This window comes from Thiohalospira halophila DSM 15071 (genome assembly GCF_900112605.1).
In the GTDB taxonomy this organism is placed as follows: Bacteria; Pseudomonadota; Gammaproteobacteria; order Thiohalospirales; family Thiohalospiraceae; genus Thiohalospira; species Thiohalospira halophila.
Window position 1 is genome coordinate 111,289 of the sequence record NZ_FOMJ01000005.1, and the last position, 96,730, is coordinate 208,018.

Below are 96,730 nucleotides of genomic sequence, written 5' to 3' on the forward strand. Positions count from 1 at the left end.
CAGATTGGAGAAGCGGTCCATCTCCAGGGGATCGAAGTCGCTGCTGGCCGATCCCAGCTCCTCGCGCCGGGCCTGGATCTGCGCCTCGGTCTCCATATCCAGACGCCGGATCTGCTCACGCACGCGCTCGATGACGCGATCCACCTCCTCCAGACCGCCTCGCCAGCGACCCAGGTGCTGCCGCAGCCGCGCGCCCTGGGCGCCGACCTCGCTGGCCGCGGCGGACAATCGCTCCAGCTCCGCCGCGGGGAGGCGCACCCGCTGGCCCGCGTCACCGGCCCCGCCGGTGCCGTGTCCGGCGTCATCGCGGACCGCTGCCGCCACCTCGCCCCCGGCGAGCCGCTGGGTCCGGTCCACCAGATCCGGGGCGGCGGGGTTCTCGCCCTGCTGCAGGGCGGCGAACATCGCCTCGAAACGTCCGATGACCGCCCGCAGGTGCGGCCCTCCGGCCTCGGCCTGGGGGATTTCACCCCGGTCCAGGGCCCCGGTGAGAGTCTCCGCGGCATGGGCCAGTTCGCCCACGCCATCCGCCCCCGCGGTGCGCGCACTGCCCTTGAGGGTGTGCAGAGTCCGCTGCAGGGCTCCGTAGTCGACCTCTCCGGCGGGATCCTGCTCCAGCGCCCGGACTTCCCTGGCCAGGGCTTCCAGCTGCTCCTCGCCCTCCTCCAGAAAGACGGCGACGAGTTCCGGATCCGGCGCCGTACTGGCGGGGAGCGCCAGCTCGGCCAGCCGCGCCTCCAGGGACTCGATGCCGGCCAGCTCCGGGTCGGGATGGGGGAGCGTCCGCGCCGACTCTTCCACGCGCCGGGCCGTCTCCTCCAGCAGCGGCGGCAAGCCCGGCGGGGCCTCCTGCCCGCGGTACTCGGCCACCACCGGCTCCAGCTGCTGGAGGAAGGTCGCCACCGCCACCAGTCCCACCAGCCGGGCATTGCCGCGCAGGGTATGGAGGCCTCGCTCCAGCTCCGGGATCGGGGCAGGGTCCGCTGGGTCCTCCCGCAGCCGGCGGGCAGCCCCGCGCAAGGTCTCCAGATGACCGACCAGTTCACGCCGGAAGGTCGCCACCAGCTCTTCGTCCACACTGGGCTCGACGCCCGCCGCCGCCCCGACCTCGGGAGGAGAGGGCGGCGCCTCTTCCGATTCCGATTCGGATTCGGATTCGGAGTCGATGTCCCGATCCGGGGCGGCGGAAGCCGTGCCCTCGCCCTCCCCGGGAGCCGTGACCACCTCACCCTCGGCGGCCCTGCGGGCCCGCTCCATGAGATCGCACAGCGCCTCGTCCAGCTCGGCCTCACCGCGTTCCACTCGCGCCATCGCCGCCGGAAGATGGCTGGTAGCGGCCGCCACCAGCGAGCGGTGGACCGGTGCCACCTCCTGCTTCCCGGAGAGAAGCCGATTGAGAAGATCCTCGAAATACCAGGCGAACTCGGCCACCGACTCGACGCCAGCCACCCGTCCACTCCCCTTGAGGGTATGGAAGGCGCGCCGGACCTCGCTCAGGGCCCTCCCGTCGTGAAGGTCGCGCTCCCAGGCGGCCAGCTGCTCCTCCAGCTGGGTGATAATGCCGGTAAACTCCTCCCGGAAGATGGCCGCCAGCTCCGGGTCCGGGCCGGTGCCGTCGGACCCGGCTGGCCCGTCTCCGACAGGGTCGGGCTCCACAGCGGCGTCGCTCTCTTCAAGCTCGGGCGTCGTCTCCGGCGCGGCCGGCAGCATCGGCGCAAGGGCGGCCACGTAACGCCGGCCCGCGGCGGGATCCGCTGCCTCCCCGGCGGCCCGGGCCAGGAGCGCCGCCTCCAGCCAGGCCGCTACCTCGGCCGCGGCGGCTCGCGCTTCTTCCGTCAGCACCGCTCCGGCCGCCCGGGCGAGGATCGCGGCCGCCTCCGACTCCGCTTCCCAGCCCGGCAGGCGCAGACCGGCCCCCAGCGCTGCCAGCTCCGCCGCATCGGCCTCCGCCTCGGTGGCCAGGGCCTCGCCGGCGTCGGCAGCCACCGCGACCCCCTCCTCGGCGAGCTGGGTCAGGGGGGCCTTGCCGCCACCGGACACCGGCTCGCGGCTCTCGCCGTCCACGGCGGCCAGGGCCTCGCCCTCCTCGCTCCCGGCCAGGACCTGTTCCGCTGCCACCAGCAGGTTGGCCAGGGCCGGGGGATCCGAGGCGCCCTCCTGACGCAGGCGCCGCCCCAGCTCCGGCGCCCCGCGCAGCTGGAAGGTCGCGGCGATGCGGGGAAGGGGCGCTATGATCGTCGCCCAGTCGCCACCACCGGCGTGGTAGGCCTCCAGTCCCTCCCTCAGGGCGGTGAGCTCCCGCTCCAGCAGGGTCCGGACCTCCCGGGCCGGGGAGACCGACTCCGTGGACCGGGGCGATATCCGGGCCAGGACAGCGGCCAGCAGATCCAGCGGAGGGGTTCCGGCCACGCCCTGGAGCCGCTGCCCCAGATAGCGCTCCAGCCGTCCCAGCAGGGGCGGCTCCAGGGCCTGGGTGGCAGCGGCCTCCGCCGCCAGCTGAAAGAGGTGGCGATGGGCGGTCTCCGGTGGCTCCGCCGCGGCAACGCGGACCAGGAGGTCGGGCAGGCGCCGCCGCGCCCGCGCCTCCCCCTTGAGCCAGCGCACCATCAGGGCCTGGAGCGCCTGGCGCAGGCGGGCGCGGTCTTCGTCCCCCGGTACGAGGGGCCGGATCCGGGCGGACTCCGCCACCAGGCCCAGGCTGGCGGCGGCCAGGTCCTCCACCACCGCGCCCGGGAGCGCCTCGCTCCCCGGCTCGCTCCCGGCGGGAAGGAGTCGCCAGGCATCGGCCAGCCCCCGGGCGATGAGGGCCGCCCGGTGGGCCCCGCCGAATTCGGCGACCCCGGCCACCGTCTCCAGGCGCCGGTCCAGATCCGGCGGAGCCTCCTCCTCGCCGGCCGTCCAGGCGGCCAGGGACTCCTGCAGCTCGCCGAACTCGGCGGCCAGCTGGGCCTGCAGGCCCGTCTCCGCTGCGCGCAGGGTCTCCCCGCTCAATGCGCGCCCTCCTGCTCCGGCAGCTTGAAGCCGGAAACGGACCGCCGGAGGTACTGCACCCGCTCCGCCAGCAGGCCGATGGCCTCGGCGGTCTCATCGGTACCCCGGGAGGTCTCCAGGGCCGATTCCTGCACCGACCCCATGCGAGTGGCGAGGCCGTTGGCGATCCGGGTATGGCTGTTCACCGACTGGGAGATGCCCTCGACCAGGCCGGAGAGCTGGTGGGAGACCTGTTCGATGTGGGTCAGGGCATCCCCGGCCTCCTGGGCCAGTCCGGCACCCCGCAGGACCTCGGAGGTGGAGCGCTCCATGGAGCTCACCGCCTCGGCCGTGTCGGCCTGAATGGTCTTCACCAGCCCCTCGATCTGGCGAGTGGCATCGGCGGAGCGTTCCGCCAGCTGCTGGACCTCGTCGGCCACCACGGCGAAGCCGCGCCCCTGCTCACCAGCGGCCGCCGCCTGGATGGCGGCGTTCAGCGCCAGGATATTGGTCTGCTCGGCGATGTCGTTGATGAGCTCGACGATGTCGCCGATCTCCTGGGAGCTCTCCCCCAACCGCTTGATCCGCTTGGAGGTCTCCTGGATCTGCTCGCGCCCGCTGTCCATCGCCTGGATGGTGCTGCGCACGGCATCCCCGCCGGTGCCGGCCAGGTCCACGGAGGCGCGCGCCTGTTCCGCTACCTGCTCGGCGTTGTCGGTGACCTCCTGGAAGGAGTCGGAAAGGCGCTGGATCTCCTCGCTGGCGGCGCTCACCTCTTCCGCCTCGCGGCTGGAGGCGGCAGCCATCTCCCGGGAGCGCGACTGCGACTCCTGGGCGGAGGCGGAGACCTGCTCGGTGGTTTCATTGATGGCGCGGACCAGGGAGCGCAGGGCATCCACGGTGTAGTTCACCGAGTCGGCGATGGCACCGGTGATGTCCTCGGTGACGGTGGCGTTGACGGTGAGGTCGCCGTCGGCAAGGTCGCCCATCTCGTCCAGCAGGCGCAGGATGGCCTCCTGGTTGCGCCGGTTCTGTTCCTCCGACTGCTGCTGTTCCGCCCGGGCAGCAGCGATGCGCGCCTGACCCTCCTTGCGCAGCCGCCAGCCGGCGGCCAGCAGCAGGAGCACCGCCACCAGGCCGGCGGCGTCCCCGCCGGCGGAGAGCAGACGGCGCTCCTCGCCCAGCGCGTCCAGGTTCGCCTGCAGTCCCTCCAGCGCCCGGCCCAGCTCCGCACCGGCCCGATCCACCCGGGCACGGGCGACGAAGGCGTTCCGCAGGATGGAGGTGCGATCGGCCAGGGCCTCGGCGCCGCTGGATACCCGCCGGGCGTCGGCAAGCATCCCCTCCAGAAGCTCGGTACCCACCACATCGCTGGCCGGCAGGATCCCCCGGCCGGGATCCCCCTCGACCAGGCCCTCCACTCCCTCGAGCAGCCGCACGGAACCCTGGCGCAGCTCCCCGGCATCCCCCGGATCGACCTCGCCGCCATTCACGAACGGGCCTGCCAGTTGCCGCAGCCGCTGGGCGCGCTGGATCTCGCTGCCGACCACGCGCACCTGGTCGACCGGGCCGCCCGCGGCGACACGCGCCTCGGCCACCCGCCCCAGATCCTCGATAAGGCCCGCCAGCAACCCGTCCAGCTCGTCGGCCCGGGAGCGGGCAGCCAGTACCGCCTGCCGCGAATCCAGCAGGGTGCTGGCGGCCTCCCTCACCGGCCCCCAGGCCTGGCTGACACCGGCGACCGCCGACTCCATCTGGCGCGTGACGCGGTCACTGCCCTCCTGCATGCGGGCCAGGGCCTCGCGGAACCGGTTGCGCTGGGTGGCCAGCTGGCGCAGGGCCTCGGCATCCCCCTCCACGGCGCGATCGGCCAGGTAACGCAGGCGCTCCGCGGACAGGCGCATATCGGCCACGTGGGCGAGATAGGTATCTTCCTGCTGGTTGCGTACTGCGACGTAGCCGTAGATCCCCACCATGGCCGTCAGGGCCAGGACCATGCCCACGAAGTAGGCAACGAGGACGGGGCTGAGGCTCGGCCGGCCCGGTCGGGCGCTGAACCACTTCTTCATGCATCCTCCTTGATGGTTCCGCCGGCCTCCAGAAAGGCCGGGTCCTCCAGCAATGCCGACAGGGCGATCTGGTTCCAGACGGTCTCGTCATCGGCCCACGCCACCTCCTGGAAGTGCGCGGCGCGGCCCGGAAGCTCGGCCGGCTTGCGGCACTGCTCCTCTTCGAAGGCGCGGATGCCGACCACATCATCCACGCGCAGGGCGGTGGCCACCGCTCCCCGTCGGAGGACCAGCAGGTCCCCCCCTTCCGGCGCCGGTTCCCCCCACAGCCATGCCCCGAGATCCACCAGGGTCAGCAGCTCCCCGCGGCGATTGACCAGGCCGATGAACCACTGCGCAGCGCCGGGGAGCGGCGTCCACGGCAGGGCCGGGGAGATCTCGTCCACCGCCGCAAGATCGACCAGGAGGTCGTGGCCGCCAAGGCGGAAGGCGACGCCGCGCCGACCACTCCGGGCCGCCCGGGATGCCTGCAAGGCCTCGCGGTGGGCCTGGCCGCGCTGCTCCAGGGCGGACAGTCGTTCCAGGATCCCGGCCTCAGCCATCTTCCAGCACGCCCGCCAGGGCCTGCGCCAGGGCCGCCGGCTCCACCGGCTTGTTGAGGTATTCCCGCGCTCCCTGGCGCAGGCCCCAGACACGGTCGGTAGCCTGGTCCTTGGTGGTCACCAGGATGATGGGCACCCCCCCGGTCTCGGGGTCGCGGTTGAGCTCCCGGGTGGCCTGGAAGCCGTTGAGGCCGGGCATGACCACGTCCATGAGCACGGCGTCGGGCGGCGCCCGGCGGACGAAGGCGATGCCGTCCTCGCCGTTGGCGACCACGCTGGCCTCGTGGCCCAGCGCCTCCACCTCCCGGCGGAGGTGCTGGGCTTCGGTGGCGGAGTCCTCGACGATGAGAATGTGGGCCATGGGCATCTCCTTATGCCGGGCGCGGGGCGACTTCCTCGAGCACACCGAGGACTTCGTCACTGGCGAAGGGTTTGGTGAGGTAGTGATCGGCCCCGACCACGCGGCCGCGGGCGCGGTCGAAGAGGCCATCCTTGCTGGTGAGCAGGACCACCGGGGTGCCGTTGAAGGCGTCACTCCCCTTGATGAGGGCGGTGGTCTGGTAGCCGTCCAGCCGGGGCATCATGATGTCGACGAAGACGACGTCGGGCTGGTCCTCCACCACCCGCGCAAGCGCCTCGAAGCCGTCGGCGGCGGTGGTGACCTCGCATCCGGCCCGGCCGAGGATGGTCTCGGCGCTCTTGCGGATGGTCTGGCTGTCGTCGATGACGAGGACCCTGAGGCCCACGTACGGCGGGTCTGTGGCCATGGCGGTTCCCTCCCCGGCCTGTTCCGTCCCTGTGATTAGCGGCTACCATGGTAGCGGGTCGACTGGATTCCGCAAACGGGTAAGCACATGAGCCGTGAACTGGGCGTGGTCATGGATCCCATCCACGCCATCAAGCCGGAGAAGGACACCACCCTGGCACTGCTCCTGGCCGCCGCCGGGCGGGGCTGGAACCTCCACTACATGGAGCCGGACGACCTCTGGCTCCGCGACGGGCGCGCCTTCGCCAGTCTGCGATCGCTGGAGGTGGCCGACGACGCCGACTCCTGGTACCAGCTGGGCGAGCCCCGGGAGGCGCCGCTGGACGAGCTGGACGTGGTCCTCATGCGCCAGGACCCGCCCTTCGACATGGAGTACGTCTACACCACCTATATCCTGGAGCGCGCCCGGGACGCCGGGGTCGCGGTCATCAACGATCCGGCCGCCCTGCGGGACGCCAACGAGAAGGTCTTCACCGCCTGGTTCCCGGAGCTGGCCCCGCCCACGCTCATCTCCCGCAACGCCGGCGCCATCCGCGCCTTCGCCGAGGAGCACGGGGACATCATCATCAAGCCGCTGGACGGCATGGGCGGCCGCGGGATCTTCCGCCTGACCCCGGACGACCCCAACCTCTCGGTAGCCATCGAGACGCTGCTGGAGGGGGGACGCACCGCCATGGCCCAGACCTGGCTGCCGGCGATCGGCGCCGGGGACAAGCGGATCATCCTCATCGATGGCGCACCAGTGCCGTGGCTGCTGGCGCGCATGCCGGCGCCCGGGGAGACCCGCGCCAACCTCGCCGTGGGCGGCCACGGCGAGGCCCGGGCGCTGACCACGGCGGAGAACGAGCTGGCCTGGCAGGTGGGGCCGGAGCTCTGCCGCCGGGGCCTGCGCTTCGTGGGGCTGGACGTCATCGGCGACCGGATCACCGAGATCAACGTCACCAGCCCCACCGGGATCCGCGAGATCGAGGCCGCCAGCGGCATCGACGTCGGCGGCCGGCTCATGGATGCCATCGCGGAGTCCCTGGCATGAGATGGCTGGCCGGACTCTTCCTCACCCTGACGCTCCTGGGCCTCGCCGCCTGTAGCGACGGACCCACCGTCGAGCGCCAGCGCTTCCTCGCCCTGGGCACCCACATCGAGGTGCAGACCGCCGGGGCCGAGGCCGAGCAGGCGCGGGAGGCCATCCGCCTGGTCCGCGAGGACCTGGAATACCTCCACTCCGGCCTCCACCCCTGGGAGCCCGGCGCCCTGGCCCGGGTCAACCAGATGCTGGCGGCCACCGGCGAGTTCACCGCCGACCCCGGCACCCTGGAGGCGCTGGCCGCCTCCCGCCCCCTCTACCGGGCCAGTGACGGCCTCTTCAATCCCGCCCTGGGCAAGCTGAGCGCCGCCTGGGGCTTCCACCAGGATGCCCCGGCCGGCCCACCGCCGGAGGAGGCCACCATCCAGGCCATCCTGGAGGCCGAGCCGAGCCCCGAGGACCTCGAGGTAGACGGTGTGCGCATGACCAATACCAACCCCGAGGTCCAGCTGGACTTCGGCGGCCTGGCCAAGGGCATGGGGGTCGACCACGCCGTGGAGCTGCTGCGCGAGCGGGGCATCGACCACGCCATCGTCAACGCCGGCGGCGACCTGCGTGCCTTCGGCGAGCACGGCGACCGCCCCTGGCGGGTGGGGATCCGCGACCCGCGCGGCGAGGGCGTGCTGGCCGGCCTGACCATCGACGGCGACGAGGCGGTCTTCACCTCCGGCGACTACGAGCGCTACTACGAGCACGACGGCACCCGCTACCACCACCTCCTGGACCCGCGCACCGGCCGCCCGGCCCGCGGTGTCACCTCCGTCACGGTCATCCACGAGGAGGGCACCACGGCGGATGCCGCCGCCACCGCCCTGTTCGTCGCCGATGAGGACGAGTGGCCGCGGATCGCGAAGCAGATGGGGATCGAGGCGGTCCTGCGCGTGGATGATGAGGGCGTGCTGCACATGACCCCGGCCATGGCCGAGCGCCTGGACCTGCAGAAGGATGGCGCAACCACGCGCATCGTGGAGTTACCTTGAGCAGGATCCGGACCGAACTCCGGCGTCCCCGCATCGGCGACTGGAGCATCCTGCTCGCCGCTGGCGCCCTGGTCACCGCGCTCTGGCTCGCCGGCCCCGCCGGCGAGGGTACCCGGGCCGAGGTCCGGGTGGATGACACCGTGGTCGCCCGCCTGGACCTGCGCCAGCCGGGGACCTACACCATCGATGGCCGGCTGGGCCCCTCGGTACTGGAGGTCGCCGACGGCGCCGTGCGCTTTGTCGACTCCGCCTGCAGCACCCACCGCTGCGTCGCCTCCGGCGCCCACAGCCACGCCGGCGAGGTCGCCGCCTGCCTGCCCAACCGGGTGACCGTCGCCGTGCGCGGCGGCCGGGGCGACTACGACACCCTCCACTACTGAGATGGCCGAGGCCCGGACCCTCACCCCCACCGCCACCGACCGGCGCATCGCGGCGCTGGCTGCCCTGGCGGTGACCATCCACCTGGCCGAGGCGGCGCTGCCCTCGCCCCTGCCCGGGTTCAAGCCCGGGCTGGCCAATGTCATCACCGTGGCCGCCCTCTACTGCTGGGGCTGGTCCACCGCCGCCTGGGTCACCGCGCTGCGCGTCCTGGTGAGCGGCCTGCTGCTGGGGACCTTCCTCTCCCCCACCTTCGCCCTGAGCGCCGGCGGCGCCATTGCCTCCCTGGCCGCGCTGGCCGTGGCCGTGCGCCTGCCGGGCACGGGCCCCCTGGGCGCCTCCATCCTCGCCGCGCTGGCCCACACCACGGGCCAGTTCCTGGCCGCCTGGTGGCTCTTCATCCCCCACCCCGATCTGCCGCTGCTGCTGCCGCCCCTGCTCACCCTGGCGGTGATCGCCGGCACGGTGAGCGGTACAATCGCCACCGTCGTCGTCAACGGCCTGCGCCGGGAGTAATCATGTCCGCGGCATCCGTATCCAGCGGCGATCGGCTGACCCTGACCCTGTTCGTCGCCGCCGCATTCCACGCCATCGCCATCCTCGGCCTCGGCTTCGAGCTGCCGGACATGCAACCGGCCGACGACGAGACGCTGCCCACCATGGACGTCACCCTGGTCCACAGCGCCGACGAACAGACCCCGGAAGAGGCCGACCTGCTGGCCCAGAAGGATCAGGTCGGCGGTGGTGAGAAGCAGTCCGACGCCCGCCCTGGCAGCCCCGCCGACAACCCGGCGGTCCAGGAGCCGGGCAACGCCCCGACCAGTACCCCGGCGGCCGCCCCGCCGGAGCAGAGCCGACCGCAGCCGCGGCGGGAGACCCTCACCGCCGAGGAGTCGCCGCGCTCCATCGTCCGCCAGCCCCAGCGCCAGCCCCAGCCGGAGCAGCGCGACATCACCGCCGCCGAGCTCATGGAGCGCAGCCGGGAGTACGCCAGCCTCAGCGCCGAGATCCGGCGACTGCGCGAGACCCTGTCGGAGAATCCGCGGGAGAAGTACATCTCCGCCAACACCCGGGAGTACAAGTACGCCAGCTACATGGACGCCTGGCGCTCCAAGGTGGAGCGGGTGGGTAACCTCAACTACCCCGAGGAGGCGCGCCGCCAGGGCCTATCCGGGCGGCTGCTCATGGACGTGGTTCTGGAGGCGGACGGCTCGGTCACCGACGTGAAGATCCTGCGCTCCTCGGGCAATCGCCTGCTGGATGACGCCGCCGTGCGCATCGTCCGCCTGGCCGCCCCCTTCCCCGAGTTCCCGGAGAACATCCGCGAGGACTTCGACCGCCTCCACATCACCCGGACCTGGGTCTTCGACAGCGAGGGCGGCGGCTTCGACACCACCGGCGGCCAGTAAGCCGGGCCGCTACGCGACCATCCCCCGCACCACCTCCCCCAGCCGGGCCAGGGCGCGCTCCAGCCGCGCATCCCAGGGCTGGGCACAGTTCAGGCGCAGGTGGTTCCGGAACTTCCCCGTGGGGGAGAACATTGGCCCGGGGGCGACGCTGATCCCCTCTTCCAGGGCGCGCCGGTAGAGGGCCAGGGCATCCACCGCCTCCGGCAGCTCCAGCCAGAGGACGAAACCGCCGGCGGGCCGCGTCTGGCGGGTGCCGGGCGGGAAGTGGCGGACCACCGCCCGGCTCACCCGATCCACCGCCCGGGCGTAGTCACCCCGGGCGCGTCGCAGGTAGCGGTCGTAACCGCCGCGCTCCAGGAAATCGGCCACGGCCAGCCCCGGCCAGGCCGGCGTGGAGGAGCTGGTGGCGTACTTGAGGTATTCCAGCCGGTCGCGGAAGCGGCCGGGCACCGCCCAGCCCACGCGCAGCCCCGGCGACAGGGTCTTGGAGAAGGAGCCGCAGTAGAGCACCCCGCCCCGGGTCTCGAAGGCCTTGGCCGCCCAGGGACGGGGCGGCTCGAAGGGGAGATCGCCGTAGACATCGTCCTCGATGAGCGGCACGCCGCGATCCTCCAGCAGCTCCACCAGGGCGCGCTTGCGCTCGTCGCCGGCGCAGTGGCCCAGGGGATTGCCGAAGTTGGGCATGAGCAGGGCCGCCTTCACCGGCCACTGGTCCAGGGCCAGGGCCAGCGCCTCCGGGGCGATCCCCTCGTCGGGATCGGTGGGGATCTCCAGGGCGCGCAGCCCCAGGCCCTCGATGGCCTGGAGGATCCCGTAGAAGGTGGGCGACTCGATGGCCACCACGTCACCGGGCTCGGTCACAGCCCGCAGGGAGAGGACCAGCGCCTCCTGAGCCCCGTTGGTGACCACCACCTCCTCCGGGCTGATCTGGCAGCCGGCGTCGGCCATGCGGCGGGCGATGGCCTGACGCAGCTCCGCCGGCCCGGGCGGAAAGGCGTAGGCCAGCTCCCGACCGCCCCAGCGCGCCGGCACGCCGGCAAAGGCCCGCCGCAGCCCGCGGGCGGGGAGGAAGTCGGCGTGGGGCACCGCGGCCCCCATTTGCACCACCTCCGGCTCGCTGGCCGCCTGGACCACGCGCAGCACCAGCGCCTGCCCGGTCACCGGCACGGGCTCGCCCTCCGGCGCCGAGGTGGCCGGCCGCTCCGGCGGCTGCCAGGGATGGCGGCGGACGTAGTAGCCCGAGCGCGGGCGCGCCTCGATGAGGCCGCGATCCTCCAGCAGGTGCTCCGCCGCCACCACGGTGGAGACGCTCACCCCGAACTGCGCGGCGAGCTTGCGCACCCCCGGCAGCCGGTCCCCGGGCCCGTGGACCCCGGCCTCGATGGCCTCCTCCAGCGCCCGGGCCACCGCCTCGTAGCGATGGCCCGCCGTATTCGCCTCTTCCGTGCCCTCTGCCATCACAGTTCCCCCCTGCCCGCACCAATACAGTTTTCAGTCTCTCACAACTGTACCGGCTCATTAACCAGTATTCTGGTTCTGTAAGGATAAACCGCCGGCCCGTAGGCTGTATCGGTGTCAGCGGCGGCCTGCCGCGCCAACGAGGAAAGCCATGAGCATCCAGAATCTCGATACCGGCAACCAGTACGGCCAGTACACCACCGACTTCGTCGACTACTGGGACGATCTCGTCGGCTGGGAGGGGCGCACCGCGTCCGAGGGCGGCTTCTACGAGCAGCTGGCGAAGAACGCCGGCGCCCGCGAGGTGGCCGACGTGGCCTGCGGCACCGGCTTCAACGCCATCAACCTCGCGAAATCCGGCCTGGTGGTCACCGCCACCGACGGCTCCGAGAACATGCTCGCCAAGACCCGCGAGAACGCCCGGCAGATGGGCGTGACCTTCGCCCACACCCAGGTGGCCGACTGGGTGAAGCTGGACAAGCAGCTCGGTGAACAGCGCTTCGACGCCCTGGTCTGCCTGGGCAACTCCTTCACCCACCTGTTCGAACACGAGGCGCGGCGCGACGCCATGGAGGCCTTCTACAAGGCCCTGCGCCCGGGCGGCATGATCATCCTGGATCACCGCAACTACGACTCCATGCTCGACCAGGGGTACAACTCCAAGCACCAGCACTACTACACCGGCAAGGGCGTGGACGCCTACCCGGCGGAGCTCAACCGCTACCTGGCCCGCTTCGAGTACAAGTTCCCGGACGGCGCACACTTCCAGCTGAACATGTACCCGCTGCGCCAGGACTATGTCTCCCACCTGCTGGAGGACGCCGGGTTCATCAACGTCACCCGCTACGGCGACTTCGCCAAGCCCTATGACCGCGAAAACGTCGACTTCGTCCAGCAGGTGGCCTACCGGCCCCGCGACTGATCGACCCCTCCCGCTGGCGCACCGAGCGTGCGCCTGCTAGGACCCCAGGCAGCGACCCGGAATCCGGGCGCTGCCTTTTTTGCGTTCACGGGAGGAGAAATGATGCTGCGCACGCTGCTACTGCTGCTGAGTACGGGACTGGCCGGCCTGCCGGCCCTGGCCGCCGCCGAGGAGGAGGCCCCCTGGGGCCGCGCCGAGGCCGAGGCGATCGATTACAGCGGCCAGAAGGTCGTCTTCGACGTCGCCGTGGACAGCGTCGAGCGCATGGACAACGTCCTCAGCCGCGCCAGCTTCCTCAGCCAGGTCAACGGCGCCGACCCCTTCGACAACGCCATCACCCTGGTCCTCCACGGCGACGAGATCCCCTTCTTCGCCGTGGAGAACTTCGAGGAGCACGAGGAGCTGGTCCGCCGCGCCCAGGATCTCACCCTCAACGGCGTCATCGAATTCCGCATGTGCCGCGAGGCCGCCGGCTTCCACGACTACGAGCCCAACGACATCCACGGCTTCGTCACCCTCGTCCCCATGGCCGAGGCGGAGATCATCCGCCTGCAGAACAAGGGACACGCCTACCTGCAGTACCGGTAGGACACACTCCCCATCAGAGCTCGCAGGCGCCCTCGGCGCAGCGGCGGCGAAAGCGGCGGCGGGCGTAGGGGCGGTAGACCGCATCCATCACGGCGACCATGCCGGGCAACGCGGCCAGGCGGGCCAGCCAGCGCCAGTAGGGCAGCTCCCGCCAGATGGCGACGAAGGCCGCCGCCCCGATGCGGATGGAACCCTGCCGGTCCAGGGCGTGGAGGCGGGCCTGGGCATCCCCGGGGCGGATGCCCAGCGCCGTCAGCGCGCGGGTATCGGCGGTGATGTCGTACCACTGGACGCGGCCTGCCCGGTCCAGGCGGCGGTAGAAGTCCACCTCCCGGCGGCAGATGGGGCAACCGCCGTCGAAGAACATCACCGGCCGACCGTCGAAGATCCCATCGGCCCCTTCGGTCGCTTGCTCGGTCATCGGGAATCCCTCGGCTCGGAGAACTCCAGCGTGGTACAGGATCCCCGATCCTGCTCGCCGGCCCCCATCGAGGAATCCGGGACACCGTTCTGCGACCCGGCTACTGGCGATGGTCCTCCTTCCGCAACAAGCCTGAGCCCCGTCGGCCCGAACCGTCCTACTCGGCGTAGACCATCTTCCGGGTCATGCCGCCGTCCACCACCCAGTCCTGGCCGGTGACGAAACCGGCCTCCGGCCCCAGCAGGAAGGCGGCCAGGGCGGCGACGTCCGCCGGCGTGCCCACCCGGCCCGCCGGATGCTGGGCGTGGTCCACCGGCGCCAGGGGTTCGGCGGCCTGCTCCTCCGGGGAGCGCACATCGATCCAGCCGGGGCTGATGCTGTTCACCCGCACATCAGGCCCCGCGCTCACCGCCAGGGCGTGGGTGAGCGCCACCAGCCCGCCCTTGCTGGCCGCGTAGGCCTCCGTATCCGGCTCCGACTGGTGGGCGCGGGTGGAGGCGATGTTGACGATGGCCCCGCCGGCCTCCCGCAGCGCCGGCAGCGCATGCTTGGCCAGGAGGAAGGCGCCGGTGAGGTTCACCGCCAGCCAGCGGTCCCAGTCTGCCCGGTCCAGCTCCTCCACCGGCCCGCTCTCCGGATCGCTGATCCCGGCATTGTTCACCAGCCCGTCCAGCCGCCCCTCCTCCGCGAGGACCGACGCCACCCCGGCCCGGACCGACGCCTCGTCACTGACATCCAGCACCAGCGGCCGCGCCGCGGAACCCAGCACCCGGGCCGCCGCCTCGGCCCCCTCGATATCCGCCACCACCACGCGCCCGCCATCGGCCACCAGCCGGCGGGCGATGCCGAAGCCGATGCCGCGGGCGGCGCCGGTTACGAGAGTGACTCGGGAATCGAACATCACCGTTTTCTCTCCATGACTCGCTGGACGAATCCCAGTCTGATTGATTGTCCATGGAAACCCAAAGGTCTAATCTTGTCAGCAGACAAGGTCGCAACCCACACCTCGAGGAACCGCCATGGCCCTCGCCAGCGCACCGGATTCCACCCAGGAGGATCGCCGGATTCTCACCGAGGCCTCGCTCAACGCGGGCGGGCAGCTTGGCCTCACCAATGACGACCTGGCGCGGATCCTCGGCCTCAGCCCGAGCACGGTAAGCCGCATGCGCCAGGGTCGCTACCTCCTTGGCCCGGGCTCCAAGAGCTGGGAGGCGGCCTTGCTGCTCATCCGCCTGTACCGCTCCCTCGGCGCCATCCTCGCCGGGGACCAGGCAGTCATGCGCCAGTGGCTCGATAACGCCAACCGGGACCTCGGCGACGCGCCCAGAAACCTGATCCGGACCACGCAGGGGCTCGTCCACGTGGTCGACTACCTGGATGCCCACCGCGCCGTCGTTTGATGGAGGTGCCGACCAGCGAGGAACTTCCCGGCCTGTCCGTCCCGCTCGCCGGCCGGATCTGGCGCGCGGTGGAGAGCCAGACCTACGCCGTCACGCGGCAACTCGTTACCTCCCGGGAAGATCAGGAACGTCTGGAAGAGCTCCTCGAGGGAAGCAAGCCCGCCTACCAGGCCGGCACCGAGCACCTGGACTACCTGCTCAAGACGCCATTCCGCTATCAACCGCCGAAAAAAGGAGGCAGCCGCTTCCGCCGACCCTTCGCCCCCTACGGGGTCTTCTACGGCGCCGAACACCGCCGCACCGCCCTGGCGGAACTCGCCTACCACCGCTACCGCTTCCTGGAGGCCTCGCCGGGCACCGAATTCCCCGGCGGGGAAGCAACGCTGACGGTCTTCGCGGTGGATTACCGCACCTCACAGGGAATCGACCTCACCCTCCCCCCACTCGTGGAGCAGCGGGAGTATTGGGTCGCACCCTCTGACTACAGCACTACCCAGACCCTGGGGGAGCGGGCCAACGCCGCCGGCATCGGCGCCATCCGGTACGAGTCCGTCCGGGATCCGATTCGGGATGCCGAAGGACATTCGGAGGGGCGCAACGTCTCCATCCTGGACCCTGCTATCTTCGACCCGCCCCACCACCACTCCGCCCAGACCTGGCACCTCTACCTGGGGAGCGAAGAGGCGAATGCGCGGCGCGCCCTGGCCGAGGATGGGGAGGTACTGGATTACCGGCGGAGAAGACTGATGATCGGTTCAACCGCGAAGAATTGAACGGTACAATAACACCTCAGTGGTAACTATCACTTAAGATTTAATCCCTTACCTCTCATCGGCCCTTTCTTAGAAGACTACCAAGAATGTTTTTAGGCCCTCCTAATTCTTGAATATCTATTTTTACCACAACACTCACAAGCCGCATAAAGCTAATCCCACTCCGAAATAACAGCCTCCAATCGTTCAAAATGAATGCGCAACTGATCAAAATCTACCTTGTTGAGGGTCTTAGCATGTGCATCTGGCCTCCCAATGTCATTAACATCCTGAAGCATATGGACCGCCTTCCCTTTTTCTATGCCAAAAATATTCTCAAACTCCGGCCATTCTTTTTTCACCAAGTTAACTAAATCCGAGAAATACAATGGTGATTCATTAGAAGCCAACAGATCGTCTAACTCGAAACCTTGGAGCTTTTCTCTTCGATCCTGTGGAATAGCCTGCAGCATTTTATCTCTTGCTCTAGCTTTCCCATGATTTAATTTCAATGCAGTCTTGAATATTTTCCGCAGAGACTTCTCGATCCTATTTCTCCTTTGAGAAACCTCCGCAACCATCTCCTCATCACTCAAATTAATGCGCTTATACTTATATTTTTCTGCCAAATACTCTCGCACAACCTCTATATTTACTACATATCCGTTTTGGCTGCTCTGAATCAACCCATAACCGATTAGGTGCTGTGTCAGTTCAGGATTTCCTTTCGCGAGCTCCTCGAACTCATTATTCGCGCCTTGCGACAAATACTTCAGCATCTCATATTCATCTGGGTACCATTGCTGCAAGACTTCCATTATCATATCCAAATAGTTTGCTGAATTCTCCGTGAATCGCGTCTTTATTTTTTGATACAGAGCTTTATCAACTCTCTGAGGCCGTTCGCCCTTCTGGTCTTCATGCATTAAACTGCATGCCTGCCGTATGAGAAAAGGATGCCCACCAAAATCTTCTGTAAGCTTGGAATAAACTATATCATCGAAATACAACCCCATATAACTCCCTAGCTTCCCAACCATTTTCCTGACCGTTTCGAGATCGAAGGTAGGAACATACTGAGCAGGTATAGATGAGTATATTGGATTCTCATGACCAACTATCATTGAGTTTTCAACGCAGCTTGGGTTTGTACCAACTAACATATACGTAAAAACATTCGGATTTCGCTGATAGAACCCTCTCAGCGTTTGCCAAAAATAGACAAAATCATTGCCTATATCCCAATGCTCTGATGAAGCAGTTCCGGGTGTTATTCTTTCTATCTCATCGAACAAGAATAATGTAGATTGCTTTTTCTTGGATCTGTAAAGCTTGAGAATATCTTCCTCAAAACTGTCCGCAGCGTACTTTTCTTCATACCTCCCATCAGTATCAATCTTCACCTTAGAATTAATCGAATCCCGATATAGCTTAACCACCTTTTCAAGCAATTCATTCCATCTTAACAAGTGAATTGATGGACTCTCACAATCTATCGAGATATAGTTCCCGCCATTGGCGCCAAGCGTTCTTTCTATTGCATATATAATGGACGTTTTACCACTTTTGCGCAGGCCGAATAACCCGGTATGTTCGCCATCCTTGTGCCTACTGACGATCTCGTGGATTAAATGACTTCTGCCGAAAAAGTAAAGATCGCTTTTGAGGGGGGACTTGAAATCGAACAAATTTCGTGAATAAAAATATTTTCTAAATTTATTCATAAACAAATAGCCATCATTTGACCCCTTTAGCTCGTTATAAGTAAAAGGGATGATTATTGGCTGCTCCGGATCTGAGTTCAGCATGGAGTCGACTCTTTCTTCGATGTCAGGGTCTTTACTGATTAAAATCCGACAGATCGACTCTGCTCTGAAGTCAGTCAACTCAGATTCAGCCCAGCCGAATACATCTAATGTGCGAGGCTGAAAGTTATCATACGGACTAAAGACCGTTATAATTTCCCGTTCTATGTTAAACATCTCCATGAAGTCTGGGGTCGGCTTCATCAAGAAATACCGATACTGCGCTCCAGAGAAAGAAACATCCCGACCTGGTCTTGTAAGAAACCACGACTTGGAAACATTGCTCAAAATCTCTTTTTCTTCACGCCCAAAGTTACTTGTATCAAACTTGGGATGAAACCCCGGCGTCGTCTTTCTGCTCATACCAACAACTCCTTGTTGCTTACTCAAAAACCAATCGTCCGACTAAAAAATACACATTTACTAAACTCTTCTGCCTCGGTAACGACTAGTCATGAGAGAAGTTTTTAGCTTCATATTTATGTGTACATTCCCACATTAGAACGTAACCTTTAGCCCAGTCGTAAGCAATCTAGGGAAGTAAACGGATAAGGTTGCCTCACCCCGTCCCGTCCCCGATACTGTGCGCATGCACGGTACCGACCTCACCGACCAGTTCCTCATCGCCATGCCGGCGCTCTCGGATCCCAACTTCGCGCAGGCGGTGGCCTATGTGGCCCAGCACAACGCCGAGGGGGCCTTCGGCATCGTCATCAACCGGCCCGCGGACGTGACCCTGGAGGAGATCCTGGCCCAGATGGATCTCCGGGCCGCCACGCCCGAGATCGGGGCGCAGCCGGTCTACTCCGGCGGGCCGGTGGATACCGAGCGCGGCTTCGTCCTCCACGCGCCGCTGGGCGACTGGGAGGCGACCCTGCCGGTCTCCGACGACATCGGCGTGACCACCTCCCGGGACATCCTGGAGGCCATGGCCAAGGGCGAGGGGCCGGAGGAGAGTCTGCTGGCCCTGGGCTACGCCGGCTGGGATGCCGGCCAGCTGGAGCAGGAGCTGGGCCAGAACACCTGGCTCAGCGTCCCCGCCAGCCGGGAGGTCCTCTTCCGCACGCCGGCGGAGCAGCGCTGGCAGGCCGCGGCCACCACCCTGGGCGTGGACCTGACCCTGCTCTCCAAGGACGCGGGCCACGCGTGAGCGGCCGCCGGCTGCTGGCCTTCGACTTCGGCCTCAGGCGCATCGGCGTGGCCGCCGGCCACGAGGACCTTCCCGCCGGCCGGGAGGTGACCACCCTCCCCGCCCGCGAGGGCATCCCGGACTGGCAGGCGGTGGCCGATCTGCTGGCCGAGCACGAGCCGGAGCTACTGGTGGTGGGTGACCCGCTCACCCTGGAGGGCGAGACCCAGGACGTGACCGAGGCGGCCCGACGCTTCGGCCGCCGGCTCCACGGCCGCTTCGGCCTGCCGGTGGCGACGGTGGACGAGCGGCTGACCTCCCGGGAGGCGCGCGCGGAACTGCGCGAGCGCGGCGAGGGGGACCCGGCCCCGGAACGCATCGACCAGGTGGCCGCCCGCCTCATCCTCGAGGACTGGGTGCGCCGCAACGAGACCGAAACGAGGGACGCATGACCGCCGACGAGCAGGTGGATACCGGGCCGCTACTGGATGCGCTCACCGAGGGCGCTAAACAGTGGCTGGACGCCCACGACGGCCACCGGCCGCTGCTGGTGGGGATCCACACCGGCGGCGCCTGGGTGGCGGAGGAGCTCCACCACCGGCTGGGGCTGGATGAGCCGCTGGGCACGCTGGACATCTCCTTCTACCGCGACGACTTCTCGCGCATCGGCGTCCACCCGCAGGTAAAGCCCTCCCACCTCCCGGTGACGGTGGAGGACCGCCCCATCCTGCTGGTGGACGACGTCCTGCAGACCGGGCGCACCGTGCGCGCGGCGCTCAACGAGATCTTCGACTACGGCCGGCCCGCCTCGGTGGCCCTGGCGGTCCTGGTGGACCGGCCCGGCCGGGAGCTGCCCATCGCCGCCGAGGTCGCCGGCGCCCGCTGGGACCTGCCCGCACAGCGGCAGGTGAAGCTCGACGGCCCCGACCCCCTCACCCTCACCCTCCACGACCTGGCATGAAACGCAACAATATTCAGCTGGACGACCAGGGCCGCCTGCGCCACTTCCTCTCGGTGGAGGGGCTGCCGCGGACCACGCTCACCGAGATCCTGGACACCGCCGAGTCCCTCGCCAGCGCGGCGTCCCAGAACGTGAAGAAGGTGCCGCTTTTGCGCGGCAAGACCATCGTCAATCTCTTCTTCGAGCCCTCCACCCGCACGCGCACCACCTTCGAGCTGGCGGCCAAGCGGCTCTCCGCCGACAGCCTGAACATGAACATCTCCGCCTCCTCCACCAGCAAGGGCGAGAGCCTGCTGGACATGCTCCACAACCTGGAGGCGATGCAGTGCGACATGTTCGTGGTGCGCCATGCGGAGTCGGGGGCGGCGAACTTCATCGCCCGCAACGTCGGCGACTCCATCGCCGTGGTGAATGCGGGGGACGGCCGCCACGCCCACCCCACCCAGGCGATGCTGGACATGTTCACCATCCGCCGCCACAAGGGCGAGTTCCACAACCTGCGGGTGGCCATCGTGGGCGACGTGGGCCACTCCCGGGTGGCGCGCTCCCAGATCCACGCCCTGACCACCCTGGGCGTGCCGGAGGTGCGGGTGATCGGCCCCAAGACGCTGATCCCGGAGAGCCTGCGCGGGCTGGGGGTGCACATCTACCACGACCTGGACGAGGGCCTGGACGGGGTGGACGTGGTCCTGGTCCTGCGGCTGCAGAACGAGCGCATGGGCGCCGCCCTGCTGCCCAGCGAGCGGGAGTACTTCCATCTCTACGGCATTACCGCCGAGCGGCTGGAGCGCGCCGCCGATGACGCCATCGTCCTCCACCCCGGCCCCATCAACCGCGGCGTGGAGATCGACTCCGAGGTGGCCGACGGCGAGCGCTCGGTGATCCTGGAGCAGGTCACCCACGGCATCGCCGTGCGCATGGCCGCCATGTCCCTGGTCATGGGCCAGCATCCGGGCAAGGACGGGGAGGCGCGCGCATGAGGACCCATATCCGCGGCGGCCGGGTCATCGACCCGGCCAACGAACTGGACACCACCACCGACGTCTTCCTCGCCGAGGGGCGGATCCTGGCCGTGGGCGACGAGACGCCGGAAGGCTTTGCCGCCGACGAGACCATCGACGCCGCCGGCCTGTTGGTCGCCCCCGGTCTGGTGGACCTCCAGGCGCGGCTGCGCGAGCCCGGCCAGGAATACAAGGGCGACATCGCCAGCGAGACCCGCGCCGCCATCCGGGGCGGGATCACCACCCTCTGCGCGCCGCCGGACACCGACCCGCCCATCGACACCCCGGCGGTGGCCAGCCTGCTCATCGAGCGGGCCGAGGACGTGGGTGCAGCCCGCGTGCTGCCGGTGGGGGCGCTCACCGCCGGGCTGGCCGGCGAGCACCTGAGCGAGCTGGTGAATCTCCACCGCGCCGGCTGCGTCGCCTTCTCCAACAACCGCTACCCGATCACCAACACCCAGGTCCTGCGCCGCGCCATGGAGTACGCGGCCACCTGCGACCTCACCGTCCTCATCCACGCCGAGGACCCGTGGCTGGCCGAGAAGGGCTGCGCCCACGACGGCGAGGTGGCCAGCCGGCTGGGGCTGCCGGGGATCCCCGTCTCCGCGGAGACGGTAGAGATCGCCCGCACCCTGGCGCTGGTGGAGCAGACCGGGGTGCGCGCCCACTACTGCAAGGTCTCCAGCGGCACCGGCGTGGAGCTCATCCGCCGCGCCCGGGCCGACGGCCTGCCGGTGACCGCCAACGTCTCCATCAACCAGCTCCATCTCACGGAGATGGAGATCGGCGACTTCAACACCCTCTACCACGTCCGCCCGCCCCTGCGGACCCAGCGCGACCGCGATCTGCTGCGCCGGGCGGTGGCCGACGGCACCGTCCAGGCCATCTGCTCCGACCACCAGCCCCACGACGCCGACGCCAAGCTCGCCCCCTTCGGCGAGAGCGCCGCCGGGATCTCCGGGCTGGAGACCCTGCTGGGGCTGACCCTGCGCCTGGTCCGCGACCGCCTGCTGGACCTGCCCACCGCCCTGGCCCGGATCACCTGCGACCCGGCCCGCGCCCTGGGCCTGCCCGGCGGTACCCTGACCCCCGGCACGGCGGCGGACCTCTGCCTCTTCGACCCCGAGGCGGAGTGGGAGGTGGACCCGTCCACCTTCGCCAGCCGCGGCCAGAACTCCCCCTACGGCCACTGGTTCCTGCCCGGCCGGGTGGAGCGGACCCTGGTGGACGGCCGCACCGTCCACCGCGCCGAGGACTAGGATGCACGCCGCCACCGAGGCGGGGCGCACCGATCACCCCGGCGGCTTCACCGAGATCCGGCTGACCACCGAGGCCGCGCCCCGGCCGGGGCAGTACCTCACCACGGAAGACGGCACCGGTCTGCCCGTGATGGCCGCCGGCAACGGCGAGGTGCGGGTGCTCGTCCCCGGCCCGGTCCCGTCGGCCATCACCGCCGTGGCAGTGGCCGGCGAGGCGCTGGCCCCCGAACCCAGCTGGCTGGCCGTGGCCGATGCCGCCGGCCTGGCGCCGCTGTTGTTCGCCGCCAGCGGCGAGGTACCGCCGGGGCTGGCGCTCCTGGGCCTGGACGAGGCCCCCTTCACGCCCCGGCCGTCGCGCTTTCTCACCCCGGAGCTGCCGGCGCACCTCATCGCCGCCGCGCCGCTGCTCGAGGATCGCGGGATCGCCAGCCGCCTGGCCCTGCCGGACCACCCGGCGGCCTGGGAGGGGACGCTGGCGGAGCTGGTCGCCACCGCCGTCGCCGGCCGGCCACGACCGGTGGTGGTGCTGGGGCGGCCGGCGACCATCGCGGCCGTGGAGGCGGTAGTGGAAGGCCCGATTACCGGTGTGCCCCAGCCGGGATAGCCAGCTACTCCGGCTCGCCGTCCACCTCCAGCCCCTCGCCCAGGCTCTCGTCGCCCCCCTCCAGCCGCATGGACAGCCGCAGATCGTGGGGCGAGTCGGCGTGGGCCAGGGCCATCTTTGCCGTGATGGTCTCCGCCCGCTGGAGCTCCAGCAGGGACTGGTCGAAGGTGTGCATCCCCTCCTGGTTGAGGCGCGCCATGACCTCCTTGAGCTCGTCGAAGTGGCCGCGGCGAATGAGGTCCTCCACGCGCGGGCTACGCACCAGCGCCTCGGTGGCCGGCACCCGACCCTGTTCGTCCCGGGTGGGGACCAGTTGCTGGGCGAGGACGGCGTGGAGGTGCATGGCCAGGTCCATGCGCACCTGACGGTGGCGCTTCTCCGGGAAGAAGTTGAGGATGCGCTCCAGGGCCTGATCGGCGGTGGTGGCGTGGAGGGTCGCCAGGCAGAGGTGGCCGGTCTCGGCGAAGCCCAGGGCGTAGTCCATGACCTCCGGGGAGCGGATCTCGCCGATGACCACCACGTCCGGCGACTGGCGCAGGGCGTTGCGCAGCGCGGTGGGGTAGTCGTCGGTATCCAGCCCCACCTCCCGCTGGGTTACCACGCTGGCCCCGTGGCGGTGCATGTACTCGATGGGATCCTCCACCGTGAGGATGTGGCCCCGGCCGTTCTGGTTGCGGTGTTCCACCATGGCCGCCAGCGTGGTGGACTTGCCGGAGCCGGCCCCGCCCACCACCAGGACCAGCCCCCGCCGCCGGCCGCACCAGTCGGCCACCACCGGCGGCAGGCCCAGCTCCTCCAGCGTCGGCACCTTCGATTCGATGCGCCGGACCACCATCCCCGCCTGCCCGCGCTGGCGAAAGGCGCTGACGCGGAAGCGGCCGATGCCGCTGCGGCTGAGCGCGAAGTTGGCCTCCCCCTCGATGTCGAACTCCCGCTGCTGGGCCTCGGTCATGGTGGCGCGCACCGTCTCGCGCGTCCCCTCGGGGGAGAGCGCCTCCCGGGAGAGGGCGTGGATGGTCCCCTGGATCCGCAGGCTGGGGGGCAGGCCGGCAGTGACGAAAAGGTCCGACGCCTGCCGCCGCACCATGAGCTTGAGGATGGGGTCCAGGTCGCCCAGCGGCTTCACTGCACCGCCTCCCGGTAGAAGGCGAAGCGCCGCGCCTCCTCGAGATTCACCGAGCCCTGGGCGACCAGCCCCTGGAGGGACTGGTCCAGGGTGGTCATGCCGGCGGCCTGGCCGGTCTGCATCACCGAGTAGATCTGGGCGATCTTGTCCTCCCGGATGAGATTGCGCACCGCCGAGGTCCCCACCAGGATCTCGTGGGCCGCCACCCGGCTACCACTGGTGGACTTGAGCAGGACCTGGGCGACCACCCCGCGCAGGGACTCCGCCAGCATGGAGCGGATCATGTCCTTCTCCGCCGCCGGGAAGACGTCGATGATGCGATCCACCGTCTTGGCCGCGGAGCTGGTGTGGAGGGTACCGAAGACCAGATGGCCGGTCTCGGCGGCGGTGAGCGCCAGGCGGATGGTCTCCAGGTCCCGCAGCTCCCCCACCAGGATGGTGTCCGGGTCCTCGCGCAGGGCCGAGCGCAGGGCGGCGCTGAAATCGACCGTATCGCGATGGATCTCGCGCTGATTGACCAGCCCGCGGCGGGAATCGTGGACGAACTCGATGGGATCCTCGATAGTGAGGATGTGGCCGGCCTCGTTGCGGTTCTTGTGGTCGACCATGGCGGCCAGGGTGGTGGACTTGCCGGAGCCGGTGGGGCCGGTAACCAGGACCAGGCCGGTGCGCAGGGTGGCCAGCTCGCGCAGGACGCCGGGCGCCCCCAGCCGTTCCAGGTCCAGGATCTCGCCGGGGATGTGGCGGAAGGCGGCGCCGGCGCCGCGGTTCTGGTGGAAGGCGTTGACGCGGAACCGGCCCAGGCCGGCCAGCTCCACGGCGAAGTCCAGCTCCTGCTCCTCCTCGTAGGTGCGGCGCTGGCGCTCGGACATGATGCCCTGGATCAGCGCCTGGACCGTGCGGTCGTCCAGCTCGGGGGTGTTCACCCGGCGCAGCTCGCCGTTGATACGCAACAGCGGCGGCATCCCGGCGGAGAGGTGGAGATCGGAGGCGCCCTGGCGAACGGCGAGCGCCAGGAGTTCTTCCAGTTCCATGGCCGTGGTCCTCCCTGATGGTCGCGGCATGGCCGCGCGCGCCGTCCTGGCGCCGATGGTCGCCACGGGTTCCGGGCGACTAGTATCATTACGCTACACCGGGCCGGCGGAGGGAGGCAACGATGGGCGATGTAGCCGCGGACGTGGCCAGGGTGCGCCGCCGGGTGGAGACCGCGGCCCGGGCCGCCGACCGCGACCCGGCCACCATCACCCTGCTGGCGGTGAGCAAGTACCACCCGGCCAGCGCGGTGCGCCAGGCGCTGGCCGCCGGCTGCCACGACCTCGGCGAGAGCTACGCCGACGAGGGGGTGGCCAAGCAGGCCGAGGTGGCCGACGCCACCGCCGTCTGGCACTTCATCGGCCCGCTGCAATCGAACAAGACCCGGCTGGTGGCCGAGCACTTCGACTGGGTCCACAGTGTGGACCGGCTGAAGATCGCCCGGCGGCTGTCGGAGCAACGGCCGGCGGAGCGCGGGCCGCTGCCGGTCTGTCTGCAGGTGAACATCTCCGGCGAGGCGAGCAAGTCCGGCGCCGACCCGGCCGAGGTGCCGGAGCTGGCGGCCGCGGTGGCCGAACTGCCCGGCCTGACGCTGCGCGGCCTCATGGCCCTCCCGGCGCGGGCGACCGACCCGGAGGCGCAGCGCCGGCCCTTTGCGGCCCTGCGCGGCCTGCGGGACGAGCTGAACGCTCGCGGACTGGCGCTGGACACCCTCTCCATGGGGATGTCCGGCGACCTGGAGGCCGCCATCGCCGAGGGCGCCACCCACGTCCGCGTGGGGACCGATATCTTCGGCCCCCGGCCCTAGCCGGGGCGACCCGAACCGCAACCAGGAGGAGACGGCATGCAGGACCTGACCATCGGCTTCATCGGCGGCGGCAACATGGCGCGCAGCCTCATCGGCGGCCTCATCGCCGACGGCGTCGCCGCCGAGAACATCATGGTGGCCGATCCCGACGAGGGGCACTGCCGCGCGCTCACCGCCGAGTTCGGCATCGCCACCCGCCACGACAACGCCGCCGTGGCCAGCACCGCGGATGTCGTGGTCCTGGCGGTGAAGCCCCAGCTCCTCCACGAGGTGGCCACCGGCCTGGCCGAGCTGGCCGGCCCCGGCAACCGGCTCTTCCTCTCCGTGGCCGCCGGGGTGCGGGCGGCCGACATCGAGCGCTGGCTGGGCGAGGGCACGCCGCTGGTCCGGGCCATGCCCAACACCCCGGCCCTGGTGCAGAGCGGCGCCACGGGACTGTTCGGCAACGCCAATACCACCGAGCAGCAGCGCGAGGCAGCGGAGGCCATCCTGCGCGCGGTGGGGCTGACCCTCTGGGTGGACGAGGAGGCGAAGCTGGACGCCATCACCGCCATCTCCGGTAGTGGCCCGGCCTACTTCTTCGCCTTCATGGAGGCGCTGGAGGGCGCCGGCGAGAAGCTTGGGCTGGAGCGGGAACAGGCGCGGCTGCTGGCGGTGCAGACCGCCTTCGGCGCCGCCAAGATGGCCCTGGAGAGCCCGGACGAACCGGGGACGCTGCGCGAGCGGGTGACCTCGCCGGGCGGCACCACCGAACGCGCCCTGGAGGTCCTGGAGGCCGGGGGCATGCGCGATCTCGTGAATGATGCCACCGCCGCCGCCCGCGAGCGCGCCGGCGAGCTGGCCGACCTGCTGGGGGAAAACTGACGCCATGGCCGAGCCCTACACCAACAACGCCGCCGCCTTCCTGATCCAGACCCTGTTCGGGCTCTACCTGATGGCGCTCTTCCTGCGCACCGTCCTCCAGGCGGTGCGCGCCGATCCCCGCAACCCGGTGACCCACTTCCTCATCCGCGCCACCGATCCGGTCCTGCGCCCCCTGCGTACCCTGCTACCGGAGGTAGGGCGAGTCAGCCTGGCGGCGCTGGTGGCCATGCTGGTCATCCAGGCCCTGGAACTCGGGCTGCTGAGCCTCACGGGCGGCGGCACCTGGACCGCCGAGGGGCTGGTGGTCCTGGCCATCGGCCAGCTCCTGGCCCTCGCCATCCAGGTCTGGACCATCGCCATCATCGTCGCGGCGGTACTGAGCTGGATCGCCGCCGGCGGCGGCATGGGCTACAACCCGGTCTTTGCCCTGCTGGACGAGCTCACTGCCCCCTTGCTGCGCCCGGCCCGGGCCATCCTGCCGGACATGGGGGGGCTGGACCTCTCGCCCCTGGTGGTCATCATCGTCCTGCAGCTGTTCAACATCCTGATGGTGGCGCCGGTGCGGGACCTGGGCCTGGTCCTCATGCGGGGCTGACCGGTGGCCGCCGTCGAGCGCGACGGTGACGACCTGGTGCTCACCCTCCGGGTCCAGCCCCGGGCGAAGAACGACGCCATCGTCGGCCCCCACGGCGACGCCATCCGGGTGCGGATCACCGCCCCGCCGGTGGAGGGCAAGGCCAACGACCACCTGGGCCGCTTCCTGGCGAAGCGCTTTGGCGTCCACCGGCGGGATGTCACCCTGATCAGCGGCGAGTCCGGCCGGGACAAGCGCGTGCGCATCGCCGGCGCCCGGCCGGATGCCGAGCTGGCCGAGCTGCTGGGGCTGTCTTCCGACCGGGGCTGATGCGCCTTGGTGGCTCCGTTTGCGAGATTCCCGCCTGCGCGGGAATGACGGGGATGGGCCAACACCGTCGTTCCGGATGGCGCGGGAGGACGTCGGGGATCCGTTGCGTCGATCCGGGCCGCTGTTTAGACTGAAACGCTGTTCATTCCGCGAGGCAGCGGTCCCATGCCGGAGAGCCTACCGGCCGATTCCGTCGGCCTGGTACAGCCCCAGAGTCTGCATTTCGACCAGCCGCTGGAACTCGACTGCGGGCGGGTTCTGCCCGAGTACGAGCTGGTCTACGAGACCTACGGCACCCCCAATGCCGACCGCTCCAACGCCATCCTGGTCTGCCATGCCCTGTCGGGCGACCACCACGCCGCCGGCTACAACTCCATGGAGGACCGCAAGCCCGGCTGGTGGGAGGCCTGTATCGGCCCCGGCAAACCGCTGGATACCAACCGGTTCTTCATCGTCAGCGTGAACAACCTGGGCAGCTGCAAGGGCTCCTCCGGGCCGAACACCATCAACCCGGAGACCGGCCGCTACTGGGGGCCGGACTTCCCCATCGTCACCGTGCGCGACTGGGTCCACAGCCACGCCCGCCTGGCCGATGAACTGGGGATCGAGCAGTGGGCCGCCGTGGTGGGCGGCAGCCTGGGCGGGATGCAGGTGATGCAGTGGGCCATCGACTACCCCGACCGGCTTCGCCATGCGGTGATCATCGCCGGCGCGCCGCGGCTGTCGGCCCAGAACATCGCCTTCAACGAGGTGGCCCGGCAGGCCATCATGTCGGACCCCGAATTCCACGACGGCTACTACCTGCAGAAGGGGACGCTCCCGCGGCGCGGCCTGATGCTGGCGCGCATGCTCGGCCACATCACCTACCTCTCCGACGAGGCCATGCGCGCCAAGTTCGGCCGGGAGCTGCGCACCGACCAGATCAACTTCGGCTACGACGTGGACTTCCAGGTGGAGTCCTACCTGCGCTACCAGGGCCAGTCCTTCGTCGACCGCTTCGACGCCAACACCTACCTGCTCATGACCCGGGCGCTGGACTACTTCGACCCGGCCGCCGAGCACGACGACGACCTGACCGCCGCCCTGGCCCCGGTAACCGCCCGCTCCCTGGTGGTCTCCTTCACCAGTGACTGGCGCTTCTCCCCGGAGCGCTCCCGGGAGATCGTCAAGGCGCTGCTGGACGGCAACAAGTCGGTGGCCTACGCCGAGGTCCAGGCCCACCAGGGGCATGACGCCTTCCTCATGCCCATCGCGCAGTACATGGCCGTCTTCCGCGCCTATATGGACGAGGTGGCGGCCGAACTGGAGGAAGGGGCATGACCAGCGCCATCGACCGCCGCCCCGATCTCGCCATCATCAGCCGCTGGATCCGCGAGGGGGCCCGGGTCCTGGACCTGGGCTGCGGTGACGGCACCCTGCTCGACCACCTGCGCTCCAGCAAGGGCGCCGGCGGCTACGGCATCGAGATCGACGACGCCAACGTCATCGCCTGTATCCGGCAGGGACTCTCGGTAATCCAGTCCGACCTGGACGCCGGCCTCAACGACTTCGACGCCGGCTCCTTCGACTACGTCATCCTCTCCCAGACCCTGCAGGCGGTACGTTATCCCGACCGTCTGCTGGAGGAGATGATGCGCGTGGGCCAGGAGGGCATTGTCACCTTCCCCAACATGGGCTACTGGCGCTACCGCCTGCGGCTGGCGCTCACCGGCCGCATGCCGGTCTCCTCCGCCGCCGCAGCGCCCGGGGAGTGGTACAACACCCCCAACATCCACCTCTGCACCCTCGCCGACTTCGAGGCGCTGTGCGAGGACATGGGGATCGAGATCCTGGAGATGACGGCGGTGAACTCCGCCCATCGCAGCAACCCCTTCATGCGTACCTGGCCCAACACCCTGGGCGAGATCGCCCTCTACCGCTTCCGCCGGCGCTGACCGGCAAGGGCCGGCCTCGAAACCCGCTCCGGCCTGCTATAGTCGGAGTGAGGGAACACCAGACCCCAAGGGGAAGGAGGAGCCATGTTCCACCTCGTCCGCATCGCCGCCCTGGCCATCGCCACCAGCTTCGCCCTCCCGGCCGCTGCCGAGCGCAGCACCGAGGCGGGGGACTGGGTGATCCACTACAACGCCATCGCCACCGAGGATCTCCATCCCAGCGTGGCGGACAACTACGGCATCACCCGCAGCCCCACCCGCGGCCTGATCACGGTGACAGTCATGCGGCCCATCATGGGGACCACCGGCGAGCCGCACACGGCCCGGGTGACCGGGACGGCCAGCAACCTGGCCGGCCAGACCCGCGACCTGAGCCTGCGGGAGGTCCAGGAGGGCAAGGCCGTCTACTACCTGGACACCTTCCGCATCCGTGACGAGGAGACCCTGGACTTCGAGCTAGAGGTCCGCCCGGATGGCAGCGGCGAGACCCACGCGGTCTCCTTCCGCCAGCAGTTCTTCGTGGACTGACCGGCTCAGCCCGTACCCGCCGGGGGCGCCATCACGGCGACCCCCACGGTCCAGATCCCGAACAGCACCACCAGCCCGCCGGCCAGGTTCCGCCACAGCGGCCGGCGGACCTGGGTTGCCAGGGTCGCCGCGAAGACCCCCATCCCCAGCAGCATGGGCAGCGTCCCCAGACCGAAGCTCGCCATGAGCAGCGCCCCCTCCACCATGCCGCCGGCGGCGATGGCCCAGACCAGGACCGAGTAGACCAGCCCGCAGGGCAGCCAGCCCCAGATGAGTCCCAGCCCCAGCGCCTGCCACGGCGTCTTCACCGGCATGAGCCGCCGGCCCAGGGGTTCGATGCGCCGCCAGAGCACGCCGCCAGCGCGCTCCAGCTGGGCCAGCCCCTGCCACCAGCCGCCCAGGTAGAGCCCCAGGGCGACCATGAAGAGCCCCGCCACCACCTGCAGCACCAGCTGGGCCTCGCGCAGGGCGGCGGCGTTGGCGGCGATGAGGCCCACCCCGCCCATGAGCGCCCCGGCGACGGCGTAGCTGGTGATCCGGCCGACGTTGTAGGCGATGAGGTAGGGCATCATCGCCCCCACGCGGTTGCGGATCGACTCCGGCAGCCCCAGGGTCAGCGCCCCGACGATGCCGCCGCACATGCCCACGCAGTGCACGCCCCCCATGAGACCCACGAGGAAGGCGGCGAGGTAACTGGCCTCCTGCGCCATGGTGATCACTCCTGTTCCTTGCCCGGCGCCGCCGGCTGGAACCAGCGGCTGCGCATGAGATGGAGGGCCAGCAGGATGGCGGGCACCCCGGCCACCGCGGCCCAGACGAAGAAGACGAAGTAGCCCCAGCCGTCCACCACCCAGCCGGAGAAACCGCCCAGGAACTTCGCCGGCAGGGTCATCAGGGAGCTGAACAGGGCGTACTGGGTAGCGGTGTAGGCGCTACTGGTCAGCCCCGACAGGTAGGCGATGAAGCAGGCCACGGCGAAGCCGCCGGAGAGGTTGTCGGCACTGATCACCACCGTCAGCCAGCGGATATCCGGCCCCACCCAGGCCATGGTGGCGAAGAGCAGGTTGGTGGCCGCCACCAGGATGGCACCGACGAAGAGCGGGCGCATGGGCCCCAGCCGGACCACCACCACCCCGCCCAGCGCCGAGCCCAGGATGGTCATGGCGAAGCCGAAGATCTGGGTGATGTTGGCGATCTCGGTCTTGGTGAAGCCGAGATCCAGGTAGAAGGGGTTGGCCATCACCCCCATGGTGATGTCGCTCATGCGGAAGAGGCCGATGAAGGCCAGCACCGTCAGGGCGTGCCAGCCGAAGCGGCCGAAGAACTCGTCGAAGGGCGCCACCACCGCGCTCATGAACCACGCCCCGGCCACGCGGATCGGGCGGGACCGCCCCGCCGTCCGGGTGAGGAAGCGCCGCACCCGCCGCTCCGGGGTCACCGCCCGGCGCCCGCCGGAGACCTTCGGCTCGCGCACCACCAGGGTGGTCACGATCCCCACCAGCATGAAGGCGGCCATCATCCGGTAGGCGAAGGGCCAGCCGCCGGCGGCGGCGAAGTAGAGCGCCCCCGCCCCCGCCACCAGCAGGGCCACCCGGTAACCGAGGATGTAGGCCGCTGCCATCCCGCCCTGGAGCCGGGTCTCCGCCGACTCGATGCGGAAGGCATCGATGACCACATCCTGGGTGGCGGCGCCGAAGGCCACCACCAGCGCAAAGACCGCTACCCACCCCAACTGCGCCGCGGGGTCGGTGGCGGCCATCCCCGCCAGCCCACCGGCGACACAGAGCTGGGCCACCAGCAGCCACCCCCGCCGGTGGCCCAGGAGCCGGTGCAGCACCGGCATCCGGATCCGATCGATGAAGGGCGCCCAGATGACCTTGATGGAGTAGGTGATCCCCACCCAGCTGAAGAAGCCGATGGCGGTGCGCGAGACCCCGGCCTCGGTAAGCCACGCCGAGAGGGTGGAGAAGACCAGCAGGAAGGGCAGCCCGGCGGAGAAGCCCAGGAAGAGCATGGCCACCACCGGCGGGTGGCGATAGATGGCGAGGGTGGCAAGCCAGTCGGCAGGACGAAGGGGCATGGGGACTCCGCGGTAACGCGCCGCCATGGTAGCCGCCCGGCCGGTCGTCGACCACCGCGAGTCCGATGCGGAGGAGTTGTCTCCTTTGTTACACAATTATTGTATAAGTTTATGGGTTCACAACGGCCGTAATTCTTGTACACTGTGTAGAACGTTGGACAGGCAAGACGACTCCACTACATCCCGAACAGCAACTGGGGAGAGACCCATGCTCACCGAAATTCAGGAAGATGAGGCGACCGTGGAGGACACCGGCGAGGAATTCGTCGCGGAGGAGACCGAGCTCGACACCCAGAGCTTGTACATGCGTGATATCGGCCGGCACGCCCTGCTGGACGCCGATAGCGAGCGCGAGCTCGGCCGGCGGGTGCAGGCGGGCGACGAGGCGGCCCGCCAGCAGATGATCCAGGCCAACCTCCGGCTGGTGGTGAAGATCGCCAACCGCTATGCCCATCGGGGCGTGCCGCTGCTCGACCTCATCGAGGAGGGCAATCTGGGCCTCATCCGGGCGGTGGAGAAGTTCGACCCCGAGCGCGGCTTCCGCTTCTCCACCTACGCCACCTGGTGGGTCCGGCAGGCGGTGGAGCGGGCCATCATGAATCAGGGCCGCTCGGTCCGGTTCCCCGTCCACGTCGCCAAGGAGCTGGCGCGCTACCAGTCCACGGTGCGCAAGCTGGCCCAGCGGCAGAGTACCGAGGTGACCCCGGACGACGTGGCCCGGGAGCTGAACGCCGACCCCCAGCGGGTGCGCGACCTCATGGGGCAGAGCGCCGACGCCGTCTCCCTGGATGCCGCCTACGGCGACAGCGACGGCGATGGGGCCCCGCTCAAGGACACCGTGGCCGACGAGGGCAACGACCCGGCGGAGCTGCTGGGGGACTACGGCCGGGCCGCCGACCTGGACCACTGGCTGGACCAGCTCGACGCCCGCGAGCGGCAGGTGCTGCGCCTGCGCTTCGGCCTGGATACCGGCGAGTCGGCCACCCTGGAAGAGGTGGGCCGCGAGGTCGGCCTCACCCGGGAGCGCGTCCGCCAGCTCCAGATCCGGGCGCTGAAGCGGCTCCACGGCATGCTGGGCAGCGCCGCTCCCGAGCCCACCCGGGCGGCCATCGCCAGCTGAGGGCCCGGATGACCGGCGAGCCCGGGGACGGTAGAATTCGCCCATGGAAGACTATCAGCGCGAATTCTTCGACCTGGCCCTGGAGTGCGGCGTCCTGCGCTTCGGGGAGTTCACCCTGAAGTCGGGGCGAGTGAGCCCCTACTTCTTCAACAGCGGCCTGTTCGACCGCGGCAGCCACCTGGCGGCCCTGGGGCGTTTCTACGCCCGCGCCATCGTGGAGTCGGGGATCCGGGTGGACAGCCTCTTCGGCCCCGCCTACAAGGGGATCCCGCTGGTCTCCACCACCGCCGTCGCCCTGGCCGACCACCACGACCTCGACCTGCCCTGGGCCTTCAACCGCAAGGAGGCCAAGGACCACGGCGAGGGTGGTCAGCTGGTGGGGGCCCGTCCGGTGGGCGAGACGGTCATCATCGATGATGTCGTCTCCGCCGGGACCTCGGTGCGCGAGTCGGTGGAGATCCTGCGCGCGGTCGGCGCCCGTCCGGCCGGCGTCGCCATCGCCCTGGACCGCCGCGAGCGCGGTCAGGGAGAGCGCGCGGCCGTGGACGAGCTGGCCGACGAGCTGGACCTGAAGATCATCCCCATCGCCGGGCTGGACGAGCTGCTGGAGTTCGTCGCCGCCCGCCCGGAGGTAGCCCCCTGGCACCAGGCCGTGGCGGACTACCGGGAGCGCTACGGCGCCTGACCCACTCCCCTTGAATCCCCGGCCGGTCGCTCCCAGATGGCGGCCGGCCCGGGAACTCGTGTCTCCTCGGGCTGACGAAAGGCGTCGATCCCGGTCGATCCGGCGATCGCATCTTGCCATCCCGCCCAGGGAGGACATCGCCACCATGCCGACCCTTCGCACCGCCAGCGCCTGGCGCGGCCTGTTACTCGGCCTCGCCGGCCTGGCCACCACGGCCTGTGCCGACTCGGGCTCCTCCACCGAGACCAGTGGAGACAACACCCCCGATACCGAAACCGCCGCGCAGCAGCCCCGCGCCCTGCCCGACTTCACCGGCATCGTGGAAGAGCACCGCGAGGCGGTGGTGAACATCAGCACCACCCGCCAGGCCGGGGCGGGCGGCCCGCAGATCCCGGAGCGGTTCAAGGGCACGCCCTTCGAGGAGTTCTTCGAGCGCTTCTTTGGTGGCCCCGGAGGTGGACCGGGCGGCGGACCGGAGCGCAAGGTCCGCTCCCTGGGCTCCGGCTTCATCGTCTCCGCCGACGGCCACATCGTCACCAACGCCCACGTCATCAAGGACGCCAGCGAGGTGATGGTCCAGCTCGCCGATCAGCGTCAGCTGGAGGCAACCGTCGTCGGCCAGGACATGGCCACCGACCTGGCCCTGCTCAAGGTGGATGCCGAGGGGCTGCCCACGGTGGAGTGGGACTCGGATCCCGTGCAGGTGGGTCAGCACGTGCTGGCCATGGGCTCGCCCTTCGGCTTCGAGCACAGCGTCACCTCGGGGATCATCAGCGCCGAAGGGCGCAGTATCCCCGGCAAGGCGGGGGGCTACGTCCCCTTCCTCCAGACCGACGTGGCCATCAATCCCGGCAGCTCCGGCGGGCCGCTGTTCAACCTCGACGGCGAAGTCGTGGGGGTGAATGCCCAGATCTACTCCCGCTCCGGCGGCTTCATGGGGCTCTCCTTCGCCATCCCCAGCGACGTGGCCCGGGAGGTCATCCAGGAGATCCAGGAGAACGGCGATGTCTCCCATGGCTATCTCGGCGTGGGGGTCCAGGACATCAACCGCGAGCTGGCGGACTCCATGGGGCTGGAGAGTGCCCGTGGCGGGCTCATCAACCGCGTCCGCCCCGACTCGCCGGCGGATGAGGCCGGCCTGGATTCCGGGGACATCATCCTCGCGGTGAACGGGGAATCCGTCGCCGAGGCCGGCGACATCCCGCCCCTCATCGGCGCCCTGGACCCCGGTAGCGAGGCCGAGCTGACCATCCTGCGCATCGGCGAGGAGCTGGAGAAGACCGTGACCCTGGGTTCGCTCCGGGAGGCCCGGAGCCAGCCCTCCTCCTCCGGCGCGGAGCCGACCAGCGCCCTGGGCATGCTCCTCGCCCCGGTACCGGAGCAGCTCCGCCAGCAGCGCCCCCTGCCCGAGGAGGGCGGTGCCCTCATCAAGGGCATGCAGGAGGGGCCTGCACAAGAATCGGGCCTGCGCCCCGGGGACGTGCTGCTCAAGCTGGGTAATGAGACGGTCCGCGGCCCCGGAATGGCGGCCGAACTCCTCGCTGAGGTGGAATCGGGGAGCCGAATCCCGGTCCTGGTCCAGCGGGGCCGCCAGACCCTCTACCTGCCCCTTCTCAAGCCCTGAACCCCGCCAGAGCCGCCCACCGGGCGGCTTTTCTTCGCCCCATACACCACACACAAGACCTGACCCCTAATACCTGGGAAATGGGCGATGAACCAAAAAAATGGCCCGGGCCGCTGTGCGGGCCGGGCCAATCTGCCTCGATGGAGGAGCATCGGATGGGAGGCTGTGGGCCTCCCCCGAGGAAAGGGAGGCCACCCATCACTGCCTTCCATTATACAATCTTCGTGCCAACTCGCCACACGCCGTCGTTCGGGTGCCGGCCTGGCGCTATCCCCGGGGTGGCTGCCCTCCCTGGCACCGCTGACGTGACAGCGTCTGCCACTACTGACGGTTCGGAAAGAGGGCGACGGCCAGCAGGCCCCACTGCTGCTCCCAGTGCTCCAGGGGCTGGCGCTGGAAGCCGCTGCGCAGGAACTGCCGCATGCGGCCCTCGGCCACGGAGACCAGGAGGTTGGCCGAGGCGGTGGCGGGGCTGCCCACCGGCAGGTGGCCGGTGCCCTCCCCCTCGCGCAGGATCTGCTTGAAGCGCGTCTCCAGCCGGTCGTAGAAGCCGTCCACCCGCTGGCGCAGCCGCTCTACCTCGCCCACCAGGGCCTCGCCCAGGAGTACCCGCGTGATGCCGGGGTTGCGCTGGGCAAAGCCCAGGAGCACGCCCATGATCCGCTCACAGCGGTCGGCGGGGTCGTCGTGCTCCTCCAGGATGCGGTTGATGAGGCCGAAGACGGCCTCCTCGGCGAACTCGATGAGCGCCTCGAACATCTTCCCCTTGCTGGGGAAGTGGCGGTAGAGCGCCGCCTCGGAGACGCCTACCGCCCGGGCCAGGCCGGCGGTGGTGATCCGCTCCCCCGGCTGCTCCTCCAGGATCCGGGCCAGGGTCTCCAGGATCTCCTGGCGCCGGTTGCCACGCTGGGATGAACCGGTCTGCTCCTCACTCATGGCGACCTCCGCGGATGAGGGTGCCCACGCCCTCGTCGGTAAATATCTCCAGCAGGACCGCGTGCTCCACGCGGCCGTCGACGATGTGCGCCGCCTTCACGCCGCCGGCCACCGCGTCCAGGGCGCAGCGGATCTTGGGCAGCATGCCGCCAGCGATGGTGCCGTCGGCGATGAGATCATCCACCTCGCCGGCAGTGAGGCCGGTGAGGAGATTGCCCTCGGGATCCAGAACGCCGGGGGTGTTGGTGAGCAGCATCAGCTTCTCCGCCTCCAGCACCTCGGCGATGCGGCCGGCGACGAGATCGGCGTTGATGTTGTAGGCGGCGCCGTCCTCGCCCACCCCGATGGGAGCGATGACCGGGATGAAGTCGTCCTCGGCGAGCATGTGGAGGACCGAGGCGTCGATGGACTCCACCTCCCCCACGTGGCCGACGTCGATGATCTCCGGCTCCTGCAGCTCCGGATTGGAGCGGGTAAAGGTGAGCTTGCGCGCCCGGATCATCTCGCCATCCTTGCCGGTGAGGCCCACGGCACAGCCGCCGTGCTGGTTGAGCAGGCGGACGATCTCCTTGTTCACCAGGCCGCCGAGGACCATCTGGACGACGTCCATGGTCTCGGCGTCGGTGACGCGCATGCCCTCGACGAATTCGCTCTCCTTGCCCATGCGGGCGAGGTGTTCGCCGATCTGGGGGCCGCCGCCGTGGACGACGATGGGGTTCATCCCCACCAGCTTCATCAGGACGATGTCCCGGGCGAAGCCCTGCTTGAGGCGCTCGTCCACCATGGCGTTGCCGCCGTACTTGACCACGACGGTGCGGCCGGTGAAGCGCCGGATGTAGGGCAGGGCCTCGGTGAGGACGTGGGCGACGTTCATCGCCTGGGACGGGTCGAGACTCATGGGGCGTTTGCCTTGTGGGTGCCTTGTTTTATCTGGGTCCAGAGGGTAGCAAGCATTAACTAACTCATGCCACCCAGCAGCGTGGCGCCCGCCAGGGCCCCGGCCAGCGCCGGGTCCACCTCGGCCAGCATCCGCCGCAGCTGCTCGCGCTGGGCCGCCAGCTCGCCGACGTCGGCGGCCTCGAAGCGCAGCACCAGGGCGTCGGCGGTGTTGGAGAGGCGGATGAGCCCCCAGCCGCGGGGGAAGTCCAGGCGCAGGCCGTCCACGGTGGTGGCTGCGGCCCCGGGGGGCGGGGTCATCGCCTGCAGGGCAGCGATCACCGTCTGGCCGTGGGCCCGCGCCACTGGCAGATGGATCTCCGGCGTGGCCACGCAATCGCCGGGCTCGCCCAGGGCGTCGGCGGTAGTCGGCGCCCGGGCGACCAGCTCCAGGATCCGGGCGGCGGCGTAGAGGGCATCATCGAAACCGAACCAGCGATCCGCCAGGAATAGGTGGCCGGTGAGCTCCCCGGCGAGCACCGCCCCCTCCGCCTCCATCCGGGCACGGATGAGGGAGTGGCCGGAGGGCGTCATCACCGGTCGGCCGCCGGCCTCCGTGATGGCCGAGAAGAGCGCCCCGGTGGATTTCACGTCGAAGAGCACCGCCGCCCCCGGCCGGGCCGCCAGGACCTCCGGGAGGAAGAGCGCCAGCAGCCGGTCCGGCCAGACCATCCGCCCCTGTTCGTCCACCACGCCCAGGCGGTCGCCGTCGCCGTCGAAGGCGAGCCCCAGGTCGGCGCCCTGATGACGCACGGCCTCGGCCAGGTCGGCGAGGTTCTCCGGGCGGCTGGGATCGGGGTGGTGGTGGGGGAAGTGGCCGTCGGGCTCGCAGTGGAGGGGGTGGACCCGGGCGCCCAGTGCCTCGAGCACCGCCACCGCCGCCGGCCCGGCGATGCCGTTGCCGGCATCCACCACCACCTCCAGCGGTCGCTCCAGCCGGATGTCCTCGGCGATGCGGGAACGGTAGTCGGCGAGGATGTCGGCCGTGCGGTAGCTCCCGTCGCCGCGGGTAAGGGCCCCCTCCTGCAGCCGATGGCGCAGGTCGCGGATGCCGTCGCCGAAGAGGGTGCGCCGACCCAGGACGATCTTCAGGCCGTTATCCGCCGGGGGGTTGTGGCTGGCGGTGACCATGACGCCGTTGCCGCGGGCCAGCCGCCAGGCACCGTAGTAGAGCAGCGGGGTGGGAATCGCCCCGAGGTCGATAACATTGGCACCCCCGGCCCGCAGGCCGTCGGCGACGGCGGCGGCGATGGCCGGGCTGGAGAGGCGGCCGTCGCGTCCCAGCGCCACGGGCCCCGGCGCACTCTCGGCGGCCACGGTGGCGATGGCGCGCCCCAGCCACCAGGCGGCATCGCCTTCGGCGAGATCGGCGGCAGCGCCGCGGATATCGTAGGTGCGAAAGAGTTCCGCGGCCGGCAGGTGCTCGGGGCCGGCGACGGTCATGTCAGCCCCGTCCGGTGTGGCCGAAGCCGCCCTCGGCCCGGTCACTGGTCTCGAAGGAATCCACCATCGTCAGCTCCGCGGCCACCACGGGGACGAAGACGAGCTGGGCGATGCGCTCGCCCACCTCGATGGTGAAGGGCGTCTGCCCGCGGTTCCAGCAGGAGACCATGAGTTCGCCCTGGTAGTCGGAGTCGATGAGCCCCACGAGGTTGCCCAGGACGATGCCGTGTTTATGGCCCAGGCCGGATCGGGGGAGGATCATCGCGGCCAGCCCGGGGTCGCCGATGTGGATGGCCAGCCCGGTGGAGAGGAGTTCCGTCTGCCCCGGCTCCAGGATCAGGGGCTCGTCCAGGCAGGCGCGCAGGTCCATGCCGGCGCTGCCCGCGGTGGCCTGCTCCGGCAGGGGGATACTCTCCCCCAGCCGCGGGTCCAGCCGCTTCACCTCGATCCGCTGCATCGTCATCCCCCCTGTAGTGTGCCGTCCAGCCGGGCGGCGGCCAGCGCCACCAGCTCCCGCGCCAGCTCCGTCTTGGGCGCCGGCCCCAGCCGGCGCCTCCCGCCCTCCCAGAGGACGGTGACGGTATTGTCGTCGGTATCAAAGCCCTTGCCCTCGCCCACCTCGTTGGCCACCACGAGGTCGATGCCCTTGCTGGCGAGCTTGGCCCGCGCGTTGGCCTCCACGTCCCCGGTCTCGGCGGCGAAGCCCATGGTCAGCGGCGGCTTCGGCCGGGCGGCCACCTCGGCGAGGATGTCGGGATTGGGCACCAGCGAGAGGGTTCGCCCCTCGCCGTCGCGCTTGACCTTCCCCGCCGCCGGCTCCGCCGGGCGGTAGTCGGCCACGGCGGCGGTCCCGACGAAGAGGTCGCACGCCCCCACCCAGGCGTGGACGGCGTAGCGCATCTCCTCGGCGGTCTGCACGTCCACCCGTTCCACCCCGGGGGGGGTGGCCAGATTCACCGGACCGGCCACCAGGATCACCCGCGCGCCGGCCCGGCGGGCGGCGGCAGCGATGGCGAAGCCGGTCTTGCCGGAGGAGCGATTGCCCAGGTAACGCACCGGGTCCACCGGCTCCCGGGTGGGGCCGGCGGTGACCATGACGCAGCGGCCGGTGAGGCTGCGGCTGCCCAGGGCCTCGGTCACCGCGGCCACCAGCTCCGTCGGTTCCACCATGCGGCCGGGGCCGTTCTCGCCACAGGCCTGGTCGCCGCTGGCCGGCCCCAGCAGCTGGACGCCGTCGGCGCCGAGCTGCTCGACGTTGCGCTGGGTGGCGGGATGCGCCCACATCCGGTGGTTCATGGCCGGCGCTGCGAGCAGGGGCGCGGTGGTGGCCAGGCAGACGGCGCCGATAAGGTCGTCGGCCCGGCCGACGGCCAGGCGCGCCAGGCGGTCGGCACCGGCCGGTGCGAGGAGGATGGCCTCGGGCCAGCGAGCCAGCTCGATGTGGTCCATGCCGGCCTCGGCCTCCGGGTCCAGCAGCTGCTGCCGCACGGGATGGCCGGAGACCGCCTGCAGGGTCAGCGGCGTGATGAAGGCGGTGGCCGCCTCGCTCATCATCACCCGAACCTCGGCCCCGGCCGCGCGCAGGCCGCGCACGGCCTCCACGACCTTGTAGGCGGCGATACCACCGCCCACGCCCACCAGCACCCTGCGTCCTTCGAGATCGCCCATGGCGCGGAGTCTACCAGAAGGCCGGGTTGCCGTGGCCCGGGGCCCGTGGCAGCCTTTTGGTCGATCGCAGGGAGGCGATCGCCACCATTGGGGAGGGAGCCCCGTGTCCATCCGTCACTGGCCCGAAGGGGAACGTCCGCGCGAGCGCCTGCTGGAGCAGGGACCGGAGGCCCTCTCCGATGCCGAGCTGCTGGCCATCTTCCTGCGCACCGGGGTCGCCGGCACCTCCGCCGTGGACCTAGGCCGCGAGCTGCTCACCGCCTTCGACGGCCTCCGCCCCCTGCTGGAGGCCGACCGCGCCACCTTCTGCGGCCACCGCGGCCTGGGCGAGGCCAAGTTCGTCCAGATCCAGGCGGTGCTGGAGATGGCCCGGCGCCACCTGGCCGCCCGCCTGGAGCCGCTGGATACCCTGGACGGGCCGGCGAGCACCCGCGCCTTCCTCACCGCCCGGCTGCGCCACCAGCCGGAGGAGGCCTTCGCCTGCCTCTTCCTGGATAACCGCCACCGGGTGCTGGCCTTCGAGACGCTGTTCCATGGCACCGTCAACGGCGCCTCCGTCCACCCGCGCAAGGTGGTCCGCCGCTGCCTGGACCACAACGCCGCGGCCGTCATCGCCGCGCACAACCATCCCTCGGGAGTGGCCGATCCCAGCACCTCGGACCAGAGCCTCACCCGGCGCCTGCGGGAGGCCCTGGAGCTGGTGGACGTCCGGCTGCTGGACCACTTCGTCATCGGGGACGAGGTGGTCTCGTTCGCCGAGCGGGGTCTGATGGACTGAAGGGAAGGCCGAGAAAAACCGAAGTGCAGGGAGGGGGTACCGGGTCATCAGGTACGCCGTACATACACCCATGTCGGCTCCTCGACGGCATCCCTGCCGTCGAGGACCTGATGACCCGACACCACCAGTCCCCACTACCGCCGACCCCGCTTCACTCCGCACTTTTGCCCCGTTCGGCTTGAGGAGCCACCCGAGTCGTGGTATAAAACCCGGCTTTCGGCGCCCACTGATTCGGGAGGCTCCCAATGTCCAAGGTCTGTCAGGTAACCGGCAAGCGGCCGATTACCGGGAACAACGTTTCCCACTCGAACCGCAAGAACAAGCGGCGTTTCCTGCCCAACCTCCACCAGCACCGTTTCTGGGTGGAGAACGAGGGCCGCTGGGTCACCCTGCGGGTGAGCTCCAAGGGGATGCGCATCATCGACAAGAAGGGCATCGAATCGGTGCTCAATGATATCCGCAAGCGCGGTGAGCGCGTCTAGGCGCGCGGGAGGCTGACATGCAGGAAAAGATTCGTCTGGTCTCGTCGGCCGGTACCGGCCACTTCTACACCACGACCAAGAACAAGCGGAACATGCCCGAGAAGATGGAGATCAAGAAGTTCGATCCCGTCATCCGGCAGCACGTAATCTACAAGGAAGCCAAGATCAAGTAGCTTCCCCTCCCGAATCGGGGTGTAGAAAAAAGGGGGTCCGCCAGCCGGCGGGCCCCCTTTTGTGTGTCCGGTTGAAACGCCCGGTAGCCCCGGCCCCCAAGGGGCCGGACCATCACCGCCTAGGCGGCGGACGAGTTCGGAAGCGTATAGCCGCGCAGGCGGGCGGCGAACTCCTGGAGCGCCTCGATCCCGGTGGCCTCGGCCTCCCGACACCAGTCACGCAGGGCATTCAGGCGCTGCTCCCGGGTAGCGGCGGACTGCTTCCAGATCGCCTGGAGCCGCTCCTTGTACTGCTGGACGGTGCGAAGCGTCTCGCTGTCCTGGAACACGGAATCCAGCTGGCTGCTTCCGGTGACCTCCGGGGGCGCACCCTCACGGCGAACCACGGCGCGGGCGCGGCGGAGCAGGCTGCGACGCGGACTGGACGCCTCGGTCTGCCGCTCCTCCTCCTTGAGCACCCGGGCCATGACGTCCTTGCTGTAGCGCGCCATGACCTGGAAGCGGTTGGCCACCACCGCGCGTACCGTCTCGTAGTCGGCCTCCTCCTTGGCCACCACCTCCGGCACCGGGGCGACCTTCTTCACCCGGGCCAGGCCCACCATCTCCATGAGCCGGATGTAGAGCCAGCCGATGTCGAACTCGCCCTTGCGGTGGCTGAACTTCGCCGACCCGGCATGGGCGTGGTGATTATTGTGCAGCTCCTCGCCCCCGATGATGATCCCCCACGGCACGATATTGGTGGAGGTATCCGGCGAGGCGTGGTTGCGATAACCCCAGTAGTGGCCGGCCCCGTTGATGACCCCGGCCGCCCAGAAGGGGATCCAGAGCATCTGCACGCCCCAGATGGAGAGGCCGATGGGGCCGAACAGCACCAGGTTCAGGACGAGCATCAGGCTGATGCCCCCCATGGTGAAGCGCTGGTAGACGTTGCGCTCCATCCAGTCATCCGGCGTGCCCTTGCCGTAGCGGTCCAGGGTCGCCTCCTCCTCGGCCTCGGCGCGATACAGTTCCGCGCCCTCCAGCAGGACCTTACGAATCCCGTAGACCTGGGGGCTGTGCGGATCCTCCGGCCCCTCGACCTTGGCGTGGTGCTTACGATGGATGGCTACCCACTCCCGGGTCACCATGCCCGTGGTCAGCCACAGCCAGAAGCGGAAGAAGTGGCTCACGACCGGGTGGAGCTCCAGGGCGCGGTGCGCCTGGTGCCGATGGAGGAAGACCGTGACCGAGACGATGGTGATATGCGTCGCGGCCAGGACGATGAGGATGTAACCCCACCAGGGGAGACTACCGAGAATACCGTTCCACATGGGAGATGCTGCTACCTTCAGGATGACTTACCAAGTATGGCAGGTTGCCACGGTAACGCAGCCCCGATGGTCGCGTCACCGAATGCGGGTGGTTCGATCCTGGCCACCACCCGGCACCCATCTCGTTTATCATGCTATCGACAAGCAAGTCCACACGCTCCCGAGGGGGTCTGACTGGTGCACAAGGAAGATCGATGGCCAATGATATCCTCGTAGGGCGCCAGCCCATCTACCGCCGGAACATGGATGTCTACGCCTACGAGCTCCTGTTCCGCGGGCGAAGCGAGACCGAGGCCGGGGTCACCGACGGTGACCGGGCTACCAGCGAAGTCCTCTACAACACCTTCGTGGAGATCGGTGTCGATGAGATCGTCGGCCGCCACCGCGCCTTCGTGAACCTCACGCCCTCCTTCCTCCTGGGGGAGTACCCGCTGCCGACCACCGAGGGGCAGCTGGTGCTGGAACTCCTGGAGGACACCCCGGTCACCGACGAGATCGTCAACGCCGTGGCCAACCTCCGCGCCCGGGGCTATACCATTGCCCTGGACGATTTTGTCTACCAGCCCCATCTGGAGCCGCTGGTCCGGCAGGCCGACATCATCAAGATCGACCTGATGCAGCTCGGCGACGGCGAGCTGGAGAAGCACGTAGAACGCCTGTCCGGTAACGGCACCCGCCTGCTGGCGGAGAAGGTGGAGACCCACCAGGAATTCCACCACTGCCGGGAGCTGGGCTTCGATCTCTTCCAGGGCTTCTTCTTCTGCCGGCCGGAGGTGGTCCGGGGCAACCACCTCCCCACTAACCGCGTGGCCATCGCCGAACTCCTCTCCGCCCTGCAGGATCCGGATGTGGAGCTGTCCACCCTGGAGCGGCTCATCAGCCGGGATGTCACCCTCTCCTACCGGCTGCTGCGACTCATCAACTCCGCCTACTTCAACCTCCGCCGGGAGGTGGACAGCGTCGGCCGGGCCCTGATGCTGCTGGGGCTGGACGCCGTGCGTAACTGGGCCACCCTGCTCACCCTCTCCTCTGTGGAGGACAAGCCCACGGAGCTGGTACGCACCGCCGTGATCCGCGCCCGCCTCTGTCAGAACCTGGGCGCGACGGTGGACCCGAATACCAGTAGCGACCTCTATTTCACCGTGGGGCTCTTCTCCACCCTGGACGCCCTGCTGGACCAGCCGCTGGAGGCAGTCCTGGAGCAGCTGCCCCTGAGCCAGCCGGTGGCCCGGGCCCTGCTGGAGCGCGGTGGTATCCCGGGGGCGGTACTGGACTGCGTCCTGGCCTACGAACAGGGAGACTGGGCAGCGGTGGAGAACAATACCTGCGGCATCGCCCCGGGCTCGGTCCGGGATGCCTACCTGGAGGCGGTCCAGTGGGCCGACGACCTCATGCGCGAGATCGTCGCCTGACCCATCGCTACCGGGAGAGGCGCAGCTCTCCGCCCGCCGCCTCTGCTTCCCAGCCCGGCGCCACCCAGACGGTGGTGGCCTCATCCACCACCAGCGCCGGGCCCGTTACGTGCCGCCCCGGGAGCAGGGAATCCCGCCGGAAGAGCGGCACGGGCGTCGCGATGCCGTGAACCCCGACCCGGGCCTCCGGCTCCGCCTCCTCACCGGCTGCCGCCTCGGCCGGTGGTAGCGCCGGCAGCGGCCCGCGTAGTTGCAGCCGGACCGTGACCAGTTCCACCGGCAGTTCCAGCGCGTGGCCGTAGAGCCGACGATGGGCCGCATGGAAGGCGGCCTCCGCCGTGGCCGGGTCACCGGTCCAGTCCACCGCCAGGGCGTGAGACTGCCCGGTATAGCGCAGCTCCACGCGGGGCTCGGCCACCAGCCGCGCCGGATCCCCGCCATCGGCACGATAGGCCGCCTCGCCCTCGGTGTGCAGAGCAGCCAGTAGCGACACCACCGCTGCCGCCCCGGCGCCGGCCAGCGCCTCTCGCCGACTGCGGGAGAAGACCCGGGACCAGGGGGCCACGAGCATGCCCACGGCGGAGAAGAGCCCCGCCCGCGCGGGCACGCGGGCGCGAGTCATCCCCAGGCGCTCGGCCACCTCGCAGACGTGGAGCCCCCCGGCCCCGCCGAAGCTGGTCAGCGTCAGCGCCGCCGGGTCCTCCCCCCGCTGGACCGCGACCACTCGCAGCGCCTCGGCCATGCGCTCGCACGCCACCGCCAGGATCCCCTCGGCCGCGGCCTCCGGGTCGCGTCCCATGGCCGCGCCCAGGCGCCCCACGGCCGCGCGGGCCGCCTCGCCATCCAGCGCCAGGTCACCGCCCAGGGCCACCTCGGACGGCAGTCGGCCCAGGACCACGTTGGCGTCGGTCACCGTGGGCTCGGTCCCGCCCCGGCCGTAGCAGGCCGGCCCCGGGTCGGCGCCTGCGGAGGCCGGCCCCACGCGGAGCAGGCCGCCCGCGTCCAGGCTGGCGATGGAGCCGCCACCGGCACCGATGGTATGCATCTCCACCTGGGGCACCGCCACCGGCCAGGGCCCGATATGGCCCTCGGTGGTAATCCGCGGCTCCCCGGCCACCAGGGCGACATCGGTGGAGGTTCCCCCCATGTCGAAGGTGAGCTGGCGCTCATCCCCGCCGGTTCGCGCGGCCGCCGCGAGCCCGCCCGCGGGGCCGGAGAGGAGCAGCCGGACCGCCCCCTCCCCGGCGGTGGCGATATCGCAGGTACCGGCGTGGCTCTGCATCACCGCGATGCGCGGCCCCGGCAGTGCCGCCGCCAGCCGGTCCAGGTAGCCCTGGACCACCGGCCCCAGCCGGGCGTTGAGCCAGGTGGCGACCCCGCGCTCATACTCCCGGATCTCGGCGAGCACCGCCGACGAGCGGCTGACAAAGGGGCCGGGCGGCAGGGCCCCGGCGATGCGCGCCTCCTCCTCCGGCGCCTGGAAGGAGAAGAGTCGATTGATGGCCACGGCCTCCGGCTCCAGGGCCGCGACCCGGTGGGCCAGCCCGGCGAGTTCCGCCTCCTCCAGGGGGGCGACCGTCTCGCCCTCGGGGCCGATGCGCCCGCCCACCTCCAGGCAGAGTTCCGCGGGGACCGGTGGCTCCTTCGCCGGGGGCTGGAGGTCGTAGAGGTCGGCACGCGCCTGGCGGCCGATGGTCAGCAGATCGGCGAAGCCGCGGTTGGTAATGAGGACCGTGCGCGCCCCCCGCCCCTCCAGGACGGCGTTGGTCGCCACCGTCGTCCCGTGGATAACCTCCAGCCCGGGATCGGCGGGGTCCAGGCCGAGATCGGCCATGCCGGCGAGGATGGCCCGCTCCGGCGCCTCCGGGGTGGAGAGGACCTTGCGGGTGCGCACCGCTCCGCCCTCGTCCACCAGGACCAGGTCGGTGAAGGTGCCGCCGGTATCCACGCCGAGCCGTTTCATCTTTCGCTTCCCCTTGCTCCGCGATCGGACCTTCTACGGACGTGAGATGGCAACTGGAGCGTGTCCCGATAGCTGGCCATCGGGGGCCAGGACGGCCCGTACGGGCCTGTTGTCGAGGTCCCGGGTCGGCGCTACGCGCCGCCCGGGATGACGGGGGCCAGAGAATGCCCCCCAGGGAATGCCTCGTCGTTCCCGCGCACGCGGGAACCTCGAGAACCCTGCCAACGGGCCCTGCCGACTTGGCAGCCACGCCCGGGGCCGGGACAATACCGCCTCCGCCCCCATGGAGCCACCCGCGAGGCGCCCGTGCCCGAACTCCCCGAGGTCGAGACCACCCGACGCGGCATCGCCCCCCACCTGGAGGGGCGGCGCGTGCGCGAGCTGGTGGTCCGGGAACCGCGCCTGCGCTGGCCGGTGGACCCGGCCCTGGCCGATCACCTGCGCGGCGCCCTGCTGGGGCCGGTGGAACGCCGCGCCAAGTACCTCCTGCTGCCGGCGGGTGGTGCGGGGACGCTCATCCTGCATCTCGGGATGTCGGGCAGCCTGCGAGTGGTCCCCGCCGACACCCCGCCGGAACGCCACGACCACCTGGACCTGGTGCTGGAAGACGGCCAGGCCCTGCGCCTGCGCGACCCCCGCCGCTTCGGCGCCGCCCTCTGGCAGCCGGCGGGCACCACCCATCCCCGCCTGGCCGAACTGGGTCCGGAGCCCCTGGGGCCGGACTTCCACGGCGACTACCTCTATCGCGCCAGCCGCGGTCGGCGGGCGGCGGTGAAGGCCTTCATCATGGACAACCAGGTGGTGGTGGGCGTGGGGAACATCTACGCCACGGAGGCGCTCTTCCGGGCCGGTATCGACCCGCGCCGGGGCGCCGGTCGCATCGGCCGGGAGCGCTACCGGCGACTGGCGGACGCCATTCGCGCCGTGCTGGCCGAGGCCATCGAGGCCGGCGGCACCACCCTGCGGGACTTCACCCGCAGCGACGGCGCACCCGGCTACTTCCGGATCCAGCTGGCCGCCTACGGCCGCGCCGGCGAGCCCTGCCCGGCCTGTGGCCGGACGCTGGTCACCTCCCGGGTGGGGCAGCGGGCCACGGTCCGCTGCCCCGCCTGCCAGACCTGAGGCGATATCCCCCGTCATTCCCGCGCAGGCGGGAATCTCGCGAACGCAGCCCCGCCAGAGCCTCCCGCTGGTTCGCCGGGTTACGGGGCCGCCACGGGACGGACGGCGGCCATGCCCTCGCCGCGGGGATCGCTGGCCGCCTCCACGCCGGCGGGGCCGCCGGTGATGGCCTGCATGTTGCCCCAGGGGCCGTCCTCTTCCAGCTCGTGGCCGCGCTCCTCCAGTGCCTCGCGGGTCGCGGCACTCAGGGCGCCGGGCTCGTACTCCACCACGTCGGGCAGGTACTGGTGGTGGTAACGGGGCCGCTCCACCACGGCGCCGGCCCGGTCCCCGGCCATCACCGACCGGATCCCGAGCAGGACCTGGGTGATGATCCGGCTGCCGCCGGGGCTGCCCAGGACGGCGAAGTCGTTGCCCCTTTCCATCACCACCGGGGTCATGCTGGAGAGCGGCCGCTTGCCCGGCTCGACGGCGTTGGCCTCGCCCTGGACCAGGCCGTAGGCGTTGGGCTCGCCGGGCTTGGCGGCGAAGTCGTCCATCTCGTTGTTGAGGACCACGCCGGTCCCCGGGGCGACGAAGCCGCTGCCGAAGGGGTAGTTGATGGAGAGCGTCGCGGAGACGCGGTTGCCGTCGCCGTCCACGATGGAGAGATGGCTGGTGTGGTGCCCACCAGCGGCCGCCGGAACCGGCGCCAGCGCCTCGCTGGGGGTGGCGCGGTCGCGCCGGATCCCGGTGCGCAGACCGGCGGCGTAGGCCGGGTCCAGCAGGTGGGCCGGCGGCTCCACGAAGTCGGGATCGCCCAGGTGGGCGTTGCGGTCGCGGTAGGCGCGGCGCAGGGCCTCCACGGTGAGGTGGATGGTCCCGGCACTACCGCGCTCCGGGGCGTAGCCGTCGAGGATGTTGAAGGTCTCCCCCAGGACCATCCCGCCGGAGGAGGGCAGGGAGGCGGCGTGGATCCGCCAGCCGTCCACCTCCAGGGTTACCGGCTCGCGCTCCACTACCGCGTAGTCGGCCAGGTCGGCCTCGTTCCAGACCCCGCCGGCTTCCCGGGCGCCCTCGACCAGGGCGGCGGCCACGGGGCCGCGGTAGAAGCCATCCCGTCCCTGGTCGGCCAGGGCCTGGAGGGTATCGGCCAGCTCCGGCTGGCGGATGAGCGTCCCCTCCGCCGGGACCTCGCCGTCCGCCAGGAAGGTCTCCGCCCCCGCCGGCCAGCGCTGGATCACCTCCTGGCGGAAGCCGGCCATGCGGCGGTAGTGGGGCGTGACCTCGAAGCCCTCCCGGGCGGTCCGGATGGCCGGCTCCAGGCTGCGCGCCAGCGACAGGGCGCCGTACTCGCTGGCGATGTGGTCCCAGGCCGCCGGCGCACCGGGGATCCCGGCGGCCAGCGGGCCGTTCATGGAGGCGCCCTCGACGAGGTCCCCCGACTCGTCCTGGTACATGGTGGCGGTGGCGGCGGCCGGCGCCGCTTCCCGGCCGTCGACCATGACCGCCTCGCCCTCGGCGGGGTCCAGGAGCCAGAAGCCGCCGCCGCCGATCCCGGAACTGTAGGGCTCGGCCACGCCCAGGGCGGCGCTGGCGGCCACCGCGGCGTCGAAGGCATTGCCCCCGGCCTCCAGGACCTCGAAGGCGGCCTCGGTGGCGACCGGGTGGGCCGTGGCCACCGCCGCCGTCCCCGAGGCGGCCGGGGCCGGGAGCGCCAGCGCCGCCAGGACGACGCCGGCCAGGGTGCGGAGCCGGGCGCGCATCAGCCGGTCAGCCGTTCGTACTTGGCCTGGAGCTGGTCCCGGCTCTCCTGGTTGTCCGGATCGACCACGATGCAGTCCACCGGGCAGACCTCGATGCACTGGGGCTCGTCGAAGTGGCCCACGCACTCGGTGCACAGCTCCGGGTCGATGACGTAGATCTCGTCCCCCATGGAGATGGCGCCATTGGGGCACTCGGGCTCGCAGACGTCGCAGTTGATGCACTCGTCGGTGATGAGCAGGGACATGCCGTCTCTCCTCGGCGCGGCGCGCCGGCTGACTGGATATGCCGTCGAATGCTAGCCCAAACGCTGGCGCAGTGCAGCCACGACCTCTGTGTGGACAAAGGGGCTGACATCGCCGCCCAGGGTGGCGATCTCCCGTAGCAGGGTGGCGGAGAGGAAGGTGTTGCGCTCGGAGGGGGTGAGGAAGACCGTCTCCACCTCCGGGGCGAGCTGGCGGTTCATGCTGGCGAGCTGGAACTCGTACTCGAAGTCAGAGACCGCGCGAAGGCCGCGGACCACCACCTGGGCCTGGCACTGGTGGACGTAGTCCACCAGGAGGTTGTCGAAGCCGTGGACCTCCACGCCGGGGAGGTCGGCCAGGACCCGCTCGGCCAGGCCGATGCGCTCGGCGTGGTCGAACAGGGGATGCTTCCCCGGATTGGCGGCCACGGCGACGATGACCCGGTCGAAGAGCCGGGCGGCGCGGCCGATGAGCTCGGCGTGGCCGTTGGTGATGGGGTCGAAGGTGCCGGGATAGACGGCGGTGACCGGCATGGTGCACTCCTGGTTCTGGCCGGGGGATTGCCCGGGGTATTACGAGGTCTCGCCCCCGCGGAGCAGGAGATCATACCGCACCTCGCCGTGGACGTGCCCGCGATGGGGCTGCCAGCCCTCGGGCCAGGCCGGCTCGGCGCCGCCACCGGGGCTCTCCACGTGGATGGCCGCCCCCTCGGCCAGCCAGCCCCCGGCCTCCAGGGCGGCCATGGCGGGGTCCAGGAGGTTGCTGTCGAAGGGGGGGTCCAGGAAGACGAGTTCGAAGGGCCCGCCGGCCGCCGCGACCTCGCCCTCCAGGAAGCGCCGGGCGTCGGACTGGACGACGGTCGCCCCCTCCGCCCCCAGGGTGGCCACCTGCTCGCGCAGATGGCGGGCCACCGGGGCGGCGCGCTCCACCAGCACGGCCTCTGTCGCACCCCGGGAGAGGGCCTCCAGCCCCAGGGCGCCGCTGCCGGCGAAGAGATCCAGGCAGCGCGCCCCGGCTAGGCGGGGCGAGAGCCAGTTGAACAGCGTCTCCCGCACCCGGTCGGGGGTGGGGCGCAGCCCCTTGCCCGGCGGGACGGCCAGCCGCCGACCGCGCCAGCGACCGCCGATGATCCGGATTCCGCCTCTACTCATCCCCGCCCACGGTGACGGTGACCAGGCGGTCCGGGTCGATCCGGCGGCGGAAGGCGTCGTGGATCTCCTCGGCAGTGACCGACTTCACCCGGTCGCGGAAGCGCGCCAGGTAGTCGGTGGGCAGGTCGTAGTAGCCGATCATGGCGAGATAGCCCAGCAGGTCGGAGTTGGTATCGATGCGCAGGGGGAAGCCGCCCACCAGGTTGGCCTTCGCCGCCTCCAGCTCCTCCGCCGTCGGCCCCTCGGCGACGAAGTCGGCGAGCAGCTGGCGTACCAGCTCCTCGGCCTTGTCGGCGTTGGCATTGGCCGTCTGCAGGCCGATGGTGAAGGGCCCGCGCCGGGCCAGGGGCCGGAAGTAGCTGTAGGCGCTGTAGGCCAGCCCGCGCTCCTCGCGCACCGCCTCCATGATCCGGGAGCCGAAGCCGGAACCCCCGAGGATGTGGTTGCCCACCAGCAGCGGCCAGTAGTCGGGGTCGCCGCGGCGCATGCCGGGCTGGCCGATGAGCAGGTGGGTCTGGGCGGAGGGGAAGGCCTCATCCACCCGTTGGGCATCCTCCAGCGCCGGCACCTCGGGCAGCTCCGGGGCCGCTTCGCCCCGCGGTAGATCGCCCACCGCCCGTTCGGCCAGGGCCTCCGCGCGCTGGCGGTCCACGTCGCCGACAATGGCGACGTCGGCATTGGCGGCGGTGTAGTAGCGGTCGTGGAAGGTCACCACATCGGTGCGCGCCAGCCCCTCCACGGACTCCTCCGTGCCGGAGACGGGATGCGCGTAGGGATGATCGCCGAACAGCGCCCGATGGAAGGCGCGATCGGCCACCTGCCCGGGGTCCTGCTTCGCCTGCCGCAGCCCCACCAGGGTGCGCTGGCGCTCGCGCTGGAAGGCCCCCTCCGGGAAGGTAGGCCGGGCCAGGACATCGGTGAGGATGGCCAGGGCCGGGTCCAGCCGCTCGGGGTCGGTGAGCGAACGCAGATGGACCGAGGCGCGGTCGCGGCCGGCGGAGGTGGAGAGCTCCGCCCCCACCGCCGCCAGGTCGTCGGCGATGGCCTCCTCGCCCCGCTCCCCGGCGCCGGTATCCAGCAGGCCGCTGGTCAGCGCCGCCAGGCCCGGGTTCCCGCCATCCCGGGCGCTACCGGCAGCGAAGGTGACCCGAAGGTCCACCATGGGCAGCTCCGGGGCGTGGACGTACAGGACCTCGGCGCCGTTGTCGGTCTCCCACTGCTGGATCTGGGGCTGGGCGGCGGCCACGCCGCTGGCCAGCCCGGCGAGGGCGGCCAGGGCCGCCGTGACGAGTCGGCTAGTTGCCATGGGTCATCCCCCCGGTGGACGGCTGCTGCTGCGGCGCGGGACCGCTCCCTTCCGGCTCCAGGATGGCGACGGTGAGCCGGTCCTCGCGGAAATACTCCTCGGCGACCCGGCGGACATCCTCGGCGGTCACCGCCTCCACCCGGTCGGCGTACTCGTCCACCACCTCCCAGCCGAGCCCGACGGTCTCGGTGAGGCCGCGGCGCATGGCCTTGTAGAACTGGGAGTCGCGCTGGTAGACCTCGGAGGCGACCACCTGGGCCTTCACCCGCTCCAGCTCGTCGGCCTCGATCTCGCCCTCGGCCAGGGCGCGGGCCTCCTCGCGCAGGGCCGCTACCAGGTCCCGGGGTTCGGTATTCTCCGAGGGGGTCCCGGTGAGGGTGAACAGGGTATCCATGCGGTCGTAGAGGCCGTAGCCGGCGGAGGCAGAGGCGGCGATCTCGCGTTCGCGCACCAGCCGCCGCGGCAGGCGGGCACTGTCGCCCCCGGCCAGGAGGCCGGCGGCCACCTCCAGGGCGTAGGCGTCGTCCCGCTCGGCGGCGGTATTCAGCGCCGGCACCTTGTAGCCCGCGCGCACCTGCGGCACCCGGGCGGGGACGCGGACCACCACCTCCCGGGGGCCGGTCTGGTCCGGCTCCCGGCGCGGCTTGATGGTCGGCGCCTCGCCACCCTCCAGGTCGCCGAAGTGGCGGCGGGCCGCGGCGAAGACGGCCCCGGGCTCGACATCACCCACCACCACCAGGGTGGCGTTGGCCGGGGTGTAGAAGCGCTCGTACCAGCCCTGGAGGTCGTTCAGCTCCATGTTGGCCAGGTCGTCCATCCAGCCGATGATGGGCTGGCCGTAGGGGGAGGCCATCCAGGCAGTGGCGTTGAAGGCCTCGCGCAGCCGGGCGGCGGGCTGGTCCTCGGTGCGCAGGCGCCGCTCCTCCATGACCACATCGCGCTCGCTGGCAAACTCCTCCGGGTCCAGCCGGAGGTTGACCATGCGATCCGCCTCCAGCTCCAGGGCGCGGTCGAGCTGGTCGGCGGCGAGCTGCTCGAAGTAGGCGGTGTAGTCGCGGCCGGTGAAGGCGTTCTCGCGGCCGCCCAGGCGCTTGATGATCCGGGAGAACTCGCCGGGGCCCACCTCCTCGGTCCCCTTGAACATCATGTGCTCGAGGATGTGGCTCACCCCGGTGATGCCGCCGGGTTCGTAGCTCGAGCCCACGCCGTACCAGACCTGGGAGACCACGGTGGGTGCCCGGCGGTCGGTCTCCACCAGCACGGTCATGCCGTTCTCCAGCTCGGTGGTGTGGACCTTGGCCAGGGCGGGGGCGGCGGGCAGCATTGCCAGCAGGCCGGCCAGGAGCCCGACCCGGACCCCCTTGGGGAGTATGTTCCAGCGCATGTCGTCCCTCCGCGCGCGGCGCGTTATCCCCGCCGCGCGGCAAGTGCTAGGATGATGGCCCGTGACGGCGACGCCGTCGGCCATCCCAACTGTGTGACCATACGAGCCATGTTCGGTTTCCGAAAGCGCAAGGGAAAGGGGTCCGACCCGGAGGCCCCGGAAGAATACCAGCCGGAAGGGGCCCCGGAGGAGGCATCGGAGGCGGAGGCCGCCGACGAAGCCGCCCCGGAGCCGAAGGAGGAGCCAACCGAGGAGCCCGCCGCCCCGGGACCGTCCCCCGCCGACGAGGACGAGGGTGCGGAGAAGAAGGGCGGCCTCTTCGGCCGGCTGCGCGAGCGCCTGGCGAAGACCCGCTCCAGTCTCGCCGAGGGGCTGGGGGCGCTGGTCCTCGGGCGCAAGGAGATCGACGACGAGCTCCTGGAGGACCTGGAGACCCAGCTGCTCACCGCCGATGTCGGTGTTACCGCCACCCAGCGGATCATCGACGACCTCACCCGCCGGGTCTCGCGCAAGGAGCTCACCGACCCCCAGGCCCTGGTGGGCACCCTCCGCGAGGAGCTCACCGCTCTGCTGGCCCCGGCCGCCCGGCCACTGACCCTCCCCGAGGACCAGGAGGGGCCCTTCGTCCTCCTCATGGTGGGAGTCAACGGCACCGGCAAGACCACCACCATCGGCAAGCTCGCCCAGCGCTACCGCGCCGAGGGGCGCGAGGTGGTCCTGGGCGCGGCGGACACCTTCCGCGCCGCCGCCGCCGAGCAGCTCCAGGAGTGGGGCGAGCGCACCGGCGTCCCGGTGATCCGCGGGCCCGAGGGGGGCGATCCGGGGGCCGTGGCCCACGACGCCGTGGAGGCCGGCCGCGCCCGGGGAGCCGACGTGGTCATCATCGACACCGCCGGCCGGCTGCATACCCAGGACAACCTCATGGAGGAGCTGGCCAAGGTGCGCCGGGTCATCGCCAAGCAGCTGCCCGACGCGCCCCACGAGACCATGCTGGTCATCGACGGCGGCACCGGCCAGAACGCCCTCTCCCAGGCCAGGCAGTTCAACCAGTCGGTCCCGCTCACCGGGCTGACGGTGACCAAGCTCGACGGCACCGCCCGGGGCGGCGTCCTCTTCGCCCTGGCGGCGGAGCTGGAGGGGGTCGCCATCCGCTTCATCGGCGTGGGCGAGTCGGCGGAGGACCTGCGCCCCTTCGATGCGGCGGAGTTCGTCGACGCCCTCTTCGAGGAGTAGGCGGGCGTGGCCGTCGTCGAGCTCCACCACGTCTTCAAGCGCTACCCCCAGGGCCACGAGGCGCTGCGCGACATCAACCTCACCCTGGAGGCGGGGGAGATGGCCTTCCTCACCGGCCACTCCGGCGCCGGCAAGTCCACTCTGCTCAAGCTCATCGCCCTCATGGAACGCCCCTCCCAGGGGCAGATGTTCGTGGCCGGCCGCAATGTCACCAAGATCCGGCGACGCCAGATCCCCTTCCTGCGCCGCCGGGTCGGGGTGATCTTCCAGGACCACCGACTGCTCTTCGACCGCGACGTCTACACCAACGTCGCCCTGCCGCTGATCATCGCCGGCTTCCGCCACCAGGAGGTGGGCCGCCGCGTGCGCGCCGCCCTGGACATGGTGGGCCTGCTGGACAAGGAGCGCCGCTACCCCATCACGCTCTCCGGCGGCGAGGCCCAGCGCGTGGGCATCGCCCGGGCAGTGGTGAACAAGCCCGACCTGCTCCTGGCGGACGAGCCCACCGGTAACCTCGACCCGGCGCTCTCCCGGGAGATCATGGGGCTGTTCGAGCAGTTCAATCAGGTGGGCGTGGCCACCCTCATCGCCTCCCACGACCTGGACCTCATCGGCCAGCTGGGGCGGCGCACCCTGAGCCTGCGCGAGGGGCGACTCCTGGGCGAGCGCGCGGAGGTGCCGGCGTGAGTCGCGCCCATCCCAACCGCGGCGCTTCCCGCGGGATGCCCCGGGAGGCCCTGCGCGGGCGGCTGGACCAGCACCGGGACGAGGCGGCGGACAGCCTCCGCCGACTCCTCGCCGCCCCCCTCTCCTCGCTGCTCACGGCGGCGGTCATCGCCATCGCCCTGGCGCTGCCGGCCGCCCTGCAGACCCTGGTGGAGACGGCCAGCGGGGTGGCCGCCGGCTGGGACCGCGAGGCGTCCCGGATCTCCGTGTTCATGGGACTCGACCGGGATCGCGAAGAGGCCCGGGAGCTGGTGGGCCGCGTGGAGGGCCGGGAGGATGTCATCGCCGTACGCCTCATCCCCCGGGAGGAGGCACTGGAACGGTTCCGCGAGCAGTCCGGCCTGGACACGGTCCTGGACAGCCTGGAGGAGAACCCCCTCCCGCATACCCTGGTGGTCCAGCCCACGGCCGGCTCCCCGGAGGCCATCGCGGAGCTGGGTGATGCCCTGGCCGAACTGGACGGCGTCGACCGCGTGCGGCTGGACCGGGCGTGGCTGGAACGCCTCCAGGCACTGCTGGCCACCGGAGAGCGCCTGGCGCTGCTGCTGTTCGGGCTCCTGGGGGTGGGCGTACTGCTCATCGTCGGCAACACCATCCGCCTGGCCATCGCCAGCCGGCGGGAGGAGATCGCCATTACCCAGCTCATCGGCGCCACGGACGCCTTCATCCGCCGCCCCTTCCTCTACATGGGCCTCTGGTACGGCCTCTTCGGCGGGCTGCTCGCAGTGGTCCTGGTCAATACCGGCCTGGTCCTGCTGCGCGCGCCGGTGGACCGCCTGGCCGCCCTCTACGACAGCACCTTCACCCTGAACTGGCTGCCGGTGGACATTGCCGGGGCCACGGTGGGTCTGGGGGTCCTCCTGGGGCTGACCGGGGCCTGGTTCGAGGTGGGTCGCCATCTGCGCGCCACCGCGCCCCGCTGAGCAGCTTTCGGGCAGGCCGATGCCGCGCCCCTGGCATCTTTAGCACTCCGAACTATGCTCTGCTAATATCATGGGAACTGAACCGGCCAAGGCTGGTCATAGGGAACATGACGGATAAGTGTATATACAACACTGAGAAGGAGGACTGCATGACCATGCCCGACAAAGCCCTGCAGACCGCGATCCCCACCGGGAGTCTGGAGGCTTACACCCGGAGCGTGAACGCCGTCCCCATGCTGACCGCCGACGAGGAGTACAACCTCGCCCGGCGCTACCACGACAACAACGACCTGGAGGCGGCACGCCAGCTGGTGCTCTCCCACCTGCGCTTCGTGGTCCGGATCGCCCGTGGCTACAACGGCTACGGCCTGCCCCAGGCGGACCTCATCCAGGAGGGCAACATCGGCCTGATGAAGGCGGTGAAGCGCTTCGACCCGGGCATCGGTGTCCGCCTGGTCTCCTTCGCCGTGCACTGGGTCCGGGCGGAGATGCACGAGTACATCCTCCGCAACTGGCGGATCGTGAAGGTGGCCACCACCAAGGCCCAGCGCAAGCTCTTCTTCAACCTGCGCAATGCCAAGAAGCGGCTGGGCTGGTTCACCCGGGAAGAGGTGGAATCGGTGGCCGAGGACCTGGGAGTGAGCACCGACTCCGTGCTGGAGATGGAGTCGCGCCTGGCCAACCAGGACACGCCCTTCGACTACTCCGGCGTCGACGACGACGAGGGCTACCTGCCCCCGGCGCCGGCCGGCTACCTCCAGGACAACTCCGAGGATCCGGCCCGTCGAGTGGAAGAGGCCGAAAGCGAGGCCTTCCAGACCGAGCAGATCCGCGACGCCCTGGCCGCACTGGACGACCGCAGCCGGGACATCCTCCAGCGGCGCTGGCTGGCCGAGGACAAGGCCACTCTGCAGACCCTGGCCGACGAGTACGGCGTCTCCGCCGAGCGGATCCGACAGTTGGAGAAGGCGGCCATGGGCAAGCTCCGGTGCTCGCTGGACGTGCTGGCGGCCTGACGGCGGGTTCGAAGGGCCGGATGAGAAAAGGGGTCGTGCCTGCAGGCACGACCCCTTTTTCTTCGCTGGCTTCTCCCGCCCCTAGGAGACGCTCCCGAAGAGGACCACCGAGAAGAAGCTCAGCCATCCCAGGGCCACCAGACCGAAGATGATGGCCACCGGGAAGTTCTGGAAGGTGAAGATCGACTTCATGGTGCTCCCTCCTCTGGATCAGGGTTCGATTACACCCTAGATCCACAGGCAGGGAGTGCCATTGACCGCGATCAATGGCGCGGCGCGTCCCTGCTGGGCAGAGCGAGGCTCAGTAGCGGCCGGAGAACTCGCCGAAGAGGACCACGGACAGGAAGCTCAGCCAGGACATGACGATGAGCGCCACGACGATGGTCATGGGCGCGCTCTGGAAGGTGAAGTACTTCTTCATGGAATCCCCCACAATAAATCTGATTCTGGGCACGTAACCCGATTAATATACCCCTCCCGCGCGGGCCCGAGCAAGCGAAGGAGCCGTGACGACCGGACTCCTCAGCCGAACAGCCGCCGGATCTGGTCAACGTCGCGCACCGCACCGCGATCCGCGGAGGTGGTAAGTGCCGCGTAGGCGCGCAGGGCCTGGCTCACCGGGCGCTGGCGTACCGCGGGCAGCCACGCCGCCTCGCCCCGGTCATTCATGGCCTGGCGACGCCGTTCCAGCTCGGCATCGTCCACGGCGATGCGGATGGAACGTGCCGGGATATCGATCTCGATGGTGTCGCCCTCCTCCACCAGGCCGATGGCGCCACCCTCGGCGGCCTCCGGGGAGACGTGGCCGATGGACAGCCCCGAGGTCCCGCCGGAGAAGCGGCCGTCGGTGATGAGGGCACAGTCCTTCCCGAGGCCGCGCGACTTGAGGTAGGAGGTGGGGTAGAGCATCTCCTGCATGCCCGGCCCGCCCCGCGGCCCCTCGTAGCGGATGATGACCACGTCGCCGGCGTTCACCCGGTCCCCCAGGATCCCCTCCACGGCGGCCTCCTGGCTCTCGAAGATCCGGGCCGGCCCGGTGAAGGTGAGGATGGACTCGTCCACCCCGGCGGTCTTCACCACGCAGCCGCGCGGGGCGAGGTTGCCCTCCAGCACCGCCAGGCCGCCCTCGGTGGAGTAGGCGTGGTCGATGTCGCGAATGCAGCCCTCGCTGCGATCGGTATCCAGCGCCGGCCAGCGCCGCTCCTGGCTGAAGGCCTCCTGGGTGCGGACATTGCCCGGCCCGGCGCGGTAGAACTGCGCCACGCCCTCGTCGTCGGTGCGCCGGATGTCCCACTGCTCCAGGGCCTCGCCCAGGGTCGGGGTGTGGACGGTGGGGACGTTGGCGTGGAGCAGGCCGCCGCGCTCCAGCTCCCCCAGGATCCCGTAGACGCCGCCGGCGCGGTGGACATCCTCCATGTGGTAGCGCTGGGTGGCCGGGGCCACCTTGCAGAGGTTGGGCACCCGGCGGGAGAGCCGGTCGATGTCGGCCATGGTGAAGGGCACCTCCCCCTCCTGGGCCGCCGCCAGCAGGTGGAGGATGGTATTGGTGGAGCCGCCCATGGCGATGTCCAGGCTCATGGCGTTCTCGAAGGCCTCGAAGGGGGCCACCGAGCGCGGCAGCACCGAGCTGTCCTCGCCCTCGTAGTAGCGCCGGGCCATGTCCACGATGGTACGCCCGGCGCGCAGGAAGAGCTCCTTGCGGTCGGCGTGGGTCGCCAGGGTGGAGCCGTTGCCCGGCAGCGCCAGCCCCAGGGCCTCGGTGAGGCAGTTCATGGAGTTGGCGGTGAACATCCCGGAGCAGGAGCCGCAGGTGGGGCAGGCGGAGCGCTCCATGGTGTTCACGTCCTCGTCGGACTGCTCGGGGCTGGCCGCCGAGACCATGGCATCCACCAGGTCCAGGTGGACCTCCTGGCCGCCGATGACCGCCTTGCCCGACTCCATGGGACCGCCGGAGACGAAGATCGTCGGGATGTTCAGCCGCATGGCGGCGTTGAGCATGCCGGGGGTGATCTTGTCGCAGTTGGAGATGCAGACCAGCGCATCGGCGCAGTGGGCGTTGACCATGTACTCCACGGAGTCGGCGATGATCTCCCGGGAGGGCAGGGAATAGAGCATACCGCCGTGGCCCATGGCGATGCCGTCGTCCACGGCGATGGTGTCGAACTCCTTGGCCACCCCGCCGGCCGCCTCGATCTCCCGCGCCACCATCTGCCCCAGGTCCTTGAGGTGGACGTGGCCGGGCACGAACTGGGTGAAGGAGTTGGCGACGGCGATGATGGGCTTGTCGAAATCGCCGTCGTTCATCCCCGTGGCCCGCCACAGGGCGCGGGCCCCGGCCATGTTACGGCCATGGGTGGTGGTCCAGGAGCGATAGTCGGGCATGGTCTCTTCCCTCGCGGGTGGGGCGGCGTTACGGCAGAAGCCGACTAGCGTAGCGGACACCACCCCGTCGGTGAAGCCCGTGCCCGCCTGCCCGTTGGAAGCCACCCGAAACCGTTTCCGTGCGCCACCTCACACTGTTGCCGGGAGACAATACCCGGCCGATGGGCGTAGAATCCCGCTATCCCCATCTCATCGGCAACCGCTCGACCCATGCAGAGTTCCGCCCGCTTCCTCAAGAAGTTCCTCGATTCGCCGGCTACCGTCGGGAGCATCATCCCGAGTTCGCGGATGCTGGTCTCGGCCATGCTCTCGCCGGTGGACTGGGCGCGGGCGGAGACCATCGTGGAGCTCGGGGCCGGCACCGGCGTCATCACCCGGGCCATCGAGGGGCGCCGCCGCTCGGACTCCACCTTTCTCGCCTTCGAGAGCGACCCGCAGATGCGAGCCGAACTCGGGCGGCGCTATCCCGATGCACTGCTGGAGGACGACGCCTTCCACATGCACGCCGCGCTGGAGCGCCGCGGCCTGGAGAATGCCGACTGTGTCATCTCCGGACTGCCCTTCGCCAATTTCCCGCGGAACCAGCAGGCGGGCCTCATCACCGCCATCCATGATGCCCTGCGGCCCGGCGGCCTCTTCGTCGCCTTCCAGTACACCCGCCAGCTTCAGCCCTATCTCGATTCCACCTATGGCGACATCGCCCGCCGCCTGGTGCTGTTCAATGTGCCCCCGGCGCTGGTCTATATCTGCCGCAAGGGGGAGTGAGCCGCGGCCGCCGGCTTGACGGGGCGACCGCGGTAGCCTTTGCTTGACCGTGGGGTATACCGAGGGGCAGGCGTCGTGCCGACGGGAAGCGGAATATCGAAGGGGTTGCTCGCCGGGGTCCTCGCCCTGTTGCTGGCCGGTTGCGCCTCCACGATACCCGAGCCGATCCGCCAGCCCCCGACGGACGCACCGACGCTGGAACAGGCGCGCGCGGACGTCGAGGAATACCGCGGCACAACGGTCCGCTGGGGCGGCACGCTCCTGGCGGTGGAGAATCGCGCCGAGGGGGCACGGCTGGAGATCCTGGCGCGGCCGCTGGAGAGTAGTGGCCGCCCCGAATCCGCCGATGCCAGTCCCGGTCGCTTCGTCGCCGATATGGACGGCGTGGCAGACCCGGCACTGTTCACCCTCGGCCACGAGATCACCGTGGTCGGACGCCTTGACGGCCTGGTACAGGGCCGCATCGGCGACTACACCTACGATTATCCGCGGGTGGTCATCCAGCACCACTATCTCTGGCAACCCCGCATCCAGCGGCCCGACCCTGTAGGGTGCGACCCTTGGTACGATCCCTGGTACGACCCCTGGCACTATCGAACCTGGCCCTACCGGCGCTACCCCTGCTGGTAGCCGCCCTCCTGGCCACCGTGATAACCGGCTGCGCCAGCCCGCCCTTCGAGACGGGGGAGGCCCGGCGTGATCCGGCGCCAGCCGCGGTCACAGAAGGGGACGTGGGCGAGACCTTCCTCTGGGGCGGCCTGATCCTGGGGATCGACAATCGCGAGGACGGCACCACGGTGCTGGAGATTCTGGCCCTGCCCCTGGATGACTCCGGTCGGCCGATGACCCGGGGGGCCGAGCCCGGTGGACGCTTCCTCGCGGTGAGCACCGAGTTCCGGGATCCGGCCGAGTACCGCGCCGGCCGGCAGGTCCTCGCCCTGGGCGACCTCACCGGCTTCGAGGAGGGCCGCATCGGGGAGGCCACCTACCGCTACCCGAAGCTGGCGGTAGAGGCACTCCATCTGTGGCGCGATGACGGCCGCTCCCCCGGGAGCAGCTGGCACTTCGGCATCGGGCTCGGGATCGGCCTGTAGTCCCTAGAGTTCCGCGTCGGTATCCGCGCCCGTCCAGGGCTCGGCGGAGAGCCGCTGCTTGCGGCCGGGCCGCGGCGCCACCCGCTCCTCGCGCAGCCCCTGGACCATCCCCCAGGTCATGACGATGAGCACGAAGGAGAAGGGCAGGGCGGCGGCGATGACCGCGTCCTGCAGCGTGGCCACCCCGCCGGCGACCACCAGCACCGCGGTGAGGAAGCCGATGGCGAGCCCCCAGATCACCCGGTGGACCATGGGCGGATGGGGATTCCCGCTGGACATGATGGTATTGATGACCAGTGTCCCGGAGTCCGCCGAGGTGATGAAGTAGACGGCGATGAGCAGCGTCGCCACCGCCGAGGCGGCCACGCCCAGCCACTCCAGGGGCGCCAGGACCTCCAGGGTCCGATACAGGGCCACGGTGACATCCTGCTGCACGGCGGCGGCGATCCCGTCCTTCCCGGCCAGCTCCATCTCGATGGCGGTCCCGCCCAGGGCGGCGATGTAGACGAAATTGAAGATGGTCGGCATCAGCAGCACGCCGAAGACGAACTCGCGCAGCGTCCGCCCCCGGGAGATCCGGGCGATGAACATCCCGACGAAGGGGGACCAGGCCAGCCACCAGCCCCAGTAGAAGACCGTCCACTCGGCGTGCCAGTTGTCGTGGTCATCCACCCCCGTCCAGAAGGAGTGGGCCAGGAAGTTCTGCAGATACTCGCCGGTGGACTGGAAGAGATAGCCGAACAGGGTCCACGTGGGCCCCAGCACCAGGAAGAAGGCGAGCAGGACCATGGAGAGCCAGATATTCAGCTCCGACAGCCGCCGCACCCCGCGGCGCACGCCGGAGGCCACCGAAGCGGTGGCGGCGATGGTCACCACCGCGATGACGATGAGCTGGGACTGCTGGCTCTGCTCCCAGCCGAAGAGCTCCGACAGCCCGGTCCCCATCTGCTGCGCCCCCAGCCCCAGGGTGGTGGCCACGCCGACCACCGTGGCCACGACGGCGAAGATGTCCACGGCGTGGCCGGGGATCCCGTGGATCCGGTGGCCGATGAGGGGGTAGAAGACCGAGCGCAGGGTCAGCGGCAGCCCGCGCCGGTAGGCGAAGTAGGCCAGGGCGATGGCCACCGAGGCGAAGATGCCCCACGCCGTGAGCCCCCAGTGGAAGTAGGTCAGCCGCATGGCGGCGACGGCCGCCGCCGGGGTCGCCCCCTCTTCCACGAAGGGGTTGCCGGAGAAGTGGAGGATGGGCTCGGCGATGGACCAGAAGAGCAGGCCCACCCCCGTGCCGGCGGCGAAGAGCATGGCCAGCCAGGGCAGGGTGGTGAACTCCGGCCGCTCGTCGTCTCCGCCCAGGCGGACGTTCTTGTAGCGGCCCGTGCCCAGCCAGATCACGAAGGCGAGCAGGAAGGCCACCAGCGCCACGTAGTACCAGGCGAGGAAGGGGGTCACCATCTCCCGCATGGTCTTCAGGCTCCAGGCCAGGGTCTCCGTGGCCAGGGTTCCGGCCAGGAGGGTCAGGACCATCACGGTCGCAGCCCCCAGGGTCACTACCGGGTTCATCCCCTTGAGCGGCCCGCGCTTGACTACGTCCACTTCGAACATGGCGCCCCTGCCCCCGTCCGGTATTAATGAGGGAGCGCACTCTACGTGATGGCGCTTTTCGCCACAAATCGGGCGGTTGACGCCCCTTGCGGCCCCCCGCATGCTGTCGACCCCATGGAGACCCCGAGCGGCGAGTCGGCACCGAGCCTCCCCGGCTTCGTGGAGGCCTTCCGCCATAGTGCCCCGTATATCAACGCCTTCCGCGGGCGGACCTTCGTGGTCTGCTTCGGCGGCGAGGCCGTGGCCGATGCCGACTTCCCCGCCCTGGTCCACGACCTGGCCCTGCTCCACAGCCTCGGGGTCCGCCTGGTCCTGGTCCACGGCGCCCGCCCCCAGATCGAGGCCCAGCTCGCCCAACACGGCGTCGAGCCGGCCTACCACGGCGGCCTGCGGATCACCGACAGCGCGGCCCTGACCTGCGTCATCCAGGCGGCCGGCCGCGTCCGCACCGAGATCGAGGCGCGACTCTCCACCGGCCTGGCCCACTCCCCCATGGCCGGGATGGCCATCCGCGTGGTCTCCGGCAACTTCGTCACCGCCCGGCCGGCCGGGATCCGGGAGGGCGTGGACCTGCGCCATACCGGCGAGGTCCGCCGCATCGCCGACGATGCCCTCACCGCCAGCCTCGACGCCGGCGCCATGGCCCTGCTGGGCCCCCTGGGCTACTCCCCCACCGGCGAGGTCTTCAACCTCTTCGCCGAGGAGGTAGCCGCCCGCACCGCCGTCGCCCTGGAGGCGGACAAGCTCATCTTCCTGGGCGAGGGCGAGGCGGGTACCGGCGCGCGGGAGCTCACCGTGGAGGAGGCCACCGTCGCGGCCGGGGAGAGCGCCGGCGAGGTCCGGCGGACCCTCACCGCGGCGGCCGATGCCTGCCGGGCGGGGGTCCACCGCGTCCACCTGCTGGACCGGCGGCGTGACGGGGTCCTGGTGGAGGAACTCTTCACCCGGGATGGCGCCGGGACGCTGGTCAGCCGGGAGCGCTTCGAGGGGGTGCGGCCCGCTACCATCGACGATGTCGGCGGGATCCTCGAGCTCATCGCCCCGCTGGAGGCCGAGGGGGTCCTGGTCCGTCGCGACCGCGAGCAGCTGGAGACCACCATCGACGACTTCGCGGTCATCGAACGCGACGGCGCCATCATCGGCTCCGCCGCGCTGCACGCCTTCCCCGGGGACCGGGTCGGCGAGGTCGCCTGTGTCGCCGTGGATCCGGACTATCGCGGCCAGGGACGGGGCGACGGCCTGCTGGACTACCTCCTCCGGCGCGCCCGTAGCCAGGGCCTGCAACGGCTGGTGGTGCTCACCACCCGCACCGGCCACTGGTTCCGGGAGCGCGGTTTCGAGCCGGCGGACCTGGATGCCCTGCCCATGGACCGGCGCGCCCTCTACAACTTCCAGCGCGGCTCCCGCGTCCTCGCCCGGGATCTCGCATGAGCCGCCACCCGCGCCCCTTCCTCAAGTGGGCGGGCAACAAGCACCGCCTCCTGGACCGCATCCTCCCCCGGCTCCCGGCCGGGGATCGGCTCATCGAGCCCTTCGCCGGGGCGGCGGCGGTGACCCTGGCCGCCGATTACCCGGCCTACCGCCTGGTGGACAGCAATCCCGACCTCATCGACCTGTTCCGGGCGGTGCGGGACGAGGGCGAGCCCTTCATCCAGCGCGCCCGGGCGCTCTTCTCCGACGGCAACGATGCGGCGACCTACTATGCGCGGCGCACGGCCTTCAACGCCGAGACCGACCCCGTGGAGCGGGCGGCGCTCTTCCTCTACCTCAACCGCCACGGCTACAACGGCCTCTGCCGGTACAACCGCAGCGGCGGCTTCAACGTCCCCTTCGGCCGCCATGCCCGCCCCTACTTCCCCGAGGCGGAACTCACCGCCTTCGCCCGTCGCGCCCGGGAATGCCCCGTGGAGCTGGCCGTGGGCGACTTCGAGGCGGAGCTGGACGCCGCCCGCCCGGGCGACGTGGTCTACTGCGATCCGCCCTACGCCCCCCTCTCGGCCACCGCCGACTTCACCGCCTACGCCCCCGGCGCCTTCGCCGACGATGCCCAGGCCCGCCTGGCCGCCGCCGCCCGGCGGGCGGCCAGGCGCGGCGTGCCGGTGGTGATCTCCAACCACGATACCCCCGTGGTGCGCGAGCACTACCACGGCGCCGACCTGGACAGCTTCCCGGTGGCCCGCACCATCAGCCGCCAGGGCAGCAATCGCCGCCCGGTGGACGAGGTGCTGGCGCTCTTTGCCTGAATACCCCTCACGGTAACGGGGTTGTCTTCCCGAACCGGGCTGCTAAGGTAACCGGCTCCCTCGGGCAGCACGAGAGCGCGCCATGGCGGGACGTCCCCGACGCGGAAGCGCCTACATCACCCTGGAAGGGGCGCGCGCCCTGCAAGAGGAACTGGAGCATCTCTGGCGGGTCGAAAGACCCGAGGTGACCCGTCAGGTGTCGGATGCCGCGGCCCTGGGGGACCGTTCGGAGAACGCCGAGTACATCTACGGCAAGAAGCGGCTGCGCGAGATCGATCGCCGGCTGCGCTACCTGCAGAAGCGTCTGGATGAAGTGCAGGTGGTCCATCGCCAGGGTCCGGAGCCCGACGGGGTCTACTTCGGCGCCTGGGTGGACCTGGAGGAGTCGGATGGCGGCGAGCAGCGCGTCCGGATCGTCGGTCCCGACGAGATCGACCCCGAACGCGGCTGGATCAGCATCGACTCCCCCGTCGCCCGCTCACTCCTGGGGAAGCGGGCCGGGGACGAGGTCCGGGCCCGTACCCCGGAGGGGGAGCGGGAGCTGACCATCGCCGCCGTCCATTACGAGCCACCGGAGGGTTCCCCGGGCAATAGCCCGGAACGACGATGACAACACCGGAACCGAAGAGGGGAGCATAATGAAAAGCCTGACCGCGACCGTCGCCGCCATCGCCCTCGCCGGGATGGCCACCGCTACCACCGCCGTCGCCGCCGACGGCAAGGGCGTCTACAACCAGGCCTGCATCGCCTGCCACGGCAACGGCGTAGCCGGCTCGCCCAAGGTAGGAGACAAGGAGGCCTGGGCCGACCGGGTGACCAAGGACATGGACACCCTCTACAAGCACGCCATCGAGGGCTTCCAGGGCGAGGACGGCGTCATGCCGGCCAAGGGCGGCTACACCAACCTCTCCGACGACGAGGTCCGCGCCGCCGTGGACTACATGGTTCAGGAGAGCCAGTAGGCCCTACCCGGGGCCGGCCTCCACGGCCTCCTCGAGGAATCCGTGGAGGTTCGCCTCTTCCATCGCTCGCAGGGCATCCTCGGCCTCCGGCTGGGTACTCCACTCCGACATCGCCCGTCGCCAGACCCCGGCCCCGCGCCGCGGCGTGAACAGCAGCACCAGCCCCGAGTAGGACTCCTTCCCCACCGCCACGTCCCAGACGGTGCCGTCGGCCTGTTCAATGGTCCGCATGACCGGTCTCCCGCGAATGATGATGGCCAAGCGTGAGCCCCGTCGGGGTCCGATTCAACCCGCTACGGGCGCGGCCAATGGTCGCTCCCTCTCCCGTGAATCGCCGGGCGACCCCGGGCCAAGCAGCGCCGCAGACGGTATGATGTCGCCATGAACCAGCCGACCGAGATCCCGGGCGAGCAGCCCACCGCCACCATCCACCTCCCCGATGGCCGCCGCGTCACCCTGCTGGGGACCGCCCACGTCTCCCGGGTAAGTACCGAGGCCGTGGAGGCCGCCCTGGCCACCGGCGACTACGATGCCGTGGCCGTGGAACTCTGCCCCGGCCGCCACCAGAGCCTCATCGACCCGGCCAGCCTGGAGCGCATGGACCTCTTCCAGGTCATCCGCAGCGGCCGCGCCTCCATGGTCGCCGCGAGCCTCGCCCTGGGCGCCTACCAGCAGCGGCTGGCCGAACAGCTCGGCATCGAGCCGGGGGCGGAGATGAAGGCGGCGGTGAACCGGGCCCGGGAGGATCAGCTCCCGGTACTGCTCATCGACCGTGAGATCGGCACCACCCTGCGCCGGGTCTACCGGGGCGTGCCCTGGTGGCGCCGGATGGGACTGCTGGCCGGGCTGGGCGGCAGCCTGCTCTCCCGGGAGCAGATCGACGAGGCGGAGCTGGAACGGCTCAAGGAGGGCGACGTCCTCGAGGCCACCTTCAGCGAGTTCGCCGCCGAGCAGTCGGAGCTCCACGGCCCCCTCATCGCCGAGCGCGACCGTTACATGGCCCTGCGCCTGCTCCAGGGCCTGGAGGAGGGGCACGAACACATCCTGGCGGTGGTGGGCGCCGGCCATCTGGAGGGGATCCGCCGGATCCTGGAGGCGGAGCTGACCGCCCCGGAACCGGAAGACCCCGCCCCGCAGCTGGAGGCGCTGGAGGCCGTGCCGCCGCCCTCGCGCTGGCCGAAGCTGATCCCGTGGGTCGTGGTCGCCCTGGTGCTGGTGGGCTTCGCCGTGGGCTTCTCCCGGGATCAGGCCCTGGGCTGGGAGCTGGTAGCGGACTGGGTGCTCATCAACGGCGGGCTCTCGGCGGCGGGGGCGGCCATCGCCCTGGCCCACCCGCTGACGGTGATCACGGCCTTCCTGGCAGCGCCGCTGACCTCCCTGAACCCGACCATCGGCGCCGGCATGGTGGTCGCCGCCGTGGAGACCTGGGTACGCCGCCCCCGCGTGGGGGACTTCGCCCGCCTGCGTAGCGACGCCGCCCACCCCCGCGGCTGGTGGCGCAACCGCGTCACCCGCATCCTCATGGTCTTCCTGCTGGCGACCCTGGGCTCGGCGGCGGGCACCTACCTGGCCGGCTTCCGGATCCTGGCGCAGCTGACCTGACCCGCCCGCAGGGGCTCCGTTGTCGAGGTTCCCGCCTGCGCGGGAACGACGGGACCTTTTCAAGCCCCGTCATTCCGGGCGGCGCGCAGCGCCGACCCGGAATCCCGCGAACAGCCCGGCGCGACCGATTACTTCCCGGGCCGGATGAGGCCGCCCAGCCCCAGGGACTCGATCTCGGTGTTCAGCCGCTGACGAATGGCGGCGGGCTGCTCATAGTTCAGGACCTCCGCCAGCAGCGCCGATGCCCGCTCCCGGGTGATGCTGCGGATGACCCACTTCACCCGCGGCAGGCTGGAGACGCTGGTGGAGAGCGAATCCATGCCCATTCCCACCAGCAGGATCACCGCGGCCGGGTCCCCGGCCATCTCGCCGCAGACCGAGACCGGCCGGCCATAAGCCCGTGCCCCCTCGACGATCTGGACCATGGCTCGCAGTACCGACGGGTGGAGGGAGTCATAGAGATCGGCCACCCGGGCGTTGTTGCGGTCCACCGCCAGCAGGTACTGGGTCAGGTCGTTGGTCCCCACGGAAAGGAAATCGGCGCGCTGGGCCAGCTCCCGGGCCTGATAGACCGCGGAGGGGACCTCCACCATGACGCCGACCTTCGGCATGGCGACATCCAGCCCCTCGTCCACCACCTCGCGATGGGCGCGCCGCAGCAGCACCAGGGCGTCGTCGAGCTCCGCCACGCCGCTGACCATGGGCAGCAGCAGCTGGAGGTTGGACATCCCCTCGCTGGCGCGGAGCATGGCCCGGAGCTGGGTGATGAAGATCTCCGGGTGGTCCAGGGTGATGCGGATCCCGCGCCAGCCCAGGAAGGGGTTGTCCTCCTCGATGGGGAAGTAGGGCAGCGCCTTGTCACCGCCCACGTCCAGGGTGCGCAGGGTCACCGGCCGCGGGTTGAAGGCCTCCAGCACCGCCCGGTAGATCTCCGCCTGTTCCTCCTCGCCGGGGAAGCGCTCGCGCACCATGAAGGGGAACTCGGTGCGGTAGAGGCCGATCCCCTCCGCCCCGCTCTGGCGCGAGGCGGAGACGTCGGAGACCAGGCCGGTATTCACCAGCAGCGGGATGCGGTAACCGTCGCCGGTCTCCGCCGGGAGATCGCGCAGGTGGTCGAGGCCGGCGGCCAGCTCCGCCTCCTCGTCCACCAGCCGCTGGAACTCCTTGCGCACCTCGTCGGAGGGGGCGATGTAGACCCGGCCGGTGTAGCCGTCGGCAATGAGGTCGCGACCGTCCATCCGCCCCACCGGCAGATTGTCCAGCCCCATCACCGCCGGGATCCCCATGGCGCGCGCCAGGATGGCGGCGTGGGAGTTGCGCGAACCGCGCATGGAGACCAGGCCCGCCAGCCGGTCCGGCGGCACCTCGGCGATGTGGGAGGCGGCGATATCCTCGCCCACCAGCACCACCCGGTCCGGATACTCCGGGGCCGCCGGGGTGTGCTGCTGGAGGTGGACCAGGATCCGCCGGCCCAGGTCGCGGATGTCGTCGGCACGCTCGGAGAGGTAGGGGTCCTCCATGGCCTCGAAGACCCGGAGGTGCTCCGCCACCGTCTGGCGCAGCGCCCCCGGCGCCCACTGACCGGTGCGGATCCGGTCGATGACCTTGCCGGCGAGGCTGTCGCTCTCCAGCATCATGCGGTAGGCGTCGAAGAGCGCCAGGTCCTCCGCCGGCAGCTGCTCGCGCATGCGGGCGGCGAGGTTCTCCACCTCCTCGCGGACCGCCACCAGCGCCTCGTTGAAGCGCGCCTCTTCCGCCTCGGGATCCCGGGCCTGGCGGTCCGGCACCGCCTCCAGGTCGGCCTCGGGATAGATCACCACCGCCTGGCCCATGGCCACGCCCGGGGCGGCGGCGAGGCCCTGGAGCGGGCGGTGTTCGAAGGCCTCGGCCCCGGCATCGTGGCCGCCCAGGCCGTCGATGCCGCCGCTGGCCTCCGCGTGGGCGATCCCGCCGGCGAGCTGGGAGGCGACGGTGATCAGGAAGGTGACCTCGTCCTCGCCGAAGCGGTAGACCTCCCCGCGCTGGACCACCAGCACCCCCAGCACCTGGCGATGGTGGATGATGGGGACGCCCAGGAAGGCGCGATAGCGCTCCTCCCCCGTGGTGGGGAAGTATTCGTAGCGCGGATGGAGGGTGGCGTCGGAGATGTTCGCCGGCTCCGCGCGCTCGGCCACCAGCCCCGCCAGGCCGCGATCGAAGGCCATCTGGACCTGGCCCACACTCTCCGGGTTGAGCCCCTCGGTGGCCATGAGGACCAGCTCGTCCCGACCGGTATCCACCAGGTAGACCGAGCAGACGTCCACGTCCATGGCCTGCTTCACCCGCCCGGTGATGAGCTGCAGGGCGCGGTGCAGGTCCGGGGCGGCGTTCACCTCCTGGACGATCCGGCGCAGGGTTCCCAGCATCGTCGTCATCAGCGGCACCGGGCGCGGACATCGCGAGGGGGCGGACCGGGCGGGCGCGGGGCCATGCCGGCCAGTTCGGAGAGGGCGCGGGCGTAGACCCGCCGCTTGAAGTAGACCACGTCCCGCGCCGGGCGCCAGTAGTTCACCCAGCGCCAGGTATCGAATTCGGGATGGTCGGTGGCATCCAGACGCACCGGCGGCTCCTCCTCCACGACCCGCAACATGTACCAGAGCTGCTTCTGGCCCACGCAGACGGGCTGACGGTTGCGCCGCACCAGGCGCCGCGGCAGACGATAGTGCAGCCAGTCCCCGGTACAGCCGCAGAGGATGACATCCTCGGGGGCAAGGCCGACCTCCTCCCCCAGTTCGCGGTACATCGCCTCCTCCGGGGTTTCGTCCGCGCCGATCCCGCCCTGGGGAAACTGCCAGGCATTCTGCCGCACCCGCCGCGCCCAGAAGACCTGGCCGGCGGCGTTGGTCAGGATGATCCCGACGTTGGCTCTGAAACCTTCTGAATCAATCACTTGAACGACCGGAATCCGGATTGCCCCAACAATTGATTCTTTCACACCCCCCACCCCCCCGGCAAGCGCGGCGGGGCGGGCCAGAGCAAGCCCGGAAACCGGAACTCGAACCACGCCACCCAACCGCAGTACAATGGACGGTTCATCCCCGCAGGAGTTCGCACCGTGGCCCTGGCCCTCTTCGACCTGGACAACACCCTCCTCGCCGGTGACAGCGACCACGAGTGGGGGAACTTCCTCGCCGACCGCGGCCTGGTGGACGCCGAGGAGTACCGGCGCGCCAACGATGCCTTCTACGCCGAGTACCAGGCCGGGACCCTGGATATCTTCGCCTTCCTCCGCTTCGCCCTGGAGCCGCTGACCCGCTATCCGCTGGACCGGCTCCTGGCCTGGCGGGGCGAGTTCCTGGCCGAGCGCATCCACCCGCTGGTTCTCCCCGCCGCCCGGCGGCTGGTGGAGGAACACCGGGCCGCGGGAGACACGCCGGTGATCATTACCGCCACCCACAGCTTCGTCACCGCCCCCATCGCCGAGCTGTTCGGGGTGGAGGCGCTCATCGCCACGGAGCCCGAGTTCGTGGAGGGTCGCTACACCGGCGAGGTGGCCGGCACCCCCTGCTTCCAGGAGGGCAAGGTCACGCGTCTGCGGGAGTGGCTCACCGAGCACGGCGAGACCCTGGCCCACAGCCACTTCTACAGCGACTCTCGCAACGACCTCCCCCTGCTGGAGCAGGTCACCTACCCGGTGGCCGTGGACCCGGACCCGGCGCTGGCCGAGACCGCCCGCCACCGCGAGTGGCCGGTCCGGACCCTGCGCGCCGGTGACCGCCTCCAGCCCCTGGACGAGGCCGACGGATGAGCCTCCGACTGGCCCTGCTGGGGCTCCTGGCCGTCGCCGCCCTGGCGGCGAGCCTGGGCATCGGCAGCCTGGCCATCCCGCCGGCCTCGGTGTGGGCCGCGCTCACCGGCGACGAGACCGGCACCGCCGCCCGGGTGGTCCTGGATCTGCGCCTGCCGCGCGCCCTGGCGGCCTTCGCCGTGGGCGGGCTGCTCGCCCTGGCCGGGGCGCTCATGCAGGTCCTGCTGCGCAACCCCCTGGCCGACCCCTACGTCCTCGGGATCTCCGGCGGCGCCGCCGTGGCCGCCCTGGGCACCATGGTTATCGGCGCGGCCGGCGCCCTGGTGGCCCCGGCCGCCTTCGTCGGGGCGCTGGCCTCCATGCTGCTGGTCTTCGCCCTGGCCCGGGCCGCCGGGGGCGGCGGCGACCGGCTGCTGCTCACCGGCGTGGTGGTCGCCGCCGGCTGGGGAGCGGTGATCAGCTTCCTCCTGGCCGTGGCCGGGGAGCGCCAGGTCCACGGCATGCTCTTCTGGCTCATGGGCGATCTCAGCCAGCCCGGCGACCCGCTACCCGCCCTGGGGCTCCTCGCCGTGGCGCTCATCGCCGCCCTGGCCGCCGCCCGCTCCCTGAACCTCCTGGCCCGGGGGGAGCAGCAGGCCGCCGTGCTCGGCGTCGCCGTCCCCGCCCTGCGCCGGGGCGTCTACTTCGGCGCCTCCCTGGCCACCGCCGCCGCCGTGACCCTGGCCGGCTCGGTGGGCTTCGTGGGGCTGGTCATCCCCCACCTCATGCGGCTGTGGGTGAGCAGTGACCATCGCTGGCTCCTGCCGGCGGCGGTCCTCGCCGGCGGCACCCTGCTCACCCTGGCGGACACCCTGGCGCGCACCATCATCGCCCCCCAGCAGCTACCGGTGGGGGTGCTCACCGCCCTGGTCGGGGTCCCGCTCTTCCTCTACCTGCTGGTCCGGGGGCGGCGATGAACCAGCTGACCTGCCACGACCTCACGGTGACCATCGGCGGCCGGACGGTGGTGGAGGGGCTGGAGCTGGCCGTGGAGCCGGGCCAGACCTGGGCCATCCTCGGCCCCAACGGCGCCGGCAAGACGACGCTGCTGCACACCCTCGCCGGACTGCGCCCAGCCACCGCCGGCGAGGTCCGGGTGGATGGCGAACCCCTGGACCACCTCCCCCGCCGCCGGCTCGCCCGCCGCTTAGGGCTGCTCCTGCAGGACCCCGACCCCGGCTTCGCCGGGACGGTGCTGGAGGCGACGGTGGCCGGTCGCCACCCCCACCTGGGCGCATGGTCCATGGAAGGGGAGGCCGACTACCGCCTGGCCCGGGAGGCGCTGGCGACCATGGGGCTGGCCGAACTGGCCGGACGCGACCCCGCAACCCTCTCCGGCGGCGAGCGCCAGCGCCTGGCCCTGGCCACCCTCTTCACCCAGGACGTGCCCCTGGAACTGCTGGACGAGCCCACCAGCCACCTGGACCCCGGCCGCCAGATCGGCGTGCTGGAGGCGCTGGCCGCCCGGCCCGACCGGGGGCGGATGCTCAGCCTCCACGACGCCAACCTGGCCGTGCGCTTCTGCGACCACGCCCTGCTCCTCTATCCCGGCGAGGGGGCCTGCGCCGGGCCGCTGGAGGCCGTGGTCAACGAGCGCACCCTGGGCCGCCTCTACGGCCGCGACATGGTGCGGCTGGAGGGCCCCCACGGCCCGGTCTTCATCCCCGCCTGATCCCGTCGGCCTCCGGTTCCCGGCCCGGCAGGGCCAGGGGCCGGACCACCGCCAGGGCGGCCACCAGCCGCCGGGTCGCCTCCGCCGACAGCGGCGCCAGCAGGTCCTCCAGGGCGAGGCCGCCCTCCTCCAGCAGCCGCCCCACCGCCGTGCCCTGCCAGCGGGCCACGGCCCGACCACTGTCGGCATCCCGCAGGGTCACCAGGGGGTCACGACGCTCCAGCCAGGCATCTACACAGAGTCGCATGGTCTCTTCCTCCGCTCTCTCTTGGTTGCGAATGATTATCATTTACAAAAAGAAGCCGGAGGTCAACCCTCCCCTGGAAAACCCAGCGAAAACCCAGCGAAGATCCGGGCAAAGCTCAGGACAACAACCGGGGGACGGTTGAATCCCCACCGCCAACCCCCAAAATGCCAAGCGTGTCACTCAGGAATTAAGGGGCTGCCATCCAGATCAGCCGGCAACCGTCGAGTGGACCGGCCGGCGCCGTCGTGGTGCCGACTCAGCGGCCACCCGGGACGACCCGACCACTCGGCACGCAACCTGCTACGGGAATACGTGCAAAGACCGGTTCGGTGGTGGCCGGTTCCTGTCGGTCACCCGAACCACGGTCCGCCCTCCGGGGTCGGGGCGTCGTCGCACGGGGCCTCGGCGGCCATGGATGGCCGCCGCGGAGCGCCAGGGAAGGTCCTCGCGTCCCCGTGCGACGACGCCCCGACCCCGGTGGGCGCCGAAAAGGCCACATAAACCAACTCCGGACACGACCCAACGCAGATCCAACAGGAGCGAGAAACCATGAAGACCTTCCACCAGCTCTTCGAGCCCGACACCTCCACCTACACCTACATCCTGGTGGATACCACCACCGATGCCGCGGCCATCATCGACCCCGTGCGGACGATGCTGGAGCGCGACCTCCAGGTGATCCGTGACCACGGCCTGCGGCTGGAGCTCATCCTGGACACCCACGTCCACGCCGACCACATCACCGGCGCCGGCGGCCTGCGCAAGGAGACCGGCGCCCCCATCGCGGTGGGCCGGGAGTGCGGCGCCGACTGCGCCGATTTCCAGCTGGACGGCGACGAGGACCTGACCTTCGGCAACGAGGTCATCCACACCATCCCGACCCCCGGCCACACCCCGGGCAGCATGAGCTTCCGCTGGCGTGACCGCGTCTTCACCGGCGACGCCCTGCTCATCGGCGGCACCGGCCGCACCGACTTCCAGGGCGGCGACCCGGGCCAGCTCTGGGACAGCCTCACCCAGGGGATCCTCTGCCTGGACGACGAGACGCTGCTCTTCCCCGGCCACGACTACAACGGCCGGACGGTGACCACCGTGGGCGAGGAGCGGGCCACCAATCCGCGGCTGGCCGACAACACCCGGGACGGCTTCATCGAACTGATGAACGGCCTGGACCTGAACCCGCCGCGCTACATCGACGAGTCGGTTCCCGCCAACCGCGAGTGCGGCGAGCCGGCATGAGGCGGCGTCTCCTGACGGGGGTCACGGCGGCGATGGCCGCCGGGCTGCTGGCCGGTCCGGTGGCGGCGGCCGACCTCACCGTGGAGGTGGCGGGGGTCGCCGGCGAGTCCGGCCAGGTCCGGGTCGACCTATACGCCGACGCCGAGACCTTCCGGGAGCCGGAGCAGGCCCTGCACCGCGACGCCGTCCCGGCCCGGGAGGGCACGGCGACCTTCGCCTTTGAGGACCTGGAGCCTGGCCGCTACGCCGTCATCGCCTACCACGACGAGGACGGCGACGGCGGCATGGACCGTTTCCTGGGCATGATCCCCACCGAGCCCTGGGGGCTGTCCAACAACATCCAGGTCAGCGGCCCCCCCGCCTTCGACGATGCGGCCTTCGACCTGCCCGCAAGCGGTACCGTGGTGACCATCCGCCTCAACGACTGACCCTCCCAAAGCCGCGACCGTCGGCTAGACTCCGGGACGAGGCCACTGCCACGGAGGCACCATGGAGCCCGTCCCCGCCGCCACCGCCCTGGTCATCGTCGATGTCCAGAACGACTTCCTCCCCGGTGGCGCCCTGGGCGTCCCCGACGGGGATCGGGTCATCCCGCCACTGAACCGCTGTGCCGCCGCCTTCGCCGCGGCGGGCCGGCCGGTCTTCGCCACCCGCGACTGGCACCCGCCGGACCACTGCTCCTTCCGGGAGCAGGACGGGCCCTGGCCACCCCACTGCATTGCCGGTACCGAGGGGGCCGCCTTCGCACCGGGTCTGACCCTGCCGACCACCGCCATGATCATCGGCAAGGGGGGCCGCCCGGAGGCCGACGCCTACTCCGGCTTCGACGGGACCGACCTCGCCCAGCGCCTGCGGGACAACGGCTGCGACGACCTGATCGTCGGGGGCCTGGCCACCGACTACTGCGTCCGCGCCACGGCGCTGGATGGCCTCCGGGAGGGCTTCGAGGTCACGGTCCTCACCGACGCCGTGGGCGCCGTGGACGTCCAGCCCGGCGACGGCGAACGCGCCCTGACGGAGATGGCTAACGCCGGCTGCACCCTCACCACCAGCCAGGAGATCTGCCCCCCATGAGACCGGGTCGCGACGACGCCCTGCTCACCGACCTCTACCAGCTCACCATGGCCCAGGCCTACCTGGAGCACGGCCTCACGGAGACGGCGGAGTTCGAGTTCTTCGTCCGCGACCTGCCGGGCGAGCGCAACTTCCTCCTCGCGGCCGGGCTGGAACAGGTGCTGGACTACCTCCAGGGTCTCACCTTCGATGAGGCCGCCCTGGAATGGCTGGAATCCACCGGCCGCTTCTCCCGCACCCTGCTGGACTGGCTGGCGGGACTGACCTTCACCGGCGACGTGGACGCCGTCCCCGAGGGGACCGCGGTCTTCGCCGACGAGCCCCTGCTCCGGGTCCGGGCGCCCATGCCCCTGGCGCAGCTGGTGGAGAGCCGGGTCATCAATCTCCTCCACTTCCAGACCCTCATCGCCTCCAAGGCGGCCCGGATCCGGCTGGCCGCCCGGGACCGGCTGCTGGTGGACTTCGGCATGCGCCGCGCCCACGGCGCCGAGGCCGCCGTCCTCGCCGCCCGGGCCGCCTGGATCGCCGGCTTCGACGGCACCGCCACCGTCGCCGCCGGGCGCGCCTTCGGAATCCCGATCTACGGCACCATGGCCCACTCCTTCATCGAGGCGCACCCCGATGAGGTCTCCGCCTTCCGGAACTTCCTCGTCAGCCACCCCGGCAGCGGCATCCTCCTCATCGACACCTGGGATACCGAGCGGGCCGCCCGGCGCGTGGTAGAGCTGGCCCGGGAGGACCCGGCGACGAAGGCGGCCATCAAGGGGGTGCGAATCGACAGCGGCGACCTGGGGGATCACGCCCGGCGGGTACGCCGGATCCTCGATGAGGGGGGCCTGGAGGGGGTCACCCTCTTCGCCAGCGGCAATCTGGACGAGTACGCCGTCGACGACCTGGTGGCCGATCAAGCGCCGGTGGACGGCCTGGGGGTGGGCACCCGGCTCGATGTCGCCAGCGACGCCCCCTACCTGGACTGCGCCTACAAGCTCCAGAGCTACGCCGGCGAGCCCCGGCGCAAGCGCTCCGAGGGCAAGGCCACCTGGGCCGGGGCCAAGCAGGTCCACCGGGAGCACCACGCCGGCCGGATGGTCCGCGACCGACTCACCCCCGCCGACGAGGCGGCCCCCGGCCACGCCCTGCTCCATCCCGTCCTGCGCGGCGGCGAGCCGGTCAACGAGCGCCCCGGCCTGGCGGCCATCCGCGACCACGCCGCCGCCGAGGTCGAGGCCCTTCCCGAGGCCCTGCGCAGCCTCGAGCCCACCATCGAGCCCTATCCCGTGCTGGTCAGCGAGCGCCTGCACGAGGTCACCCGCGAGGCCGACCGGCTGGGTGAGGCCCCGACCTGACACGACTCAGCCGGCCGGTCGGCGGACCAGCCAGCCCAGGCGCATGCCGGTGGCCAGCAGGGTGCCGAAGTAGGCCACCCCGGCGGCGGCGATGAGGCCGGCCAGCGCACCCGCCCGCTCCCAGGCACCCCAGGCGGCCCACACCGGCCGCTCCGGCGTCAGGAAGAGCAGCAGCGCCACCAGCACCACCAGGGCCAGCCCCAGGCGCAGGGCCAGCAGCCCCCAGCCGGCCTCCGGCCGGTAGACGCCGTCGCGCAGCAGGCCGCGCAGCAGCAGGCCGCCGTTGACGAAGGCCGCCAGCGCCGTGGCCGCCGCCAGGCCAGCGTGGGCCCCGGGCAGCCCGGCCATCTCCCAGGGCACGACGAAGGCGATGTTCAGGACCATGTTGGTGAGCATGGCGATGACGGCGATGCGCATGGGGGTGCGGGTGTCCTGGCGGGCGAAGAAGCCGGGGGCCAGGACCTTCACCAGGATGAAGCCGGTGAGGCCGATGCTGTAGGCCATGAGCGCGAGGCCGGCCATGGCGGTATCGCCCGCCCCGAAGGCGCCGTACTCGAAGAGCGTCGCCAGGATGGGCCCGGCCAGCAGGAAGAGGCCCAAGGTGGCCGGCAGAGCGATGAGGGCCACCCAGCGCAGGGCCCGGTCGATCATGGCCGAGAAGCCGGCGGGGTCCGCCTCGGCGTGGCGCTCCGAGAGGCCGGGGAGGATCACCGTCCCCAGGGCGATGCCGAAGACCCCCAGGGGGAACTCCACCAGGCGGTCGGCGTAGTAGAGCCAGGAGACCGAGCCGGTGGCCAGCATGGAGGCGATGATGGTGTCCAGCAGCAGGTTCACCTGGGCCACCGAGGAGCCAAAGAGCGCCGGCCCCATGAGCCGCGCCACCCGGCGCACCCCCTCGTCCCGCGGCGCCGGCCGGGGGGCGGTGAGCAGCCCCAGCCGCGCCAGGAAGGGGAGCTGGAAGGCGAGCTGGATCACCCCGGCCACCAGCACGCCCCAGGCCAGCGCCTGGATGGGCTCGGCGAAGGCCGGTGCGGCCCAGACCGCCGCGCTGATGAGGGCGATGTTCAGGAGCACCGGCGTCGCTGCCGGCACGGCGAAGCGGCCGTAGCTGTTGAGCACCCCGCCGGCCAGCGCGGTGAGGGCGATGAAGAGCAGGTAGGGGAAGGTCAGCCGCAGCATCTCCACGGCGGCGGGGAAGCGCTCGGGATCCCCGATGAAGCCGGGGGCGAAGACCATCACCAGGACCGGCGCGCCGACCACGCCGAGGATCGTCAGCAGCAGCAGGAAGCCGCCCAGGGTCCCGGAGACGCGACCGACGAAGGCGCGCACCTCGCCGTGCTCGCGCTGGCTGCGATACTCCGAGAGGACCGGCACGAAGGCCTGGTTGAAGGCCCCCTCGGCGAAGAGCCGGCGCATGAAGTTGGGGATCTTGAAGGCGACGAAGAAGGCGTCGGTCCCGGCGGCGGCGCCGAAGATCCGCGCCAGGACCACGTCGCGGAGGAAGCCCAGCACCCGGGAGGCCAGGGTGAACCCGCCCACCACGGCGGTGGAGCGCAGCAGCCCGCCCCCTTCCTCGCTCGCCTCGGCCATCGGTCCCCCCGCTCGTCGCCCGGGTCGGGATCATACCGGGCGCCGGCCGCCGCCGTCTCCCCGAATGACCCTCCCCGGGGCGAGGGTTTGCCGATCCGGGCGGGCCGGCCTACCATGGTCGGCCTTCAAGATTCCCTAAGGGCCCGCAGCCCGCGGCGCGGTGGAGACCTCATGACCCGGCGGACCGTGCAACCGCCCTCCGATTCCGGCGAACGCGCTCAGGGCGAGGATGCCGGTACCCTGCTTCGCCGCCTGCGGCGCACGGCGCTGTTCGGTGCCCTGGCGGCCGCCGTCATCGTCGCCACCACCGCCGTGGCCACCCTCTATCCCCAGCTCCGGGATCAGGCCCGGGAGCGGCTGGCCCACGAGGCCCACCTCCACCAGGCGACCGTGGCCAACTTCCTGGAGCAGCGCACACGGCTGGCCCGCCAGGTTACCAGCCGGACCGCCATCCGCCGCGCCCTGGCGGAGTACCACACCGGCGGGCGTGACCGGGCGAGTCTGGCCGCCTTCACCGAGGACAAGCTCGCCGACGCCGTGCAGCCCGAGGAGGGGATCCTCGGCATCACCCGACTGGATGCCGCCGGTCGGCCGGTGGTGGCCGTGGGCGATCCCCTGCCCTCCGGGCTGCCGGCGGTGGATGGGAAGGGGCTGCAGCTCCTGCCCCCCTTCCGCCGGGACGGTCGCTGGCAACTGGTGGCGGATGCCCCCATCCGGGAAGAGGGAACCTTCCTGGGGACCGATCGGATCCTCTTCGACCTCCAGCGGCTGCAGGCCCGCCTGGGGCGGGCCAACGCCCGCCACGAGGCCGGTACCCTGACGCTGGTCCTGGCGACGACCGAGGGCCCCAGGGCGCTGGAGACCGGTGAGGTCCTGGCGCCCGGCACGCCCACCGCCGCCGCGGCCGCGGCCAGTCAGCAGGACGGCCGGCCCGGCCTGCTCACCGCCAACGGGACCGTGGCCGCCCACCATCCCCTGGAAGCGCTACCCGGCGCCGTGGTGGTCACGTCCCCGGCTACGGCCCTCTACGCCCCCATCAACCGGCTGCTGGGCTCCATCGTGGCCACCACGGTGCTGCTGCTCCTGGCGCTGACCTGGCTGCTCATCCGCGCCATGCACCCCCTGGAGGAACGCCTGCGCTACCAGGCGGAGCACGATCCCCTCACCGGCCTGCCCAACCGCCTGCTGCTCACCCGCCGGCTCCAGCAGGCACTGCGCCGCGCCGACGACCAGGGGGGGAGGTGGCGGTCCTCTTCCTCGACCTGGACCGCTTCAAGGACCTCAACGACAGCCTGGGCCACACCGTGGGCGACGAGCTCCTGGAGGCCCTGGCCCATCGCCTGGCCACCCGCCTCCCACGGGCGGACATCGTGGCACGGCTGGGGGGCGACGAGTTCCTGCTGGTGATGGACTCCCCGGACAGCCACGATGCCCCCGCCGAACTCGCCAGCGAGGCCATGAAGCTTCTGCGTGAACCCTTCCAGGTGGGCGACTGGAACGAGCTCTTCATGGGGGCGAGCATCGGGATCAGCCTCTACCCCGACCACGGCCGGACCCCCGGTGAACTGCTCACCAATGCCGATGCGGCGATGTTCCACGCCAAGAGCCAGGGCCGAAACACCTGGGCCTTCTACGCCCAGGAGCTCACCGAGGCGGCCTCCGAGCGGCTGGAGCTGGAGGCCCATCTGCGGCGCGCAATGGAGCGGGGCGAGTTCGCGGTCCACTACCAGCCCCAGTGGGATACCGCCACGGGGCAGGTCACCGGGGCCGAGGCCCTGGCGCGCTGGCACCACCCGGAGCAGGGCGTCATCTCCCCCGGCCGCTTCATCCCGGTGGCCGAGGAGAGCGGCCTGATCATCCCCCTGGGCGAGCGGATCCTGCGGGATGCCTGCACCTTCTGGGAGGACTACACCCGCCGGACCGGCCATCGGCTCACCCTGGCCGTGAACCTCTCCGGCCGGCAGGTGGCCTTGCCGGACCTCGCCGAACGCATCCTCGCCATCCTGGACGAGACCGGTCTCGACCCCCGCCTGCTGGAGCTGGAATTCACCGAGTCGGTCCTGCTGGAACAGCACCACGGCCTCCTGCGGCTCATGCAGACCCTCAAGGCCCGGGGTGTACAGTTCGCCATCGACGACTTTGGCACCGGCTACTCCTCCCTGGCCTACCTCAAGGACCTGGCCGTGGACCGGCTGAAGATCGACCGCACCTTCGTCCAGGACCTCCCCGATGACGAAAACGATGCCGAGATCACCGCGGCGGTCATCGCCATGGCCCACAACCTGCGGCTCACGGTGACCGCCGAGGGCGTGGAGACCGAGGGGCAGCTCGCCTTCCTGGGCCGCCAGGGCTGCGACCAGTGGCAAGGCTTCCTGGGCAGCCGCCCCCTGCCCACGGCGGAGCTGGAGACGCTCCTCTCGGCCGAGCGCCATTCGGGGGCCGGGACCTCTCCCTGAGACGGCCGGCGGCGTTGACAGGAGCCGCCGGAATCCGGAGAATTGCGCGTTTACAGAAGGCCCAAGCCAGTACGAGCGAGGAGAGACCACCGTGGCCAACACCCGACAGACCCGCAAGCGCGCCCGCCAGAACGAGACCCAGCGGCAGCACAACGCGGCGCTGCGCTCGCGCATGCGGACCTTCATCAAGAGCGTCGAGCGCGCCATTCGCGCCGGCGACAAGGAGGCCGCCCGGAGCGCCTACCAGGCCGCGGTGCCGATCATCGACAAGACGGCCAACAAGGGCGTCATCCATCGCAACAAGGCGGCTCGCCACAAGAGCCGGCTGAACGAGCGCCTCCGCGCCATGTAGGACCGCCGGGCGACCACGCCCGGTAGCGCCTCCGGCGCTCCTCGCAGAACCCCCGCCTCCGTGCGGGGGTTTGTCGTTCGGGGCCCGGTCGGGCGCGCCCGTCAGCCATCCTCCCCCACCGCCTCGGCGGTCAGTTCGTCCAGCCGGGCGAAGAGCTGCTGGCTGAGCACCTCCATCTGTTCCAGCTTCTCGGTGGCCTCGTCGATCCGGCTCTCGGCCACCAGGTCGCGGATGGTCCGCCCCAGCTCATGGACCTGCTTGTGGGGTTCGGCCATGGCCTGAAAGGCCTCGCTCTCTCCGTAGCGCTCCCTGCCCGGCCCGTCGAACCACTTGCCCAGACGGCACTGGTGGTGGTCGGTGAGCTCCTCCTCGGGCAGGGACTCCTCGCCGAGGATCATCTTGGCCAGCTTGATCTTCCACATCAGGTGGTCACCCTTGACCACCTGCAGGATGACCTCGTCGTGACCCCATTCCGCCAGCTCGTTGAGCTGGCCGTGGATCCGCCGGGCCACATCCTCGGCGATGGCCGAGATCTCGTGGGCCTGGTTGGTCTCGCTGTCCAGGGAGTGGGTCACCGCGGCGACGTTCTTCGCCATCTCCTCGGCCACGGTGCTCTGCTCGTTGGCCGCCGTGGCGATCTGGTGGACCTGGTCGTCCACCTCGGCCGCGACGTTGGTGCTCTCCGCCAGGGAGGAGGCCACCTGGTCCATGGCCTCCACGGAATTGGTCAGCTTGTCCCGGGCATCGGCCACGGAGCTGTTCACCTCGCCGGAGAGGCCGTTCATGGTCCCGGTGACCCGGTCGATGGACTCGGTGGCCTCCGCGGTCTTCTCCGCCAGGCTGCGCACCTCGTCGGCCACCACGGCGAAGCCGCGCCCCGCCTCGCCGGCCCGCGCCGCCTCGATGGCGGCATTCAGGGCCAGGAGGTTGGTCTGGTCGGCGATCTCCTTCACCGTGGCGGTGAGCTTGTTGATCTCGGCGGTGGAGTTCACGAACTGCTCCATGGCATTGGCCATGGTGTCCACGGAGGTCTCCAGCAGGTCCATGTCGCCGATGAGGGAGGAGAGGCCCTGGTTGCCCTCCTCCGTGCGTTCGCGGCTCACCCGCGCCCGTTCCGAGGTACTCCCGGCCAGTCCGGCCACCTCGTTGGCGGAGGAGGACATCTCCTCCACCGCCGAGGCCACGCTGGCGGCGTTGTCCCGGATCCCGCCGATCTCCTTGGTGAAGTAGCCATTGCGGACCAGTAGCTCCACCGCCCGGCTCATGGCGGTCACCCCGTCCCGGGAGACGGGGACCAGCCGGCGATTGCCCTCGGCGATGGAGGCGCTGACGTCGGCCAGCTCGCGGACCGTGGAGCGTCGGCTGGCCGTCAGGTCCTGGAGGCGGGCGTAGTCGGCATCCAGGGCGGCGTTGAGCACGTCCAGCGCCGCCCGCGTGCGTAGCACGGGTGTCTGCATGGGGGATCCCCTCTCATCCGGTGGTACTGTTCAATTTTTCGCCATCTTGTCCCGATGGCTGGTCTCAACTCTAGCACGAACACCGGCAGGGGAAAGCACACCGACGACACGATGGGGGGTCTTCTCTCGAAGTTTCTGCCCGCGAGGGAACGACGGGATGATCAGAGCCCCGACCCGGAACCCGGGGAAGAGGCCCCGGGCGCCGGAACAGTGGGCCGGTTCTGCGAACTCGAGGTCCCCGCGGGCGCGGGGACGAGGGGTCGGGCAGGGACTAGGCGTTCAGGGTGCAGATGGCGCGCGGCTCCTCCAGCTTGAGCACCGCGCTCTCGCTGACGTAGAGCTGGTGATGGATGCCGTCGTTGCCGGAGTAGCCGACCATGACATCCTGGCCGAGGATGATCCGGCCCACGTGGGGATCGACCACTACCGCGCCCTCGATGGGCGCCTTGAAGACCCCCAGCTCGCAGAGCCGCTTGAGGTGCTCCAGCTGGAGCATGTCGGTGCCGTCGTAGCGGCGGAAGAGGTTGTTGTAGAGCTTCGGCGAGACCGCCAGGGCGTAGGGGCCGTGGAAGCCGGCCGTCTCCAGCTTCTCCACCGCGGCGAGGACGTCCTTCAGGGCCTGCTCCACCTTGGACCAGTCGCCCACCTTGGCGGTGTTACGGTCGGCGGCGGTCATCAGCCCCTCCAGGCCGAACTTGGGCTCGCCCTGGTAGATGAACTCCTCTTCCCGCGCGGCGACGGCCTCGGCGGCATCCTCCACCGGGGCGAGGTCCAGGGGCTGGCCCATGCCCTGGTGGGCCTCCAGCCGCCGGGCGGAGAGGCCGCACTCCTTGCGGATCATGGGCACCGAGATGGCCTGGCTGGCCACCGCCCCGGCCTCGCCCTCGGCGGGCTCGCGGCAGTAGTGGTTGGCGCCCACCTCCACGGAGGTCAGACCCACGCCATAGGGGCCCTCCAGGTCCAGGAAGCGGCGGGCGGTGAGCCGATCGGTGGCGGCACTGGCGGCCGCGGCGTCGATGCGCTCCCAGAGGTCACCGGGGATGGAGGACTGGTGGCGATTGAGGTAGTGCATTACGACTCTCCCTTCAGCGAACCGATGGTGGACCCACCCGCGGAGGACTCGTCCTCACCGGCCTCGCCGCCCATGGCGGCCTCCTCGACCTCGGTGACCGGGACGCTGGTAAAGAGGTAGGTGCGCAGGTTCTCGGCCATGTCGGCGTCGTTACGGCGCAGCCACTCCAGGACCATGGCCGCGTGCTCCATCTCCTCGCGCATGTTGTGCAGAAGGATCTCCCGCAGCTCGCTGTCACTGCAGCCGTCGGCGCGCTGGCGGTACCAGTCCACCGCCTCCAGCTCCTCCTGCAGGGAGACCAGGGCGCGGTGCATGTCCAGGGTCTTGCTGCTGAGTTGATCCAGGGATTCGTGCAGGGCTTGGCTCGCTCCGGCCATGGGGTTCTCCTTGTTGCCGTGGTGGTCCGCCGGGAGCCGGCGGCAATTTAGACTGAGTTCAAATTACCCCTTTAGTGGGGAGTATAGTCCACACACACGGCTTTCAACCCCGTACCGGTGACAGGGGTCCGGGGTCGGTGGGATCAGTCCCCGACGCGCCCCTCGGCGAAGTCGATCATGCGCTGGGTGGAGCGCAGGGCAGCCTCGCGCACATCCGGGTCCACGTGGATCTCGTTGGCCCCGCGCTCCAGGGTGTCGGCGAGGTTGCGCAGGCCGTTCATGGCCATCCAGGGGCAGTGGGCGCAGCTGCGGCAGGTGGCGCCGGCGCCGGCGGTGGGTGCCTCCAGCAGGGTCTTGTCCGGCACCGCCTGCTGCATCTTGTAGAAGATGCCGTTGTCGGTAGCGACGATGAGCTCGGTCTCCGGACGCTCCTTCGCCGCCCGGATGAGCTGGGTGGTGGAGCCCACCTCGTCGGCCATGGCGATGACCTCCTCCGGCGACTCCGGATGGACCAGGATGGCCGCCCCGGGGTGCTCGGCCTTGAGTTCGCCCAGCTGCTGCGCCTTGAAGGCCTCGTGGACGACGCAGCTGCCCTGCCACAGGAGCATGTCGGCGCCGGTGACCTCCCGGACGTACTCGCCCAGGTGGCGGTCCGGCGCCCAGAGGATGGACTCGCCCCGATCGGCCAGGTAGCGCACCACCTTCGTGGCGATGGAGGAGGTCACGACCCAGTCGGCCCGCGCCTTTACCTCGGCGGAGGTATTGGCGTAGACCACGACAGTGCGGTCGGGGTGGGCATCGCAGAAGGCACTGAATTCCCGGGCGGGGCAGCCCAGGTCCAGGGAGCACTCCGCCTCCAGGGTGGGCATGAGGACCCGCTTCTCAGGGCTCAGGATCTTGGCCGTCTCGCCCATGAAGCGGACACCGGCCACCACCAGGGTGGTCGCCTCGGTGCGGGCGCCGAAGCGGGCCATCTCCAGGGAGTCGCCGACGAACCCGCCGGTCTCCTCGGCCAGGGACTGGAGGGCGTCGTCGACGTAGTAGTGGGCCACCAGGGCGGCGTTCTCGCGCGCCAGGAGCTCGCGGATCCGCCCCTCCAGCTCGGCCTGCTCCCCCGGGGCCAGGTCCTCGTCGGGGACGCTGCCGGGGGCCGGCAGCTCGCCGGGGTCGAAGAAGGCCACGGGGTCGGTGGCGGTCTCGGTCATGGGAACCTCCCGCTCGTTGAACGGCGTGGGGGACTACCCCCGATGATGGGGGCGGCAGACAGGCCTTTCACCCCACCGGGAACATCCCTTCAGTCTACCACGGTGTGGGATCGATTCAGGGGGTCTGGCGCGCCGCCAGCAGGCCCGCCTCCCAGGCGGGATCCGGCTCCGTACCGGGGGCAAGCAGCAGTTCCACCCGGCTGTCCCGGCGCCAGGCGCTCTCGGTCTGGCTCAGCTCGCCGTCCGCCAGGCTGAAGTGCTGCCACTTCGGACCGGTCCGCACCACGCCCTTGGCCCGGACCACCTCGGCCGGCAGCCCCCGGAACCACTCCCGCAGGGCCGGCCCGGCAAAGGCCACCTCCGGCGGGAAGACCCACGCCAGGGCGCGGTGTTCCGCATCCCCGCCGAGGAGGCGCTGGAAGCCCCCCGCCGCGTCCTCCACGCTCTCCGTGGCCCCGTGGTCGTGGTCGTGGTCGTGGTCGTGGTCGTGGTCGTGGTCGTGGTCGTGAGGATGCGCAGGGGATTCCCCGACCTCCAGCTCGCAGGCCTCCGGCACCGTCGGCTCCCCGCCCACGCGGGCGGAAGCCTCCAGCCAGGCCGGATCCAGCTCCCCCTGCTCCGTGGTCACGATCCCCCGCTTGGCCGGCCAGGCCCCGGCCGCCAGGGCCCGCGCCGCGGCCAGGGTTTCAGCATCAGCGCGGTCGGCCTTGTTGAGCACCAGGACATCGGCGAGATCGAAGGCGTCCCGCACCGGCGGGGCGGCGGCCAACCGCTCCTCGGTAAGGCCGTCGGCGGGGAAGACGGCGATCACCGACTGCAGGTCGATGGCCTCCGCCAGCCCCGGCTCCCGGAGCATGTCGATGATCCCGGCGGGGTGACCCAGGCCGGTGGGCTCGATGAGCAGACGGTGCGGGCGGACCCGGCGCAGGAGCTGGGTGAGGGTGACCCGGAGCTGGGTCTTCGCCGTGCAGCAGATGCAGCCCCCGGGCACCTCGGCGAGGTCGTCACTGGCATCCACCAGCGCGGCCCCGTCGATCCCGGCCTCGCCGAATTCATTGACCAGAACCGCCCAGCGCTCGTCCGGCGGGCGCCGGGCGAGCAGATGGCGGATGGTGGTGGTCTTGCCGGCCCCCAGGGGGCCGGTGATCACGTTGGTGGGTACGTCGCGTACCGGTGACCCGGCCATGCCTGCCTACTGCTGGCCGCTACCCGGCATGCCGCCGCCACGGTTGCCCCCGCCGGACATGCCGCCGCGGGCGTTCATGGCCTCCTGCTGGGCGGAGCGCAGATCCTCGATGATCTGCTCGGTCTCCGGATTCTCCTCCTTCATGGCGTTGAAGGTGTTCTCCTGGAGATCCTGGCGCGCCTGTTTGACCTCCTCCTGCTGCATGGCCTTGCGCTGGGCCTGCATGAGGCTCTGCTGCTCCTGGCGGAACTCCTGCATGAGATTGCGGCGTTCCTCACCCTGGGCCTCGGAGAGCTTCGGCTGGATCTCCTCCAGCCGGTCGATCCGCTTCTGGGGCTCGGCGCCCTGTTCCTTCATGGTCTCCATGAGCAGGTCCTGGAACTCCTCCCGCTGCTCCTGCAGCTCGGGGTTGGCCTCGATGGCCTTCTGCTCGATCTGGTTGAGCCGCTGGCCCAGCTCCATGACCTTCTTCTGGGCCTCCTGCGCGGCGCCGCCGCCCTGTCCCTGCTGCTGGCCCATGCCCTGCCCCATGCCCTGGGCCATGGCGGTGCCGGAACCGGCGATGAGGAGGGCCGCAAGCGCGGTTACGAATCGCTGCATGTAAAGATACCTGTCGTTGGGGGATTCTGGCACTTTAACAGGGGCGCGACGCGCCCTGTCAATTCGGCGCCACTCCCTCGGTGGGGCAATACGAACCATCCGTCAGTTCCGGGAGTTCCGCCGGCTCGCCATCGGCCTCCAGGGCGGCCAGCGCCGCCTCGTAATCGGCCCGATCCGTCTCGCCGCCCAGTTCCGCCGCCCGGCTGGCCGCCCGCAGCCAGGGGACCAGGGCATACTGCCCGCGCGCGACTTCCGCGGCTGCCCGGTAGGCGTGCAGGGCCTGCTCGGGCTGATCCGGGTGAACCTGCCGCAGGGCATCCCCCTCGCGGCGACGGCGCTCGGCCCGGTCGTGGCCCTGCCGGTAGCGCGCCTCCGCCTCGGCCTCCTCCGCCAGTACGGCCAGCGCCCCCTCCCCGTCCCCCAGGGCGAGATGGGCCTCGGCGAGGATGAGCTGGAAGAGGCCGACCACCGCCGGCATGGCCTCGCGACTCCCCGCCACCGTGGGCGCCAGCCGGACCACGGCCGCGGATTCACCGTGGCGTGCGGCCAGCCAGGCGGAGAGCGCCTCGGCCGCCATCTGCCAGATCGGCAAACGGTAGTCGGCCACGGTGGCCTCCAGTTCCGGCAGCACCGCGGCGACGCAGGCCTCGTCTCCCGCCCGGACCCCCAGCAGGCCCTGGAAGGCCAGGGCCATGGCCCGGTCCTGCGGGCGCCGCCGCCGCGCCTCCGCCACCGTCTCCTCGGCCACGCGGCGGGCCCTGGCGGCCCGTCCCAGGAACCACTCGTCCCAGGCGAGGAAGGCCCCAGCCATGAGCCACGGATCATCCCCCAGCGGCGGGGCCGTATCCGGCGGCCAGCTCCGCGCCTGCAGGGCGTGATGGCGACTGACAGCGAACTCCCCGGCAAAGAAGTAGTCGTTCGCCAGGGCGTAGTGGGCCCGCTGGAGGGCGCCGGCCTCGCGCATGCGGATGGCCAGCCCCAGCAGCCGGCGCCCGCTCGCGCCCTCGGAGGAACGGCCGCCGCGCCGGGAGGACTCGCCGTGCCACAGGCACCACATGACCTGGAAGACCTCGTGGATCCGCCCCACGGTCCCGCAGAGCTGGTAGGCGCGGTCGAGGACGGCGCTGGCCGATTCGCTGGCGTACTCCCCCTGCACGAGATAGGCACTCCCCTGCACCAGCCGGTAGTCCAGCTCCTGCCGGTCCCGCTCGGAACTCGCCTCCTTTTGCATCACCAGCTTGAGCCCCTGGCGCAGATGGCGCAGCGCCTCGGTGGGGGCGGAGCGATGGAGGGCGAGACCGGCGGCGCGGAGCCAGTGGTCGATGGCCGCCTCGTCCTCCCCGGCGGCGGCCAGGTGGCGAGCCACCCATTCGGGATGGGCGCGCGCCAGGGCGGGGAACTGCTCGCGCAGCGCCCCGGCGATGGCGGCGTGGGCCTCCTCGCGATCCGACGGGAGCAGCGACTGGTAGGCGGCCTCCTGGATCAGGGCGTGCCGGAAGCGGATCACCTCCAGCCGCTCCCCCTCCCCCTGCTCGCGCTCGACCACACCCTCTTCCAGGAGGGCCCGGATTCCGTGGTCCACGGTCTCCTCATCCCACGGACTGATGGCCAGCAGGAGTTCGCGCTGGAAGCTGCGGCCCAGGCTGGCGGCCAGCTGGGCCACGGGCAGCCAGCGCCCCAGGCGGTGGATCCGGGCATCCAGCAGGTCCTGCAGGGTCTCCGGGATGCCCAGGCGCTCGCTCAGGTCGTCCCCCGCGGCCAGCATGCGCGCGGTCTCCTCCACGTAGAGGGGGACGCCGTCGGTGAACCGGACCACCAGGTCCAGCGCCTCGTCATCCAGAACCCCGCCCACCACGGCACTGGCCAGCGCACGGGTATCCGACGGCCCCAGCGGCGCCAGGTCCAGATGTTCCATGTTCTCGTCGCACCCCGGGCGGAAGTCCGGCCGGGCGGTAATCAGCATCAGCGTGGGCCGCTCCCCGGCCCGGTTGTGGATCCCGTTGAGGAGTTCGCAGGTGGCGCTGTCCGCCCAGTGCACATCCTCCACCAGCAGGAGCAGCGGCCGTGTTCCCGCCCCCCGTTCCAGCAGGTCCGCCAGGGCCGCCCCCACGACGCCCGCCGGGACGGCAGGGGTAGTCTCGCTCGTTCCCCACCGCTCCTCCCCGGTACGGGTCCGGAGGAGGGGCGCAAGCCGGGCAAGGACCGCTCCGGGATCCGCGTAGAGCTCGCCCACGTAGCGGGCCAGCCGGGCGTGGCGCTCACCCTCGTCGGCCGCCGGCTCCAGGCCCAGGAGCTGGTTCATGAACTCGATGACCGGCCAGTAGGTGGACTCCTGGAAATTCTCGCTGCAGTGGATCTCGTGAACCACCGGCCTCTCGGGCAGGGTCGCCAGCACCTCGGCCAGCAGGCGCGATTTACCCACGCCGGCCTCTCCCCGGAGCATCAGGGCACCGCCCTGACCCCGTCCCAGCGCCTCCAGATGGCGGCGCAGTCTTTCGGCCTCCGCACTCCGGCCGATGAGGGGCGGCGGGGGGGCCGTGCGAGCCTCCAGGCGGTCCCGGGCCCCGGTGGTATCGACCACGCGCCACAGCCCGTCGCCCATCGCCTCGCAGCGGTAGTAGCCCTGGACCAGACGCCGCGTGGCATCGCTGGCCACCAGCTCCCCGGCCACCGCGCGGTCCCGGACGGCCACCACCGTCGCCGGCACGCGCCCCATGAGCTCATTACCCTGGGAGATGACCACCGTGCCGGAGTGGACGGCGGCGCGGGCGTGCGGCTCGGTCTCCAGGATGGCGAGGGCCGCCGCCACGGCGGCGCGCGCCGCCCCCTCCCGGGGCAGGGGATAGCCGAACCAGGCCAGGACGCCGCTGCCATGGAAGTCCGGGACGCAGCCGCCCCACTCCTCGACGCGGCGCTGGATTCCGGTCCGCGCCGAGGCGCTCACCGCCAGCGCCTCTTCGGCATCCTCGGCGGCACAATCCACGTAGAGCGCGGTCAGGCGCCGGCTTTCCGGGCGACCCGGCGGGGGCGGCGGTGGCGGCGCCTCGCCCCGGGTGAGCTGGTCGCGCAGGGCCTGGAGGTCCGGCCCCGGTTCGGTTCCCAGCTCCTCGGCCAGGACATCGGCCAGCCGCCGGTACTGCGCCTCCACCGCGGCCGTGTCCCCGTCGGCGGCGTGGCGGCGCATGAGGGCGGCGTGGGCCTCCTCCTCCCAGGGCTCCAGCTCCAGCAGGCGCTCTGCCAGCTGCTGCCACTCGCCGCGCTGGTCGGCGGCCTCGGCCAGGGCCAGTGCCCGGCGGAAGAGATCCACGGCCAGGGCCTGGAGGTGGTCGCGCCACTCCAGGGTCCACTCCTCCAGGGCATCGAGCCCCAGCGGCGGGAGGCAGTCATCCAGAAAGGGACCACGGTAGAGCGCCGCGGCCCCGGTCAGATCGCCCCGCTCCGTCGACTCGTTCAGGCGCAGGAAGTCGTGGACGTCCACGGTCACGCCGGGTGCCAGGGCCACGGTCTGCCGACCCACGGTCAGGGGAATCACCTCCCCCAGCTGGTGGCGGAGCTTGTGCAGGACCTGGCGGAGGTTGCTGCGCGCGGCCGGGGCCGCGTGGTCGGGCCAGAAGAGGTCCAGGAGGCACTCGCGGGAGGTTTCACCCTCCACGGCGATGTAGAACAGGAGCAGATGCAGCTTGTCGTGCCCCCCCAGGGGGCGCACGGTTTCGCCGTTCCGGGCCCGTGGCGGGCCCAGCAGCTCGAGACGGACGGTTGTTCCCTCCCCCATGCTGTCTCCTCGTCCCCTCGGGCGGGGATCTTCCTTATACCACCGTTACAACGGATGTGTGGCAGTCGGCACGAGCCTCCTCAGTCGACCAGCTCCCCCCTCGGGTATTCCTCGGGATATTCCTCACCCAGGGCCTCCAGCCGGGCAGCCAGGGCGCGATACTCGGAGCGGGGAAGGCTGTCCAGAATGGCCTCCTGCAGCAGGGCATGGCGGAAACGGAGGCCCTCCTCGCCCTCGCGCAGGAACAGGCCGGCCGCCACCAGCCGCTCCAGCCCGGTCCCGGCCTCCGGTTCGGCGGCGAGGATGAGCGAGCGAGGGAAGGCGTAGCCCGCCACGGCCGCCAGCCGCGCCAGGGGGCGGTCTTCACCCAGCTCGTCCACGCTGGCGGCGAGCAGGTCCTGGAGACGGCGGGGCACGCCGGCACCCCGCGCCTTCCCCTGGCGCGCCACCTCCTCCAGATAGAGCGGGTTACCCCCCGCCAGCTGCAGCAGGCGCTCCTCCGTCGCCGGATCCCGCGGACCGTCCACCGCCCGGAGCAGGGTGCGCGCCGCCTCCTCGGGGAGCGCCCCCAGCTCCACCACCTCGTCCACCTCGCCGGGGAGATAGCCGTCCGCTCGCGTCGCCATGAGGAGGAAGAGGGGGCGACCCCGGGCCACCCGGACCAGACGCTCCAGCAGTTCGCAGGTGGAGGGGTCCATCCACTGCAGGTCGTCCAGGAGCCAGACGGTGGGCTGACGGTCGGCCATCGCGGCCACGATGGCCGCCAGGAGATCCAGGATCGCCGTGCGTTGTTCCGGGGAGGTCAACGGCCGCTCGTCGCCGTCCACCAGGCCCTGGAGATTCTCGATCACCTCGGGGACCACCTCGGGCCCGGCGGACACCCCCCAGTTGGCCAGCATGGCCTCGATCCGCCCCTGGTAGATGGGCAGCAACCGGCGCAGATAGTCCAGCACCGGGGCCAGGGGGTGGTGTTGATCCGCCGGGTCGCAGACGAGCTCCCGGACCATGAGGCCCCCTTCGGTGGCGACCCTCTCGCGAAAGGCGACGAGCAGCCGGGTCTTCCCCATCCCCGACGCCCCGCGCAGGGCCAGTGACCCGCCCCGACCGCCCCGCGCGGCCTCCCAGGCGGCCTCCATCCGACCCAGCTCCGCCTCTCGCCCCACCAGCGGAGTGGACGGGGAACGGGCAGCGGCGGCCAGGCGGTGGGAGCGGTCGGTCTCGCCGAGGACGCGGCACCCCGCCTGGTCGGCCTCGAAGACGAACCGACCCTCCAGCCCCTGGACCACGGCGTTCGCCGCCCGGACCTGTCCACCAGCGGCCCGGTACGCCTGGTCGAAGGCCGCCCGGGCCACCTCGCCCCCGGCCTCCGGGTGGGCCGGTTGCGAGGTGGTCAGGGTCAGCCCGCTGGCCACGCCGGCCCGCAGCCAGGACGGGCCGCCGGAGATGGCGACGAGGGCCGCGCGCAATGCCCGGCTCGGTGCATTTTCACTGGCCCGGGGATAGCCGAACCAGGCCACGAGACCGCCTCCGGGAAAGGCCACCACATGGCCGCCATGCTCGGCGAGGATCCCGCTCAGCCGCTCCATCTCGGCGACCAGGGCATCCGGCGCCGGGTCCCTGTCGCCGGCAAAGGGGTCCAGATGGACCACGGTAACCGGCCGGCGCTCCATTGCCCCGGGCTCCCGGGTCTCCGCCCCCGGCACGGAGAGCGGCGCCGCGGCCTCCAGCTCCGCCAGCCAGCGCGGGCGGCGACCGGCCAGGACCGCCGGGTAGCGGCGGACCAGGCGCAGGGCGCCGGCGTCATCCCCCGCTGCCCGCCGCGCCGTCACGGCCTGCTCCAGGAGGTAGAGGGCGCGGTCGGCCAGGGCTCGGCGACGCTGATGCATCCACTCGTCGTAGGCCGGCAGCGTCCGGCCCTCGGGATAGCCCTCCAGGAAGGGGCCGCGCCAGGCCTCGAGCACCGCGGGCTCCTGGTCGTGGACCGCTGACTCCGCCACCGCGTCCAGCAGCTCCGCCGCATCCACTCGGCACTGCGGCCCCACCATCAGGGTCACCGTGGTGCGGTCCACCACCAGCGCCTCCGCCGCGGGCTGGCAGAGGTGGCGCACCTTGTAGAGGCACTGGCGCAGGCTCAACCGCGCCGGTTCCGGACCCTTCTCCGCCCAGAAGAGCTCCGCCAGCCGCTCCCGTCGGCAGGGGATGCCGGCGTGGGCGGCCAGGTAGTAGAGCAGCAGGTGGGGCCGGTCAAAACAGCCCGATTCCATCCCCCCATCCGGCTGCCGGATGCGGGGAGCTCCCAGGAGCTCGATGGCTAGGCGGGACATGGTGACATGGCAGGCCTTCCGGAAATTGTATTTATTTTCTTCTCAACATAGACGCGAATGCCGGGTTTTCCTACGGACCCGGATGCGAGGGCTCCAAAAATTGTTCAGCAACCGGGGAACTTCCCCCCGGAAAGCGGCCATCCGCGCTGCGCCAGCACCCCACCTCAGGCCGTTCAAAACCCGGGAACCCGGGATTCGCGGAGGGTGTAACGGTCCGATAACGGTCGCTTGCTAGGCTTTTCAGTCCGGAAAGCTGGAGCCCCTGCGAGAGGGAGGAAGCGAGCATGGCCTACGAAGGGAGCGCGCTGCGGATGGCCCCGGAGAAGACATCCGCACCACCCGCGCCACTGACCGCCGACCGCTGGGCACGCCTGGACGGCGACCCCGGCTGCTACGCCATCCACATGGATGCGCGCGGCGACCTCCTGGGCGTGAGCCAGGCGCTGTGCCGGCGCCTGGGCTTCGCGCCCGGCGACCTGGCCGGGGCGCCCGTGGCCGCCCTCCTCCACCCCGACCATCGCCGAACGGACCGCGCCCACCGCATCCTGGTGGGCCGCACCGGGGAGCTGGTGGAGCTGGAATTCAGCGAGCAACGGCTCCCGGGCGGCGAGGTCCTCTGGGTCACCTCCGCCGCCGCCGACAACGAGGTCGAACCCCAGCAGGCAGACGACGACCTCCGCCGCCTCCTGGACCACCTCACCGACGCCATCCTGCTGCTGGATGGCGAGGGCCGGGTGCGCTACCTCAACCCGGCGGCCGCCAGCCTCCTGGAGCAGGACTCCGGAGAAGAGGCCACGGGGCGCTACTGGCGGGATCTCCTGGCCGTGACCGACCACGCCGAACAGATGGTGGCCGACTGCCTGGCCGGCCGCGAGGGCAGTGAGCGCACCCTCACCCTCCGGGTGGGCAACCGCTACCGCCGGGCCGCACTCGCCTGCTCCCCCCTCCCGGGTGCCCACGGGGCCGACGGCGCCGTGATCCGCGTGACCACCGGCCGCGGCGCGGGCCTGGACGAGGAGATCGTCTACCGCGCCCGCCACGACGCCGTAACCGGCCTGCACAACCGCTGGGAGTTCGAGACCCGTCTCGACGAACGGCTCCACGACGGCCAGTCCAGCAGCCTCGCCCTGCTCGACCTGGACCGGTTCAAGGCCGTCAACGACCACGCCGGCCACGCCGCCGGCGATGCCCTGCTGCGCCGGGTGGCCAGCGCCCTGACGGCGCGCCTGCGCGCCGGGGACGAGCTGGCCCGCCTGGGCGGCGACGAATTCGCCCTGCTGCTGCCCGATTGCGAGCCCGAGGCCGCCGCCGAGCTGCTGCAGGAGACCCTGGCCGGCCTGCTGGCCAACCCCTTCTGCTTCGACGGCCAGCAGTTCGCCATCGGCTTCAGCGCCGGTATCGCCCCGGTGCAGGGCGACGACCCCCGGGCCGTCCTCGCCGCCGCCGACCGCGCCTGCTATCGCGCCAAGGCGGCCGGCCGCGGCCGGGTCGCCGTGGCCATCGGGGAGACCAGCCCCGCCGGGTAACACCTTCCCCCTCCCCCCAGGAGCCTTTGGCCGGCCCCCGCGCCGGCCTTTTTTTTGGTTGGCGTGATCTCCATCACTACTTCCTTAACTACTTGTTGCAACGCCCTGATGGCTCTGCCACTTTGGCGCCCAGCCCCTCAGGGGTGGCCGCGCCGGCAGGGCAGGCGTTGCGTAAACGCAACAGACGGGGAGATCGTGGCGCAGACACCAACAAGACCCGTTGCAAGCCCGCCACGCCTTGTGTATACCTGTCGCGACGCTGTGACACAGCTACCTTGAAAACCACGGGAGATGGGAAAATGAAGAAGACCGTCATCGCACTGGCCGCCGCCGCCATGACCGCGCCGCTGGCCGCCAACGCCGAGACCTCCTGGTTCGGCTTCTCGCAGATTACCGCCGGCATGGGCGAAGGCAATGGGTCGGCTTACCTGGATAACAACGGTAACGTCGACTATTCCAACGACGGGCTGGCGTTCGGTGCGGACCGCGTCCGTATCGGCTACAAGGCCTCCCACGGCAACGCCTTCGCCAAGCTGCAGGTCGACTTCAACCGCGATGCGGAGAAGGACGGCATCGGCCTCAACGATATGATCAAGGACGCCGTGGTGGGCTACGAGTTCAACCCTGCCGCCAAGGTAAACCTGGGTGTCTTCAAGACCCCGGTGGGCATGGACTTCAACACCTCCGGCAAGAAGCTGGACATCACCAAGCGGGGCATGGAGAAGGGCCTGGTGCTGGAGCGTGCCGCGGGTGCCATGGTCTCCGGTGACCTCGCTGGCGGCCTCGGCTACGACGTTGGCATCTTCAACCCGGCCAATCGTTCCAGCTCGGTCGATACCCCGACGAAGGAAGCCGGGGAGAACGCCGAGGGTAATGGCGAGGACATGGCCTACGCCGGTCGCATCCGCTACGACATGGACAACCTCCACCTGCAGGCCAGCTATGGCTCCAGCTCCAATGCCGGCGGCTATGGCGCCAACACCGCGGGCGAAGAATCCGAGGACTACACCGTCATGGACTTCGGTGCCAAATACACCATGAATCCGCTGACCGCGAAGTTCGAGTACATCGCTGGCGAGAACGTGCAGGGCATTGAAGACCTTGATCAGAACGTCATGTACCTCCACGGCGGCTTCATGCTTAACGACTCCACCGAGCTGGTGGCCCGTCACTACACCGGCAACATTGATGATGGCAACGATGATCTGGATGTAACCAACACCTATCTCGGCGCCAACTTCTTCCTCAACGACGCCGCCCGCATCCAGGTGAACTACGTCGTCGCCGGTGGCGATAACGATGACTACGCTGAGTTTGTCGACATTGGGGACCAGGAAAGCGGCTTCGGCAAGACCTACACCGAGGACGCCGTCCTAGCCCAGTTCCAGTACAGCTTCTAAGAGCTGACCGGAACCCGGGGCGGTCCGCCGCCCCGTTGCAGGAGAAGAGGGCCGCGGTTTTCCGCGGCCCTTTGTCGATCCCCCTCCCGAATCACCCCACCGCACCCGATACCCCGTCATTCCCGCGAAGGCGGGAATCCCGAGAACCCTGCCCCGGCACGTGGAACGACGCCCCGGCCTGTTCCCGAGGTTCCGGACTGGCGCTA

The 96,730-nt window shown here is 70.5% G+C and carries 94 protein-coding genes (1 of these 94 cut by a window edge); 53 read left to right on the top strand and 41 right to left on the bottom strand.

The genetic code is table 11. From position 1 onward, the window contains the following. The 5 genes in view from BM272_RS08330 to BM272_RS08350 are tightly spaced (at most 10 nt apart) and all read right to left on the bottom strand, a layout consistent with a single transcriptional unit that may run on beyond the window. On the bottom strand, nt 1-2,991 hold the 5' portion of the coding sequence (locus BM272_RS08330) for a hybrid sensor histidine kinase/response regulator (RefSeq protein WP_093428326.1). Its footprint begins 1,497 nt before the window's first position; the window shows 2,991 of its 4,488 coding nt (coding positions 1-2,991); the start codon lies at nt 2,989-2,991; the stop codon falls past the left edge of the window. Beyond that, complete coding sequence (locus BM272_RS08335; protein WP_093428327.1) at nt 2,988-5,039, bottom strand: methyl-accepting chemotaxis protein; 2,052 nt, start codon at nt 5,037-5,039, stop codon at nt 2,988-2,990. The genes BM272_RS08330 and BM272_RS08335 overlap by 4 nt, the downstream gene beginning before the upstream one ends. Further along, nucleotides 5,036-5,581 carry a chemotaxis protein CheW gene (locus BM272_RS08340; protein ID WP_093428328.1) on the bottom strand — a complete coding sequence of 182 codons (546 nt, stop codon included), beginning with the start codon at nt 5,579-5,581 and terminating at the stop codon, nt 5,036-5,038. Before BM272_RS08340 ends, BM272_RS08335 begins: the two co-directional genes overlap by 4 nt. Continuing rightward, complete coding sequence (locus BM272_RS08345; RefSeq protein WP_093428329.1) at nt 5,574-5,942, bottom strand: response regulator; 369 nt, start codon at nt 5,940-5,942, stop codon at nt 5,574-5,576. Before BM272_RS08345 ends, BM272_RS08340 begins: the two co-directional genes overlap by 8 nt. 10 nt (nt 5,943-5,952) lie before the next feature. Next, complete coding sequence (locus BM272_RS08350) at nt 5,953-6,348, bottom strand: response regulator (RefSeq protein WP_093428330.1); 396 nt, start codon at nt 6,346-6,348, stop codon at nt 5,953-5,955. An 87-nt stretch (nt 6,349-6,435) separates the two neighbouring features. Between BM272_RS08350 and gshB the strand changes: the two genes are divergently transcribed. Genes gshB through BM272_RS08375 form a run of 5 tightly spaced genes read left to right on the top strand, consistent with a single transcriptional unit; the run spans nt 6,436 to nt 10,198 of the window. Continuing rightward, complete coding sequence (gshB, locus tag BM272_RS08355; RefSeq protein WP_093428331.1) at nt 6,436-7,380, top strand: glutathione synthase; 945 nt, start codon at nt 6,436-6,438, stop codon at nt 7,378-7,380. Next, nucleotides 7,377-8,411 (top strand): FAD:protein FMN transferase, encoded by a 1,035-nt coding sequence (locus tag BM272_RS08360; protein ID WP_093428332.1) that lies wholly within the window; start codon nt 7,377-7,379, stop codon nt 8,409-8,411. The genes gshB and BM272_RS08360 overlap by 4 nt, the downstream gene beginning before the upstream one ends. Then, nucleotides 8,408-8,791 carry a NusG domain II-containing protein gene (locus BM272_RS08365; protein WP_093428333.1) on the top strand — a complete coding sequence of 128 codons (384 nt, stop codon included), beginning with the start codon at nt 8,408-8,410 and terminating at the stop codon, nt 8,789-8,791. Before BM272_RS08360 ends, BM272_RS08365 begins: the two co-directional genes overlap by 4 nt. 1 nt (nt 8,792) lies before the next feature. Then, a complete protein-coding gene (locus BM272_RS08370; RefSeq protein WP_093428334.1) occupies nt 8,793-9,305 on the top strand; it encodes a Gx transporter family protein in 513 nt (170 codons plus the stop codon). 2 nt (nt 9,306-9,307) lie between these two features. After that, complete coding sequence (locus tag BM272_RS08375) at nt 9,308-10,198, top strand: cell envelope integrity TolA family protein (RefSeq protein WP_093428335.1); 891 nt, start codon at nt 9,308-9,310, stop codon at nt 10,196-10,198. A 9-nt stretch (nt 10,199-10,207) separates the two neighbouring features. On the opposite strand, the gene BM272_RS08380 is transcribed toward BM272_RS08375, so the two are convergent. Next, a complete protein-coding gene (locus BM272_RS08380) occupies nt 10,208-11,656 on the bottom strand; it encodes an aminotransferase-like domain-containing protein (RefSeq protein WP_093428336.1) in 1,449 nt (482 codons plus the stop codon). A 151-nt stretch (nt 11,657-11,807) separates the two neighbouring features. Here BM272_RS08380 and BM272_RS08385 point away from each other — a divergent pair, with 151 nt between their 5' ends. Both BM272_RS08385 and BM272_RS08390 read left to right on the top strand, forming a co-directional pair. Then, nucleotides 11,808-12,578: a class I SAM-dependent methyltransferase gene (locus BM272_RS08385; protein WP_093428337.1), complete on the top strand. Its 771-nt coding sequence runs from the start codon at nt 11,808-11,810 to the stop codon at nt 12,576-12,578. 99 nt (nt 12,579-12,677) lie between these two features. Beyond that, the gene (locus BM272_RS08390) at nt 12,678-13,166 is read left to right on the top strand and encodes a DsrE family protein (RefSeq protein WP_205407782.1); all 489 of its coding nucleotides are present in this window, start codon (nt 12,678-12,680) and stop codon (nt 13,164-13,166) included. Between the two features lie 13 nt (nt 13,167-13,179). Here BM272_RS08390 and BM272_RS08395 read toward each other — a convergent pair whose 3' ends face one another. Next, nucleotides 13,180-13,587 carry a thiol-disulfide oxidoreductase DCC family protein gene (locus BM272_RS08395; RefSeq protein WP_093428338.1) on the bottom strand — a complete coding sequence of 136 codons (408 nt, stop codon included), beginning with the start codon at nt 13,585-13,587 and terminating at the stop codon, nt 13,180-13,182. 157 nt (nt 13,588-13,744) lie between these two features. After that, nucleotides 13,745-14,488: an SDR family oxidoreductase gene (locus BM272_RS08400; protein WP_093428339.1), complete on the bottom strand. Its 744-nt coding sequence runs from the start codon at nt 14,486-14,488 to the stop codon at nt 13,745-13,747. A gap of 118 nt (nt 14,489-14,606) precedes the next feature. On the opposite strand from BM272_RS08400, the gene BM272_RS08405 reads away from it, so the two are divergent. Continuing rightward, the gene (locus tag BM272_RS08405) at nt 14,607-14,987 is read left to right on the top strand and encodes an antitoxin Xre-like helix-turn-helix domain-containing protein (protein WP_093428340.1); all 381 of its coding nucleotides are present in this window, start codon (nt 14,607-14,609) and stop codon (nt 14,985-14,987) included. A gap of 5 nt (nt 14,988-14,992) precedes the next feature. Next, nucleotides 14,993-15,760, top strand: a complete 768-nt coding sequence (locus tag BM272_RS08410; protein WP_240308072.1) for an RES family NAD+ phosphorylase — start codon at nt 14,993-14,995, stop codon at nt 15,758-15,760. Between the two features lie 152 nt (nt 15,761-15,912). Here the strand turns inward: BM272_RS08410 and BM272_RS13580 are convergent, their stop codons facing one another. Continuing rightward, nucleotides 15,913-17,907 carry an ATP-binding protein gene (locus BM272_RS13580; RefSeq protein ID WP_143613214.1) on the bottom strand — a complete coding sequence of 665 codons (1,995 nt, stop codon included), beginning with the start codon at nt 17,905-17,907 and terminating at the stop codon, nt 15,913-15,915. Nucleotides 17,908-18,133: 226 nt separating this feature from the next. On the opposite strand from BM272_RS13580, the gene BM272_RS08415 reads away from it, so the two are divergent. From BM272_RS08415 to BM272_RS08440, 6 genes are read left to right on the top strand one after another with little or no spacing between them, the layout of a single operon-like run. After that, a complete protein-coding gene (locus tag BM272_RS08415) occupies nt 18,134-18,694 on the top strand; it encodes a YqgE/AlgH family protein (protein WP_093428342.1) in 561 nt (186 codons plus the stop codon). Further along, nucleotides 18,691-19,125 carry a Holliday junction resolvase RuvX gene (gene ruvX, locus BM272_RS08420; RefSeq protein WP_093428343.1) on the top strand — a complete coding sequence of 145 codons (435 nt, stop codon included), beginning with the start codon at nt 18,691-18,693 and terminating at the stop codon, nt 19,123-19,125. The genes BM272_RS08415 and ruvX overlap by 4 nt, the downstream gene beginning before the upstream one ends. Beyond that, nucleotides 19,122-19,634 carry a bifunctional pyr operon transcriptional regulator/uracil phosphoribosyltransferase PyrR gene (pyrR, locus tag BM272_RS08425; protein ID WP_093428344.1) on the top strand — a complete coding sequence of 171 codons (513 nt, stop codon included), beginning with the start codon at nt 19,122-19,124 and terminating at the stop codon, nt 19,632-19,634. Before ruvX ends, pyrR begins: the two co-directional genes overlap by 4 nt. Next, nucleotides 19,631-20,614 carry an aspartate carbamoyltransferase catalytic subunit gene (locus BM272_RS08430; RefSeq protein WP_093428345.1) on the top strand — a complete coding sequence of 328 codons (984 nt, stop codon included), beginning with the start codon at nt 19,631-19,633 and terminating at the stop codon, nt 20,612-20,614. Before pyrR ends, BM272_RS08430 begins: the two co-directional genes overlap by 4 nt. Continuing rightward, complete coding sequence (locus BM272_RS08435) at nt 20,611-21,894, top strand: dihydroorotase (RefSeq protein WP_093428346.1); 1,284 nt, start codon at nt 20,611-20,613, stop codon at nt 21,892-21,894. Before BM272_RS08430 ends, BM272_RS08435 begins: the two co-directional genes overlap by 4 nt. 1 nt (nt 21,895) lies before the next feature. Further along, complete coding sequence (locus tag BM272_RS08440) at nt 21,896-22,498, top strand: hypothetical protein (RefSeq protein ID WP_093428347.1); 603 nt, start codon at nt 21,896-21,898, stop codon at nt 22,496-22,498. A gap of 4 nt (nt 22,499-22,502) precedes the next feature. Here the strand turns inward: BM272_RS08440 and BM272_RS08445 are convergent, their stop codons facing one another. Beyond that, the gene (locus BM272_RS08445; protein ID WP_240308073.1) at nt 22,503-23,624 is read right to left on the bottom strand and encodes a PilT/PilU family type 4a pilus ATPase; all 1,122 of its coding nucleotides are present in this window, start codon (nt 23,622-23,624) and stop codon (nt 22,503-22,505) included. Beyond that, nucleotides 23,621-24,658: a type IV pilus twitching motility protein PilT gene (locus tag BM272_RS08450; RefSeq protein WP_093428348.1), complete on the bottom strand. Its 1,038-nt coding sequence runs from the start codon at nt 24,656-24,658 to the stop codon at nt 23,621-23,623. The genes BM272_RS08445 and BM272_RS08450 overlap by 4 nt, the downstream gene beginning before the upstream one ends. 122 nt (nt 24,659-24,780) lie before the next feature. On the opposite strand from BM272_RS08450, the gene BM272_RS08455 reads away from it, so the two are divergent. The 7 genes from BM272_RS08455 (at nt 24,781) to BM272_RS08485 (ending at nt 29,694) form a co-directional block, all read left to right on the top strand. Continuing rightward, nucleotides 24,781-25,464, top strand: coding sequence for a YggS family pyridoxal phosphate-dependent enzyme (locus BM272_RS08455; RefSeq protein ID WP_093428349.1), 684 nt, complete (start codon nt 24,781-24,783; stop codon nt 25,462-25,464). Between the two features lie 36 nt (nt 25,465-25,500). Continuing rightward, nucleotides 25,501-26,328 carry a pyrroline-5-carboxylate reductase gene (gene proC / locus BM272_RS08460; protein ID WP_093428350.1) on the top strand — a complete coding sequence of 276 codons (828 nt, stop codon included), beginning with the start codon at nt 25,501-25,503 and terminating at the stop codon, nt 26,326-26,328. Between the two features lie 4 nt (nt 26,329-26,332). Then, entirely contained in the window at nt 26,333-26,923 is a 591-nt protein-coding gene (locus BM272_RS08465; protein WP_159433048.1) for a YggT family protein, read from the top strand. Nucleotides 26,924-26,926: 3 nt separating this feature from the next. Next, nucleotides 26,927-27,232, top strand: a complete 306-nt coding sequence (locus BM272_RS08470; protein ID WP_093428352.1) for a DUF167 family protein — start codon at nt 26,927-26,929, stop codon at nt 27,230-27,232. A gap of 165 nt (nt 27,233-27,397) precedes the next feature. Continuing rightward, entirely contained in the window at nt 27,398-28,552 is a 1,155-nt protein-coding gene (metX, locus tag BM272_RS08475; protein ID WP_093428353.1) for a homoserine O-succinyltransferase MetX, read from the top strand. Beyond that, nucleotides 28,549-29,166 (top strand): methionine biosynthesis protein MetW, encoded by a 618-nt coding sequence (gene metW, locus BM272_RS08480; protein ID WP_093428354.1) that lies wholly within the window; start codon nt 28,549-28,551, stop codon nt 29,164-29,166. The genes metX and metW overlap by 4 nt, the downstream gene beginning before the upstream one ends. 84 nt (nt 29,167-29,250) lie before the next feature. Continuing rightward, nucleotides 29,251-29,694, top strand: a complete 444-nt coding sequence (locus BM272_RS08485; RefSeq protein ID WP_093428355.1) for a DUF4426 domain-containing protein — start codon at nt 29,251-29,253, stop codon at nt 29,692-29,694. A gap of 5 nt (nt 29,695-29,699) precedes the next feature. Here the strand turns inward: BM272_RS08485 and BM272_RS08490 are convergent, their stop codons facing one another. Together BM272_RS08490 and BM272_RS08495 are read right to left on the bottom strand one after the other, a co-directional pair. After that, nucleotides 29,700-30,404 carry a sulfite exporter TauE/SafE family protein gene (locus tag BM272_RS08490; RefSeq protein WP_093428420.1) on the bottom strand — a complete coding sequence of 235 codons (705 nt, stop codon included), beginning with the start codon at nt 30,402-30,404 and terminating at the stop codon, nt 29,700-29,702. 5 nt (nt 30,405-30,409) lie between these two features. Continuing rightward, nucleotides 30,410-31,774, bottom strand: a complete 1,365-nt coding sequence (locus tag BM272_RS08495; RefSeq protein WP_093428356.1) for an AmpG family muropeptide MFS transporter — start codon at nt 31,772-31,774, stop codon at nt 30,410-30,412. Nucleotides 31,775-31,982: 208 nt separating this feature from the next. Between BM272_RS08495 and BM272_RS08500 the strand changes: the two genes are divergently transcribed. The 3 genes from BM272_RS08500 (at nt 31,983) to BM272_RS08510 (ending at nt 35,203) form a co-directional block, all read left to right on the top strand. Further along, on the top strand, nt 31,983-32,894 hold the full coding sequence (locus BM272_RS08500) for a sigma-70 family RNA polymerase sigma factor (RefSeq protein WP_159433049.1): 912 nt from the start codon (nt 31,983-31,985) through the stop codon (nt 32,892-32,894). A gap of 43 nt (nt 32,895-32,937) precedes the next feature. Beyond that, nucleotides 32,938-33,579: an orotate phosphoribosyltransferase gene (gene pyrE, locus BM272_RS08505; protein WP_093428358.1), complete on the top strand. Its 642-nt coding sequence runs from the start codon at nt 32,938-32,940 to the stop codon at nt 33,577-33,579. Between the two features lie 145 nt (nt 33,580-33,724). Next, nucleotides 33,725-35,203 carry a Do family serine endopeptidase gene (locus BM272_RS08510; RefSeq protein ID WP_093428359.1) on the top strand — a complete coding sequence of 493 codons (1,479 nt, stop codon included), beginning with the start codon at nt 33,725-33,727 and terminating at the stop codon, nt 35,201-35,203. 321 nt (nt 35,204-35,524) lie between these two features. On the opposite strand, the gene slmA is transcribed toward BM272_RS08510, so the two are convergent. From slmA to coaBC, 5 genes are read right to left on the bottom strand one after another with little or no spacing between them, the layout of a single operon-like run. Beyond that, nucleotides 35,525-36,139 carry a nucleoid occlusion factor SlmA gene (slmA, locus tag BM272_RS08515; protein WP_093428360.1) on the bottom strand — a complete coding sequence of 205 codons (615 nt, stop codon included), beginning with the start codon at nt 36,137-36,139 and terminating at the stop codon, nt 35,525-35,527. Next, nucleotides 36,132-37,037: an acetylglutamate kinase gene (argB, locus tag BM272_RS08520; RefSeq protein ID WP_093428361.1), complete on the bottom strand. Its 906-nt coding sequence runs from the start codon at nt 37,035-37,037 to the stop codon at nt 36,132-36,134. Before argB ends, slmA begins: the two co-directional genes overlap by 8 nt. Before the next feature lie 59 nt (nt 37,038-37,096). Then, nucleotides 37,097-38,518 carry a phosphomannomutase/phosphoglucomutase gene (locus tag BM272_RS08525; RefSeq protein WP_093428362.1) on the bottom strand — a complete coding sequence of 474 codons (1,422 nt, stop codon included), beginning with the start codon at nt 38,516-38,518 and terminating at the stop codon, nt 37,097-37,099. A gap of 1 nt (nt 38,519) precedes the next feature. Next, the gene (dut, locus tag BM272_RS08530) at nt 38,520-38,975 is read right to left on the bottom strand and encodes a dUTP diphosphatase (RefSeq protein ID WP_093428363.1); all 456 of its coding nucleotides are present in this window, start codon (nt 38,973-38,975) and stop codon (nt 38,520-38,522) included. A gap of 2 nt (nt 38,976-38,977) precedes the next feature. Continuing rightward, nucleotides 38,978-40,186: a bifunctional phosphopantothenoylcysteine decarboxylase/phosphopantothenate--cysteine ligase CoaBC gene (coaBC, locus tag BM272_RS08535; RefSeq protein WP_205407784.1), complete on the bottom strand. Its 1,209-nt coding sequence runs from the start codon at nt 40,184-40,186 to the stop codon at nt 38,978-38,980. A gap of 103 nt (nt 40,187-40,289) precedes the next feature. Between coaBC and radC the strand changes: the two genes are divergently transcribed. The 3 genes from radC to rpmG all read left to right on the top strand — a co-directional run bounded on the left by radC (nt 40,290) and on the right by rpmG (nt 41,619). Further along, nucleotides 40,290-40,964, top strand: coding sequence for a RadC family protein (gene radC, locus BM272_RS08540; RefSeq protein ID WP_093428421.1), 675 nt, complete (start codon nt 40,290-40,292; stop codon nt 40,962-40,964). Between the two features lie 245 nt (nt 40,965-41,209). Next, complete coding sequence (rpmB, locus tag BM272_RS08545; protein ID WP_093428365.1) at nt 41,210-41,446, top strand: 50S ribosomal protein L28; 237 nt, start codon at nt 41,210-41,212, stop codon at nt 41,444-41,446. 17 nt (nt 41,447-41,463) lie between these two features. Then, on the top strand, nt 41,464-41,619 hold the full coding sequence (gene rpmG / locus BM272_RS08550; RefSeq protein WP_093428366.1) for a 50S ribosomal protein L33: 156 nt from the start codon (nt 41,464-41,466) through the stop codon (nt 41,617-41,619). A gap of 119 nt (nt 41,620-41,738) precedes the next feature. Here rpmG and BM272_RS08555 read toward each other — a convergent pair whose 3' ends face one another. Further along, a complete protein-coding gene (locus tag BM272_RS08555; RefSeq protein ID WP_093428367.1) occupies nt 41,739-42,929 on the bottom strand; it encodes a DesA family fatty acid desaturase in 1,191 nt (396 codons plus the stop codon). 194 nt (nt 42,930-43,123) lie between these two features. Here BM272_RS08555 and BM272_RS08560 point away from each other — a divergent pair, with 194 nt between their 5' ends. Further along, the gene (locus tag BM272_RS08560; RefSeq protein ID WP_159433050.1) at nt 43,124-44,341 is read left to right on the top strand and encodes an EAL and HDOD domain-containing protein; all 1,218 of its coding nucleotides are present in this window, start codon (nt 43,124-43,126) and stop codon (nt 44,339-44,341) included. A gap of 7 nt (nt 44,342-44,348) precedes the next feature. Here the strand turns inward: BM272_RS08560 and BM272_RS08565 are convergent, their stop codons facing one another. After that, complete coding sequence (locus BM272_RS08565; protein WP_093428369.1) at nt 44,349-46,304, bottom strand: hydantoinase/oxoprolinase family protein; 1,956 nt, start codon at nt 46,302-46,304, stop codon at nt 44,349-44,351. A gap of 306 nt (nt 46,305-46,610) precedes the next feature. Between BM272_RS08565 and mutM the strand changes: the two genes are divergently transcribed. Next, nucleotides 46,611-47,426, top strand: a complete 816-nt coding sequence (gene mutM, locus BM272_RS08570) for a bifunctional DNA-formamidopyrimidine glycosylase/DNA-(apurinic or apyrimidinic site) lyase (RefSeq protein ID WP_093428370.1) — start codon at nt 46,611-46,613, stop codon at nt 47,424-47,426. 80 nt (nt 47,427-47,506) lie between these two features. Here mutM and ggt read toward each other — a convergent pair whose 3' ends face one another. Genes ggt through BM272_RS08600 form a run of 6 tightly spaced genes read right to left on the bottom strand, consistent with a single transcriptional unit; the run spans nt 47,507 to nt 53,255 of the window. Then, nucleotides 47,507-49,171 (bottom strand): gamma-glutamyltransferase, encoded by a 1,665-nt coding sequence (gene ggt, locus BM272_RS08575; RefSeq protein ID WP_093428371.1) that lies wholly within the window; start codon nt 49,169-49,171, stop codon nt 47,507-47,509. Continuing rightward, nucleotides 49,171-49,416 carry a YfhL family 4Fe-4S dicluster ferredoxin gene (locus tag BM272_RS08580; protein ID WP_093428372.1) on the bottom strand — a complete coding sequence of 82 codons (246 nt, stop codon included), beginning with the start codon at nt 49,414-49,416 and terminating at the stop codon, nt 49,171-49,173. The genes ggt and BM272_RS08580 overlap by 1 nt, the downstream gene beginning before the upstream one ends. Before the next feature lie 51 nt (nt 49,417-49,467). Beyond that, complete coding sequence (gene coaD, locus BM272_RS08585; RefSeq protein WP_093428373.1) at nt 49,468-49,947, bottom strand: pantetheine-phosphate adenylyltransferase; 480 nt, start codon at nt 49,945-49,947, stop codon at nt 49,468-49,470. A 39-nt stretch (nt 49,948-49,986) separates the two neighbouring features. Beyond that, the gene (gene rsmD, locus BM272_RS08590) at nt 49,987-50,565 is read right to left on the bottom strand and encodes a 16S rRNA (guanine(966)-N(2))-methyltransferase RsmD (RefSeq protein ID WP_093428374.1); all 579 of its coding nucleotides are present in this window, start codon (nt 50,563-50,565) and stop codon (nt 49,987-49,989) included. Then, a complete protein-coding gene (locus BM272_RS08595) occupies nt 50,558-51,871 on the bottom strand; it encodes a M16 family metallopeptidase (RefSeq protein ID WP_093428375.1) in 1,314 nt (437 codons plus the stop codon). The genes rsmD and BM272_RS08595 overlap by 8 nt, the downstream gene beginning before the upstream one ends. Next, nucleotides 51,861-53,255 carry a M16 family metallopeptidase gene (locus BM272_RS08600; protein ID WP_093428376.1) on the bottom strand — a complete coding sequence of 465 codons (1,395 nt, stop codon included), beginning with the start codon at nt 53,253-53,255 and terminating at the stop codon, nt 51,861-51,863. The genes BM272_RS08595 and BM272_RS08600 overlap by 11 nt, the downstream gene beginning before the upstream one ends. Before the next feature lie 108 nt (nt 53,256-53,363). Between BM272_RS08600 and ftsY the strand changes: the two genes are divergently transcribed. From ftsY to rpoH, 4 genes are all read left to right on the top strand, one after another. Beyond that, complete coding sequence (gene ftsY / locus BM272_RS08605; RefSeq protein ID WP_093428377.1) at nt 53,364-54,488, top strand: signal recognition particle-docking protein FtsY; 1,125 nt, start codon at nt 53,364-53,366, stop codon at nt 54,486-54,488. Nucleotides 54,489-54,494: 6 nt separating this feature from the next. Further along, on the top strand, nt 54,495-55,175 hold the full coding sequence (gene ftsE / locus BM272_RS08610; protein ID WP_093428378.1) for a cell division ATP-binding protein FtsE: 681 nt from the start codon (nt 54,495-54,497) through the stop codon (nt 55,173-55,175). Beyond that, nucleotides 55,172-56,137 carry a permease-like cell division protein FtsX gene (ftsX, locus tag BM272_RS08615; protein WP_093428379.1) on the top strand — a complete coding sequence of 322 codons (966 nt, stop codon included), beginning with the start codon at nt 55,172-55,174 and terminating at the stop codon, nt 56,135-56,137. The genes ftsE and ftsX overlap by 4 nt, the downstream gene beginning before the upstream one ends. 149 nt (nt 56,138-56,286) lie before the next feature. Next, a complete protein-coding gene (rpoH, locus tag BM272_RS08620; RefSeq protein ID WP_093428380.1) occupies nt 56,287-57,153 on the top strand; it encodes an RNA polymerase sigma factor RpoH in 867 nt (288 codons plus the stop codon). Between the two features lie 522 nt (nt 57,154-57,675). Here the strand turns inward: rpoH and ilvD are convergent. Continuing rightward, on the bottom strand, nt 57,676-59,535 hold the full coding sequence (ilvD, locus tag BM272_RS08625; protein ID WP_093428381.1) for a dihydroxy-acid dehydratase: 1,860 nt from the start codon (nt 59,533-59,535) through the stop codon (nt 57,676-57,678). Nucleotides 59,536-59,745: 210 nt separating this feature from the next. On the opposite strand from ilvD, the gene BM272_RS08630 reads away from it, so the two are divergent. The 3 genes from BM272_RS08630 (at nt 59,746) to BM272_RS08640 (ending at nt 61,394) form a co-directional block, all read left to right on the top strand. After that, complete coding sequence (locus BM272_RS08630) at nt 59,746-60,300, top strand: class I SAM-dependent methyltransferase (RefSeq protein ID WP_093428382.1); 555 nt, start codon at nt 59,746-59,748, stop codon at nt 60,298-60,300. A gap of 105 nt (nt 60,301-60,405) precedes the next feature. Next, the gene (locus BM272_RS08635; protein WP_159433051.1) at nt 60,406-60,930 is read left to right on the top strand and encodes a Slp family lipoprotein; all 525 of its coding nucleotides are present in this window, start codon (nt 60,406-60,408) and stop codon (nt 60,928-60,930) included. Continuing rightward, entirely contained in the window at nt 60,861-61,394 is a 534-nt protein-coding gene (locus BM272_RS08640; RefSeq protein ID WP_159433052.1) for a Slp family lipoprotein, read from the top strand. The genes BM272_RS08635 and BM272_RS08640 overlap by 70 nt, the downstream gene beginning before the upstream one ends. A 3-nt stretch (nt 61,395-61,397) precedes the next feature. Here BM272_RS08640 and BM272_RS08645 read toward each other — a convergent pair whose 3' ends face one another. Next, nucleotides 61,398-62,996, bottom strand: coding sequence for a BCCT family transporter (locus BM272_RS08645; protein WP_093428385.1), 1,599 nt, complete (start codon nt 62,994-62,996; stop codon nt 61,398-61,400). Nucleotides 62,997-63,110: 114 nt separating this feature from the next. Between BM272_RS08645 and argA the strand changes: the two genes are divergently transcribed. The 4 genes from argA to BM272_RS08665 all read left to right on the top strand — a co-directional run bounded on the left by argA (nt 63,111) and on the right by BM272_RS08665 (nt 66,201). Then, a complete protein-coding gene (gene argA, locus BM272_RS08650; protein ID WP_093428386.1) occupies nt 63,111-64,427 on the top strand; it encodes an amino-acid N-acetyltransferase in 1,317 nt (438 codons plus the stop codon). Then, nucleotides 64,424-65,239 carry a Dam family site-specific DNA-(adenine-N6)-methyltransferase gene (locus BM272_RS08655; RefSeq protein ID WP_093428387.1) on the top strand — a complete coding sequence of 272 codons (816 nt, stop codon included), beginning with the start codon at nt 64,424-64,426 and terminating at the stop codon, nt 65,237-65,239. Before argA ends, BM272_RS08655 begins: the two co-directional genes overlap by 4 nt. Before the next feature lie 82 nt (nt 65,240-65,321). Then, nucleotides 65,322-65,849: a transcription elongation factor GreB gene (gene greB, locus BM272_RS08660; protein ID WP_093428388.1), complete on the top strand. Its 528-nt coding sequence runs from the start codon at nt 65,322-65,324 to the stop codon at nt 65,847-65,849. A gap of 28 nt (nt 65,850-65,877) precedes the next feature. Continuing rightward, a complete protein-coding gene (locus BM272_RS08665) occupies nt 65,878-66,201 on the top strand; it encodes a c-type cytochrome (RefSeq protein ID WP_093428389.1) in 324 nt (107 codons plus the stop codon). Nucleotides 66,202-66,204: 3 nt separating this feature from the next. Here the strand turns inward: BM272_RS08665 and BM272_RS08670 are convergent, their stop codons facing one another. Next, complete coding sequence (locus BM272_RS08670; RefSeq protein ID WP_093428390.1) at nt 66,205-66,432, bottom strand: hypothetical protein; 228 nt, start codon at nt 66,430-66,432, stop codon at nt 66,205-66,207. Between the two features lie 150 nt (nt 66,433-66,582). On the opposite strand from BM272_RS08670, the gene BM272_RS08675 reads away from it, so the two are divergent. Beyond that, nucleotides 66,583-67,803, top strand: a complete 1,221-nt coding sequence (locus BM272_RS08675) for a TraB/GumN family protein (RefSeq protein ID WP_093428391.1) — start codon at nt 66,583-66,585, stop codon at nt 67,801-67,803. Between the two features lie 128 nt (nt 67,804-67,931). On the opposite strand, the gene ptsP is transcribed toward BM272_RS08675, so the two are convergent. Further along, on the bottom strand, nt 67,932-70,208 hold the full coding sequence (gene ptsP, locus BM272_RS08680) for a phosphoenolpyruvate--protein phosphotransferase (RefSeq protein ID WP_093428392.1): 2,277 nt from the start codon (nt 70,206-70,208) through the stop codon (nt 67,932-67,934). A gap of 8 nt (nt 70,209-70,216) precedes the next feature. Next, nucleotides 70,217-70,732: an RNA pyrophosphohydrolase gene (locus BM272_RS08685; RefSeq protein ID WP_093428393.1), complete on the bottom strand. Its 516-nt coding sequence runs from the start codon at nt 70,730-70,732 to the stop codon at nt 70,217-70,219. 165 nt (nt 70,733-70,897) lie between these two features. Here BM272_RS08685 and BM272_RS08690 point away from each other — a divergent pair, with 165 nt between their 5' ends. The 3 genes from BM272_RS08690 to BM272_RS08700 are packed head-to-tail and all read left to right on the top strand — an operon-like array spanning nt 70,898 to nt 73,301. Continuing rightward, nucleotides 70,898-71,590, top strand: a complete 693-nt coding sequence (locus BM272_RS08690; protein ID WP_093428394.1) for a histidinol-phosphatase — start codon at nt 70,898-70,900, stop codon at nt 71,588-71,590. Next, complete coding sequence (locus BM272_RS08695; RefSeq protein WP_093428395.1) at nt 71,587-72,546, top strand: FecCD family ABC transporter permease; 960 nt, start codon at nt 71,587-71,589, stop codon at nt 72,544-72,546. The genes BM272_RS08690 and BM272_RS08695 overlap by 4 nt, the downstream gene beginning before the upstream one ends. Continuing rightward, a complete protein-coding gene (locus BM272_RS08700) occupies nt 72,543-73,301 on the top strand; it encodes an ABC transporter ATP-binding protein (RefSeq protein WP_093428396.1) in 759 nt (252 codons plus the stop codon). Before BM272_RS08695 ends, BM272_RS08700 begins: the two co-directional genes overlap by 4 nt. On the opposite strand, the gene BM272_RS08705 is transcribed toward BM272_RS08700, so the two are convergent. Beyond that, complete coding sequence (locus tag BM272_RS08705; protein ID WP_093428397.1) at nt 73,288-73,548, bottom strand: hypothetical protein; 261 nt, start codon at nt 73,546-73,548, stop codon at nt 73,288-73,290. The genes BM272_RS08700 and BM272_RS08705 overlap by 14 nt on opposite strands. A gap of 549 nt (nt 73,549-74,097) precedes the next feature. Here BM272_RS08705 and BM272_RS08710 point away from each other — a divergent pair. The 4 genes from BM272_RS08710 to BM272_RS08725 all read left to right on the top strand — a co-directional run bounded on the left by BM272_RS08710 (nt 74,098) and on the right by BM272_RS08725 (nt 77,207). After that, entirely contained in the window at nt 74,098-74,787 is a 690-nt protein-coding gene (locus BM272_RS08710) for an MBL fold metallo-hydrolase (RefSeq protein WP_093428398.1), read from the top strand. Then, a complete protein-coding gene (locus BM272_RS08715) occupies nt 74,784-75,215 on the top strand; it encodes a DUF2141 domain-containing protein (protein ID WP_093428399.1) in 432 nt (143 codons plus the stop codon). Before BM272_RS08710 ends, BM272_RS08715 begins: the two co-directional genes overlap by 4 nt. A gap of 61 nt (nt 75,216-75,276) precedes the next feature. After that, complete coding sequence (locus tag BM272_RS08720) at nt 75,277-75,861, top strand: nicotinamidase (RefSeq protein ID WP_093428400.1); 585 nt, start codon at nt 75,277-75,279, stop codon at nt 75,859-75,861. Next, a complete protein-coding gene (locus BM272_RS08725; protein ID WP_093428401.1) occupies nt 75,858-77,207 on the top strand; it encodes a nicotinate phosphoribosyltransferase in 1,350 nt (449 codons plus the stop codon). The genes BM272_RS08720 and BM272_RS08725 overlap by 4 nt, the downstream gene beginning before the upstream one ends. Nucleotides 77,208-77,213: 6 nt before the next feature. Here the strand turns inward: BM272_RS08725 and murJ are convergent, their stop codons facing one another. Then, nucleotides 77,214-78,797: a murein biosynthesis integral membrane protein MurJ gene (murJ, locus tag BM272_RS08730; RefSeq protein WP_093428402.1), complete on the bottom strand. Its 1,584-nt coding sequence runs from the start codon at nt 78,795-78,797 to the stop codon at nt 77,214-77,216. A gap of 1,241 nt (nt 78,798-80,038) precedes the next feature. Here murJ and BM272_RS08735 point away from each other — a divergent pair. Both BM272_RS08735 and rpsT read left to right on the top strand, forming a co-directional pair. Beyond that, nucleotides 80,039-81,253: a putative bifunctional diguanylate cyclase/phosphodiesterase gene (locus BM272_RS08735; RefSeq protein ID WP_093428403.1), complete on the top strand. Its 1,215-nt coding sequence runs from the start codon at nt 80,039-80,041 to the stop codon at nt 81,251-81,253. A gap of 91 nt (nt 81,254-81,344) precedes the next feature. Continuing rightward, entirely contained in the window at nt 81,345-81,605 is a 261-nt protein-coding gene (gene rpsT / locus BM272_RS08740) for a 30S ribosomal protein S20 (protein WP_093428404.1), read from the top strand. 101 nt (nt 81,606-81,706) lie between these two features. Here the strand turns inward: rpsT and BM272_RS08745 are convergent, their stop codons facing one another. The 8 genes from BM272_RS08745 to BM272_RS14180 form a co-directional block, all read right to left on the bottom strand. Next, nucleotides 81,707-83,062, bottom strand: coding sequence for a methyl-accepting chemotaxis protein (locus BM272_RS08745; RefSeq protein WP_093428405.1), 1,356 nt, complete (start codon nt 83,060-83,062; stop codon nt 81,707-81,709). A gap of 271 nt (nt 83,063-83,333) precedes the next feature. Further along, nucleotides 83,334-84,134, bottom strand: coding sequence for a family 1 encapsulin nanocompartment shell protein (locus BM272_RS08750; RefSeq protein WP_093428406.1), 801 nt, complete (start codon nt 84,132-84,134; stop codon nt 83,334-83,336). Next, nucleotides 84,134-84,511 (bottom strand): encapsulin-associated ferritin-like protein, encoded by a 378-nt coding sequence (locus tag BM272_RS08755; RefSeq protein ID WP_093428407.1) that lies wholly within the window; start codon nt 84,509-84,511, stop codon nt 84,134-84,136. Before BM272_RS08755 ends, BM272_RS08750 begins: the two co-directional genes overlap by 1 nt. Nucleotides 84,512-84,654: 143 nt before the next feature. Continuing rightward, a complete protein-coding gene (gene nadA, locus BM272_RS08760) occupies nt 84,655-85,716 on the bottom strand; it encodes a quinolinate synthase NadA (protein WP_093428408.1) in 1,062 nt (353 codons plus the stop codon). A gap of 115 nt (nt 85,717-85,831) precedes the next feature. Then, nucleotides 85,832-86,902 (bottom strand): CobW family GTP-binding protein, encoded by a 1,071-nt coding sequence (locus BM272_RS08765; RefSeq protein ID WP_093428409.1) that lies wholly within the window; start codon nt 86,900-86,902, stop codon nt 85,832-85,834. A 6-nt stretch (nt 86,903-86,908) separates the two neighbouring features. Then, entirely contained in the window at nt 86,909-87,502 is a 594-nt protein-coding gene (locus tag BM272_RS08770; protein WP_093428410.1) for a hypothetical protein, read from the bottom strand. A gap of 58 nt (nt 87,503-87,560) precedes the next feature. Beyond that, nucleotides 87,561-91,274, bottom strand: a complete 3,714-nt coding sequence (locus BM272_RS08775) for an ATP-binding protein (RefSeq protein WP_093428411.1) — start codon at nt 91,272-91,274, stop codon at nt 87,561-87,563. Between the two features lie 80 nt (nt 91,275-91,354). Then, on the bottom strand, nt 91,355-93,538 hold the full coding sequence (locus tag BM272_RS14180; RefSeq protein ID WP_093428412.1) for an AfsR/SARP family transcriptional regulator: 2,184 nt from the start codon (nt 93,536-93,538) through the stop codon (nt 91,355-91,357). A 344-nt stretch (nt 93,539-93,882) separates the two neighbouring features. On the opposite strand from BM272_RS14180, the gene BM272_RS08785 reads away from it, so the two are divergent. Both BM272_RS08785 and BM272_RS08790 read left to right on the top strand, forming a co-directional pair. Then, entirely contained in the window at nt 93,883-95,124 is a 1,242-nt protein-coding gene (locus BM272_RS08785; RefSeq protein WP_093428413.1) for a diguanylate cyclase domain-containing protein, read from the top strand. 299 nt (nt 95,125-95,423) lie between these two features. Then, nucleotides 95,424-96,524: a porin gene (locus BM272_RS08790; RefSeq protein WP_093428414.1), complete on the top strand. Its 1,101-nt coding sequence runs from the start codon at nt 95,424-95,426 to the stop codon at nt 96,522-96,524. Nucleotides 96,525-96,730 lie beyond the last annotated feature (206 nt).

What these genes read in the sequence shown, in the direction of transcription:
- BM272_RS08335 (WP_093428327.1), bottom strand. Translation starts at nt 5,039, where the DNA reads ATGAAGAAGTGGTTCAGCGCCCGACCGGGCCGGCCGAGCCTCAGCCCC.
- BM272_RS08340 (WP_093428328.1), bottom strand. Translation starts at nt 5,581, where the DNA reads ATGGCTGAGGCCGGGATCCTGGAACGACTGTCCGCCCTGGAGCAGCGC.
- BM272_RS08345 (WP_093428329.1), bottom strand. Translation starts at nt 5,942, where the DNA reads ATGGCCCACATTCTCATCGTCGAGGACTCCGCCACCGAAGCCCAGCAC.
- BM272_RS08350 (WP_093428330.1), bottom strand. Translation starts at nt 6,348, where the DNA reads ATGGCCACAGACCCGCCGTACGTGGGCCTCAGGGTCCTCGTCATCGAC.
- gshB (WP_093428331.1), top strand. Translation starts at nt 6,436, where the DNA reads ATGAGCCGTGAACTGGGCGTGGTCATGGATCCCATCCACGCCATCAAG.
- BM272_RS08360 (WP_093428332.1), top strand. Translation starts at nt 7,377, where the DNA reads ATGAGATGGCTGGCCGGACTCTTCCTCACCCTGACGCTCCTGGGCCTC.
- BM272_RS08370 (WP_093428334.1), top strand. Translation starts at nt 8,793, where the DNA reads ATGGCCGAGGCCCGGACCCTCACCCCCACCGCCACCGACCGGCGCATC.
- BM272_RS08375 (WP_093428335.1), top strand. Translation starts at nt 9,308, where the DNA reads ATGTCCGCGGCATCCGTATCCAGCGGCGATCGGCTGACCCTGACCCTG.
- BM272_RS08380 (WP_093428336.1), bottom strand. Translation starts at nt 11,656, where the DNA reads ATGGCAGAGGGCACGGAAGAGGCGAATACGGCGGGCCATCGCTACGAG.
- BM272_RS08385 (WP_093428337.1), top strand. Translation starts at nt 11,808, where the DNA reads ATGAGCATCCAGAATCTCGATACCGGCAACCAGTACGGCCAGTACACC.
- BM272_RS08390 (WP_205407782.1), top strand. Translation starts at nt 12,678, where the DNA reads ATGATGCTGCGCACGCTGCTACTGCTGCTGAGTACGGGACTGGCCGGC.
- BM272_RS08395 (WP_093428338.1), bottom strand. Translation starts at nt 13,587, where the DNA reads ATGACCGAGCAAGCGACCGAAGGGGCCGATGGGATCTTCGACGGTCGG.
- BM272_RS08400 (WP_093428339.1), bottom strand. Translation starts at nt 14,488, where the DNA reads ATGTTCGATTCCCGAGTCACTCTCGTAACCGGCGCCGCCCGCGGCATC.
- BM272_RS08405 (WP_093428340.1), top strand. Translation starts at nt 14,607, where the DNA reads ATGGCCCTCGCCAGCGCACCGGATTCCACCCAGGAGGATCGCCGGATT.
- BM272_RS13580 (WP_143613214.1), bottom strand. Translation starts at nt 17,907, where the DNA reads ATGAGCAGAAAGACGACGCCGGGGTTTCATCCCAAGTTTGATACAAGT.
- BM272_RS08415 (WP_093428342.1), top strand. Translation starts at nt 18,134, where the DNA reads ATGCACGGTACCGACCTCACCGACCAGTTCCTCATCGCCATGCCGGCG.
- pyrR (WP_093428344.1), top strand. Translation starts at nt 19,122, where the DNA reads ATGACCGCCGACGAGCAGGTGGATACCGGGCCGCTACTGGATGCGCTC.
- BM272_RS08430 (WP_093428345.1), top strand. Translation starts at nt 19,631, where the DNA reads ATGAAACGCAACAATATTCAGCTGGACGACCAGGGCCGCCTGCGCCAC.
- BM272_RS08435 (WP_093428346.1), top strand. Translation starts at nt 20,611, where the DNA reads ATGAGGACCCATATCCGCGGCGGCCGGGTCATCGACCCGGCCAACGAA.
- BM272_RS08440 (WP_093428347.1), top strand. Translation starts at nt 21,896, where the DNA reads ATGCACGCCGCCACCGAGGCGGGGCGCACCGATCACCCCGGCGGCTTC.
- BM272_RS08450 (WP_093428348.1), bottom strand. Translation starts at nt 24,658, where the DNA reads ATGGAACTGGAAGAACTCCTGGCGCTCGCCGTTCGCCAGGGCGCCTCC.
- BM272_RS08455 (WP_093428349.1), top strand. Translation starts at nt 24,781, where the DNA reads ATGGGCGATGTAGCCGCGGACGTGGCCAGGGTGCGCCGCCGGGTGGAG.
- proC (WP_093428350.1), top strand. Translation starts at nt 25,501, where the DNA reads ATGCAGGACCTGACCATCGGCTTCATCGGCGGCGGCAACATGGCGCGC.
- BM272_RS08465 (WP_159433048.1), top strand. Translation starts at nt 26,333, where the DNA reads ATGGCCGAGCCCTACACCAACAACGCCGCCGCCTTCCTGATCCAGACC.
- metX (WP_093428353.1), top strand. Translation starts at nt 27,398, where the DNA reads ATGCCGGAGAGCCTACCGGCCGATTCCGTCGGCCTGGTACAGCCCCAG.
- metW (WP_093428354.1), top strand. Translation starts at nt 28,549, where the DNA reads ATGACCAGCGCCATCGACCGCCGCCCCGATCTCGCCATCATCAGCCGC.
- BM272_RS08485 (WP_093428355.1), top strand. Translation starts at nt 29,251, where the DNA reads ATGTTCCACCTCGTCCGCATCGCCGCCCTGGCCATCGCCACCAGCTTC.
- BM272_RS08490 (WP_093428420.1), bottom strand. Translation starts at nt 30,404, where the DNA reads ATGGCGCAGGAGGCCAGTTACCTCGCCGCCTTCCTCGTGGGTCTCATG.
- BM272_RS08495 (WP_093428356.1), bottom strand. Translation starts at nt 31,774, where the DNA reads ATGCCCCTTCGTCCTGCCGACTGGCTTGCCACCCTCGCCATCTATCGC.
- BM272_RS08500 (WP_159433049.1), top strand. Translation starts at nt 31,983, where the DNA reads ATGCTCACCGAAATTCAGGAAGATGAGGCGACCGTGGAGGACACCGGC.
- pyrE (WP_093428358.1), top strand. Translation starts at nt 32,938, where the DNA reads ATGGAAGACTATCAGCGCGAATTCTTCGACCTGGCCCTGGAGTGCGGC.
- BM272_RS08510 (WP_093428359.1), top strand. Translation starts at nt 33,725, where the DNA reads ATGCCGACCCTTCGCACCGCCAGCGCCTGGCGCGGCCTGTTACTCGGC.
- slmA (WP_093428360.1), bottom strand. Translation starts at nt 36,139, where the DNA reads ATGAGTGAGGAGCAGACCGGTTCATCCCAGCGTGGCAACCGGCGCCAG.
- argB (WP_093428361.1), bottom strand. Translation starts at nt 37,037, where the DNA reads ATGAGTCTCGACCCGTCCCAGGCGATGAACGTCGCCCACGTCCTCACC.
- BM272_RS08525 (WP_093428362.1), bottom strand. Translation starts at nt 38,518, where the DNA reads ATGACCGTCGCCGGCCCCGAGCACCTGCCGGCCGCGGAACTCTTTCGC.
- dut (WP_093428363.1), bottom strand. Translation starts at nt 38,975, where the DNA reads ATGCAGCGGATCGAGGTGAAGCGGCTGGACCCGCGGCTGGGGGAGAGT.
- coaBC (WP_205407784.1), bottom strand. Translation starts at nt 40,186, where the DNA reads ATGGGCGATCTCGAAGGACGCAGGGTGCTGGTGGGCGTGGGCGGTGGT.
- rpmB (WP_093428365.1), top strand. Translation starts at nt 41,210, where the DNA reads ATGTCCAAGGTCTGTCAGGTAACCGGCAAGCGGCCGATTACCGGGAAC.
- rpmG (WP_093428366.1), top strand. Translation starts at nt 41,464, where the DNA reads ATGCAGGAAAAGATTCGTCTGGTCTCGTCGGCCGGTACCGGCCACTTC.
- BM272_RS08555 (WP_093428367.1), bottom strand. Translation starts at nt 42,929, where the DNA reads ATGTGGAACGGTATTCTCGGTAGTCTCCCCTGGTGGGGTTACATCCTC.
- BM272_RS08560 (WP_159433050.1), top strand. Translation starts at nt 43,124, where the DNA reads ATGGCCAATGATATCCTCGTAGGGCGCCAGCCCATCTACCGCCGGAAC.
- BM272_RS08565 (WP_093428369.1), bottom strand. Translation starts at nt 46,304, where the DNA reads ATGAAACGGCTCGGCGTGGATACCGGCGGCACCTTCACCGACCTGGTC.
- ggt (WP_093428371.1), bottom strand. Translation starts at nt 49,171, where the DNA reads ATGCGCGCCCGGCTCCGCACCCTGGCCGGCGTCGTCCTGGCGGCGCTG.
- BM272_RS08580 (WP_093428372.1), bottom strand. Translation starts at nt 49,416, where the DNA reads ATGTCCCTGCTCATCACCGACGAGTGCATCAACTGCGACGTCTGCGAG.
- coaD (WP_093428373.1), bottom strand. Translation starts at nt 49,947, where the DNA reads ATGCCGGTCACCGCCGTCTATCCCGGCACCTTCGACCCCATCACCAAC.
- rsmD (WP_093428374.1), bottom strand. Translation starts at nt 50,565, where the DNA reads ATGAGTAGAGGCGGAATCCGGATCATCGGCGGTCGCTGGCGCGGTCGG.
- BM272_RS08595 (WP_093428375.1), bottom strand. Translation starts at nt 51,871, where the DNA reads ATGGCAACTAGCCGACTCGTCACGGCGGCCCTGGCCGCCCTCGCCGGG.
- BM272_RS08600 (WP_093428376.1), bottom strand. Translation starts at nt 53,255, where the DNA reads ATGCGCTGGAACATACTCCCCAAGGGGGTCCGGGTCGGGCTCCTGGCC.
- ftsY (WP_093428377.1), top strand. Translation starts at nt 53,364, where the DNA reads ATGTTCGGTTTCCGAAAGCGCAAGGGAAAGGGGTCCGACCCGGAGGCC.
- rpoH (WP_093428380.1), top strand. Translation starts at nt 56,287, where the DNA reads ATGACCATGCCCGACAAAGCCCTGCAGACCGCGATCCCCACCGGGAGT.
- ilvD (WP_093428381.1), bottom strand. Translation starts at nt 59,535, where the DNA reads ATGCCCGACTATCGCTCCTGGACCACCACCCATGGCCGTAACATGGCC.
- BM272_RS08630 (WP_093428382.1), top strand. Translation starts at nt 59,746, where the DNA reads ATGCAGAGTTCCGCCCGCTTCCTCAAGAAGTTCCTCGATTCGCCGGCT.
- BM272_RS08645 (WP_093428385.1), bottom strand. Translation starts at nt 62,996, where the DNA reads ATGTTCGAAGTGGACGTAGTCAAGCGCGGGCCGCTCAAGGGGATGAAC.
- argA (WP_093428386.1), top strand. Translation starts at nt 63,111, where the DNA reads ATGGAGACCCCGAGCGGCGAGTCGGCACCGAGCCTCCCCGGCTTCGTG.
- BM272_RS08655 (WP_093428387.1), top strand. Translation starts at nt 64,424, where the DNA reads ATGAGCCGCCACCCGCGCCCCTTCCTCAAGTGGGCGGGCAACAAGCAC.
- greB (WP_093428388.1), top strand. Translation starts at nt 65,322, where the DNA reads ATGGCGGGACGTCCCCGACGCGGAAGCGCCTACATCACCCTGGAAGGG.
- BM272_RS08665 (WP_093428389.1), top strand. Translation starts at nt 65,878, where the DNA reads ATGAAAAGCCTGACCGCGACCGTCGCCGCCATCGCCCTCGCCGGGATG.
- BM272_RS08670 (WP_093428390.1), bottom strand. Translation starts at nt 66,432, where the DNA reads ATGCGGACCATTGAACAGGCCGACGGCACCGTCTGGGACGTGGCGGTG.
- BM272_RS08675 (WP_093428391.1), top strand. Translation starts at nt 66,583, where the DNA reads ATGAACCAGCCGACCGAGATCCCGGGCGAGCAGCCCACCGCCACCATC.
- ptsP (WP_093428392.1), bottom strand. Translation starts at nt 70,208, where the DNA reads ATGCTGGGAACCCTGCGCCGGATCGTCCAGGAGGTGAACGCCGCCCCG.
- BM272_RS08695 (WP_093428395.1), top strand. Translation starts at nt 71,587, where the DNA reads ATGAGCCTCCGACTGGCCCTGCTGGGGCTCCTGGCCGTCGCCGCCCTG.
- BM272_RS08700 (WP_093428396.1), top strand. Translation starts at nt 72,543, where the DNA reads ATGAACCAGCTGACCTGCCACGACCTCACGGTGACCATCGGCGGCCGG.
- BM272_RS08705 (WP_093428397.1), bottom strand. Translation starts at nt 73,548, where the DNA reads ATGCGACTCTGTGTAGATGCCTGGCTGGAGCGTCGTGACCCCCTGGTG.
- BM272_RS08710 (WP_093428398.1), top strand. Translation starts at nt 74,098, where the DNA reads ATGAAGACCTTCCACCAGCTCTTCGAGCCCGACACCTCCACCTACACC.
- BM272_RS08715 (WP_093428399.1), top strand. Translation starts at nt 74,784, where the DNA reads ATGAGGCGGCGTCTCCTGACGGGGGTCACGGCGGCGATGGCCGCCGGG.
- BM272_RS08720 (WP_093428400.1), top strand. Translation starts at nt 75,277, where the DNA reads ATGGAGCCCGTCCCCGCCGCCACCGCCCTGGTCATCGTCGATGTCCAG.
- BM272_RS08725 (WP_093428401.1), top strand. Translation starts at nt 75,858, where the DNA reads ATGAGACCGGGTCGCGACGACGCCCTGCTCACCGACCTCTACCAGCTC.
- murJ (WP_093428402.1), bottom strand. Translation starts at nt 78,797, where the DNA reads ATGGCCGAGGCGAGCGAGGAAGGGGGCGGGCTGCTGCGCTCCACCGCC.
- BM272_RS08745 (WP_093428405.1), bottom strand. Translation starts at nt 83,062, where the DNA reads ATGCAGACACCCGTGCTACGCACGCGGGCGGCGCTGGACGTGCTCAAC.
- BM272_RS08750 (WP_093428406.1), bottom strand. Translation starts at nt 84,134, where the DNA reads ATGCACTACCTCAATCGCCACCAGTCCTCCATCCCCGGTGACCTCTGG.
- BM272_RS08755 (WP_093428407.1), bottom strand. Translation starts at nt 84,511, where the DNA reads ATGGCCGGAGCGAGCCAAGCCCTGCACGAATCCCTGGATCAACTCAGC.
- nadA (WP_093428408.1), bottom strand. Translation starts at nt 85,716, where the DNA reads ATGACCGAGACCGCCACCGACCCCGTGGCCTTCTTCGACCCCGGCGAG.
- BM272_RS08765 (WP_093428409.1), bottom strand. Translation starts at nt 86,902, where the DNA reads ATGGCCGGGTCACCGGTACGCGACGTACCCACCAACGTGATCACCGGC.
- BM272_RS08770 (WP_093428410.1), bottom strand. Translation starts at nt 87,502, where the DNA reads ATGCAGCGATTCGTAACCGCGCTTGCGGCCCTCCTCATCGCCGGTTCC.
- BM272_RS08775 (WP_093428411.1), bottom strand. Translation starts at nt 91,274, where the DNA reads ATGGGGGAGGGAACAACCGTCCGTCTCGAGCTGCTGGGCCCGCCACGG.
- BM272_RS14180 (WP_093428412.1), bottom strand. Translation starts at nt 93,538, where the DNA reads ATGGAATCGGGCTGTTTTGACCGGCCCCACCTGCTGCTCTACTACCTG.
- BM272_RS08785 (WP_093428413.1), top strand. Translation starts at nt 93,883, where the DNA reads ATGGCCTACGAAGGGAGCGCGCTGCGGATGGCCCCGGAGAAGACATCC.
- BM272_RS08790 (WP_093428414.1), top strand. Translation starts at nt 95,424, where the DNA reads ATGAAGAAGACCGTCATCGCACTGGCCGCCGCCGCCATGACCGCGCCG.